The organism is Litoreibacter janthinus (assembly GCF_900111945.1).
Taxonomy (GTDB): Bacteria; Pseudomonadota; Alphaproteobacteria; order Rhodobacterales; family Rhodobacteraceae; genus Litoreibacter; species Litoreibacter janthinus.
Genome location: NZ_FOYO01000001.1, coordinates 2402358 through 2517155, shown reverse-complemented (window position 1 = coordinate 2517155; position 114798 = coordinate 2402358). Strand labels below are relative to the sequence as shown.

General features: G+C 57.3%; 111 protein-coding genes, 1 tRNA gene and 1 pseudogene (2 of these 113 running past the window's edge). 42 read left to right on the top strand and 71 right to left on the bottom strand.

All coding sequences use genetic code 11. The annotated features are described in order from the left end of the window. Positions 1–1277 carry the 5' end (the start) of a transcription-repair coupling factor gene (gene mfd / locus BM352_RS12600; RefSeq protein ID WP_090217337.1) on the bottom strand. It extends 2164 nt beyond the left edge of the window, so the window shows 1277 of its 3441 coding nt (coding positions 1–1277); it begins with the start codon at positions 1275–1277; the stop codon falls past the left edge of the window. 31 nt (positions 1278–1308) lie between these two features. Then, positions 1309–1830, bottom strand: coding sequence for a component of SufBCD complex (locus tag BM352_RS12595; RefSeq protein WP_090217334.1), 522 nt, complete (start codon positions 1828–1830; stop codon positions 1309–1311). Positions 1831–1993: 163 nt separating this feature from the next. On the opposite strand from BM352_RS12595, the gene hemB reads away from it, so the two are divergent. From hemB to BM352_RS12580, 3 genes are all read left to right on the top strand, one after another. Beyond that, the gene (gene hemB / locus BM352_RS12590) at positions 1994–2998 is read left to right on the top strand and encodes a porphobilinogen synthase (protein ID WP_090217333.1); all 1005 of its coding nucleotides are present in this window, start codon (positions 1994–1996) and stop codon (positions 2996–2998) included. After that, positions 2995–3381 (top strand): hypothetical protein, encoded by a 387-nt coding sequence (locus BM352_RS12585; RefSeq protein WP_090217331.1) that lies wholly within the window; start codon positions 2995–2997, stop codon positions 3379–3381. Before hemB ends, BM352_RS12585 begins: the two co-directional genes overlap by 4 nt. Before the next feature lie 128 nt (positions 3382–3509). Next, positions 3510–4067 carry a lipid-binding SYLF domain-containing protein gene (locus BM352_RS12580; protein WP_090217328.1) on the top strand — a complete coding sequence of 186 codons (558 nt, stop codon included), beginning with the start codon at positions 3510–3512 and terminating at the stop codon, positions 4065–4067. A 306-nt stretch (positions 4068–4373) separates the two neighbouring features. Here the strand turns inward: BM352_RS12580 and BM352_RS12575 are convergent, their stop codons facing one another. The 6 genes from BM352_RS12575 to BM352_RS12550 form a co-directional block, all read right to left on the bottom strand. Next, complete coding sequence (locus BM352_RS12575) at positions 4374–5069, bottom strand: hypothetical protein (RefSeq protein ID WP_090217327.1); 696 nt, start codon at positions 5067–5069, stop codon at positions 4374–4376. Between the two features lie 123 nt (positions 5070–5192). Continuing rightward, positions 5193–6005, bottom strand: coding sequence for a glutathione S-transferase family protein (locus BM352_RS12570; RefSeq protein WP_175500677.1), 813 nt, complete (start codon positions 6003–6005; stop codon positions 5193–5195). Between the two features lie 50 nt (positions 6006–6055). Beyond that, entirely contained in the window at positions 6056–7396 is a 1341-nt protein-coding gene (locus tag BM352_RS12565; protein WP_090217323.1) for a ferredoxin reductase family protein, read from the bottom strand. A 165-nt stretch (positions 7397–7561) separates the two neighbouring features. After that, a complete protein-coding gene (locus BM352_RS12560) occupies positions 7562–8407 on the bottom strand; it encodes an NAD(P)H-binding protein (protein WP_090217321.1) in 846 nt (281 codons plus the stop codon). Between the two features lie 78 nt (positions 8408–8485). Further along, positions 8486–8956 (bottom strand): ester cyclase, encoded by a 471-nt coding sequence (locus tag BM352_RS12555; protein ID WP_090217319.1) that lies wholly within the window; start codon positions 8954–8956, stop codon positions 8486–8488. Between the two features lie 51 nt (positions 8957–9007). Further along, positions 9008–9301, bottom strand: a complete 294-nt coding sequence (locus tag BM352_RS12550; RefSeq protein WP_090217317.1) for a DUF2218 domain-containing protein — start codon at positions 9299–9301, stop codon at positions 9008–9010. A gap of 94 nt (positions 9302–9395) precedes the next feature. Between BM352_RS12550 and BM352_RS12545 the strand changes: the two genes are divergently transcribed. Then, positions 9396–10289: a LysR family transcriptional regulator gene (locus BM352_RS12545; protein WP_175500676.1), complete on the top strand. Its 894-nt coding sequence runs from the start codon at positions 9396–9398 to the stop codon at positions 10287–10289. A gap of 261 nt (positions 10290–10550) precedes the next feature. On the opposite strand, the gene BM352_RS12540 is transcribed toward BM352_RS12545, so the two are convergent. The 7 genes and pseudogenes from BM352_RS12540 to BM352_RS12510 form a co-directional block, all read right to left on the bottom strand. Continuing rightward, entirely contained in the window at positions 10551–11033 is a 483-nt protein-coding gene (locus BM352_RS12540; RefSeq protein ID WP_090217312.1) for a VOC family protein, read from the bottom strand. A 65-nt stretch (positions 11034–11098) separates the two neighbouring features. Beyond that, positions 11099–11703 (bottom strand): annotated as a pseudogene (locus BM352_RS12535) (DUF4386 domain-containing protein). Between the two features lie 357 nt (positions 11704–12060). After that, positions 12061–12939 (bottom strand): EamA family transporter, encoded by an 879-nt coding sequence (locus BM352_RS12530; RefSeq protein WP_090217309.1) that lies wholly within the window; start codon positions 12937–12939, stop codon positions 12061–12063. Between the two features lie 194 nt (positions 12940–13133). Then, on the bottom strand, positions 13134–13784 hold the full coding sequence (locus tag BM352_RS12525; protein WP_090217306.1) for a DsbA family oxidoreductase: 651 nt from the start codon (positions 13782–13784) through the stop codon (positions 13134–13136). After that, positions 13784–14407: an NAD(P)H:quinone oxidoreductase gene (wrbA, locus tag BM352_RS12520; RefSeq protein WP_090217304.1), complete on the bottom strand. Its 624-nt coding sequence runs from the start codon at positions 14405–14407 to the stop codon at positions 13784–13786. The genes BM352_RS12525 and wrbA overlap by 1 nt, the downstream gene beginning before the upstream one ends. Positions 14408–14512: 105 nt before the next feature. Then, positions 14513–15400 carry a LysR family transcriptional regulator gene (locus BM352_RS12515; protein WP_090217301.1) on the bottom strand — a complete coding sequence of 296 codons (888 nt, stop codon included), beginning with the start codon at positions 15398–15400 and terminating at the stop codon, positions 14513–14515. A 567-nt stretch (positions 15401–15967) separates the two neighbouring features. Beyond that, positions 15968–17437, bottom strand: a complete 1470-nt coding sequence (locus BM352_RS12510; protein WP_090217299.1) for a tetratricopeptide repeat protein — start codon at positions 17435–17437, stop codon at positions 15968–15970. A 158-nt stretch (positions 17438–17595) separates the two neighbouring features. Between BM352_RS12510 and BM352_RS12505 the strand changes: the two genes are divergently transcribed. Further along, a complete protein-coding gene (locus BM352_RS12505; RefSeq protein ID WP_090217297.1) occupies positions 17596–19287 on the top strand; it encodes a winged helix-turn-helix domain-containing tetratricopeptide repeat protein in 1692 nt (563 codons plus the stop codon). A 298-nt stretch (positions 19288–19585) separates the two neighbouring features. Here the strand turns inward: BM352_RS12505 and BM352_RS12500 are convergent, their stop codons facing one another. Further along, complete coding sequence (locus BM352_RS12500) at positions 19586–20461, bottom strand: NAD(P)-dependent oxidoreductase (protein ID WP_090217295.1); 876 nt, start codon at positions 20459–20461, stop codon at positions 19586–19588. 98 nt (positions 20462–20559) lie between these two features. Here BM352_RS12500 and BM352_RS12495 point away from each other — a divergent pair, with 98 nt between their 5' ends. After that, positions 20560–23028, top strand: a complete 2469-nt coding sequence (locus BM352_RS12495) for a penicillin acylase family protein (protein ID WP_090217293.1) — start codon at positions 20560–20562, stop codon at positions 23026–23028. A gap of 117 nt (positions 23029–23145) precedes the next feature. Here BM352_RS12495 and BM352_RS12490 read toward each other — a convergent pair whose 3' ends face one another. From BM352_RS12490 to dusB, 10 genes are all read right to left on the bottom strand, one after another. After that, positions 23146–23553, bottom strand: coding sequence for a DUF2177 family protein (locus tag BM352_RS12490; protein WP_090217291.1), 408 nt, complete (start codon positions 23551–23553; stop codon positions 23146–23148). 58 nt (positions 23554–23611) lie between these two features. Continuing rightward, on the bottom strand, positions 23612–24850 hold the full coding sequence (hflX, locus tag BM352_RS12485; RefSeq protein WP_245780986.1) for a GTPase HflX: 1239 nt from the start codon (positions 24848–24850) through the stop codon (positions 23612–23614). Positions 24851–24888: 38 nt separating this feature from the next. Further along, the gene (gene hfq, locus BM352_RS12480; protein ID WP_090217286.1) at positions 24889–25122 is read right to left on the bottom strand and encodes an RNA chaperone Hfq; all 234 of its coding nucleotides are present in this window, start codon (positions 25120–25122) and stop codon (positions 24889–24891) included. A 137-nt stretch (positions 25123–25259) separates the two neighbouring features. Next, positions 25260–26807 (bottom strand): TrkH family potassium uptake protein, encoded by a 1548-nt coding sequence (locus tag BM352_RS12475; RefSeq protein ID WP_245780985.1) that lies wholly within the window; start codon positions 26805–26807, stop codon positions 25260–25262. A 2-nt stretch (positions 26808–26809) separates the two neighbouring features. Further along, entirely contained in the window at positions 26810–28186 is a 1377-nt protein-coding gene (gene trkA, locus BM352_RS12470; protein ID WP_090217285.1) for a Trk system potassium transporter TrkA, read from the bottom strand. A gap of 91 nt (positions 28187–28277) precedes the next feature. After that, a complete protein-coding gene (ntrX, locus tag BM352_RS12465; RefSeq protein ID WP_090217283.1) occupies positions 28278–29699 on the bottom strand; it encodes a nitrogen assimilation response regulator NtrX in 1422 nt (473 codons plus the stop codon). 25 nt (positions 29700–29724) lie between these two features. Continuing rightward, positions 29725–31971 (bottom strand): sensor histidine kinase NtrY-like, encoded by a 2247-nt coding sequence (locus BM352_RS12460; protein WP_090217281.1) that lies wholly within the window; start codon positions 31969–31971, stop codon positions 29725–29727. Between the two features lie 98 nt (positions 31972–32069). Further along, on the bottom strand, positions 32070–33440 hold the full coding sequence (locus tag BM352_RS12455; protein ID WP_090217279.1) for a response regulator: 1371 nt from the start codon (positions 33438–33440) through the stop codon (positions 32070–32072). 26 nt (positions 33441–33466) lie between these two features. Further along, positions 33467–34543, bottom strand: coding sequence for a two-component system sensor histidine kinase NtrB (locus tag BM352_RS12450; protein WP_090217277.1), 1077 nt, complete (start codon positions 34541–34543; stop codon positions 33467–33469). After that, a complete protein-coding gene (gene dusB, locus BM352_RS12445; RefSeq protein WP_090220231.1) occupies positions 34540–35511 on the bottom strand; it encodes a tRNA dihydrouridine synthase DusB in 972 nt (323 codons plus the stop codon). The genes BM352_RS12450 and dusB overlap by 4 nt, the downstream gene beginning before the upstream one ends. A 178-nt stretch (positions 35512–35689) precedes the next feature. Between dusB and BM352_RS12440 the strand changes: the two genes are divergently transcribed. From BM352_RS12440 to BM352_RS12405, 8 genes are all read left to right on the top strand, one after another. After that, complete coding sequence (locus BM352_RS12440; protein WP_090217275.1) at positions 35690–36823, top strand: bifunctional 2-C-methyl-D-erythritol 4-phosphate cytidylyltransferase/2-C-methyl-D-erythritol 2,4-cyclodiphosphate synthase; 1134 nt, start codon at positions 35690–35692, stop codon at positions 36821–36823. A gap of 4 nt (positions 36824–36827) precedes the next feature. Continuing rightward, a complete protein-coding gene (locus tag BM352_RS12435) occupies positions 36828–37316 on the top strand; it encodes a phosphatidylglycerophosphatase A family protein (protein ID WP_090217273.1) in 489 nt (162 codons plus the stop codon). Further along, positions 37309–37779 carry a CinA family protein gene (locus BM352_RS12430; protein WP_090217271.1) on the top strand — a complete coding sequence of 157 codons (471 nt, stop codon included), beginning with the start codon at positions 37309–37311 and terminating at the stop codon, positions 37777–37779. The genes BM352_RS12435 and BM352_RS12430 overlap by 8 nt, the downstream gene beginning before the upstream one ends. 157 nt (positions 37780–37936) lie before the next feature. Further along, on the top strand, positions 37937–39118 hold the full coding sequence (locus BM352_RS12425) for an ammonium transporter (RefSeq protein WP_090217268.1): 1182 nt from the start codon (positions 37937–37939) through the stop codon (positions 39116–39118). 139 nt (positions 39119–39257) lie between these two features. After that, the gene (locus tag BM352_RS12420) at positions 39258–39671 is read left to right on the top strand and encodes a DUF2852 domain-containing protein (RefSeq protein ID WP_090217266.1); all 414 of its coding nucleotides are present in this window, start codon (positions 39258–39260) and stop codon (positions 39669–39671) included. 72 nt (positions 39672–39743) lie between these two features. After that, positions 39744–40196: an RDD family protein gene (locus BM352_RS12415; RefSeq protein ID WP_245780983.1), complete on the top strand. Its 453-nt coding sequence runs from the start codon at positions 39744–39746 to the stop codon at positions 40194–40196. A 125-nt stretch (positions 40197–40321) separates the two neighbouring features. Beyond that, positions 40322–41149: an arginyltransferase gene (locus tag BM352_RS12410; RefSeq protein ID WP_090217262.1), complete on the top strand. Its 828-nt coding sequence runs from the start codon at positions 40322–40324 to the stop codon at positions 41147–41149. Then, complete coding sequence (locus BM352_RS12405; RefSeq protein WP_090217260.1) at positions 41146–41544, top strand: VOC family protein; 399 nt, start codon at positions 41146–41148, stop codon at positions 41542–41544. Before BM352_RS12410 ends, BM352_RS12405 begins: the two co-directional genes overlap by 4 nt. Here the strand turns inward: BM352_RS12405 and BM352_RS12400 are convergent. From BM352_RS12400 to BM352_RS12385, 4 genes are all read right to left on the bottom strand, one after another. Then, complete coding sequence (locus BM352_RS12400; protein WP_175500675.1) at positions 41528–42133, bottom strand: Crp/Fnr family transcriptional regulator; 606 nt, start codon at positions 42131–42133, stop codon at positions 41528–41530. The two genes, BM352_RS12405 and BM352_RS12400, sit on opposite strands and share 17 nt — an antisense overlap. A 333-nt stretch (positions 42134–42466) precedes the next feature. Continuing rightward, on the bottom strand, positions 42467–44821 hold the full coding sequence (locus tag BM352_RS12395; RefSeq protein ID WP_090217257.1) for a TRAP transporter large permease: 2355 nt from the start codon (positions 44819–44821) through the stop codon (positions 42467–42469). Positions 44822–44833: 12 nt separating this feature from the next. Next, a complete protein-coding gene (locus BM352_RS12390) occupies positions 44834–45760 on the bottom strand; it encodes a TRAP transporter small permease subunit (protein WP_090217255.1) in 927 nt (308 codons plus the stop codon). 124 nt (positions 45761–45884) lie between these two features. After that, positions 45885–46970 carry a TRAP transporter substrate-binding protein gene (locus BM352_RS12385; protein WP_090217254.1) on the bottom strand — a complete coding sequence of 362 codons (1086 nt, stop codon included), beginning with the start codon at positions 46968–46970 and terminating at the stop codon, positions 45885–45887. Between the two features lie 231 nt (positions 46971–47201). Here BM352_RS12385 and BM352_RS12380 point away from each other — a divergent pair, with 231 nt between their 5' ends. From BM352_RS12380 to BM352_RS12370, 3 genes are read left to right on the top strand one after another with little or no spacing between them, the layout of a single operon-like run. Then, positions 47202–48647 (top strand): cache domain-containing protein, encoded by a 1446-nt coding sequence (locus BM352_RS12380; protein ID WP_090217252.1) that lies wholly within the window; start codon positions 47202–47204, stop codon positions 48645–48647. After that, positions 48644–49288, top strand: coding sequence for a response regulator transcription factor (locus BM352_RS12375; protein ID WP_090217250.1), 645 nt, complete (start codon positions 48644–48646; stop codon positions 49286–49288). The genes BM352_RS12380 and BM352_RS12375 overlap by 4 nt, the downstream gene beginning before the upstream one ends. Before the next feature lie 33 nt (positions 49289–49321). After that, on the top strand, positions 49322–49882 hold the full coding sequence (locus tag BM352_RS12370) for a hypothetical protein (protein WP_090217247.1): 561 nt from the start codon (positions 49322–49324) through the stop codon (positions 49880–49882). 20 nt (positions 49883–49902) lie between these two features. Here the strand turns inward: BM352_RS12370 and BM352_RS12365 are convergent, their stop codons facing one another. The 5 genes from BM352_RS12365 to BM352_RS12345 form a co-directional block, all read right to left on the bottom strand. Next, positions 49903–50274, bottom strand: coding sequence for a Lin0512 family protein (locus BM352_RS12365; RefSeq protein ID WP_090217245.1), 372 nt, complete (start codon positions 50272–50274; stop codon positions 49903–49905). Next, a complete protein-coding gene (locus tag BM352_RS12360) occupies positions 50271–50618 on the bottom strand; it encodes a Lin0512 family protein (RefSeq protein ID WP_090217242.1) in 348 nt (115 codons plus the stop codon). Before BM352_RS12360 ends, BM352_RS12365 begins: the two co-directional genes overlap by 4 nt. Positions 50619–50657: 39 nt before the next feature. Further along, the gene (locus BM352_RS12355; protein WP_090217239.1) at positions 50658–51149 is read right to left on the bottom strand and encodes an isoprenylcysteine carboxyl methyltransferase family protein; all 492 of its coding nucleotides are present in this window, start codon (positions 51147–51149) and stop codon (positions 50658–50660) included. 10 nt (positions 51150–51159) lie between these two features. Next, positions 51160–52200: a type III polyketide synthase gene (locus tag BM352_RS12350; RefSeq protein ID WP_090217237.1), complete on the bottom strand. Its 1041-nt coding sequence runs from the start codon at positions 52198–52200 to the stop codon at positions 51160–51162. A gap of 82 nt (positions 52201–52282) precedes the next feature. Beyond that, positions 52283–52669: a bleomycin resistance protein gene (locus BM352_RS12345; RefSeq protein WP_090217235.1), complete on the bottom strand. Its 387-nt coding sequence runs from the start codon at positions 52667–52669 to the stop codon at positions 52283–52285. 298 nt (positions 52670–52967) lie between these two features. Here BM352_RS12345 and BM352_RS12340 point away from each other — a divergent pair, with 298 nt between their 5' ends. Genes BM352_RS12340 through ilvN form a run of 3 tightly spaced genes read left to right on the top strand, consistent with a single transcriptional unit; the run spans position 52968 to position 55684 of the window. Next, positions 52968–54728: an acetolactate synthase 3 large subunit gene (locus BM352_RS12340; RefSeq protein ID WP_090217232.1), complete on the top strand. Its 1761-nt coding sequence runs from the start codon at positions 52968–52970 to the stop codon at positions 54726–54728. Positions 54729–54732: 4 nt separating this feature from the next. Then, positions 54733–55101, top strand: coding sequence for a hypothetical protein (locus BM352_RS12335; protein ID WP_090217229.1), 369 nt, complete (start codon positions 54733–54735; stop codon positions 55099–55101). A 19-nt stretch (positions 55102–55120) separates the two neighbouring features. After that, a complete protein-coding gene (gene ilvN, locus BM352_RS12330) occupies positions 55121–55684 on the top strand; it encodes an acetolactate synthase small subunit (protein ID WP_090217227.1) in 564 nt (187 codons plus the stop codon). A 102-nt stretch (positions 55685–55786) separates the two neighbouring features. Here ilvN and BM352_RS12325 read toward each other — a convergent pair whose 3' ends face one another. Beyond that, the gene (locus BM352_RS12325; RefSeq protein ID WP_090217224.1) at positions 55787–56023 is read right to left on the bottom strand and encodes an EF-hand domain-containing protein; all 237 of its coding nucleotides are present in this window, start codon (positions 56021–56023) and stop codon (positions 55787–55789) included. 350 nt (positions 56024–56373) lie between these two features. On the opposite strand from BM352_RS12325, the gene BM352_RS12320 reads away from it, so the two are divergent. After that, a complete protein-coding gene (locus BM352_RS12320) occupies positions 56374–57528 on the top strand; it encodes an aromatic ring-hydroxylating oxygenase subunit alpha (RefSeq protein ID WP_090217221.1) in 1155 nt (384 codons plus the stop codon). Then, positions 57525–57731 carry a hypothetical protein gene (locus BM352_RS12315; protein WP_090217219.1) on the top strand — a complete coding sequence of 69 codons (207 nt, stop codon included), beginning with the start codon at positions 57525–57527 and terminating at the stop codon, positions 57729–57731. Before BM352_RS12320 ends, BM352_RS12315 begins: the two co-directional genes overlap by 4 nt. A gap of 3 nt (positions 57732–57734) precedes the next feature. On the opposite strand, the gene BM352_RS12310 is transcribed toward BM352_RS12315, so the two are convergent. The 6 genes from BM352_RS12310 to pdxH all read right to left on the bottom strand — a co-directional run bounded on the left by BM352_RS12310 (position 57735) and on the right by pdxH (position 64797). Further along, positions 57735–58253 (bottom strand): redoxin domain-containing protein, encoded by a 519-nt coding sequence (locus BM352_RS12310; protein WP_090217216.1) that lies wholly within the window; start codon positions 58251–58253, stop codon positions 57735–57737. Positions 58254–58531: 278 nt separating this feature from the next. Next, the gene (locus BM352_RS12305; RefSeq protein ID WP_090217213.1) at positions 58532–62221 is read right to left on the bottom strand and encodes a vitamin B12-dependent ribonucleotide reductase; all 3690 of its coding nucleotides are present in this window, start codon (positions 62219–62221) and stop codon (positions 58532–58534) included. A gap of 690 nt (positions 62222–62911) precedes the next feature. Further along, a tRNA-Pro gene (locus BM352_RS12300) sits at positions 62912–62988 on the bottom strand. A 45-nt stretch (positions 62989–63033) separates the two neighbouring features. Then, complete coding sequence (locus BM352_RS12295) at positions 63034–63519, bottom strand: DUF192 domain-containing protein (RefSeq protein WP_090217211.1); 486 nt, start codon at positions 63517–63519, stop codon at positions 63034–63036. Further along, positions 63500–64030 (bottom strand): cold-shock protein, encoded by a 531-nt coding sequence (locus tag BM352_RS12290; protein ID WP_090220229.1) that lies wholly within the window; start codon positions 64028–64030, stop codon positions 63500–63502. Before BM352_RS12290 ends, BM352_RS12295 begins: the two co-directional genes overlap by 20 nt. A gap of 161 nt (positions 64031–64191) precedes the next feature. Next, on the bottom strand, positions 64192–64797 hold the full coding sequence (gene pdxH, locus BM352_RS12285) for a pyridoxamine 5'-phosphate oxidase (protein WP_090217209.1): 606 nt from the start codon (positions 64795–64797) through the stop codon (positions 64192–64194). Positions 64798–65023: 226 nt separating this feature from the next. Here pdxH and fabI point away from each other — a divergent pair, with 226 nt between their 5' ends. From fabI to trpE, 6 genes are all read left to right on the top strand, one after another. Further along, entirely contained in the window at positions 65024–65827 is an 804-nt protein-coding gene (gene fabI, locus BM352_RS12280; RefSeq protein ID WP_090217206.1) for an enoyl-ACP reductase FabI, read from the top strand. Then, complete coding sequence (locus BM352_RS12275) at positions 65824–66438, top strand: LysE family translocator (RefSeq protein WP_090217204.1); 615 nt, start codon at positions 65824–65826, stop codon at positions 66436–66438. The genes fabI and BM352_RS12275 overlap by 4 nt, the downstream gene beginning before the upstream one ends. A 13-nt stretch (positions 66439–66451) precedes the next feature. Next, positions 66452–66952 (top strand): xanthine phosphoribosyltransferase, encoded by a 501-nt coding sequence (gpt, locus tag BM352_RS12270; protein ID WP_090217202.1) that lies wholly within the window; start codon positions 66452–66454, stop codon positions 66950–66952. A 38-nt stretch (positions 66953–66990) separates the two neighbouring features. After that, on the top strand, positions 66991–68163 hold the full coding sequence (locus BM352_RS12265; RefSeq protein ID WP_090217200.1) for an aminotransferase: 1173 nt from the start codon (positions 66991–66993) through the stop codon (positions 68161–68163). 67 nt (positions 68164–68230) lie between these two features. After that, a complete protein-coding gene (locus BM352_RS12260; protein WP_090217198.1) occupies positions 68231–70087 on the top strand; it encodes a peptidylprolyl isomerase in 1857 nt (618 codons plus the stop codon). 3 nt (positions 70088–70090) lie between these two features. Next, positions 70091–71602 (top strand): anthranilate synthase component I, encoded by a 1512-nt coding sequence (gene trpE / locus BM352_RS12255; RefSeq protein ID WP_090217196.1) that lies wholly within the window; start codon positions 70091–70093, stop codon positions 71600–71602. Positions 71603–71620: 18 nt separating this feature from the next. On the opposite strand, the gene BM352_RS12250 is transcribed toward trpE, so the two are convergent. Beyond that, on the bottom strand, positions 71621–73171 hold the full coding sequence (locus BM352_RS12250) for a divergent polysaccharide deacetylase family protein (protein WP_175500674.1): 1551 nt from the start codon (positions 73169–73171) through the stop codon (positions 71621–71623). 183 nt (positions 73172–73354) lie between these two features. Here BM352_RS12250 and BM352_RS12245 point away from each other — a divergent pair, with 183 nt between their 5' ends. The 6 genes from BM352_RS12245 (at position 73355) to lexA (ending at position 78197) form a co-directional block, all read left to right on the top strand. Further along, a complete protein-coding gene (locus BM352_RS12245) occupies positions 73355–73948 on the top strand; it encodes an anthranilate synthase component II (RefSeq protein WP_090217193.1) in 594 nt (197 codons plus the stop codon). Beyond that, the gene (trpD, locus tag BM352_RS12240) at positions 73945–74964 is read left to right on the top strand and encodes an anthranilate phosphoribosyltransferase (RefSeq protein ID WP_090217191.1); all 1020 of its coding nucleotides are present in this window, start codon (positions 73945–73947) and stop codon (positions 74962–74964) included. The genes BM352_RS12245 and trpD overlap by 4 nt, the downstream gene beginning before the upstream one ends. Then, a complete protein-coding gene (gene trpC / locus BM352_RS12235; RefSeq protein ID WP_090217189.1) occupies positions 74961–75776 on the top strand; it encodes an indole-3-glycerol phosphate synthase TrpC in 816 nt (271 codons plus the stop codon). Before trpD ends, trpC begins: the two co-directional genes overlap by 4 nt. Beyond that, positions 75777–76259: a cyclic pyranopterin monophosphate synthase MoaC gene (gene moaC, locus BM352_RS12230; RefSeq protein ID WP_090217187.1), complete on the top strand. Its 483-nt coding sequence runs from the start codon at positions 75777–75779 to the stop codon at positions 76257–76259. Then, the gene (locus BM352_RS12225; RefSeq protein WP_090217186.1) at positions 76256–77428 is read left to right on the top strand and encodes a molybdopterin molybdotransferase MoeA; all 1173 of its coding nucleotides are present in this window, start codon (positions 76256–76258) and stop codon (positions 77426–77428) included. The genes moaC and BM352_RS12225 overlap by 4 nt, the downstream gene beginning before the upstream one ends. Before the next feature lie 82 nt (positions 77429–77510). Continuing rightward, a complete protein-coding gene (lexA, locus tag BM352_RS12220) occupies positions 77511–78197 on the top strand; it encodes a transcriptional repressor LexA (protein WP_090217184.1) in 687 nt (228 codons plus the stop codon). On the opposite strand, the gene BM352_RS12215 is transcribed toward lexA, so the two are convergent. Next, positions 78191–80311: a ComEC/Rec2 family competence protein gene (locus tag BM352_RS12215; protein WP_090217182.1), complete on the bottom strand. Its 2121-nt coding sequence runs from the start codon at positions 80309–80311 to the stop codon at positions 78191–78193. The two genes, lexA and BM352_RS12215, sit on opposite strands and share 7 nt — an antisense overlap. Before the next feature lie 103 nt (positions 80312–80414). Here BM352_RS12215 and gltX point away from each other — a divergent pair, with 103 nt between their 5' ends. Together gltX and BM352_RS12205 are read left to right on the top strand one after the other, a co-directional pair. Further along, positions 80415–81818: a glutamate--tRNA ligase gene (gltX, locus tag BM352_RS12210; RefSeq protein ID WP_090220227.1), complete on the top strand. Its 1404-nt coding sequence runs from the start codon at positions 80415–80417 to the stop codon at positions 81816–81818. Between the two features lie 117 nt (positions 81819–81935). Further along, positions 81936–83225, top strand: a complete 1290-nt coding sequence (locus BM352_RS12205; RefSeq protein WP_090217181.1) for a citrate synthase — start codon at positions 81936–81938, stop codon at positions 83223–83225. Positions 83226–83265: 40 nt separating this feature from the next. Here the strand turns inward: BM352_RS12205 and BM352_RS12200 are convergent, their stop codons facing one another. The 10 genes from BM352_RS12200 to BM352_RS12155 form a co-directional block, all read right to left on the bottom strand. Continuing rightward, positions 83266–84042, bottom strand: coding sequence for an enoyl-CoA hydratase-related protein (locus tag BM352_RS12200; protein WP_090217179.1), 777 nt, complete (start codon positions 84040–84042; stop codon positions 83266–83268). Positions 84043–84126: 84 nt separating this feature from the next. Further along, the gene (locus BM352_RS12195) at positions 84127–84603 is read right to left on the bottom strand and encodes a holin family protein (RefSeq protein WP_090217177.1); all 477 of its coding nucleotides are present in this window, start codon (positions 84601–84603) and stop codon (positions 84127–84129) included. Next, positions 84594–85205, bottom strand: coding sequence for a holin-associated N-acetylmuramidase (locus BM352_RS12190; RefSeq protein WP_090217175.1), 612 nt, complete (start codon positions 85203–85205; stop codon positions 84594–84596). The genes BM352_RS12195 and BM352_RS12190 overlap by 10 nt, the downstream gene beginning before the upstream one ends. A 57-nt stretch (positions 85206–85262) precedes the next feature. After that, positions 85263–85709 carry a cytochrome c maturation protein CcmE gene (gene ccmE, locus BM352_RS12185; protein WP_090217173.1) on the bottom strand — a complete coding sequence of 149 codons (447 nt, stop codon included), beginning with the start codon at positions 85707–85709 and terminating at the stop codon, positions 85263–85265. Positions 85710–85721: 12 nt separating this feature from the next. Beyond that, entirely contained in the window at positions 85722–86750 is a 1029-nt protein-coding gene (argC, locus tag BM352_RS12180) for an N-acetyl-gamma-glutamyl-phosphate reductase (RefSeq protein WP_090217171.1), read from the bottom strand. A 55-nt stretch (positions 86751–86805) separates the two neighbouring features. Then, positions 86806–87618, bottom strand: a complete 813-nt coding sequence (locus BM352_RS12175) for a glutamate racemase (protein WP_090217169.1) — start codon at positions 87616–87618, stop codon at positions 86806–86808. Beyond that, the gene (locus tag BM352_RS12170; RefSeq protein ID WP_090217166.1) at positions 87618–88505 is read right to left on the bottom strand and encodes a lysophospholipid acyltransferase family protein; all 888 of its coding nucleotides are present in this window, start codon (positions 88503–88505) and stop codon (positions 87618–87620) included. The genes BM352_RS12175 and BM352_RS12170 overlap by 1 nt, the downstream gene beginning before the upstream one ends. 64 nt (positions 88506–88569) lie before the next feature. Next, positions 88570–89511, bottom strand: a complete 942-nt coding sequence (gene speB, locus BM352_RS12165) for an agmatinase (RefSeq protein ID WP_090217163.1) — start codon at positions 89509–89511, stop codon at positions 88570–88572. Further along, positions 89511–90479, bottom strand: coding sequence for an agmatinase (speB, locus tag BM352_RS12160; protein ID WP_090217161.1), 969 nt, complete (start codon positions 90477–90479; stop codon positions 89511–89513). Before speB (BM352_RS12160) ends, speB (BM352_RS12165) begins: the two co-directional genes overlap by 1 nt. Further along, positions 90479–91861 (bottom strand): aminotransferase, encoded by a 1383-nt coding sequence (locus BM352_RS12155; RefSeq protein WP_090217159.1) that lies wholly within the window; start codon positions 91859–91861, stop codon positions 90479–90481. Before BM352_RS12155 ends, speB (BM352_RS12160) begins: the two co-directional genes overlap by 1 nt. A 67-nt stretch (positions 91862–91928) precedes the next feature. On the opposite strand from BM352_RS12155, the gene BM352_RS12150 reads away from it, so the two are divergent. Continuing rightward, positions 91929–92483 (top strand): flavin reductase family protein, encoded by a 555-nt coding sequence (locus tag BM352_RS12150; protein ID WP_217643017.1) that lies wholly within the window; start codon positions 91929–91931, stop codon positions 92481–92483. On the opposite strand, the gene BM352_RS12145 is transcribed toward BM352_RS12150, so the two are convergent. Next, positions 92480–93640: a M20 aminoacylase family protein gene (locus tag BM352_RS12145; protein ID WP_090217156.1), complete on the bottom strand. Its 1161-nt coding sequence runs from the start codon at positions 93638–93640 to the stop codon at positions 92480–92482. The two genes, BM352_RS12150 and BM352_RS12145, sit on opposite strands and share 4 nt — an antisense overlap. A gap of 57 nt (positions 93641–93697) precedes the next feature. On the opposite strand from BM352_RS12145, the gene mazG reads away from it, so the two are divergent. Beyond that, positions 93698–94510, top strand: a complete 813-nt coding sequence (gene mazG, locus BM352_RS12140) for a nucleoside triphosphate pyrophosphohydrolase (RefSeq protein ID WP_090217153.1) — start codon at positions 93698–93700, stop codon at positions 94508–94510. A gap of 42 nt (positions 94511–94552) precedes the next feature. Here the strand turns inward: mazG and BM352_RS12135 are convergent, their stop codons facing one another. Continuing rightward, the gene (locus BM352_RS12135; RefSeq protein WP_090217151.1) at positions 94553–96106 is read right to left on the bottom strand and encodes a helicase HerA-like domain-containing protein; all 1554 of its coding nucleotides are present in this window, start codon (positions 96104–96106) and stop codon (positions 94553–94555) included. Positions 96107–96535: 429 nt separating this feature from the next. On the opposite strand from BM352_RS12135, the gene BM352_RS12130 reads away from it, so the two are divergent. Next, complete coding sequence (locus tag BM352_RS12130) at positions 96536–97198, top strand: invasion associated locus B family protein (protein WP_090217149.1); 663 nt, start codon at positions 96536–96538, stop codon at positions 97196–97198. 80 nt (positions 97199–97278) lie between these two features. On the opposite strand, the gene BM352_RS12125 is transcribed toward BM352_RS12130, so the two are convergent. Together BM352_RS12125 and BM352_RS12120 are read right to left on the bottom strand one after the other, a co-directional pair. Next, the gene (locus BM352_RS12125) at positions 97279–97548 is read right to left on the bottom strand and encodes a hypothetical protein (RefSeq protein WP_090217147.1); all 270 of its coding nucleotides are present in this window, start codon (positions 97546–97548) and stop codon (positions 97279–97281) included. Positions 97549–97598: 50 nt separating this feature from the next. After that, the gene (locus tag BM352_RS12120; RefSeq protein WP_090220223.1) at positions 97599–100373 is read right to left on the bottom strand and encodes a bifunctional [glutamate--ammonia ligase]-adenylyl-L-tyrosine phosphorylase/[glutamate--ammonia-ligase] adenylyltransferase; all 2775 of its coding nucleotides are present in this window, start codon (positions 100371–100373) and stop codon (positions 97599–97601) included. Positions 100374–100450: 77 nt separating this feature from the next. Between BM352_RS12120 and BM352_RS12115 the strand changes: the two genes are divergently transcribed. Then, positions 100451–100921, top strand: a complete 471-nt coding sequence (locus BM352_RS12115) for a YbaK/EbsC family protein (protein WP_090217145.1) — start codon at positions 100451–100453, stop codon at positions 100919–100921. Here BM352_RS12115 and lpxB read toward each other — a convergent pair. The 12 genes from lpxB to frr all read right to left on the bottom strand — a co-directional run bounded on the left by lpxB (position 100918) and on the right by frr (position 112300). Then, a complete protein-coding gene (gene lpxB / locus BM352_RS12110; protein ID WP_090217143.1) occupies positions 100918–102090 on the bottom strand; it encodes a lipid-A-disaccharide synthase in 1173 nt (390 codons plus the stop codon). The two genes, BM352_RS12115 and lpxB, sit on opposite strands and share 4 nt — an antisense overlap. Further along, positions 102087–102950 (bottom strand): LpxI family protein, encoded by an 864-nt coding sequence (locus tag BM352_RS12105; RefSeq protein WP_090217141.1) that lies wholly within the window; start codon positions 102948–102950, stop codon positions 102087–102089. The genes lpxB and BM352_RS12105 overlap by 4 nt, the downstream gene beginning before the upstream one ends. Continuing rightward, positions 102950–103735, bottom strand: a complete 786-nt coding sequence (lpxA, locus tag BM352_RS12100) for an acyl-ACP--UDP-N-acetylglucosamine O-acyltransferase (protein WP_090217138.1) — start codon at positions 103733–103735, stop codon at positions 102950–102952. Before lpxA ends, BM352_RS12105 begins: the two co-directional genes overlap by 1 nt. Continuing rightward, positions 103732–104187, bottom strand: coding sequence for a 3-hydroxyacyl-ACP dehydratase FabZ (fabZ, locus tag BM352_RS12095; protein ID WP_090217135.1), 456 nt, complete (start codon positions 104185–104187; stop codon positions 103732–103734). Before fabZ ends, lpxA begins: the two co-directional genes overlap by 4 nt. Positions 104188–104255: 68 nt before the next feature. Further along, positions 104256–104885, bottom strand: coding sequence for an OmpH/Skp family outer membrane protein (locus BM352_RS12090; RefSeq protein ID WP_090217133.1), 630 nt, complete (start codon positions 104883–104885; stop codon positions 104256–104258). Positions 104886–104887: 2 nt separating this feature from the next. After that, positions 104888–107227 carry an outer membrane protein assembly factor BamA gene (gene bamA, locus BM352_RS12085; protein ID WP_090217130.1) on the bottom strand — a complete coding sequence of 780 codons (2340 nt, stop codon included), beginning with the start codon at positions 107225–107227 and terminating at the stop codon, positions 104888–104890. Between the two features lie 139 nt (positions 107228–107366). Beyond that, positions 107367–107492: a hypothetical protein gene (locus tag BM352_RS19245; RefSeq protein ID WP_281245116.1), complete on the bottom strand. Its 126-nt coding sequence runs from the start codon at positions 107490–107492 to the stop codon at positions 107367–107369. A gap of 65 nt (positions 107493–107557) precedes the next feature. After that, positions 107558–108892, bottom strand: coding sequence for an RIP metalloprotease RseP (gene rseP, locus BM352_RS12080; RefSeq protein WP_090217128.1), 1335 nt, complete (start codon positions 108890–108892; stop codon positions 107558–107560). Between the two features lie 32 nt (positions 108893–108924). Beyond that, positions 108925–110100 (bottom strand): 1-deoxy-D-xylulose-5-phosphate reductoisomerase, encoded by a 1176-nt coding sequence (gene dxr / locus BM352_RS12075; protein ID WP_090217126.1) that lies wholly within the window; start codon positions 110098–110100, stop codon positions 108925–108927. Further along, positions 110100–110891 carry a phosphatidate cytidylyltransferase gene (locus BM352_RS12070; protein WP_090217124.1) on the bottom strand — a complete coding sequence of 264 codons (792 nt, stop codon included), beginning with the start codon at positions 110889–110891 and terminating at the stop codon, positions 110100–110102. Before BM352_RS12070 ends, dxr begins: the two co-directional genes overlap by 1 nt. A gap of 33 nt (positions 110892–110924) precedes the next feature. After that, positions 110925–111656, bottom strand: coding sequence for a polyprenyl diphosphate synthase (uppS, locus tag BM352_RS12065; protein WP_425434527.1), 732 nt, complete (start codon positions 111654–111656; stop codon positions 110925–110927). Positions 111657–111736: 80 nt separating this feature from the next. Further along, positions 111737–112300, bottom strand: coding sequence for a ribosome recycling factor (frr, locus tag BM352_RS12060; RefSeq protein ID WP_090217119.1), 564 nt, complete (start codon positions 112298–112300; stop codon positions 111737–111739). A 205-nt stretch (positions 112301–112505) separates the two neighbouring features. On the opposite strand from frr, the gene BM352_RS12055 reads away from it, so the two are divergent. Beyond that, positions 112506–113603, top strand: coding sequence for a Hint domain-containing protein (locus tag BM352_RS12055; protein ID WP_090217117.1), 1098 nt, complete (start codon positions 112506–112508; stop codon positions 113601–113603). Here the strand turns inward: BM352_RS12055 and pyrH are convergent. Further along, the gene (pyrH, locus tag BM352_RS12050) at positions 113582–114307 is read right to left on the bottom strand and encodes a UMP kinase (protein ID WP_090217113.1); all 726 of its coding nucleotides are present in this window, start codon (positions 114305–114307) and stop codon (positions 113582–113584) included. The two genes, BM352_RS12055 and pyrH, sit on opposite strands and share 22 nt — an antisense overlap. A 175-nt stretch (positions 114308–114482) precedes the next feature. On the opposite strand from pyrH, the gene miaA reads away from it, so the two are divergent. After that, on the top strand, positions 114483–114798 hold the 5' portion of the coding sequence (gene miaA / locus BM352_RS12045; RefSeq protein WP_342713604.1) for a tRNA (adenosine(37)-N6)-dimethylallyltransferase MiaA. Its footprint extends 524 nt past the window's final position; only the first 316 of its 840 coding nucleotides appear in the window; it begins with the start codon at positions 114483–114485; its stop codon lies off the right edge, out of view.

Below are 114798 nucleotides of genomic sequence, written 5' to 3'. Positions count from 1 at the left end.
ACCGTCAGGTGTACTCCAGTTGGGCCAACGTCTTTGAAGGACGAAACAAGCTTGATGTCGTGGATATCCTGATCGTCGAGAAGCCCTTGAAGTCGCTCTCGCGCACCGTCCGAGAAACTGGCGATGACTACCGCGCGCTCGGTCTTAAGTGCGTTAATATGATTTGCCAAAGCGCTGAAAATGTTACGATCTTCGGCTTGACGTTCAGGAGCGAAATTGCGCCCGATCCTGCCACCCGCGTCCGTTACACCTGCGCCCGTTGCCTGAGGAAGGACCGCCAGTTGCAGAACCCGAGAGTTGCTCAGCGCGGCTTTGAAGGCCGCGTCGTCGAGATAGAGCAATTTCGGCGGGACAGGTTTGTAAACGCTGTCCACGCGGGCCTTGGATTTCAGGGCCTCTGCGCGATTGTCATATTGATCCGCTATGCTGTCCCAGCGGGCCAGTCTGGACGGTTCTGTCTGGTCATCGAGTGCCACCACCGCGTCCGGAAGATAATCAAAGATGGTTTCCAGCTTTTCGTGGAAGAACGGCAGCCAGTGCTCCACGCCTTGATGCTTTCGACCCGCCGAGATCGCTTCATAGAGCGGATCGTCAGTCCCTGCCGCGCCGAATTCGATGCGGTAGTTCTGGCGGAAGCGCGTGATTGCGGCCTCGTCCAGAATAACCTCGGAGACCGGGGCGAGTTCAATGCGCGACAGCTTTTCAGTCGTCCGTTGGGTGGCCGCATCAAAGCGGCGGGCTCCGTCAAGAACATCCCCAAACAGGTCCAAACGCACAGGGCCCGTTTCACCGGGCGGGAAGATGTCGATAATCCCGCCACGCACGGCATAATCGCCCGGCTCCATCACTGTCGGGCTTTGAGAGAAGCCCATGCGGACCAGATAATCGCGCAAGGCCTTCTCATTGATCTGCTTGCCAACTTCGGCCACGAAAGACGCTCCGGCCAAAACGTCCCGCGCAGGGACGTATTGCGTCGCGGCCGCGAGAGTCGTCAGCAAAATATAAGGACCGGGGACGCCGCCAGCCAGACCCGCCAACGTCGCCATACGCGCCGCAGCGACATCGGCATTGGGCGAGACGCGGTCATACGGCAAGCAGTCCCATGCAGGGAAATCCAGCACGGGCACTTCGGGGGCGAAGAAAGCCAACGCAGTGCGCATCGCGGCCATGCGCTTGTCGTCTCGGGCCACATGCACCACAGGGCCGCGTTTCAACTCCTTAAGCAGAAGTTGCGCGTCATAGCCCTCTGGGGCGCCGGAAACGGTGATCATATCCATGGCCGCTGACCTACGTCATCAGTCGCGCGTGTCAACCGCCCAGCACGCCCACAGACAGGTTGTGGAACATCCCCCACATCGACGTGACCAGAATCGAGATCATTCCGATCACCTGAATAGCCAACCTTTGGCGGCGCAGTTTCTGGCGAATATCGGCCAGCGACGTGTGGTCGATCCGGCGCGCACAGCGCACCGACAGGCCGAAAACCAATGACATCGGGGCGAAGATCATGAACAGCGCTTGGCTGAATTCCATGCCGTAATAAAATCCCAACATGGCCATGGCCGTCAGCGCGAAAAAAGCGAACCCGACCAGCCAGTTACCGGCGTTGTCTGCGATATAGATGAAGCGGTTAGCGTTGACGCGGACAAGGTCCTTTAGGTCCTGCTCGACCTGCCCGCCGTATTTCACGGCACGCGCGACCACGTCATACGGGACGCCAATCACATAATGGGACGCCGCAGACCACGCATAGGCCAATGTAATCCAGAACCAGAGGTTCGAGAACGAGCGCATGTCGATAAGCTCGAAAGCGGTTGTGTAGAAATCCACGCTTTGGCGCCTCTTGGATGGGGGTTGTCGTGAGCGCGCACCCTAGTCGGGGATTAAGGCGATGGAAAGGCCAAGGGCGGTGTTTTCGGGCTAGGCACTTGAGGCGGCTTGGCAATCGTGCCACGACTGACTCATCCTGCTTCCCGATGAAGGCCCTGCACGCATGCCCCTCACGCCTATTTCTGCGCCCTACCCCGCCACCCGCCTGCGTCGCTTGCGCCGTAGTCCTGCATTGCGCGGGCTGGCCGCCGAAAACGTGCTGAGCGTCAATGATCTGATCTGGCCAATCTTTGTGATGGAGGGCGACAATGACGCGCACCCGATCCCCTCGATGCCCGGAGTGTCGCGCTTGACGATTGACCGCGCTGTGGCTGCTGCAAAAGAAGCGCGCGATCTTGGCATCCCGGCGATCTGTATCTTTCCCTACACTGATCCCTCTTTGAAAACCGAAGCGTGCGAGTTGGCATGGGCCTCTGACAACCTGTCAAACCGAGCCACCGCGGCGATCAAGTCGGCTGTGCCGGAGGTCGCGATTATGACGGATGTGGCGCTGGACCCCTATAACGCCAACGGGCATGACGGCATCGTGCGCGACGGCGTGATCGTCAATGACGAAACGGTCGAGGCACTGGTGAAAATGGCGCTGGCACAGGCGGCGGCAGGCGCAGATATTCTTGGGCCGTCTGACATGATGGACGGGCGCATCGGCGCTATGCGCACCGCCTTGGAAGCCGAGGGTTTCCAAGACACGGCCATCCTCAGCTACTCTGCCAAATACGCCTCAGCCTTCTATGGACCGTTTCGCGACGCTGTCGGCGCTTCCGGCGCCTTGGTGGGTGACAAGAAAACCTACCAGATGAACCCTGCCAATTCTGATGAGGCTCTGCGCCTTGTCGCTCGCGATTTGGCGGAAGGTGCGGATATGGTGATGGTGAAGCCCGGTTTGCCTTATCTGGACATCTGCCGACGCGTGAAGGACCAGTTTGGCGCGCCGACCTATGCCTACCAAGTCAGCGGCGAATACGCGATGATCGCGGCTGCGGGCGCGAATGGCTGGATAAATGAAGAGCAAGTGATGATGGAAAGCCTGATGGCGTTCAAACGCGCGGGTTGTGACGGCATCTTGACCTATTTTGCTCCGCGCGTCGCCAAGCTACTAAACTCATGAACTACGTGGTTGGCCAAGTCTGGACCTTCCCCGAAACCGAGGATCGCCCGCAACTGATCGTCACCATCGGGCGCATTGATACGGCAGCCGAGCTAGGGGCAGATCCTGCCAACAGCGCTGTTTTGTCGGTCTCTGTCACGCCGAACGAAGAGGCCAGAAAACTGGATTGGCCGCAGGTCGCTCACGCGCCGATTGCCGAGACAGCATTCAACGCAGATGGTTCAGGTGAGCTGGTGATGGACGGAGTGTCCCCTCCGGATGACTTTGCGAGCGGCTATGCAACGTGGCGCGAGACGTTCGATGCAGGGAATGCTGGGGTGTTCACGGTTGGCCCCAGCGAGGCTTATGCCGCGATCTTGGAAATATACGCTGAAACCGACTGATCGACGTCGGCGATCCCCCGCCCATGTCGGGTCTCAATTCGCGTGACATCGCGCGCTGCTTCCCTTATTTTATCCACAAGGCCCATTTTTAGAGGTCAAAGGCAGTAAAACAGATATAGGCGGACCCCATGAGCATTCTTTCTCGGCGCAATTTTCTTGCGACCACTGGCAGCGCGACATTGTTGGCGGCTTGCGGCAATGGTGTGAACTCCCAAGGCGGCGCGAAGATCGACGCCCGTGTGGATAGCGCATTCGACTTTATGTACAACAATGTCGGCGGCACGACCGATCTGGCGAACAAGGCGACTGGCATTTTGATGATGCCTCTGGTCTCTGAAGCAGGCTTTGGCATCGGCGGCTCTTACGGTCGCGGTGCTTTGCGCGTCAATGACGTCACGGTGGATTACTATTCAACCACCGCGGCCAGCTTCGGCTTCCAGATTGGTGCTCAGCAATACGCGCACGCGTTGTTCTTCATGACCGAGCAGGCGCTTTCCGACTTCCGCCGCTCCCCGGGTTGGACGTTGGGTGCGGACGCACGCTACGCGGTGGCCAATGATGCCGGCAACTTGGGCGTGGACACAACCACAGCGCTGACACCGGTGATTGCTGTGGTCTTTGGCCAAGCGGGCCTGATTGCGGGCGCACAAGTTGAAGGCAACAAATACAGCCGCATCATCCCGTAGAGGGACGCAGATTGGCGGGAGAGCTTTGAGGAAAGGCTCTTCCGAATTGCGTGATTGTGTTTCGACGCGACCAGCAGCTTAGAGCCCAAAGTGTCTTTTGCTGCAAAGTGAACCAAAGCACACAATGCGCTCCGGAGCCGGCGTGAAAAACTGAAAAGCCAGCTGTTCGCGACTGGTTATCTGACGGCTTTTGCGGCGATGCAGATTCATCAGGCAAATCATTCCCCGATCACCTGCGATTAGATCAAACCTAGTTGCATTCTACGTGGCTTTGGCTTGCCGATAACCGCTGATATCGCTCTACCTTCAGGTTTCAGGGAACACGAAACGCCAGACCATGGTGTCAAAGGCATACCAACCCCAATGCAGCGCGAAAGAATACACAAACCCGTTTCGCATTTTCAGCATTTGATAGGGCGTAACCGCTCCGAATAGCGTCGCAGCGATTGTGTACCTCAGTACATAGAATGGGTTCGCGCCATCCAATGCCAGGGTCAGATGAAAACCGCCAAACAAGACTGCGGTAAGAAATGCGATCTGCCCAATGCGCAATTTTTGTGCCGCGAGTGCTACGACCAATGCCGTCATCAGAATCTGCTGAAAGAGAATCTCAATTGTTTTAGGGAGAAAGTACCAAGGCTCTGCAATGATGATTTCGTTTACGCTTTCTTCGGTCGGAATATCCGCTGCCGGAAGAAATGGCAGAACAGCAAATGTAAACAATGCGCAGGCTGTCAGCATGACAAACAGCGCGATGCGATCCTCGGGAGGTGAGGATCTTTTGGCCCAAGCCGACAATGCCGGGTGGAAGATCGCAAAAACAACGAGGCACCAAATACCATAGTAGAGGGCGAACACACGGGGGCCTTCGTTGTATCCACCCGGTTTTCCCAACAGGCCAGCAAGTTGGTAATATCCGATGCTAGACATGGTCCAGGCCGTCGCAATCAATCCGACAACGAGGGCTAGGCTTGTCCATGTCGGCTGAAACAGGTTTTTCATCACGGCAGGTTCTGTCTCGGCGATAGGGCAATATATACGCCCGAAACCGTAGGCCTGAAAACCATGACGATCAATCTTAGCACGCGGCTTTGCTCGATATTATTATAGCCCCCTTGCCAATACCTATGCGGCCTTCAGTTTGCGATACACCCGCTTGACCTTGCCGCCCAACCGCAAAACCCAACCGGGAACATTCGGCAGCCAGCGAGCGACGGCAGGGTCATACGAGGGCCGCTGTTCTTGGCGCTTTGCCCACGCAATAATCCCGGGGTACAGGCTGAAATCGAAGCCGAGCATGGTCAGAAGCACATATTGCGGCACCCATGCGATATCAGCGAGCGATTGCGCCTCACCGACGAGGTATTCGTGATCTTTAAGACGGCGTTCCATGCGTTGAAACACATCAACAAGCATTTTGCGCGCGGCCTCGACTTCTTCATCGGTAAATCCACCAAGCGCGTGCTCGTGAAACTCGACGAGCGATTTGTCAGGCTGGATTTCGGCGTAATGCGCCATATCAGATCGTTTTTTCGTGGCCCCACCTGTGCTGCCATAGACCCATGTCTTGATCGCCTTCATGTGAAGCGAGGCGGCCAAATCGACCCATTCAATCGCCTCCGTCGCAAGGGATGGGTCAGAAGAAAGCAAGGCTGGTTCCGGGAACTCTGCTTCGAGGTAGTGAAGGATGTCGTTGGACTCCGTTACCGGAACGCCATCATGCACCAATGCGGGCACTAACCCCGTGGGGTTGATTGCCAAATACCAAGGCTCGAGGTTTTTCTGATGTCCGAGGTCGACCTCATGGGACACCCACTTCAAACCTTTCTCCTCCAGCGCAAGGCGGACCCGCATGGAGCAGTTGGAAATACCCGCATGATAAAGGTGAATGCCCTTGAGCGACGTAATAGCGGGATCTTCGGTGTGTAGAATAGGCATGATCATTGTCCTTTTGCGGATGCCAGACTGGGACACGGTTCAGCGGCCGCTCAGCGCATGTTGAATAGCTCTTGATGGAAATCGCGGGCTGCAAAGCCGTTCGCCAAAAGATCGTGGCGCAGCGCTTCGCCGAAACCCGCGGGCCCGCAGAACCAGACCGAGGCCGATTTCCAATCAGGCACCAGGTCGCGAAGCCGATCGCCGGTGAGGAAGCCGTCGCGGTCATCGACAAGTAAATGTATGGTGATGCCCGCCGCCTCGGCATCTGATTGCAGCATTTCCAGTGCCTCTGGGGAATGTTCCTTGGTGCTGTGGATCAGATCGATGGTTTTGGTGCCGGGCGTAGCCGCCAGTTCCTTCATCTTCGCAATGAAGGGCGTGATGCCAACACCGCCGCCGATCCAGATCTGGCGTTGCTTCGCATCTTCGAAAGTGAAACGCCCATAAGGGCCTTCAACAATGGCCTCACCACCAGCCTTCAACATATCGGGCAGGAATTTAGTGTAATCGCCGAGTGCCTTGGAAATCACGGTTATGCTGCGCGCGGCCGGATCCCAAGCAGAGGCAATCGTGAACGGATGCTTACCTTCCTTGCGATCGAACGTAATAAAGGCGAACTGCCCTGCTTCGTGGCCATTCCAGCCTGTCTCCATCGCGATATTCACCGCCGTTGCGTCCAACTCCGGGAAGGTCCGGATGGCCTCGACCTTGCCCGATACTCTGTTGCCGCGCCCGATTTGACGCGTGAGTGCCAGCAGCGCCGAAATCACACCGCCGACCATCAGAAGGGCAACAACAATCCCTAGGGGCTGTGTCCATGCCGCGAAGTCGAGCAATGCGGTGCCATGGAAAACGAACGCCAGATAAGTAACGGCCAAGAGCGTGTGGGTCTTGGCGAAAAACTTGTAAGGAATACGTCTGACCAGTGCGATGACGGTCAGAATAACCAATATCTTGAATGGCAGGTCGCCCAGCGTTTCGGCCAAGCCGCGCTGACTGTTGAAAAACGCTTGAATTGCCCCGATGTCTGGCACCGCTCCAGACGGAGCGCCGCGTTCAGGTGCCTCCATCAGGCCCAAAGATACTGCCCATTTCGGAGCATTGGATGCGAACCAGTGAACCACGGACGTCACCAGCACCATGATACCCAGCCATTTGTGCAACCGGTAGGATTTGTCGAGCCCGTTCAGCCAAGGCTCGATCCATTTCGCCCGCGTGGCTAGGATCATAGCTACGCTCATCACGCCCAGACTCAGCACGCCGGAATACTGCACCAGAAGGTTGCGGATCGCGATTACGCTGAGCGTCTCGGGAAACGGCAGCGCTGCTGCGACCCAAAGCACCGTCAACAAGGCGGGAATACCCCAGAGTGCGATTTTGATGTTTTTCATGAGAGGGACTTTCGGGGCGTTAAGAACGAGGGGAAACACAGGTCGGCGACAAAAAGTAGCCATCCAGATTTATTACGTCCGCTGGACCGGTTTCCGTCGATGTGACGAGAAATTAAATGACGTGTGGGTTTTGAGGTGAGAAGACAATTCTGCACTTAATGCCCATCAAGCTCGCAGCGAGCCAAAATAGTCATCCCAGCTTTGATGCGCGCGACCTGCGGCAGCCTCAAAATCGCTGGAATTGTCGAGCGCGCCATCACGAATGCCTTGGTAAATGCCTGCGATGATCGGGCCTATGAAGTCACCCAATTCGGCAATGCGGTCGGCCTTGTAGTCTTCGACAGACTTCGGCCGGTAGATCAATGACGTCCCGAAAGCACCGTTCATGTAGTCCGTCAGTTTGCTTTGAGACAGGTGCGCGCCGTGAAGGTTATAGGTGTGCCCATTGTGCTCGGCTCCGGTGAGCATACGGGCATAGGCGAAGGCCAGTTCTGGGCGGGTTGTGTAACCGCACCGACCGTCGCCCGCGCAATTGGCGATTTCGCCCGTCTTCCGATAGGTCTCGATATACTCCACGTCAGGCTCGATATAGATCCCGTTGCGACCGATGACCCAATCAAGGCCGCTGTCACGCACATCCGCTTCGGTCTGTCGATTGCTTTGTATGATCGGTGAAAAACTGGTGCCTTCTTCGGCACCCTGAACGCTGGTGTAGACAATCTTGCGCACGCCTGCCGATTTGGCGGCTTCAATGACGTTGCGGTGCTGATGGATGCGGGCATCCGGAGCGTCCATGCCGGATACAAGCAACACCGTATCGACGCCTTTTAAGGATGTGCGCAACTGCGAGGGCTGGCTGTAATCGCCTGCGCGGATTTCAATGCCCAGGTCGTGGGCCTTCGTCGGAGTCCGCGCAAGGCCAATGATGGTTTCCCCTTTGCCGGTTGTCATCAGATTGCGGGCGATTGCGCCGCCCAATTGGCCTGATACGGCGGTTACTGCGATGGTCATGTTACGGCCTTTCAATACGGTGGCGAGGCGGTGGTGGAACGCCGATGCCCTAAGGCACCGACGCTTGTTGGGGTGCGGTTACTGGCCGGACAGCTGTTGCAATGCGCCCGCCCAATCTTCCACGTGATAGGTGCGCACAATGACACCATCTTCGAGTTCGTGAATGTCGATTGTCATGATGTCAAAGCTGCGGCCCTGACCATCAACACCGAAGAACGGCGCGACAGGTGTGCCTGTGGCGCGGCTGCGCACGATGAATGTGTCACCGTCTTGGTGCATGTCCTGAATGGCCCAGTTCAGGTCCGGCATCAGTTGGGCAAAGCCGCCCATTTGACCAAGGAAAGCCTCGCGGGTTTTCTCGTTGCCAGAATAGTCGCCCAAGCTGACCCAACCATCCGATGTCGCGGCTTCGAATGCTGCAACGTGCTCTGCAGAGCCGGGATTGCTGAGTAGGTCATAGAAGGTGGTCACGGTCGAAGTGTCGTCAGCAAAGGCACCTGTTGCGGCGGTAGCAATTGCTAGGGATGCGATGAGTGATTTAAGTGTCATGGTCTTCTCCAGTTTCAAGTTTGAGGGTTGCGTTGGTTGATATGGTTTCGATTAGGCGGCTGTTTTGGGCTGCCATTCGATTTTGGGGTTTTCGCGAAACGCGAACCGTTCAAGGTGGCTGGCAATTACGCTTCTGATTTTGGTCTGGTCTGCTTGATTTTCGGCGGTGACAGTCAGGACAAGACTGTCTTGCTCAGTACTCAGGTCACATTGGCCAAAAGGGAATTTGATGTGACCTGAGTGTGGATCAAACTGCACCTCAACCTTGTGTCCGAAGTGTTTGCAAAGTTGCTGCAAGTAGGTGCTTGCGCGTGTTGTCGTGATACGAACGGTGTTTGTGAACATTGCTGTCTCCTTTCTGTTGAACCTAGAAATAGACAGAACTTATCTTTTCGATTATCCTATGTTGTCAGAAATCATTCTTGCAGGAATTAGAAAGATGATTGACGACTACCGAAGCCTCGCCGTGTTTGTGGCGATTGCCGATACGGGCAGCCTTAGCGCGGCAGGGCGCAGGCTAAAGCTTTCGACCTCTGTCATCAGTCACCATCTATCGCGCCTCGAAAAGCGGCAGGGTGTCACGCTGTTCTTCCGATCCACACGGTCGATGTCGCTGACGCCTGAAGGACGGATCGCCCTTGAACCGGCACGCCGCATGGTCACGGCCGGAGAAGAAGCCCTTGATGCGATCAATGCGGGGGATGATGAACCCGTCGGGGCGTTACATGTCGCGATGCCCGCATTTGGCGAACAAGGTCGCCTCCATGACGCGCTGTGGGAATTTGCCAAACTGCACCCGATGGTCGCGATATCGCTTCATTGCAGCGATACGCCAACTGATCTGGTCAAGGATGGATTTGATCTGGCGATCCGGCTTGGCACACTGCGCAGCAGTAGCCTGAAAAGCCGTCGCATTGCGGATTTCAAACGCTGGCTCGTTGCGTCACCAGAATACCTGTCCAAACGTCCTCCAATTGAATCGCCCGATGACCTCGCCGAGAATGATTTTATTGCCGTCACCCAAATTCCGTCGGTGATGACCTTGGAGCGTGACGGGCATTCGATCCAGTTCGACCCCATAAATATGCGCATTGAGGTGAACACCGTGACGGCTGCCAAAGCTGCTGTGCTGGCGGGGCTTGGTATTTGGCACGTACCCGTTGGGGAGATTGAACACGCTCTTGCGCAGGGCCGTCTGGTGCGCGTTTTGCCGGATTGGAACCTGCCAATGCTGGGCATCTACGCCGTTTGGCCCGACATTGGCCCGCAAAAGGCACTTACGCGTCGTTTGATCGACCACTTCATCGAGCATCGTTCAGATTTAATGTTGTGAAACATCCACATCAAACCCGCCCCTGCCGCTTGCCAGATTTGCGAGTCGGCCAAGAAGACCTTGCCTCATCGCGCCAAACCGATAGTTTTTTCCTGATTGCTGCAAGCCATTCAGTCGCTACGCAAAGCCAACATTGGCGCACCCGCAGCGAATTCACCTTTTGCCCAGCAAAAAAGCTTTATGCATGCGCGGCTAACGGCAGCTTTGAGCCCATACCCCCGACTTGCTGCTGCGCGGCCAACGTCCGCTTTGCAGAGTGGTTCAACGGGTAGTAAGTTCTGGTGATGGGCTTGAACACTCGCTCCACTGCGGGTTCTTGGCGACAAGTTCGACGGTGTTGCCGTCGGGATCGAAGGTAAAGACACCGCGCCACCCGACCCAATCGAACGTTTCTATGGTGTAGTCCCGACCGAGTTTTTCGTACCATGCAATGACGGCGCCTTGTTCCTCCCAGGGCAGGCTGAGCGCAATGTGATGTAGCGATGACCCCGAACCTGTCACGGGCGGGACGTCACCCGCCTTGGTGTGGCCTGCGCCTTCGATGTCGTGACGAAAAAGCGCCAACACAGCGGTATGGCCGCCAAACCCTTCAGCAATGCGGAAAAAAACAATGCGGCCGTTGTCCGGATCACCCAGCGGTACAAGCCCGATCACGTCGCGGTAGAACGCGACCATCGCGTCAAGATCAATGCACCTGATGGCGATTTCGCCAAGGGCGCGGACAGTGAAACCTCGTTCAGTCATCAAGCTTCTCCTGATCATTCACTATACAACAAAGTCGGATCCAGTGAAACCGTGAGCCGATGGCCTCAACCACGGTTCCATGCGAATTTCCCTGCAGACAATAGCCACAAACAGTACGCGGTTTCGGCGATCGCGGTCAGCCCGTAGGCCGGAGCAAACGTTGCCGAAAGCTCTGGCGCGAAGAACCGCAGGGCGCTGCCGATCAGATAGACGACGCCAGCCAATGCGATGCCTGCGCCAATAGCCTTGTGAATAAACCCGGCGCGCCAGATCAGGGCACCTGTCATCAGGCTATTGATGCCGAAGAACACCAACCCGAGATCGTAGCCATGACCAGGCAGGTTGAGAAACAACAGGCTCAACGCGTCGGCCTGTCCAAGGGCGAGCGCAGCGGTTTCCTGGCTGCCCGTCAATAGAAGCAAAGCAGCCTGCAAGTTCATCAGGTTCGCGCCTATGATCACCGACTGCACCAGCCGGAAGACCATCGCGGCAAGTGCAAGCTGGGAGCAACAGGGCGGAACAGCACGAAGAGCAAGACCGCAAGTCCGGCATCGGCCAGCGCCATGATCAGATCAAAGACAATGGAAAGCCGGAAACGTCCCAGCGACGCAAGAATTGCCTCCGCGGTGCCTCTAGCGTCCAATAGGTTGATCAACGGGCCGCGCAGCATGACTTCTGCGCTGATCCCGCACACAATGATGACGAGGTAAAGCAATCCAGCGCTGCGCGCGGTCGTAATTTCGGTTTGGGTTAGCCGTGTATGCATAGGTCTATTCCTTTCGTTGAGGGTTGTCAGTCCTTCAGGAAGGCCGAAACGGTTTCCGTGAAAAGTGTGGCGAGCGGCACAAGTCCGTTGCTCTCCCACAAGGCCAACGAACCGGTGAAAGCGTCAAAATCACAACAGCGGGTCCGGTGCCTTCGTCGGTATGGTAAAGCGGCACACTATCAGAGACTACAGTGCCATCGTCAGCAAGCGCAGCAAAGGGCTGAATAAAAAAAGCGGCAGAGGTCAGGGAGGTAGTGCTCTTCATGCGGCAATATTTCTTTTTGTGAAACTTTGCGGGAGATTGGCGATCTGGCCGAGCGAGACCGAGGCGAGCAGGATCGCCGCGCCGATGGTTTGCTGGGGCGTCAGGGACTGGTCGAGCCAGAGCCATCCCAGCAGAACTGCGGTTAGCGGGCTCATCAGGCCAAGCATCGATACGGCACCAGGTTCAATTCGGGCGACGCCGCGAAACCAGAGCCAATACGTCACCGCCGCACCGATTAGGCCGAGCCAGACAAGCCCCGCCAGATTGATTGGTGTGAGTGGCGGCAGGGTCGGTTCGAAAACAAGCGCCACAGGCAAGAGCAGCAAGCCCCCTGCCGTCAGCTGCCAAGCCGTGAACGTAAGGGCTGGCACAGGTGGTTGCCATTTACGGGACAAAACCGTGCCCAAGGCCATCGACGCGGCTCCGCCCAATCCGGCGGCTATCCCGACAGGATCAAGGGTTGCTTGCGGAACGAGAACGAGAAGTGCGACCCCACCGATGCCCGCAAATGCAGCAAGCACCGAGGCCGGGCGGATGCCTGTGCCGAGCAAGGCGCGCGATAGGCCAAGCACCATTAACGTTTGCGTCGCGCCCAGTGTGGCCGCAACACCGCCCGGAAGACGATAGGCGGCAATGAAAAGCAGCGACCAAAAGATCGCAAAATTGAAAGCACCAAGCAGGAAGACCCGCCCGATCCAGACCCGCGACGGCAGGTTTCGGGTGACCATCAAAAGAAGGAGCCCCGCGGGCAATGCCCTGAGCACCGCGAGCGTCAGCGGAACATCGGCAGGCAGTGACTGCGTCGTGACAAGGTAGGTACTGCCCCAGACTGCCGGGGCGAGCGCGGTGAGAATGGTATCCTTCATGCGGGACATAGCGGGGCTCCTTTTTGGGCCGTTGGCAGCGCGGACGGCTACCAAAGGCGGGGGATCGTAACGGACCGGTCGGGCCATGGTTCAAGACCGATATCGCGCATCAAGCGCGGTGAAAGATCGCGTGGAACGCCGCGCCGGTGACGGCGCGCTTCAGAGCGGGGGGAAGGTTTGCGAAACATCGAATGTGCCTTTCTTCAGTTGGGATTGAGGTGAATTGCGGCGCGGATTTGCGCGCGCAGGTCGTCAAGTGGGCCGTTCACAAGGCGGGTACCCGTTTCGCGAACCACAAGGGCTGGGATTGCACGCACCTGCAAAGCGCGGGCGTGTTGGCGGTCGGCCTCGACGTCGCGCGCTATCGCCGGATCGGTCATCGCCAATGCGAACTGATCGGGATCAAGCCCGACATCCTGAGCAAGTTGCGTGAGTTCCGCAGGGTCGGCGATATTGCGGGCCTCGGACAGGTGCGCAAGCTGGATCCGGTCGAACAGTGTCCAGTGTAGTTCCTGTCCACCTAAAACCTCTGCCGCCTTGCAGGCCAGCGCGGCGGTGTATCCATGCGGATAGTCAAAGTCTGCTTGGCGCATGGCATCGACATCAATCAACTCTGGCTGATCGCTTACGGCGCGGCAGGTGTCCCAGTGGCCAAGGATGGTTTGACGCGCTTCGTCGGGACTTCCCCAACGCACGCGCATTTCGGCAGGACTTGCTTGCAGCACGAAGGTGCGGTGCCGGACGTCGAGATCGAACTCGGAGGTCAACCTGCGCATCCGCGACGAGATATTGAAGCACCAGCAGCAGACGACGTCGTGAAAGAAATCGAGGGTAAGATCGGGTCGGCTGGACATCACGCAACCTCTGCCAAGGACCGCGCCGAACTCAGCGCAACGGCGAGCCGGGCGACATGTGCGCCCTGAAATCGGGCACCGGCAAGATCGGTTTCCGTTGGCTGCAACGCACCGTCCGCCCCGGCAATCGTTCCGGCGCCATAAGGCGCGCCACCGATGATGCCGTCGCGGGTGGTCTGACCGGCAAAAGTGTAAGGCATGCCGGCAATCACCATACCGAAATGCAAAAGCGGGATATGCGAGGACAGCATCGTCGCCTCGTGACCACCATGCTGCGATCCGGTCGAGGCAAACACCGCGCCGACCTTGCCGATCAAAGCATTCTGCGCCCAAAGGCCACCAGCCATATCGAGGAATTGTTTCATTTGGCTTGCCATCATGCCGAACCGTGTCGGCGTGCCAAAAATGATTGCGTCATAATTTGCCATATCGGCGGGGGCAGCCTCGGGCGTATCATCTTCGATAAAGCCGGAGGACTTGCGGATGTGAGCCGGAACGGTTTCGGGCACTCGGCGAATATCGACGATTGCGCCTGTCACTGTTCGCGCACCTTCGGCCTCGGCCTCGGCGAGCGTGCGGACATGGCCGTAGCTGGAGTAGTAAAGAACGAGTATGCGGGTCATGTGATCCTCTTGAGCTGTTTATTTCGTTGCTCAGAGGATGCGCATTTGGCGGCGCTGGATTAACCGGGCTTTGCGCAAATCATATTTTACCGGGCGTAAAGAATGTCAGGGCGCGAGGGTGGCGCGTAGTTGATCGAGAAAGGCCGTGACCTTGGCGTCAGACCCCAGCCGCGAGGCGGTCACGGCGAAAACGTAGCGTGGCGGCAGCTCGTAGTCTGGCAAGACCCGCACAAGTCGCCCATCCGCCTCCGGGATGTCAGATATGAAATCCGGTAGAGCACCGATCCCGAACCCTGCGATCAGCAGATCCTGCAAGACCAAACTTGACCCGACCCTGAGCCGTGGCGCCAGGGTGATCACCTCAGTTCTATCCCGTCCTGTCAGCGTCCAGTGCAGTGCATCGTCAGCGAGCATGTAGGCTGCGGTCGCATGGTCACGTAGCGCCGTCGGCGTCTTTGGTGTGCCGGCCTGCGCAAGATAGTCCGGGCTGGCAAACAGGCGCTGGCGGACAGTGGAAAGCCTGCGCGCAACCAACGCTGAATCCGGTAACTCGGCGCGAATGCGGATCGACAGATCGAACCCACCTTCGATCATGTCGATAACTCGATCATCCAGCGACAGCGTCACTTCAAGATCGGGATGTTGGGTCAGAAATTCAGGTATCAGCGGCGACAGCACAATCTGCCCATAGGAGTTCGGCGCATTGATCCTGAGATTTCCGCGCACCTCGCCTGAATGCCGCCGTATCCGGTCTTCAACCTGTCCGACCGCGTCCAATATCGCCTGAGCCTGATCATAGTAGTGACGTCCATGGTCGGTCAGCGACATGGTGCGTGTGGTCCGAGTGAGAAGCACGCAGCAAAGGCTCTCTTCGAGCAGCTTCACCTCGCGGCTGAGCAGTGCCGATGACACGCCAAGATCCTCGGCTGCGCGAGCGAAATTGCCGCGATCGACGATCCGGCAGAATGCGTTCATGACCGAAAGTTTGTCCATTGCTCAGTATTCTTAGGTCCCGGTTGGGACGGCGTTCCTCTTTTAGTTCCCCAGCATCACTATGCCAGAAGCCGGTCCTGGAATGAACAGTTGCATAGTAACCGTTACAATCCTCTTGAACGGTGAGACAGAAAGCACCCATATAAACGACCGATTTGGATGGCCAAGCATTCGCGATTTGATGCGAGGCCAGGATCATCGGTTGATCACCCCTCGAAAACCATGCAATGCAGCGCTGGCAGCCAAGGGCCGCTATGGATCAAGAGCATCACTATGAGTAGAATGGCCGTACTGTGCGTTTGTCCGCGTTGCAGTCATCCGTGCCGGTTGCGGCGAAGGTCCGGAGTGAGCCCAGAGTCACGGATGCTGGACGCCACCCATACGACCTCAATCCGCGCACAGCCGACGTTCAAAAAAAAGGATTTCTTTCCGAACTCCAATGGCCTGAGCCGGTCTGAGCCATCCCCAACAATCTGAGAACTATAATTGACAACAAGATGAAATGTCTCGACGGCCTGGCGCGCCGCCAAGCTACTAACTGCGTGGCGGCGAGATTTTTTGCGTTGATCACTTCAAAGAAGTGAGACTTCTCGCTCGGTTTGGTGAATGGGCGAGCGTTGCGCGGTAGGCTTCTGCTGCGGCGTCTATCCGTCCGAGGCTGGTCATCAGATCGCCCAAGAGCTCTCGCGCGGGAAGAACGTGACCGGGTGTAACGGGACTTTTGCCGACTTGGTCTTCGATATCCGCGGCTTTAGTTTGATGTGTGACGGCCAGGTCTTCGTTGCCTTCGGCAAATTCGATCCACGCCTCAACGCTTAGAATTTGAGCTTCAGTCAGCTTTGCCCAATAGCCCAGTTTGCGGACGATTAGTGCTTCGTGCAGCGACTTCAATTCGGCAACAGCGGACCGCGCAGTGGCCACGTCATTGCTGCGTGCGGCACCAATACCTTTGGCAAACCACCGCATAGTGACAGCCTGTGGAAACTTGTCCCACGGAATGGACGGGTGCATGTTGGGCGAAAGGGCTGCCGCCTCAGCCCATTTTTCCTGCTCCAGCAAAAGCCGCACAGGGGCCGCTGCCAAAGCAAACGCGCCGCCAAAACTGACTTGATGATTGTCCATTGCCAGCATTTCATTAACTTGCACCTTTGCTTTTTCCGGTTGCCCCAGTTGAAGATAGCCATAGGTCGTATAGTCAACGGCATGGACGTAGTGGGTCTGGATCACATCACCGGAATGCTTCAGTGCCGCCTCGGCTGCGCGACGATTTAGGTTCACGGATTTCGACCAATCTCCGGTTTGCGTGAAAATATGGGCGGGCATATGCAGCGCGTGTGCATCCTCAGGCGCGACCTTGTCGTAGATTTCCGCATAGGGCAGACCACGCTCCTTGAGAGGCGGATTGTCATAGGCGTGGATCGCATAGTGAATGACACCGGGATGATCTGGTGCCCTCGTGTGCAGACCGTCCAGCAGATCGCCGACTTCCGCGTTCACTTTGATGCGGTCCGGACCGCGGGGCGCCGTTGCAAGACGCGCAAGCGCAGCAAGTGCCGCTGCATCTAGGTTGTCGGGGTTCTGTTCGTAGGCCGAATTCTGTGCCGCCGCCCAAGCCGCGAGCCGTAGGGGATAGGTTTCGTGCTCCGGTGCATAAAACGCCATCGCAGCGTCAACAAAGCTCTGCTCAAGGGCGTTGCCTGCGGCTTTGGAGGCCAGTCTTTGCACAGCGTAACGTCCGCGCTGAGTTTCAGCCTCGACTGGACCGCCGGGCCAGAGCGGATGGAAATTCGCCAAGGCAACGCCCCAGTCGGCCATCGCACAGGTGGGGTCAGCCTCTGCGGCACGATTAAAGGCAGCTTCGGCAGCAATATACATCATGTTGTGCAAGAGGCTGAGCCCTTCGTCGACGGCCTCGTCCGCTTGGGCCGTACAAGTCGTTTGTAAGTCCACGTTTTTGGCAATGGCTGCGTATGGCGTGGCGAAGCTGGCCAACAGCGCAGCAAGTGCGACGTGATGGCGTAATTTGGGGTAAGGCATCGTTTTTCTCCCTTGGGTTTCTAAGAGGCGCCCTAATATCTGACGCTAACGAGCGAGATTGGGCGCTATCCGCACCGAACTTGTCTTGAAGAACATTTGAATTTTCTCTGAAATCTGCCGAAAGTGTCATATCGTAAAAGTTGGAGACCTGTTCAGCTATGATCCAAGACGTTGCGACCAGCTCTGAAATGCGCCTTCGTTTGGGATTGGAGGATTACGTTTGGCGTGAGGGTGAATTGCTTGACGCCGCAGGTCATCGAATTCCACTTCGCGCCAAAGCGCTGAGTATGTTTGCCGAGCTTTTGGCCTATCGGGGCCGCGTTCTGAGTAAGGACCAGTTGTCAGAGCTTGTATGGCCGGGAACCGTAGCGACGGACGAAAGCATCGCAAGATGCATCGCTGATATCCGAAAGGCGCTGAAAGACAACGCCTTCGAAATCGTACAAACCTACCCGAAACAAGGCTATAGGCTTAACGTCATTGTTAAGGCGCAAGCCGCTGCTCAGTCGGAAGAAACAAAATTCGAGCCGCCGTCTCTGCATGGGAAAGGTGGCGTTCTGTTCGTTGCAGCTATGGTCTCGGTTGCTGCCATCATTGCTTGGATTTTAGTGCGAGACGACACTGCAATTGACGTCAGTTCAGCCTCCAACGGTACTGCGGTTGATAGCCTGCGCGAGGCGATTGCAATCCTTCCATTCGGAGTCAACTCCGACAGCGACAGATTCCTCGCCAGCGGCTTGTCGGATGATCTCGAAATACATCTGGCTGAAATCTCTGCAATCAAATTGATCTCTAGGGGGCAGGTCTCACTTGTTGCCGATACAGCGCAAGGCCCCGTTGCGCTCGCACGCTCGTTAGACGTACGCTATTTGGTCAAAGGAGATGTCCGCGAAGACAGTGGGGCCATCGCTCTTTCGTTGCGACTGATAGACGGGTCAGACGGTACGACGCTTTGGGCAGACCGATACGAAGGTACGCGCGCGGGGTTGATGGGATTTCGCGACACTTTACCCGAGGCGCTGGTTGGCGCGATGTCCATCGAACTAAATGCACGAGACCAGCAACGTCTGGCGCTCAAAGACACGGATGATCCCATCGCCTTCCAAGAAGTCATGCATGCGCGACAGGAGCTTAGCACCTTCACCTACGAAGGCAGCCTTACCGCTGAGCGTCATTTGCGCCAGGCAATCGCCCGCGACCCCAATTATGCGCGCGCCTATGCTGAGCTTGCGTCAACCTTTGCCATCCGTATGGAAAACAACTGGGTCGTTTTATCCAGCGCGGACGAGGACAAGGCGTTCTATTTTGCCAAAGAGGCGCTTCGGCTGGATGAGGGGCTGTGGTTCGCGCATTACGCGCTTGGGCGGCTTCATTCCATTGCCGAGTCCGGCGACACACAGACTGCGTTGACCCATCTGCGTCAGGCAATGTCACTGCAACCTGCAAACGATGATCCGCGCGCCTATTTCGCCATCGTAACGGCGATGTCAGGCAATTTGGAGGACGGTGCGACGATCCTGAAAAGTGTCATTGCCACCCACCCTCAACCACCTTTTTGGTACCACCTTGGACTGGCCAACGCTCAGTTCCATCTCAAGCAGTACGAAAGCGCGCTGGAAACCGTGCGGGTATGCCTATCACAGATGACAAACAGTCCCTATTGCCTGAGAAACCAAATCGCCGTGCTGGCCCGGCTGGATCGTATCGAGGATGCAGAATGGGCCGCTGAAGAATACGCGATCCTAGGCCACGAAGTTTCTCTAGCGGCGTTGATGCAATCCGCAATAGAAAGCGATCCCGCCCTTCGATCCCACTTGGAAGCGTCCTATCGGTTGGTCGGAATAGATTGATTTGGTAAGAAGTTGCCATCACCAGCACGGTCTTTCCTGTTGGAATAAAGGTGCTTTTCAGTTCCGATTTAGCTTCTCAACAATGGTGCAACGACCATAAGCGCCGTTTGCAGACCTTGGCTCATTTTTTTGATTGGCAGCTTTGTACCGCGTTGCAGCCCTCTGATCGGTGCTTTGGCATGGCTGGAGTTCAATGTCCGCTTAGGGGAAGCTGCAGTGCAGGACCTGAAGCTTCGTTGAAGGTCCGCATAGCGGACACCACCCACGAGGCGGTGCCCTTGCTGCAACATGAAAATTCTTACCCGTCCAGCGCCCTGAGCCTCTTGATCAGCGACGATGTATCCCAACGCCCGCCGCCAATTTTTTGGACGTCCTTGTAGAATTGATCGACCAACGCCGTCACGGGCAGCGATGCGCCGTTCTCGTTGGCGGTATCGAGGCAAATCCCCAGATCCTTGCGCATCCAGTCTACCGCGAAACCGTGGTTGAACTCGTCGTCGATCATGGTCTCGTAGCGGTTTGACATTTGCCACGATCCTGCGGCGCCTTGGGAGATGACCTCAACCACGGCTTTCCCGTCCAATCCGGCTTTATCGGCGAAATGCAGCGCCTCGGACAGACCCTGCACCAGACCAGCGATGCAGATCTGGTTGACCATTTTGGTCAACTGCCCTGCCCCGTTCTCTCCCAGACGTTTGCAGGCCTTGGCGTAGGCGTCGATAATTGGCTCTGCACGGTCATAAGCACCTTGGTCGCCGCCGCACATAACGCCGAGTTGACCGTTCTCGGCCCCGGCTTGGCCGCCGGAGACAGGCGCATCGACAAAGCTGATCTGTTTGGCATCTGCCTCAGCATAAAGTTCACGTGTCACTTTTGCGGACACAGTGGTGTGGTCTACGAAAATCGTGCCAGCAGACATACCAGCGAACGCCCCGTCATCGCCCAAACAGACGGACCGCAAGTCGTCATCATTGCCAACACATGCCATCACGAAATCGGCGCCTTTAGCCGCCTCGCGCGGCGTGTTGGCAAACGGGCCCCCATGCTCGGCCGCCCATTTTTCGGCTTTGGCGGCTGTTCTGTTGTAAACGGTGACCTCGTGGCCAGCTTTCACCAAATGCCCAGCCATCGGGTAGCCCATGACGCCCAATCCCAGAAAACTCACTTTGGCCATGGTGCGGCCCTCCCATTTCAACTGTTTGATTATGCCTGCTAACCGATGTAACGACAGGGGCTGAGGCGTCAATAGCGCGGCGTCAGCAAGGTGGTGCGATGGGTCTGGTTTTCAAATGGTCTTTGCGGCTTTTTATGCTGCTTTCGGCGCTGGCTGGGCTGGCGCTGATGGCGGTGTATTACCTCGCCTCGCGGTCTTTGGTGGATTACAACGCCGACTACACGGTGCCCGCTATTTCCGGTCAGGTTGAGATCATCCGCAACAATTCCGGTGTCCCGCATATTTTCGCTGATGCGGATGAGGACGTCTATTTCGGACTAGGATTTGCGCATGCGCAGGACCGCCTTTGGCAGATGACCATGTTGCGGCGCACGGCCCAAGGGCGGCTGAGCGAGTTGTTCGGGGAACGGACTCTCAATATCGACAAGCTTATCCGCAGGCTTGATCTCTACGGTCTCGCGCAACGCTCGCTGTCGGCACAGGACGCCGATACAATTGCCGCCTTGGAGGCTTACAGTGCGGGCGTGAACGCGTGGCTGCGCACGGTGAACCAAGACGCTTTGGGACGCGGCGCACCGGAGTTTTTTGTTTTCTCGCCGCAGATCGCCCCTTGGCAGCCTGCGGATAGCATTGCTGTCATCAAGATCATGGGCCTGCAACTTTCCGGCCATCTTGAGGAAGAGGTCATTCGGGCGCGTGCGTCGTTGTTGCTTCCAACCGAGCGCCTGCGTGATTTGTTGCCGGACACCCCGGGGCCTGGAATTGCTGCGCTGGATTATGCGGGTTTGATGCAGGGCCTTGATCTGCCGCGCTATGCCGCCAACACCAGCGCGCCAAAAGACCCGCTATCCCCGTTCCCTGAACACGGGCTTGCAGGTGCCTCAAACGCTTTCGCGGCGGCACCGGAGCGGTCTGCCGCAGGCGGAACCTTGCTGGCAAACGACCCGCATTTGGGTTTGTCGGCCCCGTCGATCTGGTATCTGGCGCGGTTGGATTTGTCCTCGGGTGGGGTAATCGGTGGCACCATTCCGGGAATGCCGGTGGTTCTGACGGGCCGATCCGACAAGGTCGGCTGGGGGCTGACCACGGCCTATGTGGATGATCAGGATGTGCTGATCGAAAAGCTGAACCCCGACAACCCAGAGGAATACCTGACGCCGGACGGCTACAAGCCGTTCAAAACCGCACAGTCGATTATCGAGATCAAAGATGCGCAGTCGCAAACACTTACCTTGCGGTGGACCGACAACGGACCAATTCTTCCCGATACGCATTACAATCTTGGTACGATCACTCCTCTGGGGCATGAGGCCGCCTTAAGCTGGACTTTGCTCACGGACAAGGACACATCGATCCAAGCGGCTTTGCGACTGATGCGGGCGAGCAGCGCGGAAGAAGTGATTGCCGCCGCTGCCGAGTATATCGCGCCTGCCCAGAACCTGACGATTGTGGATCAGAACGGGATCGCGTTGAAAACAATCGGCCATATCCCACGCCGAAACCCCGCGCATCAATCGCAGGGGCGGATTCCATCGCCCGGCTGGCTCGCTCAGAATCGCTGGTTGGGGGTTATGCCCTATGCATCGAACCCAGAATTTCAGCGCCCAGCGGGGGGCATTCTGGGGAACACCAACAACAAGGTCATCGAGCGCCCCTTCCCCGACCACGTAAGCTATACCTATGGCGATACGCAGCGCGTGCAGCGCTGGCGGCGGCTGATGCTGAACCGTCAGGTCCACACGCGCGACAGCTTCGTCGAAGCGCAACTGGATACGGTTTCCTTCACCGCGCGGTCGTTGTTGCCGCTAATTGCCGCCGACTTGTGGTTCACCGGCGAAGCCGCACCGGAAGGCACGCCAGAGCGGCAACGTCAGCGTGCGCTGGAACTCATGGCGCAGTGGAATGGCGAGATGTCCGAACACTTGCCAGAGCCGTTGATCTACGCCGCATGGCTACGTGCGCTTCAGTCGCGCCTGATCCGCGATGAGCTGGGCCCGCTTGAAACCGAATTCACCCATGTGGAGCCATTATTCATCGAGCGCGTGTTCCGTAACGCAGACAACGCTGCGGTGTGGTGTGACGTTCTGCAATCTGCACCGGTCGAGACCTGCACCGACATCTCCCGTCAGGCGCTGGATGACGCCCTTGTCTGGCTGAGTGAGAAATACGGCACGGCCATCGAAAGCTGGCGGTGGGGCGACGCCCATGAGGCGACCCATGACCACCAAGTTCTGGGCAGCGTCCCACTGCTGTCGGTCTTTGTGAATATTCGCCAATCCACTTCTGGTGGTGACAACACGTTGCTCCGCGGCCGAACTTCTGGAAAAGGCCCTGAACCGTTCCAGAACGTCCACGCAGCAGGCTATCGCGGGGTCTATGATTTCGGTGATCCCGATAGTTCTCTTTTCGTAATGTCGACTGGCCAATCTGGTCACCCGTTGTCGCGACATTACGATGATCTGGGCGTGCTGTGGCGTCGCGGGGAATATATCCCGATGTCACTGGACCCGGAGCTTGCGCGCGCAGGGGCCGTCGGAACGATTACGCTGGTGCCATCGGGCGAATAGCCAAAGGGCGTCTCGCGCAGTGGCGGCTTGGACAGAGCGGTCAGCCTCGTCAAGTTGCTCTTTCACCCCTATTCAACAATGGCCGTGACGATTGCCGATGCGGCCTTAATCCCTGCGCTATGTAAAGGCTCGGGTAAGTGCCACACCTGCTGTTGCCGAAACGCCCGTCAGAACAGTTCCCCATATCAGGTCGGTGGCAACCATCGTCCAACTCCAACCTTTCATCACCGCAAGCGACGTGAACTCATATGTGCCGTACCCGAGCGCGCCCAAGAACGCGGCCGATCCAAAGACCCATAGCAGGGATTTGTCGCCTGAGAGCGCAGGCACCGAGACGAACCACAAAAGGCCGATGATGTAGAAGGCATAGAACATGAGGGCCGGACCGAAGCGCGGCTGATCTAGCAGCAGATCGGGTATATATCGCTCGAAGGTGGGCTTGATTAAATAGCTGAGTCCTACGTAATCAAGGGCCAGAAAGATGGCGAACGTGCTTCCGTATAGGATTAGATACGTGCCGGTCATGGGAATGCTCCTCTTGCGTTATACACGCATATAGGCCGCGATTTGCTCAAGGCGACGGTCAGAGCTTTTCGAACTGGCCTTTTTGGGTCGCATTCCACGTGACTGTAAGCTTGAAGCCGGTTTCGGTCTGCTCCTCGCTGTCGACAACCTCTTGCCCGAACAGCCAAGCGCGCGCTTTGCCGTCAGCGAAGCCAAGTTCAAGGATCTCTGTGGTGGAACCCGCTCGCAGCAATGTGGATACTGCATCAAGCAGCGTATCGATGCCGGCACCGCTGATGGCAGAGGTCAGGAAGATCTGGTCGTTGCGGTCTGCCTTGTTCGTCGCCGTTTCCAACGCGTCCGCGCTCAGCTGGTCGGACTTGTTCCAGACCTCCAGCACCGGCACATCTTTGTCGACGCCCAAATCAGCCATGATCAGCCGAACATCTCGCGCCTGTCCTTCAGATTCAGGATGCGAAATATCGCGGACATGAAGCACCAGATCAGCGCTCAGCACCTCTTCCAATGTTGCGCGGAAGGCCGCGACAAGCTGGGTTGGCAGGTCCGAGATGAATCCCACAGTGTCGGACATTATAATTTCTAGCCCGTCCGGCAACTCGACCGAACGCATGGTTGGATCCAGCGTGGCAAAGAGCATGTCCTTAACGAACACCTCTGCGCCCGTCAGCCGGTTGAACAACGTGGACTTGCCTGCGTTGGTATAGCCAACAAGCGCCACAACCGGATACGGCACCTTTGCGCGCGCGGCGCGGTGCAATTCGCGGGTTTTGACGGTTTTCTCTAGCTGGCGGCGGATGCGTACGATGGCGTCGTCGATGGCGCGGCGGTCGGCCTCGATCTGGGTCTCCCCTGGCCCGCCAACAAATCCCAAACCACCGCGTTGGCGCTCCAAGTGTGTCCAAGCGCGAACCAGACGCGTGCGCTGATAGCTGAGGGCGGCCAGTTCAACCTGCAACACACCTTCGCGTGTCGCCGCACGGTCGGAAAAGATTTCAAGGATCAGGCCGGTGCGGTCGAGGATTTTGACACCCCATTCCTTTTCCAGATTGCGCTGCTGCACCGGAGAGACAGGGCCGTCGATCAGGACCAGCTCGACCTCGGCCTCTTTCAGGCGGGTCTTCAACTCGGCAATCTTGCCAGTGCCAAACAGTGTGCCTGCTTTGACCTTTGGCAAAGGCACAATCTCAGAGCCCGCGACTTCAAGTCCGGGCAAGGCGTCTGCAAGCGAGACAGCCTCAGACAGTGCAAAGCTCGGAAGCCTGCGTGCCTTTATATCTTTGATGTCGGGGTGGATCACCCAAGCGCGGGTGAGGCCAGCCTCTTCGGTTTCAAGAATTACTCTTCACCGTCATAAAGGTTGATGGGCTGCGATGGCATAATCGTAGAGATCGCATGCTTATAGACCAGCTGCGACTGACCATCACGACGTAGCAAGACACAGAAGTTATCAAACCAAGTGATGACGCCCTGCAATTTGACGCCGTTGATCAAAAAGATCGTCACCGGAATCTTCGTTTTCCGGACATTATTCAGAAATGCATCTTGAAGGTTTTGCTTATCAGCGGCCATTTTTTATTGCCTTTTTTCTTGCGCTTGCTGTGCGAGTGCCAATGAATTTGACACACTGTCCCTGATGAATTCGCAGTATGTCTTGGGATTTATTTGAGGTCCAGCCCCGAAATAGAGGTTTTCCCGCAGGTTTACGCCTATCGTCGCCAGAAGTCAGGGTTGAACAAGGCGATGATTGCGAGCGTCTCCATCCGCCCCAATACCATGGCGCCGATTAGAATGGCTTTGGCCTCTGTGCCAAGATCCGCGTAGTTGGCGCCGTTATCCAGAGCGACATTGACCAAAGGACCTGTGGTTGACAGCGCCGAGATCGCAAAGATCACCGCTTCGTCGAAGCGAAGCCCCGCAAAGGCCAGAGCCACAACAACACCGGCAATCGACAGGGCGAACAGCATGAAAAATATCCACGCGATGAATGCGCCTTCCCGACGCATCCCGCGCCCAATTCGCCCCCCTCCGCCGACCGAAGACGGGTGAACAAGCCGCTCCATCTCGCGCAACCCGTGTTTGTAGAGCGCATAGAACCGAAGCAATTTGACGCCGCCAGCGGTCGTGGCAACGCCCCCGCCCATGATAGCAAGGCCGGCCAGAACCAGACCCGGAGTCGGGAGCGCCGACCAATCCCGCGCAGCCTCCCAATCAGTGGAGACGAAGCCAGTGGTTGTCAGGAATGAAAATACGGTGAAGGTCGCCCCCCAGTATGCCTTTAAGGACGCCAGCACGTCAGCCTCTTCGTTCACTTCAATCGCACCGATGAAATGGCGGAACCAGAGGACCAGCGGTACGATGATGACGAAGGACAGCGCCACCCGCATCTCGGGGTCATTTCTGAGGCTGGGAAAATAGTGCTTGTCGAAAGGCAGCGAGATTACCTGCCGCGTCACTGCAAGGATCAGGAAGGCAAAGATCACCACCTCTGCGGGGATTGAAATCCCCATATCGACCATTGATTTGAGCGGCAGGATGCCACTCGTGGACATGGTCGCCAGCGCGATCATCAAGCCGTGAAAGCTTCCGGTGCCGCTGGTCACCTGAAGCAGCCATATCACCAGAGTGAAGGACACGTAAATGGGCAGAATTTTTGCTGTGTATCGCGCGATACGCAGGTTTGGCTCTGTCGCTTTGGCAAGCTGCGCACCAGAACCGGGTCGTCCACCACTTGACGCAGTGGGGCGCATAACTTCAAACCCACCCAATGTCATCGGGGCCAGAACCGCCACGGCGGACAGGATCACGAGAAAGCCACCCATCCAGCCAACCACGCCGCGCCAAAGATGGATCGGGTCAGGCACAATGCGCGGTGTATCAAGGATCGACGCGCCTGTTGTGGTGATGCTTGAGACCATTTCAAAATAGGCATTGAAGAATGACATTGACGGCCGCGCTTCGTGAAGCGGGATCGCGAGCATCACGGGCAGCACCAGATAGGTCGCCACCAATGTTAGCAACTGGCTGCGCGCGACGTTACGCACCGGCTGTTGATACGTCGCAAGCCCGACTAGCACTGCCAACACGCCAAACAGGATGGCGCCGTAGAAGAACGGTTGCGCCACACGGTGCTGGCCAAGGGCCAAAGCGTGGATCGCAGGGATTAGCATGGCAACGGCCCCTGTCCCCATCAACTGCACAACCAAGGGCAACCGAAGCACCACAGGGAGTTTCGAGGCTGGAGGACCCTGCATCATGATCAGAAGAAGTCGACCGAGACCTGCAACAGCCGCTCGACCTCTGGGACGTCGGCGGTCAGCGCGAAGATCACGATGATATCGCCTTCCTCAACGCGTGTGCCGCCTTCGGGCCGCACAACTTTGGAGCCCTTTTGGATAGCTCCGACCAACACGCCTTCCGGGAAGCTGATGTCGCGTATGCGCTGCCCCGAGATTGGTGACGTGGACAGAACTTGCGCTTCAATCACCTCGGCCTCAGCGTCGCCGATGGAATAGATCTGTCGCACGCGCCCGTGACGGATGTGGCGCAGGATCGATGACACGGTGGTCGCGCGCGGGTTGATGTAAGCGTCGACATTTAACGGCTCCATCAACGGAACCAAGGTCGGGTCGTTCACCAAAGCGATTGCCATCGGGCAGCCTTCGGCCTTGGCGCGCACGGCGGCCAGCAAATTGGTCTTATCATCATCTGTGACACAAAGCACCGCGTCAGCGCGCGAGATATTCGCCTCGGCCAAGAGGTCGGCGCTTAGACCGTCACCGTGAAGCACGATTGTCCGCTCCAGTGCGTTGGCGGCCCGTTCTGCGATCGTGCGGCTTTTCTCGATAACTTTGCAGCGAATGCGGTCGGTGCGCGCTTCGAGCGCCTGTGCCACGGCAAGGCCGACATTGCCGCCGCCGATAATCACTACACGTTCCTGTTTGGATTGGGTTTTACCAAATATCTCCATCGCCCGCGGAACATCTTCACGGTGGGCGCAAACATAGACCTGATCGCCATCAAACAGCTGATCACCTGGATCAGGTGCGAACATCGATCCTTCGCGTCTAACACCCACGACCACCGCACGCAGGGTTGAGAACAGTTCTGTTAGCTGCCGCAACGGGGTGTTGAGAACAGGGCAGTCTTCTTCAAGCTGAATGCCCAAAAGCTGAGCTTGGCCGGACAGGAAGCTTTCAGTGTCGAACGCTGCCGGATCTGCAAGCCGTTGCAATGCGGCCTCCGCCACTTCCTTTTCAGGGCTGATCACGACATCGATCGGCATGTGGTCGCGTCGGTAGAGGTCGGAATAGATCGCCGTGAGATAGCTTTGCGACCGAAGCCGCGCGATTTTTCGAGGAACCGAAAATGCCGAGTGTGCCACCTGACAGGTGACCATATTAACCTCGTCTGAATGGGTCGCTGCGATAATCATATCCGCATCGCGTGCGCCAGCCCGATCCAGCACGTCCGGGTAACTGGCAAAACCGGTAATTCCCTGAACGTCCAGCGTTTCAGTGGCGCGGGCCACCAGTTCTGGGTTGTTGTCGACGACGGTGACGTCGTTTTTCTCGCTCGACAGGTGGCGGGCAATTTGCCAGCCGACCTGACCCGCTCCGCAGATGATGACTTTCATCGGATTAACCCCGGTTCATTCGAGTGTTTAGCCATGGCAGATGGCCGCGAGGCGGTCAATTGGATAGCGCCCCGCAGTCTAGCCCGCATCGTCATTCGGAGCCGGTGGCTGCCATATCATCATCTTGCACTTGTGCGATCCGCGCACCTGCCTTGTTCGAGGTCACGACGCCCAAAGACTTTAGCTTCCGGTGCAGTGCTGACCGCTCCATGCCGACGAAAGCTGCCGTGCGGGAGATGTTTCCACCAAACCTGTTAATCTGCGTCATCAGGTATTCACGCTCGAATAGTTCGCGCGCCTCGCGCAATGGCAGGGTCGCAATATTACCGCCGATGCTGACACCGCTGTCACTCTCGGGCGCACCTTCGCTTTGAGGAAGCTCCTTAGCTTCGATGTCGCCTTTGTCCGGGCCAAGGATCAGCACACGCTCGATCACATTCTTTAGCTGACGGATGTTGCCGGGCCACTGCATCGTTTGCAGCAAAGTGATCGCATCATCGGTGAGTTTGCGGAGGGGCAAGCCTTGCGCCTTGTTGAAGCTGTCGATGAAATGCTCGGCAAGTGTCGGGATATCCTCGCGTCTGTCCTCCAGACCGGGCACCGCAATTGGAACCACATTCAGGCGGTGGTACAGCTCTTCGCGGAAGGTGCCCGCGCCGATTGCTTGGTTCAGATCGCGATTTGTTGAAGAGATCACCCGCAAGTCCACCCGAACTTTGTCATTGCCTCCTACACGCTGGAATTGTTGCTCCACAAGAACGCGCAGGATTTTGGATTGCGTGCCCAAGGGCATGTCAGCGACTTCGTCAAAGAAGATGATACCGCCATGTGCTTGCTCGAGCAGACCGGGTTCGACCCCGCGCTCTTTGCTTTCGCGACCAAAGAGGACTTCTTCCATCCGCTCTGGCTCAACGGTGGCACAGTTAACGGTGATAAACGGCGCGTGCGCACGGTTGGAGTTGGAATGAATGTAGTGGGCGGCCACATCCTTCCCTGCCCCAGCACCGCCAGTGAGCATGACGCGTCCATTCGAGCCAGTGACCTTGTCGAGTTGGGCCTGTAATCCCTTAAAGGCAGAGCTTTCGCCGATCATTTCAGCCGACGCAACCTCGCCACGTTTAAGCTGGTTGTTCTCGCGGCGTAGGCGCGATGTTTCCATCGCGCGGGTGATGACAACCATCAACTGGTCAATGTTGAAGGGCTTTTCGATGAAGTCATAAGCCCCTTGTTTGATCGCTGCGACGGCGATCTCGATATTGCCGTGACCCGAGATTATGACCACCGGCACGTCTGGATTGTCCCGCTTCACATGCTTGAGGATATCGATCCCGTCCATGGCACTGTCTTTGAGCCAAATGTCGAGGATCATCAGTGCCGGAGGCTCTGAATTGATCTCGGCCATGCAGGCCTCGGAAGTGCCTGCAAGACGGGTGGTGAAACCTTCATCTTTGAGAATGTCCGAGATCAACTCCCGGATGTCTCTTTCATCGTCCACGATCAGAATATCGCCCATATTTCTGCTCCTTAAAGTAGGCCTGTCAGGCCACGTTCTTGCGTTTGGCGGCCGTCAGGCGCGGCAGTTTTACAACCGCCATTGCGCCACGATGGCCCGTGTGGTCAAAAGGATCGGCGTCGCGCAGCACAAGGCTGCCGCCGTGTTCTTCGATAATTTTCTTCACAATTGGCAGGCCAAGGCCGGTGCCCTTCGCTCGGGTGGTCACGTAAGGCTCGAAGAGCCGCGCACGGTCTTCCGGAAGCCCGATGCCATTGTCTGAAATGGTTAGGGTGACGTCCTTACCTGACGTGTTGACCGAAAGCCGGATTTCAGGCGAATGGCCTTCATGTGCACCGGTTTCCTGATAGCTTTCGATGGCTTCGCCGGCATTCTTGATCAAGTTGGTCAGCGCCTGCCCAATCATGGTTTGATCTAGTTCGGACAGGATTTCAGCCTCGCTGCTTTCAAGGGTGATTTCCACGCCGGGTTGGCCAGATTGCTGGAGCACCACCGCGTCGCGGACCAATTTCATGAGGTCGATTTCGCGAAGCTCCGGCTCTGGCATCCGCGCAAATTTGGAAAATTCATCGACAATGCGGCGTAGGTCATTGGTCTGGCGGATGATCACATCGGTGTATTGCTCAAGGCTCTCAAGTTCGTCACCGGCCAGAGGCGTGAATTTGCGCTTCAGTCGCTCGGCCGAGAGCTGGATTGGTGTCAGCGGGTTCTTGATCTCATGCGCGATCCGACGCGCGACATCTCCCCACGCCGCCATTTTTTGTGCACTCACCAATTCTGACACATCGTCAAAGGCAAGCACGTAGCCTTCGAGGTTGCCGTTTTCTGATGTTCGTGTGGCGATCCTCACCAGCAGGCTTTCAAGCTGTCCGCGGCGAGTGAGTTTGACCTCTTCTTGAGCGGTTTCAGCGCCTGTATCTGCCAGAAGGGCTAGAAGAGAGGCAAATTCCGGAACAGCCTCCACAAGGTCATGCGCAACCTCTTCGCCGTCCTCCAAATCGAGCAGTCTCAAGGCAGAGCGGTTCATGAAAGTGATCTTGTTGTCCGCATCAAGGCCAATTACGCCCGCAGTGACAGAGGACAGCACGGAATCGAACAAGCGGCGGCGGCGTTCGATCTGCTCGGTGTTGCTAAGTAGGGTTTCGCGCTGGACCTTAAGTTCGCGCGTCATCTGGTTGAAAAGACGACCTAAAAGAGCGATTTCATCACCGCTTTTGGCCTCGATCACCTGCACGTCCAGATCACCTGCGCCAACACGTTGTGCGGCGCTGGCCAATTGCCCCACAGGTCGCGCCAGCCGCTCAGCGAACCAAAGTCCGAGCCATATAGCGGCGAGGATCAAGATCAGCGCGAAGCCTAGGTAAATCAGGCCAAATTCAAACAGCAACTTGCCGCGATCGTTCTCAAGTTGCTGATACAAGCGAACGGTCTCTTGTGTTTGATCCAAAAGGCTCAGGATCTCGCCATCCACGGTGCGGCTGATATAAAGGTAGCGATCCGGATAGGCCGTTAGCAGCAGAAGCGCTCGGAATTCGTTGTTCGGCCAGTCCTCGATGACTACGGGCCGATTGCTTTGGGCTTGCTCAAACGCGACTTCTGGAATCGGTTCGAAATCAAAGCGGTAGGATCGATTGCCACGCGCTTTCAAATTTCCGGCGCCATCGACGATAAATGCTTCCTTCAGGCCGCGTTGCACTTGCTCTTGGGCTTGGGTCAGGACCTGTCGAAGGTCGGAATCGGAAATAAAATTAGTGGTTTGCTTGGCGATGTTCATGTAGCCAGCAAGGCGCACGGCGTCGTCGCTAAGGTCGTCGCGTTGCTTTTGCTCATAGGCCTGCGCGGCTGAAAGTGAAGTGCCTACCACGTTACGCACACGGTCGGAAAACCAACCTTCCAGACCAAAATTCAGCGTCACGACTGCGAAGACAGCAACCAGCACTGTAGGGATGAGCGCCACGAGTGCGAAAACCCCTGTGAGGCGCAAATGCAACTGGGACCCAGCGGAATTGGCGCGGCGCGAAGCGACGATCTTGCCGACCTTTTGGGCGACCAAAGTCGCTACAACCAAGACATAAACCAAATCCGCTAGGAGGATCAGCCGAATGCCGCTTGATGTGGGGTCTAATTCGAACGGGCCGAGGCCCAAATAGGTCAGCACGGCAAGCACAGGGCCAAGCACCACAAGGCCAAGCGTCGCGATGTTTTGCACCCGACGTTGCTTCCGCAACCGATTCAGCCTGTCCCAAGACGCAGTGCGACCATGGGAACCCATAGGGGATTTCATCTGCTTTTTTACCGCCTTGCCACGTCTTGTTGATGTGATCGTTGACCCGTCCATGCGGCCCAATCGTCACGGTGACTGTTGCGGTTTTACATCAACTTGCGGCGGCGTGTCACGCGAATATCGAGGTCGGTGACCTTTTTTCTCAAGGTATTGCGGTTGATGCCAAGCAAATCGGCACATTTAGCCTGATTTCCGCCTGTGGCTTCCAGCGCTATTTCGATCAGCGGCATTTCCACCTCACGCAAAATTCGCTGATAAAGACCGGGCGGCGGTAGCACGCCGCCATGCAAATCGAAGTAGCGCCTCAGATGAGAACCGACGGAGGCTGACAATTTGTCGGAGCTTCCCCCGCCCATCAAAGGTTCGATCTCGGGCTGGTTGCCAAGTACCATTTCGACGTCCGTGCGGCCGATCTCTTCCTCGGCGGCGGTGACGATCAAGCGGCGAACCGTGTTTTCAAGCTGGCGGACATTGCCGGGCCAGCTATACGCCCGCACCATTTCCAGCGCCTCTTTCGAGAAGCGCCGCGAAGGTGCGCCATCGCGTTCCGCTTTCAGCAGGAAGTGTTCTGTCAGGAGCGGTATGTCTTCTACGCGGTCGCGCAGCGACGGGACATTCACAGTCACGCCGCACAAGCGATAGAACAAATCCTGACGGAACGCGCCGGCTTCCATCTTTGCCATCAGGTCCTGTTGAGAGGTCGCAAGAATACGTGGCGCGTCGTCGGTCAGACTGTCGAGCATTCGAACGATGCGCGCCTGCGCGTCGTCATCCAGATCGGACACCTCATCAAATAGGATCGAGCCGCCACGTGCGCGGCTCAGGATTGTCGCGGGGCCTTCCATAACAGCCAGATCATTTGGCGTGGCGGTGACAAATGGCAGATTGCGTCGGTCCGAAAAATCGTGGATCGCGCGTGCAATCAGGCTTTTTCCTGTTCCGCTTTCACCCGTTATCATGACCGAAAGGTCGGTGTTCATTACCCGCGCCACAAGCCGGTAGAGTTCCTGCATCGCGGGGGTTCGGCCCACCAGCGGCAGGTCATCGCCCTCTCCGCGTGGCTCGTCGGGCGCGCGCGTGGTCGGGACGACGCGTTTACGCTCCAGGGCGCGGGCGGCGCGTTTCATCAAATCCGGCAGGTCAAACGGCTTGGGCAAATAATCATATGCGTCGGCCTCGGTGGCCTGAATGGCCGTCATAATCGTGTTCTGGGCAGAGATTATGATGACTGGCAATGACGGGCGTTTTTCGCGGATCACAGGTAGCATTTCCAACCCGTTTCCGTCCGGCATCATCACATCGGAGATGACGAGATCGCCCTTTCCTTCGCTCACCCAACGCATCAGCGTCGTCAGGGAAGAGGTCGCATGAACCTTGCAGCCGGCCCGCGTCAGGGCCTGTGTCAATACGGTGCGAATGGTGCGGTCGTCATCTGCGACCAATACGGTGCCGTCCATTGGTTACGCTTCCTCTTTCGGATAAGTCATTGATCTTGTTCTTTCGGTGCGACAGGTAGAGAAATGCGGAACACCGTGCGACCGGGCGCAGATGTTACTGAAATCCAGCCGTCATGCTCGGCGATGATCTTGGATACGAGTGCCAGTCCCAGCCCCGTTCCGTTCTCTCGGCCAGACACGAAGGGTTCGAACACCTCTGAGGCCAAATCGTTGGGGAGTCCGGGGCCGTCATCTATGATCTCGATCTGCAACGGCACAGCGGAGCGACTGCCGTCGGGTCGTTCCACCCTAAGCGACATTTCGTAAAACGTGCGGATTTCGATTGTTCCGCCGTTTTTGTCCGATGCCTCAGCCGCGTTCTTCAGCAGGTTCAGGAAAACCTGTAGCAACTGATCTGAATCAGCAAAAGTTGATGGCAAGGAGGGATCAAAGTTCTCCTTAATCCGCATATGCGCGGCAAAGCCGACGGCTGCTGATTTTTGCGCGCGGTCCAGCACATCATGCAAGTTGACTGCGCGCCGTATCGGGGGGCGCAGGTTGCCGAACTGTTCGACCTGCTCGAGAAGCTTCACGACACGGCGGGACTCTTCCACGATCAGGTCCGTCAGCTCAATGTCGTCGCCGGTCAGGCTCATACTCAGAAGTTGCGCGGCCCCGGTGATCCCCGCGAGCGGGTTTTTGATTTCATGGGCCAGCATTTCTGCCATACCGATGGCCGATTTTGCCGCAGTTTTCGATTGCATTGCGCGGCCCATCTTCTCTGCAATCTCGCGCGGCTCCATCAGGATCAGAATGTAGCCGGGGCGATCCACCATGGTGGTCAGTTGCACATTGCACTGCACCGGAGGTTTCTCGCCCGAGCCTACATCGACCGTATTGACGAACAGGGCCGAGCTGTCGCGACGCACGCGGGTCACGGCCTCGTCCAATGGCGCATTCACATGTAGCTTGTCCCAGACTGGCGCGCCACGCAGCGACTTGGCCGAGGCGTTCATGAATATCTCGCCGGAAGGGTTGATCTCGGCGATCTTGTTTTGTCCATCAATCACCAGTGCAGGCACGGGGAGTGACGTCCACAAAGTATCGAAGAAGCTGGCAGTCATGCGACAGCCCTTTCGTGCAAAGCAATTGGGAGAAGCTTTAGGACCTGCGAGGGCGATTTTTCGGTCAGCACTTCGCGGCGCATCGAGGCCGCTGTCCCTGCCCCATCCATGTACCAGCCAAGATGCTTGCGTGCGACGCGCGGGCCTAGAACAGGGCCATAGAAGTCAAGCATGTCTTCGTAATGCCCTGCGACCATGTCGTTATAGGCGTGGCCCTCGGGAATGACTGGCGACGGCGTGCCGTGAAGCGCATGTGCGACCTCTGCCAGCACCCAAGGTTTGCCTTGTGCACCACGTCCGATCATTACGCCGTCCGCGCCGGAGGCATCCAGCGCCGCACGGGCTGTAGTGGCATCGAGGATATCTCCGTTTGCGACGACGGGAATGCTCACGGCCTCTTTCACTGCACGGATCGCGGCCCAATCAGCGTGGCCTTTATAGAACTGGCAGCGGGTGCGGCCGTGGATCGTGATCATCTGGATGCCCGCGTCTTGGGCGCGTTTCGCCAGTGTCGGCGCATTCATCAAGGCATCATCCCATCCAAGACGCGTTTTCAGCGTCACGGGGATATCAACCGCGTCCACGACAGCTTCTATGAGTGTTAACGCGTGATCGAGGTCTTTGAGCAACGCGGAGCCGGAATATCCGTTGGTCACCTTTTTGGCAGGGCAGCCCATGTTGATGTCGATAATGTGGGCGCCGTTTGCCGCAACCATCCGAGCCGCTTCCGCCATCCAGCGTGCCTCGCGTCCTGCGAGTTGCACAGACGTATTTGCAAACTCCATACCCAGCTCTGCTTTCTCGCGCACGCCAGGTTTGGATTGAACCATCTCCTGACTTGCGACCATCTCGGACACCACCAAACCTGCGCCGAACCGGGAGACAAGCTTGCGGAACGGCAGATCCGTAATGCCTGCCAGAGGGGCAAGTAGAACGGGAGGGGTGATGGAAAGTGCTGCCAGCTGAATGGCCAAGTGATTAATCCTTGTGCATATGCACCCTCTGGCTATCTCCTCAGTCAATGGCTGGCAACGTTACAGCCCCATGTTTTCGAGTTAACGCGACGCAATAATAGCAAATGCCTAAAAAATAGGCGTAAGCTAAGGGGGCATTGTTCTCTCCGCGCGCACATCATAGACAATTTCCATGACACAGAACCGCAAATCAGTGGCCGCCGTGATCGTGGCGGCAGGTCGCGGCACCCGCGCGGGTGGCGAGATTGCCAAGCAATGGCAACCGCTTGGCGGTCGACGTGTGATTGACTGGAGCTGTGACGCCTTTCGCGATCACGTGTCGGAAATCATTTTGGTCGTGCCCGAAGACGCTCCGTCTGAATGGATTCCTGCAAATGTCACGGTCGTGACGGGCGGCGACAGCCGCGACGCCTCCGTTTTGAACGGACTTTTGGCGCTGGAGGAACGGTTCGACTTGGTCCTGATCCACGATGGCGCGCGCCCGCTCATAAGTGCGGATGTGATCAGGGGAGTTCTGGCAGCGCTGACGGACAGCGCGGGGGCGGCCCCTGCCCTTCTGGTGACAGACGCGCTTTGGCGCGGTGAGGACGATCTTGTATCGGGTACGCAGGACAGATCGGGCCTTTACCGCGCGCAGACCCCGCAAGGCTTTCATTTGCCCCAGATTTTAGCGGCGCACCGTGCGCATGTCGGCGGTGCGGCCGACGACGTAGAAATTGCACGTCAGGCTGGAATGGATGTGACGATTGTCGCGGGCAGTGAGCGAAATATGAAAATCACGACAGCCGAGGATTTCGCACGGGCCGAGCAGTATATGGAGACAGCAGTGGATATACGGGTAGGCAACGGGTTTGATGTGCATCGCTTTGGCCCCGGAGATCATGTGATCCTCTGTGGGGTCAAGGTGCCGCACGGGCGTGGGCTGCAAGGGCACTCTGACGCGGACGTGGGATTGCACACGATCACAGACGCCATTTATGGCGCGCTGGCTCAGGGCGACATAGGCCAGCATTTTCCTCCAAGCGATCCGCAATGGAAAGGCATGGCCAGCCACGTTTTTCTGGAACACGCGCGTGATCTGGCGGCAGATATGGGCTTCGTGATCTCCAATGTCGATTGCACGTTGATTTGCGAAGAACCGAAGATCGGACCGCACGCCGTCGCGATGCGAAAAACAGTGTCCGAGTTGTTGCGACTGTCGCTGGACCGCGTGAGCGTCAAAGCCACGACCTCAGAGCAGCTTGGCTTTACTGGCCGTCGCGAGGGGATCGCCTGCATGGCAACTGCCACGCTTATCAAGGGATAGCGCTATGTTTTCCGTCTCAAAATTTTGGGCGACCTTTTTCTATGTCGGGCTCCTGCGCCCTGCGCCGGGCACGTGGGGCTCTGCCGCGGCGGTCATCGCGGCTTGGGGGATTGTGGAATGGCGTGGCTATGTCGCGTTGGCGGCGCTGACGGTGATGATGTTCGTTTTGGGCTGGGCTGTCACCGCTATGGAAACCAAGGGCAAAGACGATCATGACCCGTCCGAGATCGTGATCGACGAAGTTGTTGGCCAGTGGATCGCCCTTTTGCCCGTGGCAATCGGGCTTAGCCATTCTGGCGCGTCATTCTGGACGCTGTGGCCCGGCGTTTTGACGGCGTTTGTCGCGTTTCGCCTGTTCGACATCTGGAAGCCGGGCCCTGTGGGCTGGGCAGATCGCCAAGAAGGCCCATTGGGTGTCATGCTGGATGACGTGATCGCAGGACTGCTTGCTGCAGTGGTTGTAGCGCTTGGCGCTTGGGTCGCCCATGGCTGATGCGGCGGAGGTTCTGGCGGCTGCGCGCGCGCGCGGGTGGCGCATTGCCACGGCGGAAAGCTGCACTGGCGGGTTGATCGCGGGTGCGCTGACCGAAGTTGCCGGATCGTCTGACGTGGTGGATCGCGGGTTCATCACCTATTCCAACCAAGCCAAGCAAGAGATGTTGGGCGTCAGCGCTGTGTTGCTTGAGGCACATGGCGCGGTCTCCGAAGAGGTCGCGCGGGAAATGGCGCTTGGGGCTTTGCATGCCTCCGGTGTGGAGCTGGCGGTGTCTGTGACGGGCATTGCGGGGCCAGGTGGATCAGAGTTCAAGCCGGAAGGCATGGTCTGTTTTGGTGTCGCCACATCTGCCGGCGTGCAGGTGGAAACTGTTCAGTTCGGAGCACTCGGACGACACGAGGTTCGATGCGCCACGGTCGATCACGCCTTGGATTTACTACTCAGGGCCGCAGTTTCATAGTCGCACAGGTCTGCGGCACTTAGCGCGTTAATCGCTCATTATTTAATCACTTTGGGGATTGCACAGGTTTTGGGCGCCGTTTGCGGCCATCGCCTCTTTATATTGCGGCCCCATCCCTGTTTCTGCCTCCAAACGAAGAAACATGAGGGATGGACCTATGAACGGAGCGGATACCGCCTGGATTATCGTTGCGACAGCTTTGGTGCTGTTTATGACCCTGCCGGGCTTGGCACTGTTTTACGGGGGGCTTGTGCGTGCCCGTAACGTGCTGAGTGTCTTTATGCAGTGTTTCTCCATTGCCTGTGTGATGAGCATTCTCTGGCTGGTCGCGGGCTACTCGATCGCATTCGGTGACGGCAATGCTTATTGGGGCGGCTTGGGAAAATCCTTCCTGAACGGCATAACGGCAGACACGGTGTCAGGGACCATTCCCGAGGTTCTGTTTTTCGCCTTCCAGATGACATTTGCGATTATCACCCCTGCCCTTATCGTTGGCGCCTATGTCGAGCGGATCGGCTACGCGTTCGTTATGGTGTTCTCGTCCCTCTGGATGCTGATCTGCTACGCGCCTGTGGCCCACTGGGTTTGGGGCGGTGGTTTGCTGGCCGGTGCCGAGTGGTCGCTGTTTGAGGATGGGGTGAACGACTTCGCTGGCGGCATCGTCGTGCACCAAACGGCAGGCATCGCTGCCCTGATCGTGGCGTTCTTCCTCGGCCCCCGTCGCAAAGCGACGACCCCTCCGCATAATCCTGGAATGGTTATGATCGGCGCTGCAATGCTGTGGGTTGGCTGGTTCGGTTTTAACGGCGGCTCGCAACTTGCGGCTGACGGTGGTGCTGCAATGGCGATCACTGTCACTCATATCTCGGCAGCCATGGCGTCGATCACTTGGGCTGCTTGGGAGCGGATCCGGTTCGGCAAAGCTTCATTGGTGGGCATGGTCACAGGGACTATCGCTGGCCTTGCTTCGATCACACCTGCATCCGGCTCTGTCGGACCAATCGAGGCGATGATCATCGGCGCCGTCGCAGGCGTCATGTGCCAAGAGCTGTGCCACGTCGTTAAGAACATCATCAAGATTGACGACACATTGGATGTGTTCGCGGTTCACGGTGTTGGCGGTATTTTCGGCATTGTTATGTTGGCTGTGTTTGGTCATGCGAGCTGGACCGCGCAGTTGGGCGGCTTGGCCGTTGTCGGGATATGGACCACTGTTGTGACCGTTGGTTTGGTTGTGTTGGTGAAGATGGCCTTCCCGATCCGCGTGTCCGATGAGGAGGAAATCACTGGTTTGGACCTGTCATCTCACGGAGAACGGGCCTACGAGCTGACCTCCTAACTCGAAAATATTCAACGAATTCAGAGAGGGCGTGGGAAACCGCGCCCTCTTTTACGTTTTTTGACGAATTATCCTTGAAACGCGCCGGTCAATCCCCAAATATGTAAATGTAAATAACATTCACATAAAGGAGCGACAGATGACCCCTACCCCAACAGCCACCCACACGATGCCCCGCATGGGCTGGTTCGCCCGGGCTGAAGCCTGGCTGGACGAGCGCGGTAAGGGCGCCTGGATCGCCGCTATGGTCTTTGGCTTTATCTTCGTGTGGCCCGTGGGCCTCGCCCTTCTTGCATACATGATCTGGAGCAAACGCATGTTCAACTCTTCCTGCCGCAGCCGCGCCATGGCGCATCGTTCTTCCCACGGGTTCAAAACCTCAGGAAACACCGCCTTTGACTCGTACAAGGCCGACATGCTGAAGCGCCTCGAAGACGAGCAGCACGCGTTTGAGACCTTCTTGGAGCGTCTGCGTGAAGCTAAAGACAAATCCGAGTTCGACGCGTTCATGGACGAGCGAGCAAGCGCTGCGAAATCCAGCGACGACGCCTAATCCCCTACCGCGCCCCGATACCTGGGGCGCGGCCCCTTTCAAAAATCGGAGAACGACCCCATGTCTTTCACTATGAATGACAACACCTATGACGCGCTACCCGACCCGCTCACTCAACCCGCCTTCTACGACGGTGTGGGCGTCAAGCGCCTGTTGGCGTGGGTCGTGGACACCGTATTCGTAGGTATGATCGCTGCGGTGATCGCCAGTATTCCGTTATTCCTTCTTTGGTTCGTGTTCCCCTTGGTGTTTCTGGTGGTCTCGTTGATCTACCGTATCGGGTCGATCCGCGCCTTTTCTGCGACGCCCGGTATGCGCCTGTTCAACATTGAGCTGAGGAACCATGAGGGCCACCGCCTAGACGGCTCCGAGGCCGCAATGCACACGATTGGTTTTATGATCGCGAGCGCATTCTTCATCCCTCAAGTCGCATCAGTTTTCTTGATGCTGATGAGCGAGCGCGGACAAGGCCTGCACGACATGTTCACTGGTATTGTGGCGATTAACTCCCCCGGTCGTTACTAAGCGCACCAGTTTACCTGCCCGCGTGCGAAGAAATTTGCAGCGGGTCGGCGCCGTGGCCAAAAAGCATTTGTGACTCGCGGGGGGCATTGTTAGGCTCGCGCAAGTCTGCTGGCTTCAGAGGTTCCATGCGCCACACCCTACCCATTGCCCCCCAGTTCTACGTGACTGCCCCACAGGCCTGCCCGTATCTGGACAAACGTCGTGAGCGCAAGCTGTTCACGGCGTTGCAGGGTGAGCATGCCAATACGCTCAACAACACCCTGAGCAAACAAGGGTTTCGGCGGTCCCAGAACGTGCTGTATCGCCCCTCTTGCGCCGATTGCTCTGCTTGCTTATCCGCGCGCATCCGTGTTGCGGATTTTGTGCCAAGCCGCAGCCAGCGCAGGTGCTTGAACCGCAATAAAGTGCTGGAGCGCGAAGCAACATCGCCCTGGGCCACGGAAGAACAATACGAACTGTTCCGCCGCTATCTGGATTCGCGGCATGCCGACGGTGGCATGGCGGATATGGATATCTTCGAGTTCGCGGCGATGATCGAGGAAACTCCGGTTAAAAGTCGAGTGATCGAGTATTGGGATCGCTCCGGTGCCACGCCTGAGCTGATTGCGACCTGTTTGACCGATGTGCTCGATGACGGTCTGTCGATGGTCTATTCTTTCTACGACCCTGACTGGGCTCGCAATTCCTTAGGCAGCTACATCATTTTGGATCACGTTCGGATCGCGCAGGAAGCCGGTCTGCCCTATGTGTATTTGGGCTACTGGGTGCCGGGGTCTCCGAAGATGGGATACAAGGCGGGCTTCAGCGCGCTCGAGATATTCCGGGCGGGTGCATGGCAGTCGTTGAGTGTCGAGGAAGACTACGACGCGGACACACATCCGCTGTCGGTCGACCCTATCGCAGAGCAAGTCGCAAGAATTAACCTTCCAGACACGCGCGCGCCCAAGGAATGAGTTCATTTTTATCGGCTGTCGCGATCGTAGTCCCTGACTACGACGCCGGAATTGCATTCTACGTGAATCGTGTCGGCTTCCAGCTGATCGAAGATACAGATATGGGCGGCGGAAAACGGTGGGTTCTTGTTTCACCATCCCCCAGTGCCCAAACGCGCATCTTGTTGGCGCGGGCAAGCGGTGAGACGCAGCAGGCGGCCATCGGCCAACAAACTGGCGGTCGGGTTGGCTTCTTCCTTCATAGTGATGATTTTGAAGCAGACCACGCTCGGATGACGGATGCAGGTGTTATCTTTGAAGAGGCACCCCGATATGAGCCCTACGGCACTGTGGCGGTTTGGCGCGACCCTTGGGGCAATCGCTGGGATTTGTTGGAGCTTAAGCGCAAGAGCTAGACGATTGAGATCTGGAGCGGTCGAGCTCAGACAGGCGGCTGCGCAAAGCCTCAGTATCCCGAATTTCAATGCCGAATTTGGTCATCTCGATGATACCTGTTTCTCGCAGGCGGCCAAGTTCCTTGTTCACGGTCTGGCGCGAGCACCCCACCACATCTGCAAGATATCCTTGGCTTTCGCTGAACACGCCGCGAATGTCAGACAGCTTTTCCAGATAGGCGCAAATCTTTTGCTCAGCAGAGAAAAACTGGTCCACCGATTTGTAACGATTGTCGTGTCTCAGAACGTCATGAAGGTCTGCTGCGAAGTTCCTCAGAACGATCGGCGACTGCATCTTCTCTAGCAGCTCCGGCCTGCGACAGAAGAGAAGCGTCGTATTCGAAAGCGCCGTGCACGTCCCTGCGCAAGGACGCTCGGACAGTGTTTCTACCGTGCCTAATATCTGACCGGGCATCGCGTGGTAGATGATGGAATGGTGCCCTGCCTCGCTGACATAGCTGACCTCTACCCGACCCTCAGCGATCAGATACATCCTGTCAGTCGGCTCGCCCTGATGCAGTATGATGCTCGACCGTTTGAAAACACGCAAAGAGCAACTGTCGACAAACTCCGCCTGCGTGGCAGGCGGCAGACCGCGAAGAATCTTCGCGTCCAGTAAAGATGGGAACCTTTGGGAATTCTTAAGGATTGGAAAGCCACCTGATTGAAGACACACGATCGAAGAAGATGCAGACACACGCGCGCTACGCAAGTAGAGGAAAACAAAAAACTCGTTACTGCACTACCACTTACGTATAATTGGGGTGTTCACGCGCGGATGTCGGCTAGTTTACAGCAAAGCCCGTTTTTTGTGCTTTTGTGTCGAAACGGTCAGCACTGGGATTTTAACCCGCCGCACGCGAAAATGCGGCGGGTTTGTTGTTCAGTTGCCGATCAAGTTCGGCAGGATTGTCACGACTGAAGGGAACAGCGACAAGAGCCCGAGCGCGAAGACCTGGATCAGCACAAAGGGGATGATCCCGCGATAGATGTGTCCCGTCGTGACCTCTTTCGGCGCCACGCCGCGCAGGTAGAACAGCGCAAAGCCGAATGGCGGTGTCAGGAAAGAAGTCTGCAGGTTCACAGCGATCATGATCGTCACCCATTTCGGATCCATCGTCCCGCCATAGATGACCGGCCCGACGATCGGGATGACGATGTAGATGATCTCGAGGAAATCGAGCACGAAGCCCAGCACGAACAAGACCAGCATCACAATGATGAAGACTTGGAACTCGCTGTCAAAGGACTTCAGGAACTGCTGGATATAGTGTTCACCCCCGAAGGAAATCACGACAAGATTCAACAGTTGCGAGCCGATCAGGATGGTGAACACCATAGATGTCACTTTGGCAGTTTCGCGGACAACCGGGCTCAGAACTCCGTAGTTCCACAGCACATAGCAGCCGAAAAGCAGCCCGAAGATCGCAAAGAGATAGGCCGCCTGCGCCACGAGGAAGGCCATCGTGTTTTCGAAGCTGACCACCTCGATGTTCATGCGCAGGTCGAAATTCACGCCGACGAGGATCATAATGATGATCGCGAATGTCGTCAGGATTACGATGCGGCCAGAACGACCCTCGTCCTGTAATTTGCGATAAGCGGCGAGCATGATTGCCCCGCCGGCCCCAAGTGCTGCCGCAGGTGTCGGGTTGGTGATGCCCCCGAGAATAGAACCAAGCACCGCGACGATCAGCACCAGTGGTGGGAAGACCACGCGGATCAGATCATTGCGCCCAAGAATGCCTGCGGCATGTTTTGCCCCGTAAAGCATCAATATGATCGGGATCAGTAACAGCAGGAACGTAGCGCCGGGAGATGTCGTCGGCGCGATCACCAAGACGTCGACCAGCATGGCCAACAATATACCTGTGACGCCGACGATCAGCGGAACAGGGTTTGCCGTTGGCGAGACGCCACGCGCAACAACAAACATCAGGCCGAACATCAGAAGGCCAATGGAGATGCCGGTGCCGATGGGAGCCGCGTCAGCAACCTTCTTGGCGATGGCATTGGACAGTTCTTCCTCGGTCAGTTTAACAGATTGAACAACGCCACCAGCCGCATCAATTGTCGCTTGCTCGGCCAAAGCCGTGTCCCAAGCATCCTGGCCGTGCAATTCGATCATCGCGGCGGCGCATTGTTCTGGAACTTTCGTGCGCAACGTCGCGGTTTCACCCGCGTCCGAGAAACTGTCGACTTGGAAGTTTTGCGAGCCAATGACGTTGACCTGCATCAGAAGGATCAGCCCTACAATCAAACCGACAGGGGCGAACAGGAACCATGTCAGCGCTTCGGAGCGACGGATTGGCTCCCCGTTTGACGCACCGAGCTCTACGGCGGGTGCCTTGGAGGGGTTCAAAACAGCGTAACCGAATGCGTAGAGCGCATAAAGCAGTGCCAGCATGATGCCGGGCAAAAGTGCTGCTTGGAACAAGGTGCCGACGGACACCACCGCAGGCTCGCCCAGATAAGTCAGCGCGTCAGAGCAGCCGACCTCTTGCGCGCGGGCTTCTTGTGCTGCGGAATAAAGATCACCGGCCAGCGTGCCCAGAAGCACGATAACGATGGACGGCGGGATGATTTGCCCCAACGTGCCGGAGGCCGCGATGACCCCTGTGGCCAGCTCTGGCGAGTAGTTGTTCTTCAGCATGGTGGGCAACGACAGCAGGCCCATGGTGACCACGGTGGCGCCCACGATGCCGGTTGATGCCGCAAGGAATGCGCCCACAACAACGACAGAAACTGCCAGCCCGCCGGGCAAAGGACCGAAGACCCGAGCCATGGTTGTCAGCAGGTCGTTGGCGATTTTGGAGCGCTCTAGCGTGATGCCCATCAACACAAACATCAAAACGGCCAGCAATGTCTCGATGGAGGCACCCGCCAGCACACGCTCGTTAATCCGGTTTACGATGAATGACACGTTCCGGTTCAGTGCTACTTCCCAGCCTTGTGCGAATACAGGCTCCGCCAGTCGCGGCAGGTCGGGGTATCGGAAAATGGATATGGTTTCGGGTTTAAGTCCCTCTGCGATCAGCGCCGCATATTCTGCAGACCCGGCGTCAATCGCTTGATGGATCAGCAGCCCGCCGGTATCGAGCGCGGCGATGATTGCGAAGGAAATAACCGCTGAACCACCGATGGCAAACGCCACAGGGAAGCCAGACAGGATCCCGCCAAAAAGGCAGAGAAAAACGATGATTAGGCCGATTTCGACGCCATCTAATCCGAAAAGCATTGGTTCCGCCCCTTAGTGAATATTTGCGACCAGCTCGGCGTCTTCGTCGCCCAGCACGTCTTTGTCGAGGTATTTGCCCTCGCTCTCCGGCCCTTCTTTGCGTTCCAGGTAGGAGCGCATGAAAAAGGCAATCGCCTGTAAGAACACCATGGCAGTGAACGTGCAGAGCAGAATCTTGAAGAGGAAGTAAGCGTTAAAGCCGTTTGGCGAGAACCCGATCGTCTCGATGTTCCAGCGCAAGGCGCGCGACTTCAGCAGCAGCTTGTCGAGCGCGTCAGACGCGGATGGGTTGGGCACGACCAGATGGCGCCACAAGAAGAACCAGCCATACAGCCAAGTCAACACCGCGACCGGCATCATGAACAGCAGACTTCCGACCATATCGATAGTCTTTTTGGTCCGGTGACTGACGGCGGAATAGACAAGATCCACCCGCACATGGCCGCCTTGAACGAATGTATAGGTCACACATAAGGCCACTACGAGCGCGTTATAGAGCTTCAGCTCCTCCGCCCACCAGCTGATGTCCTTGGAAAAACTCATGCCGAACCCCATGGAGATTTCGGCGCGCGCAAAGATGCGCTGCATGAAGATGATGATGATCTGTTGCATGACCATGATGAGGCCCGCCCAAGCGGCGATCCGCCCTACAAAGTTGGCAAAGCCTTCCAGCCCGCGCACGCAGCCCCACATGAATTCGTTGCGCCAAAGGCCGATGACCACCAGCACCAGAAATGACGTGAACACGACAAAAAAGAACTCGATCGACGCACCGTAAAAAATAAAGCGCATGAGCGCTTCTTTATGCGACGTCTCCGGCAGTGTTTGGTTGATATAGGGCACCCACGATAACCACTGCCCGGGATGCGTGATCGCATAGGCAAGGTTGTAGAATGACATGGCTATGTTGGTGAAAAACCAGACGATTGCGTCCAGCATGGCGTGCCCCCCGAATGTCCCTTAAGCCGCCACACTCCCCATGGCGGTAGAATTGCGTCTTGGCCCAAAAACGTGCTGGGCCAAGACTGCTTTTATTTCAACGCCCTAAGGGGCGAAGTTGACCTTATCCCAGTACGCGGTCGCGCTGTGTGCGATAGGCGCTTTCGGATTTTTGGATCCAACCCGAAGATGCTTTCAACGACGCTTGGTAGTCGTCGTAGATTTTCTTGTAGAGCTCGTCGCCCATGTTTTCCTGATGCACTTCATCGGACGCTTTACCGAACGCATCCCAAACAGCGTCGGGGAATTCCAGCGTTTTCACGCCAGCCGACTGCAGACGCTGCAAAGCTGCACCGTTGTTGTTAAGGAACTGCGCGAGGTTCCACTGGTGGGCCTCTGCGGATGCGATCTCGACGATCTTCTGATGCGCTGGCGACAGCGAGTCGAATACTTCACGGTTGGTTGCGATCGACAGACCTGCGCCTGGCTCGTGGAAGCCTGCGGTGTAGTAGGTCTTGGTGATCTCTTGGAAACCGGCTTTTTCGTCAGCCCATGGGCCGATCCACTCGGTGCCGTCGATAGCGCCGGATGCCAGCGCCTGATACACTTCCGCGCCGGGAAGGTTCTGCACGGATGCACCGAGTTTGCCCAGTGCCAGACCGCCAAGGCCAGGCATACGGAACTTCAGGCCGTTGAAGTCTTCTGGGCCGTTGATTTCCTTGCGGAACCAGCCGCCAGCCTGTGCGCCGGTGTTGCCACCGAGGAAGGATTTCAGACCGAAGATTTCGCCCAGCTCGTCGTGCAGAGCCGCGCCGTTGCCATGATAATACCAGTTGGACAGCTCTTGCGCGGTCATGCCGAACGGCACGGACGTGAAAAATGCGTAGCCTGGGTGCTGGCCCACGAAGTAATAGTCTGCACCGTGGTACATGTCGGCCTGACCGGAGGTCACGGCGTCAAACACCTCGAACGCGCCAACCAGCTCGCCGGCGGCCTTTACGTCGATGGTCAGGTTGCCGTCAGACATGGCGGTGATGCTGTCAGCAGCGTGCTGAGCGGCGTCAAACACACCCGCAAGGCCACGGCCCCACGTGGTGACCATGGTCAGGGTGCGTTTGCCCTGAGCATAAGCCGGTGCCGCCAGCGCAGTCGTTGCCGCAGCTGCGGTGCCGCCAAGTGCGGACGTTTTTAGAAAAGAACGACGATCCATAGGTGTCTCCTCCCAAAGGTTTCATCAAGACACAGGTCGCCCTGTGGCTCGACGGATCGTTTCAAGTGAGGCGACCTTACGTGTGCTTTGCAGGAAGCTAAATACCCATCGCTGGGTAGATGGAAGAAAAACTTCATTCGCATTTCAGGCTCATACACCGGTGCCTGCATTGACGGCTCTCGGTGGCTGGCGCATCTTGGCCCTGTCGTCTTAGGGAGAAACGACTACCTCATGTCCAATCTATGGACCCGGATCAGGACGCGTCTTGCGTTAAGCTACCGGCAGAAGATCTTTCTGCTCACCACCCTGCCCCTTGTATTGGCAGTGGCGGCCATCTCGGCTGTGGTTACGATCCAGTCCCGTCAATTGGCGGAACGCGAGATCCGGGAGCTTGAAGCCCAGTTGATTGACGCTAAACGCGCCGAGCTTAAAAACTACCTGTCCCTCGCGCGGACCGCGATCGGCTCGGTTTACGGCAACGCCGCCCCTGATGATGACGCCGCAAAGCTTCAGGTGACGCAAACCCTGAGTGCAATGATCTACGGGCAAGACGGGTTCTTCTTTGTCTACGACTATGACGGGAACAACCTTGTTTCGCCCCGCCAGACCTTCTTGATCGGCCAGAACTGGAAGGGGCTCAGTGATGTGAATGGTGTGCCAGTGGTCGACACCATCATCGATACTGCACGTTCTGGCGGCGGGTATCATGCGTATGACTGGGCCAAACCCTCGACCCGCGAAACCGCTCGGATGGTAGTCTATGTGATTGGGTTGCAGGACTGGAAATGGGCACTTGGCACCGGCATTTTTATCGATGACGTTTTGACGACCGTCGCCGCAGCGAAGGCGAAAACCCAAGCCCGCATTCAGAAAACCTTTGTTTATATTGTGCTGATAACGCTGCTTGCTCTAATGGGCGTGTTCGTTGCTGGCTTGTTGCTCAACCTTCGGGAACGGCGATTGGCGGACACCAAACTGCGCGCGTTGACCGAGCGGATCATCGACACCCAAGAAGAAGAGCGCGGTCGCGTGGCGCGCGAGTTGCATGACAGCATTAGCCAAATTCTGGTGGGTATCCGATACACGCTGGAACTCGCGCGCAAACGTGTGTTGGGCGGGGACCCGAAGGCGTCCGAGAGCCTTGATAAAGGGATTGGTGGCCTAACCGAAGCGATCCACGAGGTGCGCCGCATTTCGGCAGATTTGAGGCCCGGAGTGCTGGATGATCTTGGCCTAGGCCCGGCATTGAAATCGCTGATTGACGAGTTTGCCCAGCGAACTGGCATAAGCACAGATTTCAAAACTGTTGTCTTTCGTAACAGGTTGGACAAGGACGCGAAGATCGCACTCTACCGCATAGCGCAGGAAGCGTTGACCAATGTCGAGCGCCACGCAGAAGCCAGTCACGTCGCGATTGAGGTGTTCGGTCACCGCATGGGCGCAACGATGCGCATTCAGGACAATGGGATGGGAATTGAAAGCTATGGGCCGCGCGAGCGGTTTGGCGGGCTGGGCTTGCGCAACATGCAGGAGCGGATGGACCAACTCAAGGGATCGTTGCGCATCCTGTCGAGCCAGAACGGGACCATTATCGAGGCCTCGGTCCCGCTCAGCCACATGCTGTCGCCCGAAGCCAAGTCCGAACTCCCCGCCCCGAACCCAAGGAAATCCGCATGAGTTCTTCCATAAAAGTCGTGATCGTCGATGACCACCCGATGGTAGCAGACGGAATATGTGCGATTCTTGAAAGCTATGACGATATCGAGGTTATTGCGACCCTGAGCAACGGGCAGGAGGTCGTAGATCGCGTCGGCGATCTCCAACCAGACGTTATTCTGATGGACCTGAACATGCCGCAGATGGGTGGCTTGTCCGCGACGGAGATCCTGCTGGAGCAGAACCCGCAGACGCGCATTCTGATCCTGTCGATGCATGACGCGCCAGAATACGTGTCGACGGCCATGTCACATGGCGCGCGCGGGTATCTGCTCAAGGATGTCCCGACTGAGGAAATTCACACTGCGATCTTGGCGGTGATGAATGGCGAGACTTATTTATGTGGCGGAGCTTCTGCATCGCTATCACCCACCAGCAGTGACGGGCGAGAAGCGCTGACGGCGCGCGAGCAGACCATCCTGCTCCAGTTGGCGCAGGGCAAATCGAACAAAGAAGTCGCCGGGAATTTAGATATTTCGGTCCATACGGTTGAGACCCACCGCAAGAACATCAAGCGTAAACTCGGGATCAATTCCACTGCAGGGTTGACCCGCTACGCGATGGAGCATGGCGTGCTGCAAGGGACTGGCGTTGAGTTCTGATCCGTCGCGACCCTCAGAAAGAAGGACGCTAAAATGGTAGAAATTGGTCTAGAGATCGCTAATCCGAACATTAAAGCTGAAGAAACCCAAAACGGTTACCGGCTCCAAGCGATCGAGAGCCGAACCGTCGTCGCACGTTTCTTTCGGATTGTATTTGCTCTGTTCGGTTTGGCATTTCTGGCTGCCGGGGTGGTCGTTTGGGTGCTGCCTGACGATGTCTTTCAAGGCGATCCGTTCAGTCTGAAGGTGATCGTGACTGTCGCCACATGGCTAGTTTTCGGCCCAATCGTTTGGTTCTCGTTTATTGCTCCGACGACGAACGCCACAGAGGTCGATTTGGAAGCCAGAGTGGTGCACCAGATTACACTCAACAAGCGTGGGGAACCGATCAAACAGCGCAGCATCCCCTTCGATAACGTGATGGGCCTAGACTTTGTGCGGAACACAAGTGCTGTGACCGAGAACGAGTTACCTGGCTATGGGCAAATTTACCTCCGACTAAGCAAAAACAAGGGTGTGTCGCTGATCTGGGGCGAGCGTCGGGATTTGGAGGCCGTGCTGACCAAGCTGCGTGCAGATATTACCAACACTTAAACAGGGCGGACGGCATTCAGCTAAGTTGGGCTGCTTAGTTTCCAATCCGCGGCCGTGATCGGCACGAACGCCTCAATCGCAGCCGTTGCGATAAAATGAGTTTGGTTGTTCTCCGGATCATGCACATCCAGCCCACCGACAACACCGATGACCTGCGCCCTGCCCCGTGGCAATTCCGCAGTGAGGGCAGCGATGTCGAGTTCTTCGGGCTTTTGCACGCCAATGGTGACCTGCACCCGCATGTCCTCATGACTGATATCAAGGGATTTGAACATCACGATCGACGAATGGTGCAACGCGTCTTGGATCGCCCGTTTTGCGGCCTTGGTGTAATCGAGGCCGTAAAGATCGTTGCCCGTGCCCATTTCCAGAATGATGCGATGCTCCATCACGCGGCCTCCATATCGAAGCTGACCATGACGGCTGCGTTGACGATCACAGTCACGCCGGAGCCGTCAGGCTTGGGAACGTCGAGCCCGCCCTTGGTGACGCAGATAGACGGTTGGCCGTAGGGAAAGATGCTCAGGAGCTTGGAGATGTCCACGGCGTTCGGGTCTTGAGCGCCGATTTCGACGTCTATAATCATGTCGGATTTCTGAAACCCAAACGCCTCTGCCAGATTGACGGAGTTGTGCCACAGCGCGTCTCGGATGGCGCGAGCGGCTGCCTCTGTATAGTCGCGGCGGCGGAGTGACGTGCCCATCCCGAATTCGTGGATCATGCGTGTTTTGGCCAAGGTGCTGCTCCTGAGTTGCAGAATGGCTTGGTTGTGCCGCTAGTCCCGATGCGGCGCAAGCCCCGCGTTCTCGGCGCGGATGCGCACGAAGAGCATCGCGGCGTTCAGGATCGTCCACAAAACAGCGACCCAAACCAATCCGAGCACCATCGGGGCGACGATGATTTCGGCCACAACCAGCGTGTAGTTTGGATGGCGCAAATAACGAAACGGGCCGGCGTTGACCAATGGCGTATCGGTAATGATGATGCGCGTGGTCCAGCGCGGGCCAAGCGTCGTCAGGATCCAAAGTCTGAGACCTTGGAGAACAGCGAAAATCATGAGCCAAGGGAGCGACACGGGATTTTGCCACCCGAACACGACAAGCGCGGCAATCCAAGCTGTGTGCATGGCGACCATCGCCGGATAATGCGCGGCGCCAATCTCTCTGGCACCTTCAGCCATCAGTCTTGCGGTGTTGCGCTTCGCGATGACCAACTCCGAGAGGCGTTGCACGATGATAAAGGTAAGGAACAGTATGGCGGGGCTCATGAGACCTCCCTCAGTTGACGTGGAGGGGCATAAAAGCACCCGTGAAGCCCGGGCCTAGAGCTGCCAGTATCATTTGGCCCTTCTGCGGGGTTTCGAGTACTTTCTTTAGCACAAACAGAACGGTGGGCGCGGACATATTGCCGAAATCTCGGAGCACCGCGCGCTCTTCACTCAGGCTTTCGGAGCGGAGCGACAATGCGTTCTCGATCGCCGTCACAACCTTCGCACCACCGGGGTGACAAACGAAGCGAGAAATACCGGCTTCTCGCAGCCCGCTTAACTCCAGCGCTGTAAGCGCCGCCTCTCGCAGGTGGTTTGTCACGAAGTCAGGGATCGAGCGATCGAATATGACGCCAAGCCCAACTTCATCCACATCCCATCCCATGATGTCCAGCGTGTCCGGCCATAGGATCTGGCGTGCAGGACCAAGGCGCGGTCCCTGCCCTTCGGTCGACAGCACTGCCGCCGCAGCGCCGTCCCCAAACAACACGGTCGCGATAATGTCGGCCTTTTGCATTCGGTCCGTGCGAAACGACACGGAACATGCTTCCACAGCAACCATCAGCACGTTCGATCCGGGAGCGGCGGTGGCGAGTTGCTGCGCGATCCCTAGACCGCTGACGCCACCCGCACATCCCAGCCCGAAGACAGGCACGCGCTGGATGTTTCGCCGAAAGCCCATGCGCGAGAAGGCCCGCGCTTCTAAAGTCGGGGTCGCGATGCCTGTCGTTGAAACGGTGACGACTGTGTCGACTTGGTCCGCGCGCAGCCCAGCGTCGTCAAGCGCAGCGGTCGCGGCTGAGATAAATAGCTCCGTCGCCCCCTTCGCATAAGCAGCGGTGCGCTCGGTCCAACCCTTGTCATGGGTGAACCAGTCGATAGGAACCACGGAATAGCGCGTCTTGACGCCTGACGTTGCGAAACTGGGGGCCAGTCGCTCGAATTGCGAATATCTGGGGCCAAGCAGTCGGCGCGCCGTATCTTCGGCGAGGGTTTGGGGAAGAACATGCGGCGGCACCGCCATCCCAAGCCCCGTCAAATACACGCTCATGCAACTAAATCCTCATGTGGCCAAGAGGAACTTAACGCGTAACAAGCCAAAGGGTTGCCTGTGTCACGCGATCGTGCGCGGTCTATTTGCCTGGCGAGATCGAATGCCCGAACAAAATCAGGTTTGGTCCTTCGTCAATGACGTGGAATTCGCGTTGGTTGTAGGGTTGATCGAACGGTGCTCTGACGCGACCGCTCGGTAGGGTTGACAGTTTGGGTCCTAGCTCTGTCCAAAGCGCGTCGACGTCATCAACATCAATATAGATCATATTCTGACACCGCTCATCCGTCAGGTCTGCGTCGGTGGTCAAGAGCCGCACCGCGGCGTTGTCGCGGCGCAGAAAAGCGTAGCTGTAATCGCCCTCAGACAGAAACCCCGTGGAAAATCCCAAATAATCTTCAAAGAACGCTATTTCCGCCTTGATGTCAGAGCACATGAGAAATGGCGTAATCTGGGTAAGCTTGGGCATTTTGCGCTCCAGTTTTTGGGTTAATGTCGCTAGTGAGCCGCCTGGCGCAACAAAAATACAATAAAATCTGCCCTAGAGACACAAAATTCATCAGATTGGCGGTTGACCCTCCGGAATCGGCTGGTAATGTCCCCAAACACTCACGAAGGAGCATTCGGCATGGCCGATGTAGTCGTCATTCTAAGAAAACGGTGCATGGGTCGGTAACGACACTCCATAACGGAACCCATGCGCCCCCGCCAAACACGGGGGCTTTTTTGTGAGCAGATGAAAAGACGAAAGAGTTAAGGATAGCACGATGGCGAACAAGCAAATGACCGGCGCGGAGATGGTGGTTCAGGCCCTGATTGATCAGGGCGTTGACACGGTATTCGGATATCCCGGTGGCGCTGTGCTGCCGATCTACGACGAGATTTTTCAGCAAAACAAGATCAATCACATTCTGGTCCGCCATGAACAAGGTGCTACCCATGCCGCGGAAGGCTATGCCCGTTCCACCGGCAAACCGGGCGTTGTTCTTGTGACGTCCGGCCCCGGCGCCACGAATGCCGTCACCGGCATGACCGATGCGCTGATGGACAGCATTCCGATGGTTGTTCTGACGGGTCAGGTTCCAACCTTCATGATCGGCAATGACGCGTTTCAGGAAGCCGACACCGTTGGCATCACCCGCCCCTGCACCAAGCACAATTGGTTGGTGAAGGACACGGATCAATTGTCCGACGTCATTCACCAAGCGTTCCATGTGGCTACTCACGGTCGCCCCGGCCCGGTTCTGGTGGACATTCCGAAAGACGTCCAGTTCGCCAAAGGCTCCTACGTTGCTCCAAAAGCCGCGCGTACGCAGCATTATAGCCCGAAGGTGAAAGGCGATATTGAACGCATCACCGAGCTTGCGGAGATGATGGAGAATGCTCAGCGCCCGATCATCTATACTGGTGGTGGCGTCATCAACTCCGGCGACAGCGCGACGGCGTTGCTGCGTGACCTCGCGAAGGAAACCGGCTTCCCTGTAACCTCCACTCTTATGGGGCTTGGCGCTTATCCTGCGTCCGGTGATCAATGGTTGGGGATGCTCGGTATGCACGGTCTTTACGAGGCCAACATGGCGATGCATGGCTGCGACCTGATGATCAATATCGGCGCGCGCTTCGATGACCGGATCACCGGACGTGTCGATGCCTTCTCGCCGGGCTCCAAGAAGGCCCATATCGACATTGACCCGTCCTCGATCAACAAGGTGATTCACGTAGATGTGCCGATCATTGGCGATGTGGCCCATGTGTTGGAAGACCTTCTGCGCGTGTGGAAATCCCGTGGCCGCAAGACCCACAAAGAAGGTCTGGCGAAATGGTGGAACAAGATTGAAGAATGGCGCGCAAAACGTTGCTTGGAATACAAAAACTCCGAAACCATCATCAAGCCGCAATACGCTTTGCAACGGCTCGAGGCGCTGACCAAGCACCGCAAAGACCGTTTTATCTGCACCGAGGTGGGCCAACACCAGATGTGGGCCGCGCAGTATCTTGGGTTTGACGACCCGAACCACTGGATGACCTCGGGTGGGTTGGGCACCATGGGCTATGGCCTGCCCGCTTCCGTTGGGGTGCAAGTCGCGCATCCCGATGCGTTGGTGATCAACGTGGCGGGCGAAGCGTCATGGCTGATGAATATGCAGGAAATGGGCACCGCCCGTCAGTATAACCTGCCGATCAAGCAGTTCATCCTGAACAACGAACGGCTTGGCATGGTTCGCCAGTGGCAGCAATTGCTGCACGGTAATCGTTATAGCCACTCGTGGTCCGAGGCCCTGCCCGACTTCGTGGTTTTGGCTCAGGCCTTTGGGGCCAAGGGTATCAAGTGCACCGATCCGTCCGATCTCGATGACGCAATCATGGAAATGCTGAACCATGACGGTCCGGTGGTGTTCGACTGCGGCGTGGAGAAGCACGAAAACTGCTACCCGATGATCCCGTCAGGCGCACCGCATAACGAGATGCTCATGGGGGAAGACACCGGTGAAGATGCCATCGGGGCCAAAGGCGCGGTGATGGTGTAAGCCGATGTGGGAGTGGTTTGTCTCCCTCTTTGCAGCAGCCCTGCCCCCCGCGGTGGTTCCAGATTTCGATCTGAACCGCGACGTCTATCAGCAGGAGCTGCGCTTCGCGCAAGCCGCCGAGGTTTGTGTGTGCGGTGTGGACTGTGACGACGCACCTGACGGTGGCTATCTGGTGACGGCCACTTCAACCGGCTCGGGGGATGCGCAGGTTTTGCATTTCGCCGACCGGATCGACATTGACGGCGTGCCTGTGACCTTACGGCCTAAAAGCATTTGCCTCGACAAATCGGCGGAGGAACCGCTGCGCCTTACATTGCTGACAACCGCAGGCTATCCGGCCAAATCCGGCACCCCTGTGATCGACATACGATAAAGAAGAAAGAGAGACCGCCATGTCGCCGCTTAAGATCAAAAAAGGCTCGTCCAAGCATTCGGCCTATGACCTAAAGGACCCCAATGCGGATTATATCGAAAGCCACACTCTGGCCTGTGTCGTCTCGAACGAAGCCGGTGTTCTGGCGCGGGTGATCGGGTTGTTCTCGGGGCGCGGCTACAACATCGAAAGCCTGACCGTGGCGGAGGTCGACCATGAGGGCCACCGCTCGCGCATCACGATTGTAACCACCGGCACGCCTGCCGTGATTACCCAAATCAAGGCGCAGCTGGAACGCATGGTTCCCGTCTATGACGTGCATGACCTGACTGAAGAAGGCGCAAGCGTAGAACGCGAATTGGCCTTGTTCAAAGTTGCAGGCACCGGCAGCGACCGGATTGAGGCGCTGCGTCTGGCCGAAATCTTCCGCGCCAATGTTGTAGACAGCACGCTGGAAAGCTTTGTGTTCGAGATGACCGGCCACTCCGAGAAAATCGACGCCTTCGCAGACCTGATGCGCCCTCTGGGCTTGGTCGAACAGGCGCGCACTGGCGTAGCTGCCCTGTCGCGCGGCGCTAAATAGAAAGACCCGCGCCCCCGCCACTCGAGGCAGATCGAGCTTTGACGGGGACGCGGGCTTATTCGCCATCGCGCTTAGGTGCTGGCCGGCGCGAGGCGAATGGGGTTACGCTTCTGGGATCAGGCCGCCTTCGGTGGCTGCAGTCAGCTCCTCTTCATCAACAACGCCGTCGCCATTGGTGTCGACTGCGCTGAACCCCTCTTCAGTCAGAGTTGGATAAACAGCCAGCATTTCGGTGAAGGACACGACGCCGTCGCCGTCGCTGTCCAGATCAGCCACTGCGGCGGATGCCATAGTGCCCATCAAGGTTGCGGTGGTCAGTGCAATAAGAGCGGTTTTCATAGAACTCTCTCCGTAAAGTCGTTTCAAATAAGGCCCGTCCTTCTGGGCCGAGCCACCTGATGCGGTGGTCTCGGGATTAGAGATGCACCTGATTGCACTCGCGTGGGAGAGGCCTGCCACAAGTCGCCCAAAACGGGCCAATCAATGCCAGTTCAACTGTGTTGGGCAGGCATAGGGTTGCCGAGCAAAGGGCCACCTAGCTTCATCGGCAGGAACGTTCCTATGGCGCGCGTTCGTTTCGGCGGGATGCGGTTCACGCGTCGCGGTGAGGCGTTCTGTGTCGCAGTGATACAAGTGAAGTTGTCCCGAATCTGGGAGGATTTGCCCACTAACTTTGTTGGGAGGCCGCTATGTCCACTGAACTCACCGCTGTCATTGCCCCGATCGAGCAAGCTCGGGGGCTACCAAACGCCCATTACATTGACGACGCGACCTTCGTCGAAGAAACCGCTGCGGTTCTGCATGCAACATGGGCAGGGTTGGCCGTTGGCGCAGATGTGCCCGAGAATGGCGACGCCAAGCCGCTGGAGTTTCTAGGCCTGCCTTTGCTGTTGATCCGAGACAAAGATGGCGATGTGCGCGTATTTCAGAACACCTGCCGCCACCGCGGGATGATTTTGGTCGAGGAACCACGCAAGATCGAGGGCGCGATCCGGTGCCCCTATCACTCGTGGTGCTATTCGACCAAAGGCAAGCTGGTGGCGACGCCTCATGTCGGCGGCCCGGGCATGAACACGCATGAGGCGTTGGACAACGCCACCATGGGCCTGATCGAGATACGCTCGCATATCTGGCGTGATGTGGTGTTCATCAACATCTCCGGCGCGGCCGCTCCTTTCGAGGAAGTCCATGCAGAGCTGATCGCCCGCTGGGCCGAGTTCGACCAGCCGATGTATCACGGCGGCGGCGACAGCAAGTTCGAGCTGAAGGTGAAGAGCAACTATAAACTGGCAGTTGAGAACTATTGCGAAAGCTACCACCTGCCATGGGTCCATCCCGGCCTGAACAGCTATTCGCGGCTGGAAGATCACTACAATATCGATGTGCCTGACAAGTATTCTGGTCAGGGCACGCTGGTCTATCGTCAGTTCGAAGGTGAAAGCGGCAAACGCTTCCCCGACTTTGCGGGGCTGAGCGCCAAATGGGACGAAGGGGCCGAATATATCACCGTCTACCCGAACGTCCTGCTCGCGGCGCAACGTGACCACGGCTACGCGATCATCCTAGAGCCAAAAGCGATCAACGAAACTACTGAACACGTCCATATCTACTACGCGGCCCCCAAGGTGGATGACGAAATGCGCCAGAAAAACACCGCGCTTTGGAAGGAGGTGTTCGAGGAAGACATCTTCGTCGTCGAAGGGATGCAACGCGGCCGTTACGGCGCAGGCTTTGACGGCGGGCGGTTTAGCCCCGCGATGGATGGTCCGACCCACTGTTTCCACGCTTGGGTGGCTCAGCGGATCTTGGATTACCGGCAAAGCCACGCCGTCGCGGCCCAGTGAGCCTTGATGCGCAGTTGCTTGCGGCCCACGCGGCAGGCGATGTGGACGCGTTGATCACACTTTACACGCGCGCCGCAGATGAAGCGGCGAAAGACGTGGCGCAAGGGTTCTATCTGACCCACGCGTATATCTTTGCGCTAGAGGCAGGCGACGCACGCGCGGACGGACTTGCGGCACGTCTACGGGCTCAGGGTCGGCTGTGAGGCTTAAACGGTGCCGCGCGGCGGGCGGTCGTTCACTTTGGTAAAGATCATCCCATCCAGCAACTCGGCAAGATCCGGGCGGGCCGACGGGCCGTTAGAGATCGCCAAAAGCAACTGGCTCCCATCTGGGCGGATAACAAACACGCCGGGTTCAGCAAAACGGCGATTGGTTTCCGCGTCGGAGAGTGGCTCGGTCACGTAGAGACCAAGTGTCCCCATTTGCTCTTCAGTCAGGCCATATCCGAGATCAAAACCCCATCCGAATTCTACTTGGTCGGCTTTTGCCTTCGCTTCCGTATCGGCGGACACCACGCAAATATCGAAGCCTGCGTCCGCCCACTTGTCACGCATATCGTTGAGAATATTGAGGTATTTTTTACAGCGCGGGCAGTGCTTGCCGCGGTAGACGATGAACAGCGTCCAGTTCTCGGAGGTGCCGCCAATGCTCAGCTCCCCGCCCCCGAGTTTTGGAAACGACATTCTACTCAGGATCGCGCCTGGGACTGGTTTTGGTGTGGGCATGAGACAGACCTTATTTGGGGATTCACTCAAACCTTGGCAGGGTTTGTGGGTGCGATCAACCGACAGTCCGCGATTCCGGCTCACACGCGTGAGGGACGTCTCCCACCGCCCCTCCAAAAAGAAAAAGGGCCCTTCCGAAGAAGGGCCCGAGGTTCACTGATCAGGCTCGTAATTATACCGCTCAAGTTTTTTTGCCTGCGGCCTGATCTGCGTCAGGGGCGAGCGCACCCGCCCCGGAACCCGGACGCCGCTCCGCAGGAGCAGCGCCGGTATTTTGTTTAGCTACAGCCGGATGTCCCGCCGCAGGTGTTGCACTTCATGCAGGTGCCGTTGCGCACGAGTGTGTAGTTGCCGCACTCGCCGCAGGCTTCGCCTTCGTAGCCTTGCATCTTTGCCTTGGTCCGTGCGTCCAAAGACATCGCACCCGAAGCAAGTGCTGTTGTGACTTCCGGCACCAGCGTTTGCAGCGCTGCGACTGGATCGGTCGCAGCATCAAGCGCCGTGGCCCCCAATGTTGCGTGGCCCATGCCCATACCGCCCTGCAGCACTTTCAACTCTTGTGGCACGCGCTTGCGCAGATACCCGGTGGAGCTGATCTGCTTCAGCACTTCTAGCGATTTGGACGCGGCACTTTCCGACAGATCGTCGATGTTCTGCAGGTTCTCGTTCTCGCCCCGACCGATATCGTCGAACGTTGCGCCGGTTGGCTTCACATGCGCCAGATCGGTACGGTCCAGATAGGACACGGCCAACTCGCGGAAGATGTAGTCAAGGATCGACGTGGCGTTCTTGATGCTGTCGTTGCCTTGGACCATACCTGCGGGCTCGAACTTGGTGAATGTGAACGCGTCCACGAACTCCTCCAGCGGCACGCCGTATTGCAGACCCACGGAGACCGCGATGGCGAAGTTGTTCATCATGGCTCGGAAGCCTGCACCTTCTTTGTGCATGTCGATGAAGATTTCGCCCAGTTGCCCGTCTTGGTATTCGCCGGTGCGCAGGTAAACCTTGTGCCCGCCGACGACGGCCTTTTGGGTGTAACCCTTGCGGCGCTCTGGCATTTTGGTGCGTGCGGTGGCTTTTTCGACTTCGCGGATGATGATTTTCTCGATCACCTTCTCGGCAAGCACGGTGGCTTTTTCGTGGTTAGAGCCGCTTTCAAGGATCTCTGCGGCTTCGTCGTCGTCTTCAACGAGTGCTGCGGCCAGAGGTTGCGACAGTTTGGAGCCGTCACGGTAGAGCGCGTTGGCCTTGATGCCCAAGGACCAAGACAACTCGTAGGCTTTCTGGCAGTCCTCGATATTTGCATCGTTCGGCATGTTGATCGTCTTGGAGATCGCGCCGGAGATGAAGGACTGAGCCGCTGCCATCATGTAGATGTGGCTGTCCACGGACAGGAAGCGCTTGCCCTTCTTGCCGCATGGGTTGGCGCAGTCGAACACGGAGTAGTGCTCTTCCTTCAGGTGCGGCGCACCTTCCAATGTCATGGTGCCGCAGACATGGTCATTCGCGTGCTCGATCTGCTCTTTGGTGAAGCCGAGGTGACGCAGCATGTCGAAGCTGGGGTTGTTCAGCTCAGCCGCTGGGATGCCTAAAGTGCCGGTGCAGAACTCTTCGCCCAAGGTCCACTGGTTGAACACGAAGCGGATGTCGAAGGCGCTTGGCAGTGCAGCCTCGATCTTGGCGAGCTCAGCTTCACCGAAGCCATGACCCACAAGTGCGGTATGGTTGATGCCAGGAGCGTTCCCGATCGTGCCGTGGCCTACAGCGTAGGAAACGATCTCTTCGATCTGGTTGCTGGCATAGCCAAGGTTTTCCAGAGCACCCGGGACGCCGCGGTTGATGATCTTGAAGTACCCGCCGCCGGCCAGTTTCTTGAACTTCACAAGGGCGAAGTCAGGCTCAATTCCGGTGGTGTCGCAGTCCATAACCAGACCGATAGTGCCGGTTGGCGCGATCACAGTGGATTGTGCGTTGCGGTAGCCGTGCTTCTCGCCCAGCTCCAACGCTTCGTCCCATGCCGCCATGGCAAGGTTTACAAGGTCTTGGTCAGGGCAGTTCGCGTGGTCCAGCGCCAGTGGCTTGATGTCCAGCTTTTCGTAGCCTTCGTCATTGCCGTGGGCCGCGTTACGGTGGTTGCGGATTACTTTGAGCATATGCTCGGAGTTTTTCGCGTAGCCCGGGAACGGACCTAGCTCTTTGGCGATCTCGGCAGAGGTCGCATAAGCCACACCGGTCATCAGCGCCGTCAGGGCACCACACATCGCGCGGCCCTCTTTGCTGTCGTATCCGTAACCCATGTTCATCAGCAGACCGCCGATATTCGCGTAACCCAGACCCAAGGTGCGGAAGTCGTAAGAGCGCTGCGCGATTTCCTTCGACGGGAACTGCGCCATAGTGACCGAGATTTCCAGTGTCAGCGTCCACAGGCGGCTGGCGTGCATGTAAAGCTCTGCGTCGAACTTCTGATCCTTTTGGTAGGTCAGCAGGTTCATGGAGGCGAGGTTACAGGCCGTGTCATCCAAGAACATGTATTCGGAACATGGGTTGGAGCCGCGGATTTCGCCGTCTTCTGGGCATGTGTGCCAGGCGTTGACGGTGTCGTGGTATTGGATGCCCGGATCGGCGCAGGCCCATGCGGCGTGGCCGACTTGTTCCCACAGGTCGCGGGCTTTGATGGTTTTGGAAACTTTGCCGTCTTTGCGGTTGATCAGGTCCCAGTCAGCGTCTGCTTCGACGGCCTTCAGGAAGGCATCGGTGACGCGGATGGAGTTGTTGGAGTTCTGCCCGGATACAGAGTTGTAGGCTTCAGAATCCCAGTCGGTGTCATATGTCGGGAACTCGATCGAGGTGTAGCCCTGACGCGCATAATCCAACACGCGTTTCACATAAGTCTCGGGGATCGCAACCTTTTTGGCGTCGCGGATCGCGTCTTTCAACTGCACATTGGTTTTGGGATCAACTGCGTCTTCCAGTTTGCCATCCCAGCCTTTGATGGCTTGGAAAATCACGTTGAGCTTCTGCTCGTGCATTTTGGAGCCAGCAACAATGGAGGCCACTTTTTGCTCTTCAAGAACCTTCCAGTTGATGAACTCTTCGATATCGGGGTGATCCGCATCGACGATGACCATCTTGGCTGCGCGGCGCGTTGTGCCGCCGGATTTAATCGCCCCTGCAGCACGGTCACCGATTTTCAGGAAGCCCATCAGACCGGAGGATTTGCCGCCGCCGGACAACTTCTCACCTTCTGCGCGCAGGGAAGAGAAGTTGGTGCCGGTGCCGGAGCCGTATTTGAACAGTCGCGCTTCACGAACCCACAGGTCCATGATCCCGCCTTCGTTCACCAGATCGTCAGACACGGACTGGATGAAGCAAGCATGTGGCTGCGGATGCTCATAAGAAGATGTGGATTTGGTCAGGACACCGGTTTTGTAGTCGACATAGTGGTGGCCTTGGGCCGGACCGTCGATGCCATAGGCCCAGTGCAGGCCGGTGTTAAACCATTGTGGAGAGTTCGGAGCAGCCATCTGTTTGGCCAGCATGACGCGCATTTCGTCGTAGTAGGCTTGGGCGTCGCCCTCGGTGGTGAAGTAACCACCTTTCCAGCCCCAATAGCACCATGCGCCTGCCAAGCGGTCAAACACCTGCTTGGACGAGGTCTCGCCAACAAAGCGTTGATCTTCTGGAAGTTTCTTCAGCGCAGCTTCGTCTGGGACGGACCTCCACAGAAACTCTGGGATGCCCTTTTCCTTGACGCGCTTGGTCGCCGCAGGGACGCCGGCTTTGCGGAAATATTTCTGTGCGATGACGTCGGAGGCGACTTGGCTCCAACCTGCAGGAATTTCTACGCTGTCGAGTTTGAAAACGATCGTACCGTCGGGGTTGCGAATCTCGGACGTCGTGGAGGTAAACTCCAATGCTGCGTAGGCGTCTTGTCCGGCTTTCGTGAGTTTGCGGTCGATCTTCATTCGTCTTTCCCCGATCCCATGCGCAATACACTGCGCGAGCTATTTATGTCAGACCTGCCTCATGCGGGTCGTGGTTGTGTTCAGGGACAAACTCATTGGCCCCTTGCCTCAGCAAGAGGGAGCACCTTTGATGATGCGTCTATGTGGAGTGTTGCCCCGTCCCGTCGCCGCCACGTGCCACTATATGTGGTGGCTTGTGTGTCGGCCTGCACAACCTGACGTATGTAGGCCCGTGCGGTCAACGGAATTTTTACCACATTCAGGCACAAAAATCTGTTGACCGCCGGACCGCGTGATGCGCTCCGATTCTTACTAAAAGGCAGGTCAAAACAGTGCACAGGGGACCCTGTTGCGAAAAACCAAAGCAAATTGGCGGGTTATCGCCGCAAGCTAGGGTTTTGGGTGAACTATCCACAGGCTTATCCACAGATGATCAGGCGCGACCTGCCCCACCAACCCCATATATGGGGGACGCACAAAGATTTAGCATCTATATGTGGGGCGGGCGAAACTATCGCTGAAATGCCACGCCTTACGCAGCGTTAGCTTTCATCGTCACAGAATCGGGGGGCGATCGGCAGCCACCGTCGTGAAGCAGGCTCGGACGCGGGTTATCCGCAGCAACGCCTCTGCGCACGCGGTATGGAGAAGTTAACACTAAGGGAAAGTACCGCCATGCGGTGATTTAGATGGTCGGGGCGAGAGGATTCGAACCTCCGACCCCCTGTACCCAAAACAGGTGCGCTACCAGGCTGCGCCACGCCCCGACAATCTGAGGGTTTCCTAACCACCTTCGACGGGTTTGAAAAGCCCTAACCGCAGGGCCAAAGCGCTTCATTTTGATTAAAGCTGGAATGTTGAAGGATATCACCTTCGGAAATCCCGAATTTGGCAGCCAACCCACCGCCGATTTCAAGAACATGGGTGAGTCCGTCCCCGCCAGAAATGGCAGTTTCGTCTAGCGGGACGGCATTCGCGTGGATCTTGGCGACCTTGCCCGTCGGTTCAACGAATATCATATCAAGCGGAATCAGCGTGTTGCGCATCCAGAACGCCAAAGGCTGTGGGCGCTCATAAACAAAGAGCATCCCCGAAAGCATCGGAAGGCTGTCGCGGTTCATAAGACCAGTGGCGCGTTCTTGAAAGTCATCTGCGATCTCGACACGAAAAGAGATCGACCCAAACTCACCTTTGATGTTCACACGGTTTGGCGTGCAAGAATCAGCGAAGGCTCCGCCAGCGGCGAAGCCTGTCAGAAAGACTGCCGAAATTATCGAGTCACGAATTCGAGACAGCATAGTCCCAAGAGTGAACCTCAGCCGCCATTTGACCGCGTTCCCCATCGACGACGCGAAGGCAAACAGCCTCGCCCGCAAGAAGATCCGCAAGCCCGCAGCGACGCAGGACTTCGACGTGAAGAAAGATGTCATCACTTGAACCATAGGCATTGGCAAATCCGAAGCCCTTGCCCTTGTCAAACCATTTCACCCGAGCAGGGATCATTTCGACGTCAGACAAATCCTCTGCGGCCAAGATTGGGCCAGCTTCACTTCCGTCCAAAACGGGAGGGGTGAGCGATAGGACCTCGACCGCCTGTAGGCCCCGGTCGGTCTCATGGACCCGCAGTTCAACCTGACTGCCATCTGCAACGGATCCCTGACCGAAGTTCCGCAAAACATTTGCATGGAGCAAAATGTCAGGGCCACCCTCTTCCGCTACGACAAAGCCAAAGCCCTTCACCGCGTCAAACCATTTAACATGACCGACCACAAACTTACTTGCGTCGGCTACTTCGCTATTCTGTGTCATCCAAACTGCGTCGAACTTAGCGACGCCTCCAAGACTACCCATGGAGTACCCCCAACTAATGCTGGCCTCCACGTTCTCACATTGTGAGGTTTCAAGATAGGTAAGGGTTTCCTGCCCTCAACTGTTTACGTGTACGTCAATTCTTCTTAATTCTTGCATGCTTACGGACTAAGACGCGTTATTGTCCAAGGTCCGTGTGGCTCCGTGCGCGACCAGCGGAATCTGTCGTGAAGTCGTGCCGCGCCGTCGGCCCAAAATTCGATCTCTACAGGTCTGATCCGATATCCGCCCCAGAATGGCGGGCGATCCGGATTTAGACCCTTTGCAGCAGTCACTTTCGCCACCTCTGCCATCAAGGCACCACGCGATGAAAGCGGTTGCGATTGCTTGGATGCCCATGCTCCCAAACGGCTCTTGAGCGAGCGGGACTTATAGTAGTCATCCGCCTGCGCCCCATCTTCTCGGGTGACTATACCACGAACACGTACTTGGCGCCTCAAGGATTTCCAATGCATGACAAACGCCGCTTTGCCCGCATGATCTAGCTCCGCAGCTTTCGCACTTTCGTAATTCGTGTAGAAAACGAAGGCGTCATCCTCGACATCTTTGAGCAGAACCATTCGCACATTTGGTAACCCGTCGCGATCGACCGTCGCGATGGCGATCGCGTTCGGGTCGTTTGGTTCGGTCTGCACCGCTTCATCCATCCAGTCGCGAATGATCTGAAACGGGTCGTCCCCCGCGAATTTTCCGGACCTATCCGTCATTAGTCATGTCCCACCATTTCTAACTGCGCCTATAACGAGGCTGGCCGTAGGGCTCAACCATGACGCGGCGTCTTGAATTTTGACCAAGTGGACAAAAACGATAGTCTGGAACCGTCCACATCGTTGCAGGTAGCGCAGACGACGCGATTACAAGGGTTGCTTGATGCAGCTTCGAGTTTCGCCTAAACCGACTTAAACACAACAAGAACAGGCGTTGGGGGACAACATGTCAAATGGATTGATGGCAGGCAAGCGCGGGCTGATCATGGGGGTGGCGAACGACAAGTCCATCGCTTGGGGTATTGCAAAGGCTTGCGCCGACCAAGGCGCGGAAATTGCCTTTTCCTATCAGGGCGATGCGCTTTTGAAGCGTGTCCGACCCCTCGCCGACAGCATTGGCGCGAAGCATGTGCTGCCGTGCGATGTAAGCAATGGCGAGTCGATAGATGCCTTGTTTAAAACGCTTGAAGAGGACTGGGGCTCACTTGATTTCGTGGTGCACGCTATCGGATTCTCCAACAAAGACGAACTTCGCGGTCGCTATGTAGACACCTCGTCCGACAACTTCCGCATGACAATGGATATCTCTGTCTACTCCTTCACAGCGGTTGCGCAGCGCGCCGAAAAGATGATGAATGACGGCGGATCCTTGCTCACGCTCACCTATTACGGCGCAGAAAAGGTCATGCCACATTATAATGTGATGGGCGTGGCAAAGGCTGCACTGGAAGCGTCGGTGAAATATCTGGCCGAGGATCTTGGCAAAGATAACATTCGTGTTAACGCCATCTCGGCTGGTACGATCAAGACGCTGGCGGCATCTGGCATCGGCGACTTCCGCTATATTATGAAGTGGAACGAATATAACGCGCCGCTGCGCCGGACAGTCACGCAAGAAGAAGTCGGCAAATCCGCTTTGTATCTGCTGTCCGATCTAGGTTCCGCTGTGACCGGTGAAGTGCTGCATGTCGACGCCGGCTATCACGTCGTCGGCATGAAGGCCGTGGACGCGCCGGACATCGAGAAATGACCTTAGCGGGCTTCGTTAGCGTCGCCCTTATTCATTTGCTTGCGGCGATCTCGCCGGGGCCGTCTTTCGTGTTGAGCGTCCGGTCCGCCGCCTCCGAAGGTCTACGAACCGCCATGGGGCTTGCTGTCGGGTTCGGCCTGGCTGCGACACTGTGGGCGGCGGCTGCCTTGCTTGGTTTGTCTTTGTTGTTTGAGGTGGTCCCTGCCCTGTTCACCACGCTGAAAGTCGTGGGCGGATTGTTCCTGATCTATATCGCATGGAAGATGTGGCAACACGCCTCCGAGCCTTTGCCCGTTATCGCCGAAGGCACCACGCCACGGTCTGTGTTCGGGGCGGTTTGGCTGGGTCTGATCGCAATGCTCGCCAATCCCAAGCCAGCCGTGTTTTTCGGTGCCGTTTTCGTCGGATTGGTGCCGGTTGAGGCCTCCTTGGCGGACAAGCTTTTTGTCTTGTTCAATATCTTCTGGGTCGAAACTGCGTGGTATATGTTTGTGGCGCGCGTCTTCTCGCTGCCCCGCGCCCGCACAGCTTACGGCCGCTTCAAATCAAAACTGGATCGCAGCTTTGGCGGTCTGATTGCCGTTCTCGGCGCTAAAATTGCCATCACCTGAGGGAACTTGACCAATGACCGACCGCCTGCCCCACGAAAAAGGCTTTCACATCAGCTGGGATCAAATCCACCGCGACAGCCGCGCCTTGGCGTGGCGACTGGACGGGCATGGCCCTGACAACGGGGCGTGGCGCGCGGTCGTCGCCATCACACGTGGCGGCATGGCCCCTGCAATGATTGCGGCCCGCGAGCTGGATATCCGCACGGTGGATACGATTTCCGTCAAATCCTACGACAACCAGACCCAATCCGAGGCCAGCGTTCTAAAGAAGCCGGATGACGCCTTGATGGGGGACGGCACAGGTATCCTGATCATCGATGATCTCGTTGACAGTGGCAAGACGCTCGAGATTGTCCGCGCGCTCTACCCCAACGCGCATTTCGCCACGGTGTATGCCAAGCCGAAGGGCCGCGCGCAGGTCGACACGTTTATTACCGAAGTGTCGCAAGACACGTGGATTTTCTTCCCGTGGGATATGGCGATGCAATACGTGAAGCCCTATCGCGGCGAATAAGCTTCGCCCCGCAACGCCTTGTTAGAAAAGAATACCTCATGCGATTGAATCCGAACATGGCCGCGACGTTCCCTCCTCCAGTGATGGAGGCGCGGCGATGGATTGATGGCGTCGATTTTCCCAAAGACCGCCCGCTGATCAACGTCTCGCAAGCTGCGCCAGTGGATCCGCCCCCTGCGCCATTGCGCGAAGCTATGGCGCAGTTTGTGTTGGGAGACGACGCGACGCATCTTTACGGGCCGGTTCTAGGCCTGCCTGAATTACGGACCGAAGTTGCTGACCAATGGAGCGCGGCCTACGGTGGCGCGATCTCGGGGTCTCAAGTGGCCATTACGTCTGGATGCAATCAGGCATTTGCTTCAATGATTTCGACGCTTTGTGCGGCGGGTGACGAGGTCATCGTCCCGACGCCTTGGTATTTCAATCATAAGATGTGGCTCGACATGGGGGGCATCACCTCGGTGGCGCTCAAAGCGGGTGACGGGCTTTTGCCTTCGGTGTCGGATGCAGCGGCTCTGATCACCTCAAAAACGCGCGCTATCACGTTGGTAACGCCAAACAATCCGGGCGGCGTGGAATACCCGTCCGAACTGGTTGGTGCGTTTTTTGATCTATGCCAGTCCCGTGGCATCGCGCTGATTGTTGATGAGACCTATCGCGATTTCGACAGTCGAACTGGCGCGCCGCATGACCTGTTCACGCGTCCTGATTGGGAGCAGACGCTCATCCACCTCTACTCCTTTTCCAAAGCCTACCGGCTGACGGGTCACCGCGTCGGGGCGATGGTCGCATCCGAGGCGCAACTGGCCGAGGCCGAGAAGTTTCTCGATACGGTTACCATTTGCCCGAACCAGCTAGGCCAGCGCGCCGCGCTTTGGGGGATGCAGAACCTTGGCCCGTGGCTTGCCGAACAGCGTGCCGAGATTTTGACGCGCCGAGCCGCGATCGAGGCCCATTTCCCAAGGCTCGCCGGAAAAGGATGGACGCTGCAGGGGAACGGAGCCTATTTTGCCTACATGACGCATCCGTTTGACGAGCCGTCCGACAAGCTGGCCCAACGCATGGTGAAAGAGATCAGCGTGCTCTGCCTGCCAGGGACGATGTTCATGCCGGAGGGCGATCCGTCAGGTGCGAAGTCGCTACGCATTGCGTTTGCCAATATCGACGCCGCAGGTATTGCGGAGCTTTTTGAGCGTATGGAATCCCTCTGACTGGCTTGCCCCCCTGAGGGCAACGGTCTAACAGGTTCCAACTGGTTTTCTTCTGGGAAGGTGAGACATGGCCAAGTCAGGCAAATCTAGCGCGTCGCGCATCGCGGTGTGGGTCATTTTGCTCCTGTTGGTTGCGGGGCTTGCGGGCTTTGGGGCTGGTGGTCTGGGCGGAAATATTTCGTCCATTGGCAGCGTCGGCGAAACACCAATCACTGTCGCGGAATACCAACGTGGCCTTCAGCAAGAGATCGATTTCGAAGCGCGCCGACGCGGGCAACCCGTCTCTATGCAGACCGCGCTTCAAGAAGGCTTGGACCTGCGCGTCCGCGAACGTCTGGCCGCGACCACTGCCCTGACCGAAGAAGCCCGTGTGATGGGACTGTCTGTTGGCGACGCCGAAGTGCTGAGCCAGTTGCAGCAGGTCCCTGCCTTCCAAGGCCCAAGCGGCACTTTTGATCGGGACACCTATGAATTCGCTTTGGAACGCAGCAGCTTGCGCCCCGCCGATTTTGAGGATGATCTTCGCAGCACCGCCGCGCGACAGCTTCTTCAACAGTCCGTAACGGGCGGTTTGACCCTGAACGATGCATATGCAGAAACGCTCTACGGGTTCTTGGGCCAGCGCCGCTCCTTCCGTTGGGCCGAGTTGAGCGAAGAGCTTTTGGCGGGCCCAAATGCAACGCCCACGGATGCGCAATTGCAAACATTCTATGACGAGAATGGCACCCAATTCGAAACACCTGAAATTCGCAAGATCAGCTATGCTTGGCTTACGCCAGACATGCTTGTTGACGGCATTACGCCAAACGAGGACGAGTTGGTCGCGCTTTATGAAGAACGCTCCGGCGAGCTCAACCAGCCGGAGCGCCGCATCGTCGAGCGTTTGGGATTTGCTGATGTCGAGGCTGCGACTGCGGCCAAAGCCGCCATTGACGCGGGCGAAACCAGCTTTGATGATTTGGTAACAGATCGCGGGCTGACGCTGGAAGACGTCGATCAAGGCGAAGTATCTCGCGATGATCTGGACACCCCGATTGCCGACGCTGTTTTTGCGCTGACGGAACCCGGGATCACCGATCCGGTCGAAACGTCCCTTGGCCCTGCCCTTTACCGTGTGAACGCTGTACTTGAAGCACACGAGACCCCGTTCGAAGACGTGCGTGACGAGTTGGTCGCTGAAGCCGCCGCAGATCAAGCACGCCGCGCCGTGCTCGACAAGCTGGGCGAAGTCGAAGACCTTTTGGCCGGTGGCGCTACGCTGGAAGAATTGGGCAAAGATACAGAACTGGAATTCGGCCAGATCGACTACTCTGCCGCTGCAACTGACGGTATCGCCGGCTATGACAACTTCCGTGAAGAAGCCGAACGCCTGAACGAGGGCGACTTCCCCGAGGCGCGCGAACTCTCTGACGGAGGCATCTTTGCCGCGCGATTGGACGAGATCGTGCCACCCGAACTGCCCCCGCTGGCCAATATTCGCGACGATGTTGCAGCAGCTTGGGATGCCGCCGAAACCAAGCGTCGGCTGAGCGAATTGGGTGAAACCCTGAAAGCGCAGCTGGATGCAGGCACCGCTATGGAGGCCCTTGGGCTTTCGGGTCGGACCGAGACAGATCGCGGTCGCACGGACTTCATAGAGGACGTATCGCCAGCCCTTCTCATCACGGCTTTCGATCTGGAAAAAGCGTCGGAGACCGCGTTGATCCCGACCGCAGACGGCGCTTTGATCGTGGAACTCCTCGACATCTCCCCTGCGGATATGGACGCTGAGGAAGCCCAGAATTTCTTGGCGCAGCTTAGCCAGCAAGGCAGCGCAGGTCTGGCAGCCGACGTGTTCGAGCTTTATGGTCAAGCGGTGCAAGCGCGCCATGGCCTAACTCTTGATCAGGTCGCCGTGAACGCCGTTAACGCAAGTATCCGCTAAGCCATGGCGCTCTTCCCTGCATATGATGAATTCGCAGCGCGGTTTGACGCGGGCGAGAACCAAGTTGTCTACACACGCCTCGCGGCCGATCTGGACACCCCGGTTTCGCTGATGCTGAAACTGACCGCTGCGCAGCCGGACAGCTTTGTGCTGGAATCTGTGACGGGTGGCGAGGTCCGCGGACGGTATTCGATCATCGGCATGAAACCGGATCTGATCTGGCGCTGTCGGGGCGAGACGAGCGAATTGAACCGCTCTGCCCGCTTTGACCGCGAGGCGTTTGAGCCCTGCGAAAGCGACCCGCTGACGGCATTGCGTGAGGTTCTGGCTGAAAGCCGGATTGATTTACCAGAAGGGTTGCCGGCAGCCTCAGCGGGATTGTTTGGCTATCTGGGCTACGACATGATCCGACTGGTCGAACATTTGCCTGATGTGAACCCCGATCCGCTCGGCTTGCCCGATGCGGTGATGCAACGCCCTTCCGTGGTGGTGGTGTTGGACGGGGTCAAGGGCGAAGTGATCGTCGTCAGCCCCGCGTGGGCCGCACCCGGTCTGACTGCGCGCGCCGCCTATGCACAAGCGGCAGAGCGCGTGATGGACGCCGTGCGTGATCTTGACCGTGCGGTGCCCACAGATGCACGTGACTTTGGCGAAGAAACCGAAGTGGCGGAACCCGTGTCGAATTTCAGCCGTAGCGGCTATCTCGAAGCCGTCGAGAAGGCCAAAGAATACATCCGCGCGGGCGACATCTTTCAGGTCGTCCCGTCACAGCGCTGGACGCAGGATTTCCCGCTGCCGCCCTTCTCGCTTTACCGTGCGTTGCGGCGCACCAACCCATCCCCCTTTATGTTCTATTTCAACATGGGTGGATTCCAGATCGTTGGGGCCAGCCCCGAGATTCTGGTGCGGGTGTTCGGGCGCGAAGTAACTATTCGACCGATCGCAGGCACCCGCCCGCGCGGAGCGACCCCTGAGGAAGACCGCGCGCTGGAGGCCGATTTGTTAGCGGACCCGAAAGAATGTGCGGAGCATCTGATGCTCCTCGACCTCGGGCGCAATGATACGGGCAAAGTCTCCAAAATCGGCACGGTGACCCCGACCGAGAAATTCATTATCGAGCGGTATAGCCATGTGATGCACATCGTCTCGAACGTCACGGGAGAGTTGGCAGAGGATCAAGACGCGTTGTCAGCGCTGCTGTCCGGGCTGCCTGCGGGCACCGTCTCTGGCGCGCCAAAAGTGCGTGCGATGGAAATCATCGACGAGCTAGAGCCTGAAAAGCGTGGCATCTACGGGGGCGGCTGCGGGTATTTCTCGGCCAATGGCGACATGGATATCTGCATTGCGCTGCGGACGGGCATCGTCAAAGACGAAAAGCTTTACGTACAAGCAGGCGGCGGCGTGGTCTATGACAGCGACCCGGATGACGAGTTCGAAGAGACCGTTAACAAATCGAAGGCGTTGCGTATGGCTGCCAAAGAGGCAGGACTCTTCTTGCGTGGTGGGAACGGCTGATACTCTATGAACGTGACCTTACGAGGTTTCGTCCGCTAACATCACCGCAGAAACCGGCACCATCGCGACGCCTGCTTCTTTTTTCTCAAGCACCCATTCAACGATAGCTTTTACCGTTTCGGAATAGCTGCGTCCGACAACGACCACCGCCCCGTCGCGGTTGGCGTTAAACGCTGCGCGATCAAGGTAGCGTTTGATCTTGGGGCTTTCTTCCCGATCGGCGTCTAGAACCCGGAAAACTGTTGCGGCAGGGATATCCTCCCGGCGTGCGGCCTGTTGAGCGGTGTTGAGACCACGATCATAGGTGATCAGCCCGTGGCCGGAATTGCGAATGGCCCCTAGGACAGGCTGGAGCAGCGTGCGGTTCGACTGGATGCGTCCGTCCAACGGGTCCATCAGACCGACCGCTTGGTTTAGAATGTTGAAATAAGCCTCAACCGCAACAGCTACATCCCCGGGAGCAGACGCAGTCGGCAATTCGTTTGCAATTGCCACGACCTCAATACCTGCGGCGCGATAGGATTCCATAATCTGCGCGGCGTCAGGCTGGGTCGGGTCAATGGCGATCGTCACCGGCACGGAGAGCTTCATAAGGTCTTCGCGCGGAATGCCATCTTCGCCGCTGTCGATGAGGATCACACCGAACAAGGACTTTCCTTCGATCCCGGCAACCGGAGCACGGAAGTTGCGCAACGCTCCCAAATCCGCGGGAGGTTGTGCGGCGACTGGTTCAGGTGCCGCCTCGACGGGGGCACGCTGGACCAAAGAGCTTGCGCCGCCGCCGCCGACACTGGGAAGACGGTTGGTCACGACTCCGGAATCAACCTGCGGTAGGGTTATCGGTGTGTCAGCGGCTGCAACTTCAAGCGGCGCGTCCTCAGCAGTGGCCCCGATGGTTGGCAACGTGCTGGTGCGTGCTGGCGCTTCGTTTGTGACCGCGGGTTGCTCAGTCCCGACGACTGTCGGTTGTGGCAATTGCGATGGCAGCACGGTTGCAGAACCCGCATCAGTGCTATCCGTCACGCTTGGTGAACTGTCTGCGGTGGGGGCTTGCACGCCCGCTTCGACTTGCGTGACAGGCTCTGGTGTTGGGTCCGCCCGCGCAATTATGATTTCGTCATTGTTTTGGGCCGGAACAGCAGGCGCGCCCGGCACAGGACGCACGAGCGTCGCGTCGGAGGTCGCAATCTCGGCCGTCGGGCTCTCGGATTGCGTGGTGCTGCTTGAGTCAAGTTGCGGAACCGAGGGCTGAACCACGGGCGCATCTTGCTGAGGTTGAGTGACCTCGTCGGTTTGTGTCTCAGGGGCTGTGCTATCCGCGGCCACGGGCGCTTCTGTGACGCCGCTTTCGGTGGAGGCGGGCACAACTGGGGTTTCGGTGGCAAGCGGTGCCGCGCTGCTTTGCGTTTGCTCCGGGGAAACCGCATCGGAGGACTGGGTTTCGACAGCCAGCTTCGGTGCCGCGTCGATCTTGTCCTGCGGCAATGGCGCATAAAGCGACAGGATGGACATCACCACCACGCCCACCAGTCCGCCAGACACCAATCCTGTGCTTATTCCTTTGACCATCATCTTGATCCTCGCCCGCTCTTGTGCCGTTCACCGCAGCTTACGCACAGCCATTCGGGACATTGACGCCCTCGTTCTTCATGGGGACCGGATAAGCGGCCTTGACCCCGACGCGTAGCTCTGGGCATTTATACCGCGACACGGAAGGCGGTGGAAAGCCCTTTCCGAGCAAAGGGTAAGATGATGCTGCTATTGATCGATAATTACGACAGTTTCACGTACAATCTTGTGCATTTTTTCGGCGAACTCGGCGCTGAGATGAAGGTTGTCCGCAACGACGCAATTGACGTCCAGGCAGCAATGGCGCTGAACCCGCAAGGGATCGTTCTAAGCCCTGGCCCCAAAACACCGTCTGACGCGGGCATTTGTCTGGCCCTGACGGCTGCGGCGGCCGAAACGCGGACGCCCCTATTTGGCGTGTGTCTTGGGCATCAAACGATTGGCGAAGCCTTTGGCGGCAAGGTCGTGCGCCACAGCGAGATCGTGCACGGCAAAATGGGGCATTTCATTCACGAGGGCAAAAGTGTCTTCAAAGATCTGCCCTCGCCGTTCGACGCCACCCGTTACCATTCCTTGGTCGTTGACCGCGCCACCCTGCCCGATGTGCTTGAAGTCACTGCAGAGCTGGAGGACGGCACCATCATGGGCCTGCAGCATCGCGAGTTGCCGATTCACGGGGTTCAGTTCCACCCTGAAAGCATTGCGTCGCAGCATGGTCATCAGATGCTGCAGAACTTTCTTGATATTTTGCCTAGCAAAGCAGGGATTGCGGCATGAGCGATGATCTAAAACCGCTCATCGGGATCGCCGCCGACCGTCCCCTGACCCGCGCTGAGGCGGAGGTGGCCTTCAAGGCCCTGTTCGAAGGTCGCGCAACACCCAGCCAGATTGGCGGTCTGCTGATGGCCTTGCGCACCCGTGGCGAGACGGTGGAGGAATACGCTGCCGCCGCCGCCGTGATGAGGGCCAAGTGTCACCCCGTCATTGCTCCCGAAGGTGCGATGGACATTGTCGGCACCGGTGGTGACGGCAAAGGGACGCTCAACATCTCGACAGCGACGGCCTTCGTGGTAGCGGGAGCTGGTGTCGTTGTGGCCAAGCATGGCAACCGAAATCTGTCTTCGAAATCCGGCGCGGCGGATGCTTTGGGCGCCATGGGGATCAACGTCATGGTCGGCGCGGACGTGGTGACGCGGGCAATCTCCGAAATCGGGATCGGCTTCATGATGGCCCCGATGCACCACCCCGCCATTGCCCATGTGATGCCGACCCGTACCGAGTTGGGCACACGGACAATTTTCAATATTCTCGGGCCACTGACCAACCCTGCCGGAGTGAAGAGACAGCTCACCGGCGCGTTTTCCGCTGATCTGATCCGCCCGATGGCCGAGACTTTGTTGGCGCTTGGATCCGAAAAGGCATGGCTGGTGCATGGGGGCGATGGCACGGACGAGCTGGCAATCTCTGCCCCGTCGAAAGTGGCCGTTCTTGAAAACGGCACCGTGCGCGACATAGAGATCGCTCCGGAAGATGCAGGCCTGACACCACATCCGTTTGAAGATATTTTGGGCGGATCGCCTCAAGAAAATGCCGTCGCGTTTCGCGCGCTGCTGAACGGTGAGCCGTCTGCCTATCGCGACGCCGTGTTGTTGAATTCTGCCGCCGCTTTGGTCGTAGCTGACAAGGCCGCGAACTTGCGCGAAGGTGTGGACATGGCACGCGCCAGCATCGACAGTGGTGCTGCAAAATCCAAGGTGGATGCCTTGGCAAAACTGACTTCGGAGGCCGTATGAGCACCCCTACCGTTCTGGAAAAGATCAAAGCTTACAAGCTTGAAGAGGTTGCGGCCCGCAAGGCGGAACGGAGCCTTGAGGATCTACAGGCTGCTGCGGCAGACGCGCCCGCCCCGCGCGGTTTTGCCGATGCGCTGGCGGATGCCGCCATCAGCGGTTACGGCCTGATTGCTGAGATCAAAAAGGCCAGCCCGTCCAAAGGCGTGATCCGCGATGATTTTGATGTGCCTGAGCTTGCCAAAGCCTACGCCGCGGGGGGCGCCACCTGTCTGAGCGTGCTGACCGATACGCCCTCTTTCCAAGGGGCAGACGAGTTTCTGGTGCAGGCGCGTGAAGCCTGTGATTTGCCGGTGCTGCGCAAGGATTTCCTTTATGATCCTTATCAGGTTTTCGAGTCCCGCGTTCTCGGGGCCGATTGCATTCTGATTATAATGGCGTCCGTCGACGACGTGTTGGCGCTTGAGTTGGAAGACACGGCTATGCGGCTTGGCATGGATGTTCTGGTCGAGGTGCATAACGCCGAAGAACTGGAGCGCGCTCTGACTCTCAAAAGCCCGCTCTTGGGGATCAACAACCGCGACTTGCACACCTTCGACGTCACGCTCGACACGACCCGCAAGCTGGCCCGCCAAGTGCCCGAGGATAAGTTGATCGTCGCAGAAAGCGGATTGTTCGAGCCGTCCGATCTTTCCGATCTTGCGCGCTATGGGGCACGCTGTTTCTTGATTGGCGAGAGTCTGATGCGCCAAGACGACGTGGCCGCTGCCACGCGTCATATCCTCAGCGACAAACCCATGACCGGGGGCATGTAAGTGTCCGAACTGACCCATTTCGACGGTGAAGGCCATGCGCATATGGTCGATGTGTCCGATAAGAAAGTGACATCGCGCGTCGCTGTCGCAGAAGGCTGCGTCAAAATGCTGCCCGAGACATTTGCGCTGATCACCGAAGGTCGTGCGAAAAAAGGCGATGTGCTGGGTGTCGCGCGATTGGCCGGAATTATGGGTGCAAAGAAATGCTCCGACCTGATCCCGCTTTGCCATCCTTTGCCGATCACCAAAGTCTCGGTTGAGATGACGCCAGACGCCTCGCTACCCGGAATTCGAATTGAGGCCACCGTCAAAACAACCGGCCAAACGGGCGTGGAAATGGAAGCGCTTACCGCTGTCTCGACTGCCGCGCTAACGATATATGATATGGTCAAGGCCGCTGAAAAGACCATGGAGATCAGCGGTATACGCCTCGTTCTTAAGGATGGCGGCAAGTCGGGACTGTTCGAGGCCAAGCGCGGATGATCTCGGTCGCCGAGGCGCTGGCAGAGGTTTTGAAGCTGGGCGCACCGGTTGACGCCGAGATGGTGCCGCTGTCCGAAGCTGACGGGCGCGTTTTGGCCGAGGACGTCGCTGCCACCCGCAACCAACCTCCCTTCTCGGCCTCCGCAATGGACGGCTACGCCGTTTCGACCGAGAAAGTTGCCGAGGGAGACAGCTTTTCTGTGATTGGAGAGGCTGCTGCAGGACACCGATTTGAGGGCTTGGTCAGCGCTGGCCAAGCGGTGAGGATATTTACTGGCGCGCCTTTGCCCGAAGGCGGCGTTCGCGTGATTATTCAGGAAGACGTAACGCGCGAAGGCGACAAGATAACCCTCAAAGGTGATCTTGATGGCGGCCATCATGTCCGCCCTGCCGGAGGTGATTTCAAGATCGGCGATGTGCTGAGCGCGCCGCGAAGGCTGACCTCATTCGATGTGGCCCTGTTGGCTTCGATGAATGTGCCGCGGGTGCCTGTCCGCCGCCGCCCTGTCGTCGCAATCATTGCAACAGGTGACGAACTTGTCAGCCCCGGGGAAACCCCGCGCGATGACCAGATCATTGCTTCCAATTCCCTTGGCCTTGCCGCTCTGTTCCAGCGCGCGGGTGCGGCGACGCGCTTGCTGCCTATCGCCAAGGATACGCCAGCATCGCTTGAAATGGCCCTCTCGCTCGCCGCAGGCTCCGACTTGCTGGTGACCATCGGCGGCGCGTCGGTCGGCGATCATGATATCGTGGCCGAAGTGGCGGGAACGATGGGGCTGGAACGCGAATTCTACAAAGTTGCTATGCGCCCCGGAAAGCCTTTGATGGCAGGCAGGATCGGCGGGATGGCAATGATTGGCCTGCCGGGCAATCCCGTTTCCTCCATGGTGTGTGGCGAGGTGTTTGTCCTCCCGCTTCTGGACCGTTTCCTAGGCTTGACCGCCGGAGCGCGTCGGCGCGTCCAGATGACACTTTCTGAACCGTTAGAGTCCAACAGCCATCGAGAGCATTACATGCGCGCTGCAATTGATGGCGACGCGGTCAAAGCCTTTGCACGACAGGATAGTTCTCTGCTTACGGTGCTGGCCCGTGCCAACGCGCTTATCGTGCGCCCGCCCAATGACCCAGCCCGCGCCGCCGGGGAGATGGTTGAGGTTATCCGGCTCTAAGCGTTGACACAAAACAAGAACAGCGGTAGAACATCGGAGAACATAGCGCAAAAATGCGCTGCCATCAGGGAGTTCTGAGCCGATGCTGACAAAGAAACAGCTGGACCTGTTGAAATTCATTCACGGCCGCATTCAACGCGACGGGGTTCCACCCTCATTTGACGAAATGAAGGATGCGTTGGACCTGCGCTCTAAATCCGGCATTCACCGCCTGATCACGGCTCTGGAAGAGCGTGGTTTTATTCAACGTCTTGCGCATAAGGCGCGGGCTTTGGAAATCGTTAAACTTCCCGATGCGATGGAAGGCAACGGCTTTCAGCCGCGCGTGATAGAAGGCAACCGCCCTGCTGCAAACCCGAAGGCTATGGCGCTGGAAGGGGTCCATGCGCTGGAACTTCCAGTGATGGGTCGTATCGCAGCGGGTACACCAATCGAAGCGATCAGCGAGGTGTCGCACCACGTGGCTGTCCCCGGATCGATGTTGTCGGGCAATGGTCATCATTATGCGCTTGAGGTCAAAGGCGACTCGATGATCGAAGCCGGGATCAATGACGGCGATGTTGTTGTGATCCGCGAGCAGATCACTGCGAATAACGGCGATATTGTTGTGGCGCTTGTCGAGGGTCAGGAAGCGACGTTGAAGCGGTTCCGCCGCCATGGGTCTTCTATTGCGCTTGAGCCTGCAAACTCTGCCTATGAAACGCGTGTGCTGCCCGACAATATGGTGAAAGTTCAAGGGCGTTTGGTCGGGTTGATCCGATCCTACTGAGAGCGGTCTTTTTGATGTGATACCCACAGCCGGTCGCCCTGCAGCGATCGGCTGTTTTCGTATCTGAGGCCGTGATCCGTCACATAGATGGCAATTGCCCCATCGCGCCGAAAATGCGGTGCTGCCCACCCCTTGCATCCTGTAGGCAGGGCTTGTTCCAGACGCGGTACGACCACCAGATCATGTGCCGCGCACAGCGCAGCGATATCGATTTTTTCGGGGTTGGCCGCATCGAAAACAATGCTCGTCTTTGCCAGATCGAATTGCAGCTTGTTCGCCAAATAGCCCGACCGTTGTGCTGCGTCAGCTTGGCCCGCACTGTCCCCGTCATTTTCCAACCAAACCTGAGCTGCGAAGCCGTCGCCCTTGGGCTTGTTCAGCCCGCGCTGCCCGTCCTGCATCACCCCGACCAAGCGCCCGCTGTCCGAGATCAGAACGTCTGGACGCTCTGCCTGCATCCAAAGAAGCAGGGCGACACCGATTGGTGCCAACCCGAATAACCGCCCTGCCCCTTGCCACACACAAAGCTGCAAACCACCGATTGACACTAGCGGCAGGACCCAAGGTCCGGGGGCAACGATTGCCCGAGTGCTGCCGTCCAAACCTGACACGGACTCGGCCACATACAAAATCCATGCAAGCCCTTGCTGCATCACCCACAGGCCCGCGCTCTCCAAACCCAATGGAATTAGGGCAGCCGCCAGCAAGGCTCCGGGCATGACGACGAAGCCCATGACGGGCACCGAGAGCAAATTCGCTATCAAACCAAACTGGGCGAACTGGTTGAAATGTGCGGCACCAAAGGGTGCGGTCGCGGCACCGGCTATGAATGATGACACAAGCAGGGAGGCGGCGCCCGACACCCATTTCGGCAATCGGAGAAACAGCGCGCGATCCCTTAGAAAAGCGAAGACAGCGACCAGTGCGGTGGTGGCGGCGAATGACATCTGGAAGCCCGGCGTCACGAGGGCCTCGGGCGTTAAGAGAAGAATAAGAAGCGCGGCAATAGCGACAGCCCGGAGGGTCAGCGCCGGTCGTTCAACACAGATGGCCAACAGCATAACCGAGACCATTATAAACGCGCGTTGTGTGGCGACATTCGCGCCGGACACTCCCAAATACGCCAAAGCGGCGCATAACGCGACACATGCTGCGATCTTGCGAACAGGCAGTCGAAGCGCCAGCGGCTGGCTTAGCGCCAACCCGAGCCGGACAATGGCAAAGACCGCCCCGGTCAAAAGCCCCATATGCAGCCCAGAAATAGCCAAGAGATGTGCCAGATTGGATGCCCGCAATGCCTCCAACAAAGTCGGATCCAGATCGGACCGGTCCCCCGTTATGATAGCCGCAGCGAAAGGGCCTTCCTGGGCACCCATGCGGGATTTAATTGCTTCGGCAAGCGTCCGGCGCGCGGCATAAAGCCGTAACGATAATCCGGTGTCCAGGGGGTCTGCAGGCTTTGATCGAAGCGTAGGGTTTCGCGTATAGCCAAGCGCGCCAAGTTGCTGGAACCAAAGGCTGCGCTGGAAATCGTAGCCACCCGGTTCTACAGGCCCCGAAGGAGGGCCAAGATGGCCTGTTGTCATCACGACATCGCCAGCTGCGAACGGAATGCCTAGGTCGGGCCCATGTAGCGAGATGCGGACACGTATCGGCGTCTTCTCGGGTGACATACGCGCCAGTCTTATTTGATCTAACGTCAACCGTGGTTTTTGCGATGCAGATTTGTCTATCGCCACGATACGCCCCTCGATTGGACCGTAGTAGCGATATCCCAACACTGGTGCGGTGACCGCATGGCTGCGGAAACTTGCAACGGCAGCACCCGCAACTATCAGCGATAACGCCCAAAGTACGACAGAGGTCCAGCAAGCCCGATGCCGACCGAAACGGGCCGCCGCAAGCCAGACTAGTCCCAGTGTTACGAACAAACCTAAAAAACTTGTCCAGTGCGGCTCGGCCCGGGCAAGAAAGTAAGCACCAATACCGACGCCAACACAAACCGGCGCCCATGGGAACAGGTGGCCTTGCTGTTGGCCAAAGATTTCCAAGACACTGGCGGAAAGCCTGTTTGACTTAGGGGGCTGCCCGTCGTCGCCTACCCTTGTCTCCATCACCGTGATTGCCTAAACCTGAGCGCAAATGGGTCAGCCTGTCTGGCCTTGTCCCCTTGCGCATATCCTGCTCGAACATGCTTTCCAAAAGGTTAAAACCCTCATGACTGATGCCCCCGTGGTTACCCGCTTCGCCCCGTCCCCGACGGGTTACCTGCATATTGGCGGCGCGCGCACTGCGCTTTTCAATTGGCTCTATGCGCGCGGTCGCGGTGGAAAGTTCCTGCTACGGATCGAAGACACGGACCGGGCACGCTACACACCAGAGGCGACGCAGGCCATTTTGGATGGATTGAGCTGGTTGGGCCTTGATTGGGACGGGGATGCGACTAGTCAATTCGAGAGCGCCAGTCGTCATGCAGAGGTGGCACGTGAGATGCTGGCCGCTGGGACAGCTTATAAGTGTTTCTCGACACAAGAGGAGATCGAAGGTTTCCGTGAGGCCGCTCGGGCGGACGGGCGTTCCACCCTGTTCCGCTCGCCTTGGCGCGATGTGCCTGACGCCGATCACCCAGACGCGCCTTATGTGATCCGTATCAAAGCGCCGCAAGAGGGCGAGATCACCATTCAGGACGCCGTGCAAGGCAGCGTAACGTGGAAGGCCGATGCACTGGATGACATGGTTTTGCTTCGTTCTGATGGCAGCCCTGTTTACATGCTGGCTGTTGTAGTTGACGACCATGATATGGGCGTAACCCATGTGATCCGCGGCGACGATCACCTTGCCAACGCGGCCCGTCAGTCGATGATTTATACCGCCATGGGGTGGGACCTGCCCGTGTTCGCCCATATCCCACTGATTCACGGACCCGATGGCAAGAAACTTTCGAAACGTCACGGGGCCTTGGGCGTGATGGAATACGCGGCAATGGGCTACACCCCCGCTGGAATGCGCAACTATCTGGCTCGCCTGGGCTGGAGCCATGGTGACGACGAAGTCTTCACCACCGAGCAAGCTAAAGATTGGTTTGATCTGAGCGGGATCGGGAAAGCTCCGGCGCGGCTGGATTTTAAGAAAATGGAAAACATTAACCGCCATCAGATCGGCATGAGTGATTCCGAGACCATGTTGCGCGACGTCCAAAGCTATCTGGCCGCAACTGGCAATGCCCCCTTGCCCGAGGAAAAGGCGAAGGCGTTTGAGGCGGCGTTTGATCAGATGGACGTGGCAGATAAAACCGTCGGCGATCTGCTGGCAAAATTCGCGTTTGTTCTGGATGAACCACCCTTCACGCTGGGCGAAAAGGAAGCAAGTATTCTCGATCCGGTATCCCGTGGTATACTGACGCAATTGACGCCGCACCTGCAAACTGCTAGCTGGAACCGTGAGGCGTTAGAGCAGATTGTTATGGAGTTTGCTGAGACGCAGGATCTCAAATTTGGGAGACTTGCTGGCCCACTTCGAGTTGCCCTTTCGGGCAGGGCAGTTTCCCCAAGTGTCTTTGACATGATGATGGTCATTGGACGCGATGAGACGCTTTTAAGGCTGGCTGCGATTGCCAGTTAATGGCCCTTGCCGAAGGTCGGCGAGGAGATAAGAGAACAACAAGCCGGATGGCAGAAATGCCATTTATAACAGGAGGTTGCGACCGCGCACACCTCCAGACACACGAAAGGTGAATGTATGTCCGACAAATCCGCACGATTGATTATTGGTAATAACGAAATCGAGTTGCCGATCTATTCCCCGACTGTGGGGCCTGATGTCGTCGACATCACCAAACTCTATGCGCAAGGCGACGTGTTCACCTACGACCCTGGCTTTACGTCAACCGCAGCCTGCGACAGCACCATCACCTTCATCGATGGCGCCAAAGGCGAATTGCTGCACCGCGGCTATCCGATCGACCAATTGGCCGAAAAGTCCCATTATTTAGAAGTTTGCTACCTGCTGCTATACGGCGAGCTGCCATCTGCGACAGAGCTGGAAGACTTCGAATCCCGCGTGACTAACCACACGATGGTTCACGAGCAAATGCACAATTTCTTCCGTGGTTTCCGCCGCGATGCTCACCCGATGGCTACGCTCGTGGGCGTCGTAGGTGCGATGTCGGCATTCTACCACGACAGCACCGATATCAACGACGAGTGGCAGCGCGAAGTCGCAGCGATCCGTCTGATTGCTAAGCTGCCGACAATTGCGGCGATGGCGTTCAAATACTCCATCGGGCAACCATTCGTGTATCCCCGCAACGATCTCGATTACGCCGCGAACTTCTTGCATATGTGTTTCTCTGTTCCTGCGGAGAAATACGAAGTGGACCCCATTCTGGCGCGCGCCATGGACCGCATCTTCACGTTGCACGCAGATCACGAGCAGAATGCATCGACTTCGACCGTGCGCTTGGCATCGTCATCCGGCGCGAACCCGTTCGCCTGTATCGCAGCGGGCATCGCTTGTCTGTGGGGCCCTGCACACGGCGGCGCAAACCAAGCGTGCCTAGAAATGCTGGAAGAAATCGGCACTGTCGATCGTATTCCCGAGTTCATCGCGCGTGCCAAAGACAAGAACGATCCGTTCCGACTGATGGGATTCGGCCACCGCGTGTACAAGAATTTCGATCCGCGCGCGAAGGTGATGAAGCAATCGGCTGACGAGGTCCTTGACCTTCTGGGCGTCGAGAACAACCCCAAGCTGCAGGTCGCGAAAGAGCTTGAAAAGCAAGCACTGAACGACCCGTATTTCGCAGAAAAGAAACTGTTCCCGAACGTCGACTTCTACTCCGGCATCATTCTGGAAGCGATGGGTTTCCCGACTTCGATGTTCACGCCAATCTTCGCATTGGCCCGGACGGTTGGCTGGATTTCCCAGTGGAAAGAGCAGATTTCGGATCCGAACCTCAAAATCGGCCGCCCGCGCCAGCTCTACACGGGCGAAGCGTTGCGAGACTACATCGACATCGAAAACCGCTAAGTATCAAGGCCACCTTCGGGTGGCCTTTTTCTTTTCTTGCTCAGCGCCCTTCGTAATTCGCCGCACGCTTGTCTAGAAACGCCAAAACGCCCTCGCGGAAGTCATGGGTCTTGCCGCACTCGCCCTGAAGCTTTGCTTCTAAAAGTAGCTGTTTCTCTAGATCGTTCTCGAAGCTCGACCGCATGATCTTTTTGACCCGCGCGTAGGCCTCCGTTGGCCCGTTGGCCAGATGGGTCGCACGGTTCTTCCAATGCTGGGCAAACTCTTCATCCGCGACTGATTCCCAAATCATCCCCATTGCGCTGGCCTGATCCGCGGTAAGCGGCTCGGCAAACAATGCGGCCCCCATGGCCTTTGCTAACCCAACCTGACGCGGAAGGAAGTAGCTGCCGCCTGCATCAGGAATAAGCCCGATGCGTGTGAACGCCTGCAAGAACACTGCGGATCGGGTGGCAATGACCACATCCGCTGCCAATGCAAGGTTGGCCCCTGCCCCCGCCGCTGGCCCATTTACCGCCGAGATGGTCGGGATTCGACAATTGTAGATCGCCATCAGCATTGGGACGTATTCGTCGCGCAAGGTGCGCTCCAGGTCGGTCGAAGCGACGCTCGCGCGATCCCCCAAATCCTGACCAGAGCAGAATGCCCGTCCCTTACCCGTAAGCACCAGCACTCGAGCTGTGGATTCGGCAGCTTTGACCGCATGCAGTATTTCTGCTCGCATCTGCGTGTTGAGCGCATTCATCACCTCGTCACGGGTGAATTCTATGATCGCAACGTTGTTGCTGACATTCAGCCGCAAGGTTTCGTATTGCATCGGGCTTCTCCAATTCAGATGTTGGACGCTAAGATAGCGAACCGTTCAGTTTAGAAAAGCGAAACGCGCCGTCATTCGTTGATTTTAACCGCCTCTTTCAGATCGCCAAGCCTCCAGCGCCGGATTTGTTGACGGGACACGCCGGGATGGCGGATTTGACGGCGCCGTTGGCGGCCTTCTGCGATAGTGCAATTCGCGCGCACCGAAATAGAAACTGACGATCGCCCCAAGTAGCCACCACATCGGCTCAGGCACGTAGTCCAGCCCCTTCATCCGCTCGGCAAAGGACAGCGGGTCGACCATAGCATAGACAAACATCCCGAGCGTACCGAGCGCTAGCATTGGCCTAGGAAGACGGTTGAGACCGTTCATCAACCTATCGAACCACCCGACGCGTCCGTATTGAAACTCGGCACCGTGCTGGCTGAGCGAGGCTGTGAAAGCCTCATGGCCCAATTCCATCTCCCGTGTTGCATTGGGGCGAAAGACCTCTGCAACGTCAACAACAGCGTCTGCTGCCGCCCCCACACCGCCGCCTAAAACCTTCGAGATCAGCCCCATGACGCCACCCGTTTGCGATGATCGGTGTCAGACAGGTGGTAGTGCGGCGACAGAAACTCCTCAGCCCGTTTGATCCATCCGCCTTTTCCGCCGTCGCGCCGTCGCGCATATTTCCGTGAGGCTGGCCGACGCTCCGCTAGATCGTAATAGTAGCTGCGCCGCGCAATTCCATATGCGTCTGCCATGTGATCGGGCGCGCCTTGGTACGCCGCATAGGCAGCTCGGATTGTGTGAGGGCCGATCACTCCGTCGACAGCGACATCTTGCCCCATATCGTTAAGAAGGCGTTGGAGCAGCTTGATCGCGTTCGTGCCGGAGTTCACCTGCATATCGAACACGCTCGCCTGAAGCGGTTGCGGTAGAGCATCGATACGAGGGTGAACAAAGTAGTGATCTATGAAGATCTCGACCGCCTGCTTTTCGGACAGGGCCTCGACATCCGCCTTTGTGATCCGTCCGTCTGCGTTCAAATCCAATCCCAAACGGCGCATCGTATGGAGGGTTACACCGTAGTTGGTAGGCCCGCCCGGATCGTCTGGATCGTTCACGTATCCGCCTTCTCGGCGAACGATGTCTTGCGCGATTTCGAATACAGTTTGCATCTTGGGCCTCCGCTGGAACGCGGGGCCGAAGGTGCGCCAAATAGCTTAACGGGGCGCTTAGCTACCGTTCGCCTCTTGGTAAACGCCCTGTTCTTTCAGCGCGTCGATGACCTCTACTGGCATGTATTTCTCGTCGTGTTTCGCTAATATTTCAGTGGCTTGAAAGACGCCTTGAATGTATCTTCCGGTCCCTACCATGCCTTGACCTTCTTCGAACAAGTCGGGAAGGATTCCTGTATACGCCACCTGCACCACTGCATTGCCATCGGTCACGTTGAACACGATCTCTTCGGATGCATTCACTTTCAGGCTGCCATCCTCGACCAGCCCGCCAATCCGAAACGTTTCTGTCTCAGCTGGTGGCGATTCAACGACTTGAGTTGGCGATCGGAAAAAATTGATTCCATCGCGAAGGGCGTAACCGATCAATCCGGTCGAAATCAACAAAGCCACCGCAGCAACTGCGATGACCTGAATACGACGTTTTTTCTTGAGGCCCTTCATGGCGCGGATCCTTTACGGGAACAGCGGGGCCATCATCAGCCCCTCGGTCTCTTCAAGACCTAACATCAAATTGGCGTTTTGCAACGCCTGACCCGATGAGCCTTTCGTGAGGTTGTCGAGCGCCGCGATCACGATTGCCCGCCCCTCGATACGATCACCCGTCACCCCGATATGAACGAAGTTCGCCCCGCGGGTCTCGTGGGTGGATGGGGCCTGTCCGAACGGCAGAATTACAACGAAGGGTTCGCCGCTATAGGCCTCCGCCAGCGTCGCGTGAATCTCCGCCGCGTCGCCTTTAACATAAACTGTCGCAAGGATGCCGCGGTTCATTGGCACCAGATGCGGGGTAAACTGAACCTTAACGTCCCGTCCGGCAATGGCAGAGAACTCTTGGTCGAACTCACCCAGATGCCGGTGCGTGCCGCCGATCGCGTAGGCATTGCTGCCCTCTGACAGCTCCGCATGGAGCAGATTTTCTTTCAAGGACCGCCCCGCGCCTGACACGCCTACTTTCAGGTCAAGGATGATGTCGTCCAGATCGATCACGCCAGCGGCAATCAACGGCCGCAAGGCAAATTGCCCGGTAGCGGCGTTACAGCCTGTTCCAGCAACCAACCGCGCGCCCGCGATGTCGTCGCGGTAGAACTCTGTCAGGCCGTAAACGGCTTCCTTCTGCATCTCCAAGGCTGCATGATCATTGCCGTACCACGTCTTATAGGCCTCTGGGTCGCGCAACCGGAAATCAGCGGACAGGTCGACGATCTTCAGCGTTTCAGGCAGTTTCAGGATAACTTCCTGCGAGGTTTTATGGGGGAGCGCACAGAAGCACAGATCGATTTCGCTGAAGTCAATCTCGTCGATGGTAACGAGAGTGGGTAAATCCAGATGCCGCAAATGCGGGAAGACGTCGGACATTTCCATGCCGGCTTTGCGATCGGCGGACAGGGCCGCGATGGTCAGAGACGGGTGTGTAGAGATCAACCGAACAAGTTCGGCGCCAGTGTATCCTGACGCACCAAGGATAGCGATTTTATGGGTCATGACAGACTCCGTATGAATTCATAGAAGGTTTAGAAGAAAGACGTGCGGGCGGCAATCAGGCCGCTTCAAACTTGATCTTTCGTCGCAAGAATTGCGTTGCGCGGTCGGTCACCTGCGCGGGATCACCTGTCGTCAGAAACTTGGTTTCTGTTCCTTTGCCCAGCATATTCGGGTGCCGCTTCAGGTAGTCGGCAAGACTTGCTGAAACCAGATTGGCCTGCGAGAACACTTTAACATCAGAACCGAGCGCGTCTTGAAAAGCTTTTTGCATCAACGGGTAATGCGTACATCCAAGAATTGCCGCTTGCGGATGGGGCATCCGCCGTTTCAGCGCATCCACATGAGAGCGCACCAGCGCCTCGGCCAGCATCTCGTCGCCGTCTTCCAGCGCGTCTACAAGGCCCCCGCAGGGTTGAGCCTCAACGTCGACACCAATCGCACGGAACGCCAGTTCGCGCTGGAACGCCCGCGACGCAACGGTCGCAGGGGTTGCGAACAAGGCCACATCGCGCACATCTACCTCACGGGGCGGGGAGTTATCGCCCCAGTTGCGTTCGGTTAGGGCTTCGATCATCGGGACGAAAACACCAAGCACACGCTTGTCAGTCGGTACCCAGCTTTCCTGCATCCGACGAAGTGCTGCGGCCGATGCCGTATTGCACGCCAAGATCACCAGATCGCAGCCTGCGTCAAACAAGGACTGGGTGGCCGCACAGGTCAGGTTAAAAATATCATCCGGTGTCCGCACACCGTAGGGCGTATTCGCGCTGTCGGCGAAATAGCAGACCGGCAGATCGGGCATGTCAGCCGCAATCTGGTCATAGACGGTCAAGCCGCCTAACCCACTGTCGAAAATACCTACTGCCATTAGCCTGCGCCGTTTGCTTTCTGCTTCCACCTATCCTCAAACTCGTAGCCATAGTCCAGCGAAGAGAGAGGTTCGGGCGCCAACTCGTATGTCGATCTGCGCAAAAAGTCCATCATCGCTTTGGGGTCTTTGTAATATGGCTCAAGAGCCTCTTTCGGGATTGGATCACCGATTACGACACGCACTGGTTCATCCACGCGGCGTTTAAATTCCTTAATCAGCAATGCCAGCCGCAAAGTCGGGTGCGCGTGACTTGCCAGTTGGAACAATCGAGAATTGGAACCGGCGAAGTAAATCGGCACAACGGCGGCCTCGGACTTGGCGATCAGCTTCGCGGTGAAGGTGCGCCATGCCGGATCTATAGGTTCGCCAAAAGGCTTGGCCGAGGTCGAAACCGTGCCGCCGGGAAACACCCCAACCGCGCCACCGTCCCCCAGATAGCTGAGCGCCTCTTTGCGCGTGGCGACGTTCTGCGCAACCGCCTCTTTCGACTGATCAAAACTGATCGGCAGAATGATCTTGTTGATATCCTCAGCCTTGCGAAAAACAGCATTGGCCAAAATCCGGAAATCCCCGCGCGTGTGGCTCAGGATATGGCCCATCATCAAGCCGTCGAGGATGCCGTAAGGATGGTTGGCTATTGTTATCAGCGGGCCAGTCGAGGGAATATTTGCCGGCGCTCCGCCCATCACCTCTAAGGTGAGGCCGTAGCGTTCGGTCATGACCTCCCAGAAATCTGCGCCGGCCGCGACCTCCTGCTCGTAGCCGCGCGCACGACGGATCATGCGAATGCGACCTGTGGTATTTTCCAGAACCCGAATAAGGGCGCGCCCGCCTCGTGATCGCGCCGCGTGCGCATAGCTAATCTCTCTTGGCGCCTGATTCATAGCGCGCGAGCCTCCGAGCAAATTCTTTAACAATATGACGGCACTTCAAGACAGTTTGGTAAAACTATCGATAGGGCACGCCCGGCAATATTGAGAGCATTTCGAACATAATGTTGGCAGCCGTCAATGCTGTGTTTCCGCTAGTGTCGTAAGGTGGCGCCACCTCCACGAGATCACAGCCAACAATCGGCAAACCCCGAAGGCCTCTGATCAGCTCCAGCGCCTGCGGCGTTGTCAGCCCGCCGATTTCCGGTGTTCCTGTGCCCGGCGCAATCGAGGGATCAAGACTGTCGATGTCGTAGGTGATATAGACCGGCCCCGCGCCCATGTTCTTTTTGATATGAGCGGCAAGAGGTGCGGTGGATTTGTGCCAAAGCTCCTGAGCCAAAGTCAGGTTGAAACCCCATTCCCGTGGTTCGTCGAAATCCTCAGCGGTGTAGCCCGTCCCGCGCAATCCGATCTGGTAGACATCAGTCGGGCGGAGCAGCCCCTCCTCATACGCACGGCGGAACACGGTGCCATGGGTCTCACGCTCCCCAAACATTTCGTCGTTCACATCGGCATGTGCGTCCACATGGACAAGGCCGACGGGCCCATGCTTTTTCGCAATGGCGCGCAGAATCGGGAGGGTAATTGTATGATCGCCACCAATGCTCATCGGGATAACGTCGTGCTTTAGAAGCGCGTCGTAATGCTCTGTAATAATACGAATACTTTCGCGTAGATTGAATGTGTTGATGGCCACATCACCTACATCCGCGCATTGCAGCGCGTCGAAGGGCGCTGCTCCAGTTTGCACAGCGTAAGGCCGGATCATCGCACTTTCATTGCGGACCTGTGCAGGTCCGAAACGTGTGCCAGACCGCCAACTCGACCCGTGATCCATTGGAATGCCCAGAAAGGCTACGTCTAGACCGTCTGCGCTGTCGACCCTGGGTAGTCGCATAAAGGTGCCCTGCCCGGCAAAGCGCGCAAGATCATTCCCAGAGACCGGTTGGTTTGGCATCACGCACGCTCCCGCTTGTTATAACAATAAAGACACATCAGTTCCGTTGCGATTTGCGCCCCCGCCACGGCAGTCGCCCCGCCAACGTCAAAAGGCGGTGATACTTCGACCACGTCGCCTCCGACCATGTTGAGCCCTTTCAGGTCTCGCAGGATATGCAAGGCCTGAGCAGAGCTAAGACCGCCAGAAACCGGCGTCCCTGTCCCAGGCGCAAAGGCTGGATCAAGACAATCGATATCGAAGGTCAAATAGGTCTGATTGTCCCCGATCACGTCTTTGATCTTCTTCACCACAGCGGCAGTTCCCGTCTCATGGACTTCACGGGCATCGATCACTGTGACCCCCATGTAGTCTTCGCAAACAGTTCGAATGCCAACCTGCACCGACCTTTCGGGAACGATTAGTCCCTCCTTGACGGCTTTATAGAACATAGTGCCGTGGTCGACGCGGGACATATCGTCATCAGGCCAAGTGTCCGAATGTGCATCAAATTGCAGCAAGGACAGCGGCCCGAATTTTTCGACATAGGCGCGCAGGATCGGGAAGGTGATGTAGTGGTCGCCGCCAAGGCAAAGTGAGCCCGCACCTGCATCCAAGATCGTAGAAATGTGCTTCGTGACAGCTTTAGGAAAGGCCGGTATGTCAGCATAATCAAATGCTAAATCGCCGTAATCAGCTATATTGAAGTCCGCGATGGGATCGATTTCCCACCCATAGGGTGGATCGAACGCCTGGAGCGAGGATTGTTCGCGAATGGCGCGCGGACCAAGGCGCGTTCCGGGCCGGTTCGTCACAGCCTGATCGAAAGGAATACCTGTCACGGCCAGATCTACGCCAGTTAGGTCCTTTGTGTAGGTGCGGCGCAGAAAACTAAGTGCACCGCCAAAGGCGTTCTCAAAACTTGCGCCTTTGTAGCCGTCGCGTGTCAACGCCTTATCTACTGCGGTCGAGGCTTCATTGAGTGCCATTATCCAATCCTCTCCCCGTTGCGAACCAACTGATCTGTGACCTCTTTGACAGAGGCTTCCAACGTCTCGGCGATAAAATCAATCTGAGATTTTGTAATGACCAACGGAGGCGACATTACATTCAGATGCCCCATCGGGCGCACCATAAGCCCGCGTGCCTCCGCTGCATCGGCAATGCGTTTCCCTACATCCAAATGATCCGGCAGCAGCGTCTTGGTTGTTTTGTCTGCCACGCTTTCAACGCAGAGCATCAGCTTGCGCCCGCGCACATCGCCGATCAATGGAAGGCCTTCCAGAACGCTTAGGCGATCCTCAAAATATTGCCCTACATCGGTGGCGTGCGAAAGAAGATCCTCCCTCTCGATGATTTCGATATTCTTCAGGGAGGCTGCGCAGGCGACGGGATGGCCCGCATAAGTAAATCCAGAGGCATACCACCGGTCGCCCTGCATAGCGTCCCATATTCTGTCAGAAAATATCATTGCTCCAATGGGTTGGTAGCCAGAGCTAAGGCCTTTGGCACAGCAAATGATATCTGGTTGAGCGCCGAACTCGTCCCAAGAGGCGAACCAGTGCCCCAAGCGACCGAAGCCTGTCACAACCTCATCGGCAATGAACAGGATGTCGTGTTTGTGGCAAACTGCGGCTATGCGTTTGAGATAGTCCTTTGGTGGCACCACGACACCGCCGGACGCCTGTATTGGTTCAGCGAAGAAGCCGCCGATCTTTTCCGGCCCGATCTCAGCGATCTTTGCTTCGAATTCGCCGACCAGATCGTCGCAAAACTCGGCTTCGCTGCGCTCCCCAATCGCACGGTAGCAATCGGGCGCGCTGATATGGTGAATGCCTTTCGTTGCATATTCAAACTCTGGCATCTTGTCGCCAGCGCGCTTGCCGATGGAGATCGTCGCATAAGTAGAGCCATGGTAGGAACTGTCTCGTGCGATCACTTGCGTTTTTTCGGGTCGACCGGCGCACCGCTGGTAATAGGCAACCATCCGATAGGCACTGTCCACGGCGGTTGAACCGCCGGTGGTCAAGTGGACATGATTCAAATCACCTGGTGCGAGATCTGCCAGCTTGGCGCTCAGCAAGGCAGCGGGCCCGTTGGTCATATCCACGAAGGTGTTACAGAACGCCAATTTCTCGGCCTGGGCGGCGATCACTTCGCCCATCTCGCGTCGTCCAAGGCCGATATTGGTGCACCACAACCCGCCGACCGCATCCAGATACTCTCGCCCGTCCGTGTCCCATAATGAGCAGCCAGAGCCGCGCTCGATGACCAAGGGACCATCGCGCACGAAGCTTTCAAAATGAGTCCAAGGGTGAAGGGAATGGGCCGTGTCGAGGGCCGCAATGTCCAGATTGGTGTCCGTGGTCATAAGTGCTCCTGACTCCACAATATGGCCAACCTGCCCCTGCGTCCGTGACATTGCAAGGCTTGCGCCTATGTTGATCGACAGGCACACAGACATCGCAGCAGAAAAGACGAAGGCCATCATGACCACACCGGAACGAATGCAGCTTCGCGAAGAGTTTCTTGAAGCGATGAGCCAGCTTGTATCGTCTGTCACTATCGTGACAACGGATGGACCAGCGGGTGCGGCAGGGGCGACCGTGTCGGCGATGACTTCGGTGTCCGCAGACGGTGATACGCCGACGATGCTGGTTTGCCTGCATCACGAAACCACAGCCGCGCCGGCCATTCTGGCGAACCGGTGTTTTTGCATTAATGTCCTCGGCGCCGATCAGGTCGAGATTGCGAATGTATTCGCGAGCCGCGCTGCTGCTCCGGGTGGGGATAAGTTCGCAGCTGGCCCGTTCGAGCCGATGCAGACCGGCGCACCGGGATTGACGACAGCACTGGCACGTTTCGACTGCAAACTGCTGTCTGACGAAAGGATTGGCACACACCACGTCATGATCGGCGCGGTGTGCAAAGTTTCGGGGCTGGACGGCAAACCGTTGCTCTATGGCAATCGGGCCTATCAGGCCTTGGCTTAAAGCGGCTGCGCTGTCTCCACGAGCTTGGCAAAGAACGACGCGCCGATTGGGGCGATCTCATCGTTGAAGTTGTAGTTCGGGTTGTGCAGCCCCGCTTCGGTGCCTTGTCCTAGGAACAAGTAGGCACCGGGACGTTTTTCGAGCATATAAGCGAAGTCCTCCGCCCCCATTTCGCGGCCAGCGTGATCATTCACGGCACTCTCGCCTGCAACCTGTCGGGCTACATCTGCTGCGAAGGAGGCCTTGTCGGCGTCATTTACCGTGGCTGGGTAGCCCCGTTCATACACAAGCTTTGCGGTGACATCGTAACTGGCGGCCTGCCCCGCAACGATCTCGCCCAATCGGCGCTCCACCATATCTTGGACTGACGGGTCGAACGTTCGCACGGTGCCGTTGATATAGGCCGTGTCGGGGATCACATTATCCGCAGAGCCTGTGTGGATTTGTGTCACCGAAACCACCAAGTCGTCGAGAGACTTGTGATTACGCGAAACGATGGTCTGTATGGCGTTGCAAATGCCAAGTGTCGCCGTGATCGGATCTTTGGTGTCTTGCGGATAGGCGCCGTGCCCTCCGACTCCAGTCACATGTATATGGAACGTGTCCACCGCCGCCATGATCGGGCCGCCTGTGGTAACAAAGGACCCGAAGGCTTCGTGCGGGCTGTTGTGAAGCGCGTATACCTCGGCAATGTCGAACCGCTCCATGATGCCTTCCTCGACCATGACGCCAGCCCCGCCGCCGCCTTCTTCCGCGGGTTGGAAAATCAACGCAACGCGCCCTTTGAAATTGCGCGTCTCGGCAAGGTACTTGGCTGCCCCAAGCAGCATCGTCGTGTGCCCATCATGCCCGCACGCGTGCATCTTTCCCGGAACTGTGGAGGCGTAATCCAGGCCCGTTGTTTCCTGCATTGGCAACGCATCCATATCCGCGCGCAGTCCAATCGTGGGGCCTTCGCCCTGCCCGTCAATGATGGCCACGACGCCACTGGTGGCAATCCCTTCGTGGATGTCGGTGATCCCGAATTCCTTGAGCCGTTCAACCACAAAAGCAGCCGTCTGATGACATTCAAACTGCAATTCAGGATGCTGATGCATCCAGCGCCGCCATGTCTTCATATCCTCTGCGTAGTCGGCAATGCGGTTCACGGGTGGCATGGGGGCGCTCCTTCTGGTTATCTGCGCTCACGTTCCACCAAACACGAAGGCGCTGCAATGCCCGATCTTGTCCACGATGCCACCCAGCCGATGCCGCGCCTGATCGAGATTATGCGCCGCCTGCGCGACCCTGACCGCGGTTGCCCTTGGGATATCGAGCAGGACTTCGCCAGCATCGCCCCCTACACGATTGAGGAGGCATACGAAGTTGCCGACGCAATCGAGCGTGGAGACTGGCAAGAGCTGGAGGGTGAACTGGGCGATCTGTTGTTGCAAACCGTCTACCACACCCAAATGGGGACAGAGGCAGGGCTGTTCGATTTTGCCTCGGTTGCCAATGCGATTTCCGACAAGATGATTGCCCGCCATCCGCATGTGTTCGGCGACGAGAGTCGCAACAAGTCCGCCGAACAGCAGGTCGCGGATTGGGAGAAGATCAAAGCAGCGGAGCGCGCAGGCAAAAAGCAAGGCGGGACACTGGACGGGGTTGCTGTCGGGTTGCCGGCGTTGCTGAGGGCGCTGAAGCTTCAAAAACGGGCCGCGCGGGTCGGATTTGATTGGCCCTCTACCGACGAGGTTCTTGATAAGATCGTTGAGGAATCGCGCGAACTGGTTGAGGCGCGCGATATGCTTACCCAAACCGAAATCGAAGAAGAGTTCGGCGATCTCCTTTTCGTAATGGCTAATCTCGGGCGACATCTTGGTTTGGATCCGGAAGCCGCCTTGCGGGCCGCCAATGCCAAATTTGTCCGCCGTTTCGAGGGCGTTGAGGCCAAACTGAAAGCCCGAGGGAAAACGCCCGCCCAATCCGATCTCGCCGAAATGGACGCGCTGTGGGATGAGGTTAAAGCGGACGCAAGAAACGCCTGAACCCTAAGTGTTCCAACATACTGCGCACCGCAGGCGTAAAAGCTACCGGGCCTTGAACAGGCTTCCCATTATGCCCCTGACGATTGCGGTTCCGGCTTTGGTGCCAATGGATCTCATCATCGATTTTGCGAAAGCCTCGCCCGCGCTGTCGCCGCGGCGTTTCCTGGTCGTTTTAGAGGTTGAGCGATTCACCCGGGTTCCCGAGTAGCGCCGTGCGGTTTGATATTCCCGCTCGCGTGCTTCAAGCTCGTCTTCCTTGGCTTCGGCTTCCTCAGCGGCTTTAGCCGCGTCTTCGGCCCGTTTCGCCAGCATTTCAAAGGCTGACTCGCGGTCCAGCGTCGTTTCGTATTTTCCTGCGACAGGCGATGTGGCGATGATCGCGCGGCGCTCTTTGTCTGAGATGGGCCCAAGCTGCGAAGATGGCGGCCGGATCAAGGTCCGCTCTACCATTCCGGGAATGCCCTTTTTTATCAGAAACGAGGTCACTGCTTCGCCGACGCCGACTTCCTTGATCGCGTCTTCCACGTCAAAGCGCGGGTTCTCGCGATAGGTATCGGCTGCCGACCGGAGGTCTTTCTGATCCTTGCGCGTAAATGCGCGCAATGCATGCTGAACGCGGTTACCGAGTTGCCCCAGAATATCTTCAGGCACATCGGCTGGTTTCTGGGTGATGAAATACACGCCCACGCCCTTGGAACGGATGAGACGCGCGACCTGCTCAACCTTGTCGACCAAAGCTTTCGGCGCGCCGTCAAACAGCAAATGCGCCTCGTCAAAGAAAAACACGAAGATCGGTTTGTCGGGATCACCCACTTCTGGCAGCGTTTCGAACAGTTCCGACAGCAGCCACAAAAGGAATGTCGCGTAGAGCTTCGGCGCTGACATCAACTTGTCGGCTGCGAGCACGTTAATCTGGCCGCGCCCGTCAGCGTCTACATGGAACATGTCTTCTAGATCGAGCGCGGGTTCCCCAAAGAAATCACCGGCACCTTGGTTCTCAAGTACCAGCAAGCGTCGCTGGATCGCTCCGACCGACTGAGAGGATACGAACCCGTAACGTAGCGCCAGGGACTTGGCGTTCTGACCGATCCAGACCAAGAGGGATTGCAGGTCTTTCAAGTCGAGGAGCGGCAGGCCTTCCTCGTCAGCGACCCTGAACGCAATGTTCAAGATCCCTTCCTGCGCTTCGGATAGCTCCAGCAAGCGCGACAACAGGAGCGGCCCCATTTCGCTGACAGTCGTGCGGACGGGATGCCCGCTTTCGCCATACATGTCCCAGAAAGTTACAGGAAAGGAGTCGTAGGCGTAATCGTCAAAACCAATTTTCGCCGCCCGCTCCATGAATGCGCCGTGCAACTTGTGTGTCTCGGAGCCTGCCGCCGCGAGGCCGGACAAGTCGCCCTTCACATCCGACATGAAAACGGGAACACCTGCGTTGGAGAGGCTTTCAGCAAGGATCTGAAGCGTCACCGTTTTACCGGTGCCTGTCGCACCTGCAATCAGGCCGTGACGGTTGGCATATTTCAGCAAAAGCTCCTGCGGCTCAGAATAGCCCTCGCCGCCGCCGCCCACAAAAACGTTGTCCGTGTCTGCCATGATAGTCCCTCAATTCGATCGTTCGCAGTTTAGTTCGGCGCCACAATAGCTTGTTAACGTCCATGTGCCAGTATGAACGTCATGTTGATGCGTCGTTGCTACGGCGCTTGGCATGACTTCCTCCCTGTCGACTGGGCCGTGTCTTCTTGACACGGCCTTTTTTTTGCGACCCATCAAATGTGAACAGATTGTCGCAGGTTTCCTGTTGACCCATGCGAATTCGCCGCTTAGTCTTCGCTACATAAGTCGGCCTAGTCCGACAGGGAGAAAAAATTCTAGAAAAAGGGTCTGCTTGCGGACCCTTTTTTGTTTTCAGCGACGATCGGCGGAAATTACCCCATGCATCTGCACAAATGCGTTTTCCGGCCTGACAGTGCTGGCAGCGCATGCTAAACCGCTTTCAATATCAAAATTGAGCAACAGGTCCCCATGTCTGAGTATTTGAAATCCATGTTAATTGGCGCCGCATTGAGCGCCGTCTTTGCCGGTGGCGCAATCGCGCAAACCACAACCGAGCCCGCCGCCGAAGCGCCTGCCGCCGAAGCGCCAGCAGCTGAGGCCCCCGCTGCCGAAGCCCCCGCGACAGAGACTCCACGTGCGGATGGTCTGAGCACGGGCGCGGACGTTGTTGAGGTCGGCAAAACCTACCGTGTGTCCGAACATGGTGATTGGGAACTGCGCTGCATCAAAGCGCCAGAGGGCACCAAAGACCCATGCCAGCTTTATCAATTGTTGGAAGATCAGCAGGGCAATTCTGTTGCAGAGATCAATCTGTTCAACCTGCCTCAAGATGACAAACTGGCGGCGGGTGCCACGATTGTCACCCCTCTTGAAACCCTGCTGACCCAGAACGTGCTTTTGTCTGTAGATGGCGGTAAAGCAAAGGTTTATCCGTTTACCTTCTGCACAACCATCGGGTGCTTCTCCCGCGTTGGGTTCACCGCAGGTGATGTGGCTGGCTTCAAGGCTGGCAACTCTGCCAAGATCGTGGTTGTGCCAGCACAGGCACCTGATCAGAAGGTCGAGTTGACCATGTCGCTGAAAGGCTTCACGGCAGGCTTCGATGCCGTGATCGCAGCGACAGCCAACTGATCGCTCAGAAAGACATCTAGATTTGAACGCCGCCGCTTCGAAAAGCTGGCGGCGTTTTTTATTGGAGTGTCCAATTTTGCTTAGGGCGAAACCCGCGCCTTTCGCCCGCCGCGCCGTGTTGCCTTTGGCTTCGCGGCCAAGCCGTCGTTCAAAACAACTGTCATAGGGTGATCTGCTGGCATGTCACCATAGGCGGCGAGCAACTGGGTAATGGCCTCGTGGCTGTCTTGAGACTGAGGAAGGTTTATCGCCCAATCCAGAAAGATCGACCGGCATTCGCCTGCAGTAATTCCTTCGATCCGATAGGCTTCGCGAATGAGGCCCTTGCGGTCAATTTTGCTCAAATCCATCTGCTGCTCCGATAAGCGTGTGTCGACTCACTCCTAGCACACAGACCTGTCTAGGCCAGAACCTGTTCCACCACTTCAGCGGCTTGTTTGCGACACTCCGCAATACGGTCTCTTAGCTCGTCCATCGTATCGCAGCCGCAATCCCGCAGGAGCATCGAGATGCCACCCGCCCCAAGTGCCTCCGGCGACAGTTCTTTGTCCGAGACCAACCGCGCACCCATTTGAACGCAGGAAAAGACTGAATGTGCGCCAGTTAGTATTTGAAATTGCGCCTCTGTTAGCTGGCCTTGATCCAATGCATGTCTGAGTTGTGGCACGATCTGGCGTTCGTTGCCTTTAGAGATCAAGCTAAGCGCTTGGCTCAGCAACTCAATGTCCTGCCGTCCACCAGCACCTGATTTCACATCCCATGGCCCAACCCTCCCGGTCGCCTCGGCCAGTCTTACACGCATCTCTTGCGTCTCTTGTATGATCTTTGACGCGTCATAGCTTGATGCCAGGATAGAGCAACGTACGGCCTCGACATCCTCTTGCAATGACCGATCGCCAGCAACAGCCCGTGCGCGCGTCAGGGCAAGGTGTTCCCAGACCCACGCGTCATTCATCTGATAACTCTTAAACGCCTCAAGAGATGTCGCGACGGGTCCAGATTGGCCAGACGGCCGAAGCCGCAGGTCAACTTCGTAAAGGCGGCCTTCGGCCATTGGCGCTGTAAGTGCCGTGACAAAAGCTTGCGTGAAGCGCGCATAATAGGTGCGCGTCTCCAACGGTCTGCGCCCGTCCGAACTCGCCACACCGGCGGGATCATAGATGACGATGAGATCAAGGTCGGACTGAGCTGTTAGGGAGGCAGCCCCCGCTGACCCCATCGCAAGGATCATTGCGCCGCGCCCCGGCGGCGACCCGTGCTTGCGCGTGAACTCTGCTTCGACCACGGGCATCAAAGCCCCAAGCGTTGCATCGGCGAGGTCGGCATATTGCTCACTCGCTTCATCTGGGCCAATGAGCCCTTGCAGGTGGTGAACACCGACACGGAAATGCCATTCCTTTTGCCAGCGCCGCGCCGCATCAAGCCGACCTTCGTAGTCCGAAATGGCCTCGATCTTTTTGACGAGCAGTTTTGTCAGACCCTCTACGCCCAACCAGGGCGCAAAGAAGTCGCCGCCAATGACGGCATCAAGGACTGCGGAATTACGCGACAGATACGTCGCCAATGCGGGCGACGTTGCGCAAATGTCGACGATCAGTTTGGTCAGTTGGGGGTTCGCGTCAAAAAGCGAGAAGACCTGAACACCTGCGGGCAGACCGGACAAAAAGCGTTCGAACTCCGCCATCGCTTCGGGTGGGCGGGTCGCTTGCGCCATTTGCTTGAGAATGGTTGGGAAAACGCGTTTGAACAGAGTGACAGATCGCTCGGACCGTAACGCGGGCAAGCTGCGCCACTGCTCCAGATACGCGCTTGGGGAGGCCAGCCCTTCGGTTTCAGGCGCATCTTCTGCTTCGTCTGGAGCAAAGAAGCTGTCGGTAACGTCTGCAACCTCTTCTAGTCGTGCGAGCAAACCTGCACGAAAGACCGATGGATCCGCCTCACCCATGAACCGTGACAAGCGCAGAAATCCACTTTCGCCTTTTGGCAATTCATGCGTCTGCGCGTCGCCAATCATCTGCAACCGGTGTTCCACCTCACGGTGAGCTATGTAAGCGGCCTGAAGCCTGTCAGATGCGTCTTTCGGAACCCATCCCGCGTCAACGAGACGATCCAGCCCCTCGCGTGTGCCGCGCACCCGAAGGCTTGGGTCTCTCCCTCCGGCGATCAGCTGGCGGGTCTGGGTGAAGAACTCGATTTCACGAATGCCGCCTGCCCCAAGTTTCATGTTGTGGCCATCCAGCTTCATCGCTCCGCCCAAGCCTTTATGACTGCGGATTTTGAGGCGCATGTCATGCGCATCCTCAATCGCCGCAAAGTCGAGATGCTTTCGCCAGATGAACGGGCTGAGGCGTTCGAGAAAACGATTGCCAGCTTTCAAATCGCCTGCACTGGGCCGTGCTTTGATGAAAGCCGCGCGCTCCCACGTGCGCCCCACGCTTTCGTAATACCGCTCTGCCGCTTCCATAGCGATGCAGACAGGCGTGACGGACGCATCTGGGCGCAATCTGAGATCTGAGCGAAAGACGTAACCCTCAGCCGTGACATCAGACATCAGGCCCATAAGCGCACGAGTAATTTTAACGAATGTGGTTCTGACCTCAAGGTAGTCGTCGGGGTAGAACCGGCTTTCGTCAAACAAACAGATGAGATCGATGTCTGATGAGTAGTTCAGCTCGAAGGCGCCCATTTTGCCCATCGCCAGAACGCACATCCCTGCCCCCGTTTCAGCATCGGCCTCTGTTTGCCCCGGTATCTTCCCGCGGGCGATCTGTGCCGCTGTAAGATCGGTCAAGCCACGCTGCAAGCAACGGTCTGCAAGTTCGGTCAACGCTGTGGTGACAGTTTCCAGAGGCCAGACCCCGCCAATATCCGCAAGTGCAGCCAGCAAGGCGATCCGCCGTTTTGACTGACGAAAAACGTCTTTCAAGTCGCCGTCCGTATGCGCGATGCTCTGCCAGACTTCATCACGCAAATCCTCAGCGCTCTGGCTGACCAAACGAGCAATCCAATCCGCCTCCCGTGCCAAGAGACCAGCCAGATAAGGGCTGCACCCAGCCGTGTTCACCATAAGCGTCATTAGCGGTTCAGGAAGCCCCGCGAAACGCACCTGCGCCTCAGCGCAGCGTTCGGGGTTATGCGGCAGCGGGTGCCGTGTGATCAGGTCAGCGAATGTCATGCTCACACGATGGAAGTCGCAGCCGCCGCCGTCAACTGGTGCTTGCAGCACCGCATCCTAGCCGTAAAACTGTTGGCATGAGCAAAAGTCTTAAACGTGTCGCCAAGGCCCTAGAAGATGCGGGTGTTCTGGCAGAAATCATTGAAACGGGTGACCAGACCCGCACTGCTGCGCAAGCCGCGGAGCAAGCTGGCTGTCATGTAGACCAGATCGCCAAATCTATCATATTTCGTGGAGAGATCAGCAATGAGGCTGTCTTGTTTCTGACCGCTGGCGGAAATCAGGTGGATAGCGCCAAGGCGAGTAGTCTAGCTGGCGAGCCATTGGGTAAGGCAGACGCCGCACTGATACGCGCTCAGACCGGGTTTGCCATCGGGGGCGTGTCGCCCGTCGGCCATTTGAATCCCATCCGCGCATTCATTGATCCGCGACTGACTGAGTTTTCTGTGGTCTGGGCCGCGGCTGGCACCCCGCGCCATATCTTTTCACTATCACCTGACGACTTGATCGCGCTGACAGCAGGCGCATTGGCCGAGTTTACCACCTAGGCGTCAAATCCTGCGACACGTGTGACGACTTTTGCGGCCCGCAGGCCGGGTGGTTCATCACCGCGCCCTAGCCGCTCCATCGTAATTTCCGCTGCTGCGGCCTGAGCCGCGCGTTCTGGCCCTGGCGTCAAGGTTGTGAGCAAAGCCCGTGCGATGTCGTCGGGTTTACAGTCATCACCCAGAAATTCTGGGATTGTGCGGGTTTCTGACACAAGGTTCACCAAGGTCACCGTGTCGATCTGCAACATCGCCCTGATCATTTTGCGCGAGAACCAGTTCATGTCATAGGCAATGACCATCGGCACCGTGTTGGCGGCCAGTTCCAAAGAGACCGTCCCAGATGCCGCCAATGCTAAATCCGCTGCGGCAAAAGCTGCGCGTTTTTCCGCGAGGGCCACCTCAGGATTCATCCCCCGCGGATCAAGGATGACAGGCTGACCTGCCCAGCCTTTGGTTTGTTGCTGCACCAATGCAGCAACTGACCCAGCTGCAGGCACGACCACACGGATGTCCGGCCTCTTTGCCGCCAGCTTGTGGAGGCTTTCCCCGAAGATGTCAGCGAGCCTCGTGACCTCTCCGCGCCGGGATCCCGGAAGAGCTAAAACCACGGGAGCGTCGCCCAGACCGTAAGTGTCGCGGAAGGCCTTTGCATCAGAAAAATCGGCCAAAGGCTCTGCCACCACAGGGTGACCAACAAAGTCGCAGGCCAGCCCCGCACGCTCCATATAGGGCGGCTCAAAGGGCAATAATGCCATAACGTGATCGACAATTCCCTTCATGCGTTCGGTGCGCTTGGGACGCCAAGCCCAAACCGACGGAGCGACATAGTGAACGGTTGGAACCGCCGACAAAGCACGCAGTTTACGCAGGACCCGCAGGCAGAAATCAGGGCTGTCGATGGTGACCACCACATCTGCGCCAGAGCCGATGATATCCTCTACCGTCTCATCGCGACGGCGGAACAGGCCGCGCAGTTTGGGAAGCACCTCGGCTAGCCCCATGACCGAAAGTTCCTCCATTGGGAAAAGCGACGTCATGCCCTGCGCTTCCATGAGCGGGCCACCAACGCCTTGGAACTGCACATTCGGGTTGAGTTGCTTGAGGCCCTCCATCAAGGCGCCGCCGAGTTTATCACCCGACGGCTCCCCTGCGATAAGGTAGACCCTCATTCGCGCACCCAGAGGAAAAGCCCGTATCTATCGGCGATTTTCGTGCAGACAGACGGCTGGAGCACAATCACGCGCCCTGCTTCGATCACAATGCCATCCAGCCCCACCTGAACCGCGCGTTGCACCGTATCAGGGCCGATTGTTGGCATGTCGATGCGCAGCTCCTGCCCGGGTTTGGACGCTTTAACCAAGACACCGCCCTTACCAGGCAACTCCTTTGCTCGCGGCGCTCTACTGACACCGGTCAAGCTCCCCCAAAACGGCAGCCCAACCCGTTGTTGCAAGAGCCCTTGCATCATGAAGTCCGTCCCCGGCTGCGCTTCGATCGCGATCGCTTGGCGCTTGTGGGTGATACACGCCTGCCCGACATCTGCCGCAGCCATGGCGGCAATCACTTCGATCCCACGGTCCGCGTCTCGTTCATGCTCCTCAGAGGGGCGGTTTTTTCCCAGAAACCCCGCGGGCTGCAGGATTTCCGGATACACCTCATGTGCCCCAACGGGTTGAATGCCAACTTCTTCGAAGAAGCCAAGCACCAAACGCAGCGCGGCATCATCGCCGACCTGCAGGGCCTGCATCATTCGCGGCACAAGCGGCATGGTCAGCGCGTCAATCTTGGTCGGATCAAGCGGCGGGCGATCAACGCGGCCGGCAAAGCAAATCCGGTCGACACCCTTTTCCTTCAACCACGCGATGAACGTTCCGAGCGTCTCGATCCGGAATTTGCGGACGGGTCGATCCCCACGTGCGTCGGCACCCTGCCATTCCATCTGGCATAGCTGATACGGGGTTTCCGTTGCCAAAAGATGCTCCATGAGCAACTCGGGCAAATCGCCTTCACCTACGACCAGAGCCAGCATCAGCGCGGCGCAAGATACGACCGATCACTGTCGCCCAAAATGAAGTCGACGACTTCGCGCACATAGTCACTGTCAGTCTCTTCGGAAAGACGACGCGCACGATCTTGGAATGCCCCGTCACCCTGACGCAGCATCTGATAGGCGGCACGCAAAGCTGTAATATCCGATCGAGCCACGCCAGCGCGTTTCAGGCCGACATAGTTCAGACCGTCCAATTCGCCACGCGGAGCTTGCACCAGACCGTAGGGGATGACGTCATTCGTCACCATCGTCACAGCGCCAATGATGGCACCACGCCCAATGCGCACAAACTGGTGGATGCCCGCCAGACCTCCGATGATAACCTTGTCTTCGATGATGCAGTGACCTGCCAAGGCGGCTTGGTTTGCCATGATTACACCGTTGCCGACAATAGCGTCATGGCCGACATGGGCGCCCGTCATGAACAGGCAGTCGTCGCCGACTTTTGTCAGCCCGCCGCCGCCGGTCGTACCAGTGTTCATTGTCACACCTTCGCGGATGCGATTGCGCGATCCGATCTCAAGGCGGGTTTCTTCACCGTCGAATTTCAGGTCTTGAGGAATTTCACCGATAACTGCGAACGGAAAGATCACAGTGTCTTCGCCGATGGTGGTTTGGCCTGTTACGACCACATGGCTTTTCAATTCCACCCCCGCGGCGAGTGTCACATTCGCACCAACCGTGCAAAACGGGCCGATTTTCACGCCATCGGCGATCTTCGCGCCCTCTTCGACGAAGGCTGAGGGATGGATCGTCGCGCTCACTTCGGCAAGTCCATCATTGCGGTGAACTCCGCCTCGGCGGCCATTTCGCCGTCGACCGTTGCGGTGCCTTTGAATTTCCAGACCTTTGCGCCTGCTTTGCCACGGGTTACCTGCACATCCAGATGCAGCACGTCGCCCGGCACGACCTTCCGCCGGAATTTACAGCCGTCGATAGCCATAAAATAAACCAGCAGGTCTTTGTCGGCCATATCCATCGTCACACCAACCATCACGGCAGCCGTTTGCGCCATAGCCTCGATGATTGTCACACCGGGCATAATGGGCGCGCCGGGGAAGTGGCCTTGAAAATGGGGCTCGTTGAACGTGACGTTCTTGATACCGCGCGCGCTTTCACCGGCTTTGATATCCACAACTTTGTCGATCAACAGGAACGGATAGCGGTGTGGAATGATCCGTTGGATCAGGTGAATGTCGGCGGAGGTCTGCGTCATGGTATTGTCCTTTGGCCTTCGGCTCTTTTTGGGTAGCACCAGCCCACCCTTCGCACAAGATTGCCGGTCTAGTTGTTGCTATCACCGGTGCCGGCGTCAGGCTGTGGGGCCGCCTCGGTGGGGGTTTGGTCCGGGCGTTGCACCGGCAAGGGTCCTGGATCGACGGGCGCAGGTGACGCCCCGATCGCCGCATCTATCCGTGCGATAGCAGCATCAGTGATGTCGATCGGACGCACCGAAAATATCACAGCGCTGTTATTGAGAATGGCAACCGCGCCTGTTTCTTCGACCAATTCCAGTAGAATCGGGAACGCCGCTTCAAAAAATCGAACCCGCTCCGCCTCTGCCTGTCGCCGGATACTGTCGGATTTGGTCGCTTGAGCGCGCCTAATACCGGTCACTCGCTCATCAAAATCGGCCGCGAGCTTCTGGAACTCCTCTGGGTCCATCGCAGCGCGCTCGTCGGTAAGGCGGCGCTCTTCTTCTTCAAGCGCGCCTTCGATCTTGCGGTTTTCCTGCGCCAACTCCGAGGACTGGCTTTGAAGATCTTCTTGCACGCGTTTGCCGAACAGCGACGCTGAATACATGCGGTCTTGATCCAAGGTCAGCACAGGGCTGGGCTGGATGTCTTGCGACATAGCGGGCGTCGCTATGGCGAAAGCCACCACCATCGCACCCGCATAGCGACGTAAGCTCATGGTCAGAACTGTGTGGAAACGGTCAGGTCGAACGAACGCTCGCGGTCGTAAGTTTCTTTCACCAAAGCCTTGGAGAAGTTGAACCGGAGCGGGCCAATCTGCGTGTCCCAAAGAACCGACACCCCGATCACAGAGCGGAGCTTGAAGCTATCATCCACACCGGCAGCGGTGCCGTTATTCGTATCATCCAGGCCCCAAAGAGAGCCTACATCAAAGAACACGCCACCACGGATGCCGTATTCCTCTGGCAAGCCCAGTGGGAAGTCAGCTTCGAGCCGAGCAACTGCGTAGTAGTTTCCGCCCAAAGCGTCCTGATTTGTGCTCGCAAGATCGCGTGGACCGACACCCGCACCATCAAAGCCGCGCATCTTGCTGGAGTTCAGAAAGAAGCGCTCTGTGATGCGGCTATTGCCTGTCAGACGGGTATTTGCTCCGAACTCAAGCTGCGCGCGCAGAGTGACTTCCTCGCGTGCAATCTTTGTTTCTGCAGCGATAAGGCCCGTGGTTTGCAAGAAACGCAAACCGCCGCCGACACCTGCGATTTGTTGGCCAAAGCGCAACAAGACGCCACCGTTCGGGTTCAAACCGGTGCGGCGCGTGTCGTAAGAATAGAGGTAACCCAAGGCAGAGGTAAAAGCAGAGCTTTCGTCGCGCTGAATTATAACGGAAGTCGTTGGATCAACATTTTTGACCGCGTCTTTGGAAATCCGGTAGTTCAGCCGCAGACGTCCGTTTTCGGACACTGGAAACTCAATGCTGGGCTCGAAGCCGACGTTTTGAGTGTCGTAGGCCGCATATTGGTTGTCAGTGGTGCGGTAGTACAGATTAAGGCCCAAGGCCAAATCGCGACCCAAAAACGCAGGTTCGATAAAGTTGATAGATGTGTTTTGGTTGTCAGACCCTGTATCGAAAGAGAACGCCAAGGTCTGGCCACGGCCAAGGAAGTTTCGTTCCTGGAATGTAACGCTGAAAGACGCGCCAGCATCTGCACCGTAGCTAACGCCGAAGCCTAACGAGCCGGTTGTGGTTTCCTCAACATCAACGTCGACGACAACTTGTTCCGGCCCACTCCCTTGACGCGTATTCACATCCGCCGTGGAGAAGTAACCCAACGCGCGAATGCGCTCGGCGGCGTCGCGGATTTCGCGAGGATTGAACGGGTCGCCCTCAACCGTCTTGAACTGGCGTCGGACTACGCGGTCCAAAGTGGTCGCATTTCCCTCGATGTCGATACGCTCCACAAAGACGCGCGGGCCCCGGATGATCGCGAATTCAACGTCTAGGGTGATGTCAGCATCGTTTCGGGTGATCCGAGGCTCGACCCGAATAAAGTTCAGGCCCTTTTGAAGAGCCAAACGTTCCATGCGGGTGATCGTGTTTTCGATCTTGGCAGGCGAATATACTTCGCCCGCTTTCAGGCGTGCTACGTTTTGGTATTCATCAATATCGATCTCGGGCAGATCGGAATAGGTCGTCACTTGCCCAACTTTAAACTGCTGGCCTTCGCGCACTTTGAAGCTCACGAAATAACCGTCGCGTTCGCGCGTCAGTTCTGGTGTCGAGGACAAGACCTGAAAATCGACATAGCCGCGAGACAGATAGAAATCGCGCAGGAGCTGGCGGTCGAACGCAATCCGGTCGCTGACAAATGTATCCGACTGAATGATGGAGCGCAGCAAGCCCGCTTGCTTGGAATCGACAACACGGCGCAGGCGGCGATCCGAATATGCACGGTTGCCAATGAAGCTGATCCGCTCAACCTCGACAACATCGCCTTCGGATATTTCAAAGACCAGATCCACGCGGTTGTTGGAACGTGGAATAATCCGCGGCGTAACAGTTGCGGCGATCCGACCAGCCTGATTGTACCCTTCGGCCAGCAGCGCGGCGTCAGCCTCTGCAGTGGACGGGCTGTAGACCCTGCGCGATTTGGATTGCAGCAGCGGGATTAAATCCGCGTCCTTGAGGCGCTTGTTGCCCTCGATGTTCACGCGGTTAATCGTCGGGTATTCCTTCACGGTGACAACTAAACGGTTGCCGACTGGAACAACGTCAACGGTTTCAAACAGCCCCGAGCGTTGCAGGCGCTGGATCGCATCGTTCAACTGAGCAGCAGAGGCCGCTTGCCCGCGCTCGAGCCGAAGATAGCTCAGGATTGTTGCATCTTCGATACGTTGGTTGCCGTCAATTTCTACCGATGAAATTGGGAAGGTCTGTGCAAATGCCGGAGCCTGAGGCACGGCTGCGCCTACTGCAACGATTGCTAGTCCGGACAAGGCTGCCCTAACACACTGAATCTTAATGAATTGACGTGCGTGCTGCGTCGCTAATGCGATCTTCATGTGCTCGGGTCCCGCTCTGACACTCTATGTTGTGTGTTCGGTCTAGCCCGAGTCTGCACACTTGTCAAAACGAAGCCCAAAAAGAGCGGCCTGAAAACAGGCGCTCTTCGGCTGGCATTGTTACAGACGTTTCAGAGGGTCAGAGACCGGCGAGAAGACCCGCAGTCGCAAGTGCAGCAACGATGGCAACGGGCCATAGCAAACGGTCCCAATTGAGGCGCAGCAGAAGGCTCAGGCCTTGGTAGCCAGTTTGAATATGTTGCATGGGTCCTATCCCTCACAGAATACGACCCTTAAATGCTCTTCAATTGTGGCGCGAATGGGGCAACTTTAGGAACAAAAGAAGTCATTCGTTAAGGCAAACACCATCAAGGAAAGCAGCAAAAAGAGCCCGCCCATCATCAACGCATTCAATGCCTTGTCGCTCGGTGGCCGCCCTGAGACGGCCTCGAACGCGTGAAAGACCAGATGGCCCCCATCCAGAACGGGAATCGGGAATAGGTTCAGTAGCCCCACAGCGGTCGACAAAACCGCGATAAACCAGATGAACTGCGTCGGCCCTTGCGAAGCCATATCACCTGAAGTTTGGGCAATGCCGATCGGGCCTTGAATGTTGCAGGAGCTGATCGCGCCCGTCACCATATGCCACATGCCAGACAGGCTTGATTTTGCGATGAACCAAGTCTGGCGGACGCCACCCCAAAGCGCGTCCCCTGCCCCAAGCGTCTCGCGTGTCGGCTCGAAGAATGCACCGCCCGAGAAGCCAATAAGCCAACGCGTCTCAAATCCGTCCGCCGTAGGAAGATCACGTTGACGCGGTGTCAGCGTCTTCTCCAGAACTTCGCCGTTACGCCACACCAGCAGTTCCAACGGGCTGTCTTTGTTCGCTTGCGCCGCGTCTTGAACCTGACTTAGGGCAAATACCGGATTCCCGTTAACCGATTGGATCACATCGCCGACTTCCAAGCCGCCATCCATCGCTGCCGATTTGGGCTGCAACTGGTCAATGACCGGTGGGAACGGGTAGACGCTGTCAAAGCTTAAAAATTGACCATCGCGCTCCACATCATAGGACATGATCTCCGCGGCCTCTGCTTCACGGGCTGCGACGTAGAAGTCCTCCAGATTTGTGATGTCACTGTCACCCACCCTTAGGATGCGGTCACCGGGTTCGAACATGTCAACCGGACCGGGCAAGGGCTTGAGCTGGCCGATAACAGCTTCATCCGTCGTCGTGCCGGAGAACAGGAAGATGCCTGCAAAAACAAAAATGGATAGGATGAAGTTGAACACCGGACCAGCGGCTACGGTGGCTGCACGACGCCACAGATCTGCACCGTGCATCGTGCGCTTGCGCTCGGTATCACTCAGGCCCGAGATCGCGTCGCCGTCTTTGCCGGATGCCGCGTCGGAATCTCCTAAGAATTTGACGTAACCGCCGAATGGCAATGCTGCCAGCTGCCAGCGGGTCCCGCGTTTGTCGACCCGAGAGTATAATACCGGGCCGAACCCCAAAGAGAACACTTCTGCATGGATGCCGCACCAACGGCCGACGATGTAATGGCCGTATTCGTGGATCGCGACGATCACACTGAGCGCTATGATAAACGCAACAGCTGACCCCACAAAGCCACCAAATGAGGGAAGCATTCCCAAAATATCCATAGACCGCCCTTTCGCGTCTTTTGTTCCGGTGTCTAATGCACCGGTGTATTCTGCATCAGTTCTTGCATCGTCTTGCGTGCCAAATGGTCCGTCGCGAGCACCTTATCAAGGGTGAGTATGTCGCAACTAAGACCATTTTGCTGCTGCAAACGGTTCAACACTTTGTCAACAAGCCGCGCCATATCAAGAAAGCCGATGTCGCCCAAGATGAACGCGTCGAGTGCGGCCTCCTTCGCGGCGTTGAAAGCCGCGCCTGACAGGCCGCCCGTTTGCATGACGTCCCGTGCGATGCGCAATGCCGGATATCGGCCTTCATCGGCGACGCGAAAGTTCAAACTTCCGATCTTCGCCAGATCCAAGCGCTCAACCGGAACGTGTCCCCGGTCAGGCCAATGCAGCGCGTAGCCGATGGCGTGGCGCATATCTGGTGGGCCGAGATGCGCCATCAACGCGCCGTCCTTAAAGCCAACCAGCGCATGGATCAGGCTTTCGGGATGAACGACCGCTTCTATTTGCGATGCCGCAACGCCGAAGAACTCTTTTGTCTCAATAAGTTCCATGGCCTTGTTAAACATGGATGCACTGTCGATGGTAATCCGTTGTCCCATATCCCAGTTCGGATGAGCCGATGCCTCTGCCAGAGTCGCATTCTCCAAAGCTTCCAACGGCCAGTCGCGGAAGGCTCCACCTGAAGCGGTGATTATGACCCGTTCGACTGCAGTCATGTCTTCGCCAACAAGGGCTTGGAACACTGCGGAATGCTCACTGTCCACGGGCAGGATCGTGGCGCCATACTTCTCAGCCTCCGCCAACAGGAACGGCCCTGCCGTGACAAGGGACTCCTTGTTGGCAAGCGCAAGCGTTGTCCCATGGCGCAAGGCCCGAAGGCCAGGAACCAAGCCCGCCGCGCCCACGATGGCGGACATGAACCAGTCAGCTTTCCGGTCTGCGGCTTCGGCTATCGCGTCTGCCCCTGCCGCAACTTCAATGTCTGTGCCCGACAACGCGGCTTTAAGGTCGGCGTAGCAATCGTCGAAGGCGGTCACGGCAAGCTCGGCATTCAGCACGATGGCTTGTTTCGCCAACCGAGCAACGTTCCGCCCGCCCGTCAACGCTACAACATTGTAAAGCTCGGGCGTGCGGGCGATGAGATCAACAGTGTTCTCCCCGATAGATCCGGTGGAGCCAAAGATCGTTACCTTCCGCATCAGCCAAATACCGGTGGGAAGTCCACGACCTGCTCGATCAACAACAAGAACACAGACGCCCCCAGCATTCCGTCGAAGCGGTCGAAAACACCACCATGGCCCGGGATGAGGTTGGAGGAATCCTTTACACCCATCTTCCGCTTCACTGCGCTTTCGGCAATGTCGCCCATTTGCGATGCCATTGAAATTGCGACGGAAATACCAATGATCTCCAATCCCACGCCGGGATACCCCATGAAGCACGCGCCGACTATGGCGGCGGCCACCCAGCCCGCGGCAGTCCCGGACCACGTCTTCTTGGGGCTAACTCGCGGCCAGAACTTAGGCCCGCCTATTATCCGGCCTGCAAAATAGCCCAGTACATCAGTGGCTATCACGACGAGTGCGAGCCAGAGCATCCAGATGAAACCGAAATCAACACGGAGAACCGCCAACCCGTAGCAAGAAATCACGATGAGTGCAGCGAACACCATGTAGAGCGTACGATTGCTGTTAAGCAGCGCAATTCCCGCCATCGCGGGAACCAGTATAAATGGCAGCCCCAGCCCCGGCGGCAATAAGCTTACCGCAAGAAACGAGCCAGCCGCCAATCCCCCCATTGTCAGCGCGCGTTTTTGCCCTGCCCCCAGCATCCGCACCAGTTCCCAAACCAATGCGCCGCAAACCAGCGTCAGCAAGGCCATAAACCACACGCCACCGGCCCAAACAGCGCCAATGCCAACCACAGCCATAACGGCAGCGGACCCCATGCGGGCCGCAAGATCGGAGAATTTTTCAGATGATGCGCTCATGTCGCCTCCCAATAGTTGCAGGCGAGCGGCCGATCAAGCCTTCACAGCGCCAAAGCGACGGTCGCGATTTCCATATCGGGCTACGACGCTCGTGAAAACCTCCGGCGTGAAATCAGGCCAATGGGTGTCGATAAATTCGTACTCGGCATAGGCCGATTGCCATAGCAAAAAGTTGGAAATACGTGCTTCGCCAGAGGTGCGGATCACCAGATCAGGATCCGGGAGAACATATGTATCAAGGAAGGATGCCAAAACTTCGGAGTTCACTTGATCAGGTCGCAGGCGCTTTTCCGCGATTTCTACGGCCAAACGTTGCGTGGCGCGGGTCACCTCGTCGCGGGCTCCGTAGTTCAACGCAATTGTAAGATGCGTTACGTCATTATTTTCGGTCAGCTTTTCGAGATAGTCCATCAAGGCTTGGAGCTTCTTATCCAGCTTTTCACGATCACCGATGAAGCGAACGCGAGTGCCCAAACGATGAAGATAGTTGGCCTCACGCTGGATGTAGCGGCGGAACAGGGCCATCAGGCCAGAGACTTCGGACTGCGTCCGTTTCCAGTTCTCTGTCGAAAACGCAAACATTGTCAGATACTTGACGCCGAGCTGCGGACAGGTTTCCACCGCTTGCCGGACGCGCTTGGCTCCGGCTTGATGGCCAAAAAGGCGGGGGCGATTGCGTTGAGTGGCCCACCTGCCGTTGCCATCCATAATGATGGCGACGTGCTTTGGCCCATTCGGATTAATATCCTCAACGCTCATGTTCATACCTCAAATTATAATTGTTTTGATAAACCTATCAAAAAAGGCCGCCCTTGTCAGGCGACCTTTTGCGGGGAATTCTCCGCTTAGACTTGCATAATCTCTTCTTGTTTGTTCTCTAGCGCCTGATCCACCAATTTGATCTGCGCGTCGATCATGTCCTGAACCTCGCCCTCCCAGATTTTCTGGTCGTCTTCGGACAGTCCGTCACCTTTTGCCTTCTTAATCTGGTCCATGGCATCGCGACGAATGTTGCGGATCGAGACACGGGCGTGCTCTGCATATTGCCCCGCCACCTTGCTCAATTCACGGCGGCGCTCCTCATTCAGTTCTGGGATTGGCAGCATAATGATCGTGCCGTTAAGTTGAGGATTGATGCCCAAGCCACTCTCACGAATAGCTTTTTCGACTTTTCCGACAAGGCCCTTATCCCAAACGTTGATGGTCACCATGCGTGGCTCTGGGACGTTCACTGTGCCGACCTGATTGATCGGGGTCATGGATCCGTAAGCGTCCACCATTACTGGTTCCAGCATCGAGCCAGAGGCACGACCGGTACGCAAAGAGCCAAATTCGGTACGCAGGCTGGCCATCGCCCCATCCATGCGGCGTTGAATATCGTCGGTATCTAGCATGAAGTCTTCAGACATATCGGGTCTCATATTGCTTGTTTTGCTCGTTGACCGTTTGTCTAAAGCAAGCCGCGACACATGGCTAGAGGTCTCGCGAAAGCAGATGCCCGCCCCGATTGTAACCTGCGTTGACTTAAATTGTACGCACCTTCCCTAGATCGATTGGCCGAAAGTTAGGTTTCTCGGTGTCTAAATTCACCAGTTTTGCCGACTGGAAAACGCTATGGCCTTCGTGACGACCGTAAATATGATCTACCTTGGCAACTTTGCCGACGTTGACTTGGACGAGTCCGACTATGCTGCTGAGAACGCATTTTCACTGATTGGCACCTATTCCGATCTTGCGATTACCCCCATCACTCAAACCGACGTGAATGAAGACGGTGCAATTTGGGATGACGAAAACAACCCTGACGGTGACTACATTAGCTACGACATTGGCGGCGGCGCCACGTCACAATGGCTGGATAGCTCGATCCTGTTTACTGCAACGGTAACTTTGGGCGACGGAACTACGCTGACAGATGACTTCTTGATCATTCAGGCAGGGAATGGCGACGTCTTCTTCCGCAGCACCCCGTACGGATCGTCGGTCGACAATTTATCCATTCAAGACATCACGTTAAACAGCGTCTCGAACAATAACGGTGCCGGCTATTACACGGATGAATCCATCGACAACAGCACAATCGTTTGCTTCGCGAGCGGCGTGGAAATCGAAACCGTCAATGGACCGAGGGCAATCGAAAATCTGCAGCTTGGTGATCAGGTTCTTACACTGGATCGCGGCCCCCAGACTGTTCGATGGATTCACCGAAGGACGCTGTTATGGCCAGACCGGAATGCGCCGGTTGTGCTGGAAGCCGGGTCGCTTGCGCCGGGTGTGCCTTCTACCCGCATCGGCCTGTCCCCTCAGCACCGTGTGTTGCTTCGATCGCGAATTGCTCTTCGGATGTTTGGCAAGGACGAGGTGTTTGTGAGTGCCAAACGTCTACTTGCACTCCCCAATATCCATCGCGCGATCACCTTTGCGCCAGTGACGTATCATCACTTTGCCTGCGATCAGCACGAGGTTGTGTTCGCCAATGGCGCGCCGGTGGAAACTTTCCACCCCGGTCCGGAAGCGCTGCGCTCGCTATCGCAGTCAGCAGTAGATTCATTGCTGAACGGTCGGCCGGAAGATACCGAACGACGCCTTGCACGGCCAAGCCCACTTGGCAGCCAGCAAAAGAGCCTTATTGCTCGCCACGTCAAAAACGCAGTCAACCTTGTCGAGACCACTGCTGTCTTAGCGGACTATCAGTCTTCTACGATTGTGTAGGTGCCCTCACCCGCCAAGATGCCCTTGAACCCACCCGGCTCGTCCAGTGAGAAAACAATGATCGGAAGCTCGTTGTCCCGTGCCAAAGCGATAGCAGAGGCGTCCATAACCCCAAGGCGTTTCTGCAAAACATCGTCAAAGCTTATTCTGTCGTAGCGCACGGCATCGTCGAACTTGGCGGGATCTTTGTCGTAAACGCCATCTACCTTAGTGCCTTTGAAGATCGCCTCACAGGACATCTCATTCGCCCGAAGCGTCGCCGCGGTATCCGTGGTGAAATACGGGTTCCCGGTGCCAGCCGCGAAGATGCAGACCCGCTTTTTCTCAAGGTGGCGCACCGCGCGGCGACGAATGTAGGGCTCAGCCACTTCGTTCATGGTGATCGCCGAGATGACCCGTGTGTGAATGCCAAGTGCCTCAAGTGCGCCTTGCATCGCCAGTGCGTTCATCACTGTCGCGAGCATCCCCATATAATCTGCAGTGGTCCGCTCCATACCCTGTGCGGAACCTTGCAAACCGCGGAAAATGTTGCCGCCGCCGATCACCATGCAGATTTCGACGCCCATTTCATGAACAGATTGGACCTCGCGGGCGATCCGTTCGACCGTTGGCGGATGGAGGCCAAACCCCTGATCCCCCATCAACGCTTCACCAGAGATTTTCAACATTACGCGCTTGTAAGTGGTTTTGCGGGCATCGGTCATAGGAGGGCAGCCTTTCTGGAAGGGCGATTTGAGCAGTTGCAAATTGGGGGCAAAATGTCGGAAAACCCGACGAGATTCAACGGCCAAGCGCCCGCCACTCACGACAAACCGATAATAAACGGAATTCGCCCGACTGATGATGCCTTTGCTCAGAGATATAAGCCCTGACCAACCCGTGTTGATCGCTGGGCCGACCGCCTCTGGCAAGTCCGCTCTGGCATTGGAAATTGCCATACAACAAGGCGGCACGATTATTAACGCGGATGCGCTTCAGGTGTTTGATTGCTGGCAACTGCTGTCTGCCCGTCCCGACCCCGCCGAATTGCAGCTCGCAGAGCACGCCCTGTATGGGCATGTCCCTTATCGGGAGACCTATTCCACAGGTCATTGGTTGCGCGATGTCTCCAGATTGCTTTCTGGAAACTCTCGCCCGATTATTGTGGGTGGGACGGGATTGAACTTTAGCGCCCTAACCCAAGGGCTTGCAGATA

Coding starts and splice junctions, on each gene's coding strand:
- hemB (WP_090217333.1), top strand. CDS start 1,994: ATGCCCCTCACGCCTATTTCTGCGCCCTACCCCGCCACCCGCCTGCGT.
- BM352_RS12585 (WP_090217331.1), top strand. CDS start 2,995: ATGAACTACGTGGTTGGCCAAGTCTGGACCTTCCCCGAAACCGAGGAT.
- BM352_RS12580 (WP_090217328.1), top strand. CDS start 3,510: ATGAGCATTCTTTCTCGGCGCAATTTTCTTGCGACCACTGGCAGCGCG.
- BM352_RS12575 (WP_090217327.1), bottom strand. CDS start 5,069: ATGAAAAACCTGTTTCAGCCGACATGGACAAGCCTAGCCCTCGTTGTC.
- BM352_RS12570 (WP_175500677.1), bottom strand. CDS start 6,005: ATGCCTATTCTACACACCGAAGATCCCGCTATTACGTCGCTCAAGGGC.
- BM352_RS12565 (WP_090217323.1), bottom strand. CDS start 7,396: ATGAAAAACATCAAAATCGCACTCTGGGGTATTCCCGCCTTGTTGACG.
- BM352_RS12560 (WP_090217321.1), bottom strand. CDS start 8,407: ATGACCATCGCAGTAACCGCCGTATCAGGCCAATTGGGCGGCGCAATC.
- BM352_RS12555 (WP_090217319.1), bottom strand. CDS start 8,956: ATGACACTTAAATCACTCATCGCATCCCTAGCAATTGCTACCGCCGCA.
- BM352_RS12550 (WP_090217317.1), bottom strand. CDS start 9,301: ATGTTCACAAACACCGTTCGTATCACGACAACACGCGCAAGCACCTAC.
- BM352_RS12545 (WP_175500676.1), top strand. CDS start 9,396: ATGATTGACGACTACCGAAGCCTCGCCGTGTTTGTGGCGATTGCCGAT.
- BM352_RS12540 (WP_090217312.1), bottom strand. CDS start 11,033: ATGACTGAACGAGGTTTCACTGTCCGCGCCCTTGGCGAAATCGCCATC.
- BM352_RS12530 (WP_090217309.1), bottom strand. CDS start 12,939: ATGTCCCGCATGAAGGATACCATTCTCACCGCGCTCGCCCCGGCAGTC.
- BM352_RS12525 (WP_090217306.1), bottom strand. CDS start 13,784: ATGTCCAGCCGACCCGATCTTACCCTCGATTTCTTTCACGACGTCGTC.
- wrbA (WP_090217304.1), bottom strand. CDS start 14,407: ATGACCCGCATACTCGTTCTTTACTACTCCAGCTACGGCCATGTCCGC.
- BM352_RS12515 (WP_090217301.1), bottom strand. CDS start 15,400: ATGGACAAACTTTCGGTCATGAACGCATTCTGCCGGATCGTCGATCGC.
- BM352_RS12510 (WP_090217299.1), bottom strand. CDS start 17,437: ATGCCTTACCCCAAATTACGCCATCACGTCGCACTTGCTGCGCTGTTG.
- BM352_RS12505 (WP_090217297.1), top strand. CDS start 17,596: ATGATCCAAGACGTTGCGACCAGCTCTGAAATGCGCCTTCGTTTGGGA.
- BM352_RS12500 (WP_090217295.1), bottom strand. CDS start 20,461: ATGGCCAAAGTGAGTTTTCTGGGATTGGGCGTCATGGGCTACCCGATG.
- BM352_RS12495 (WP_090217293.1), top strand. CDS start 20,560: ATGGGTCTGGTTTTCAAATGGTCTTTGCGGCTTTTTATGCTGCTTTCG.
- BM352_RS12490 (WP_090217291.1), bottom strand. CDS start 23,553: ATGACCGGCACGTATCTAATCCTATACGGAAGCACGTTCGCCATCTTT.
- hfq (WP_090217286.1), bottom strand. CDS start 25,122: ATGGCCGCTGATAAGCAAAACCTTCAAGATGCATTTCTGAATAATGTC.
- BM352_RS12475 (WP_245780985.1), bottom strand. CDS start 26,807: ATGATGCAGGGTCCTCCAGCCTCGAAACTCCCTGTGGTGCTTCGGTTG.
- trkA (WP_090217285.1), bottom strand. CDS start 28,186: ATGAAAGTCATCATCTGCGGAGCGGGTCAGGTCGGCTGGCAAATTGCC.
- ntrX (WP_090217283.1), bottom strand. CDS start 29,699: ATGGGCGATATTCTGATCGTGGACGATGAAAGAGACATCCGGGAGTTG.
- BM352_RS12460 (WP_090217281.1), bottom strand. CDS start 31,971: ATGGGTTCCCATGGTCGCACTGCGTCTTGGGACAGGCTGAATCGGTTG.
- BM352_RS12455 (WP_090217279.1), bottom strand. CDS start 33,440: ATGGACGGCACCGTATTGGTCGCAGATGACGACCGCACCATTCGCACC.
- BM352_RS12450 (WP_090217277.1), bottom strand. CDS start 34,543: ATGACTGCCAGCTTCTTCGATACTTTGTGGACGTCACTCCCCGTGCCT.
- BM352_RS12440 (WP_090217275.1), top strand. CDS start 35,690: ATGACACAGAACCGCAAATCAGTGGCCGCCGTGATCGTGGCGGCAGGT.
- BM352_RS12435 (WP_090217273.1), top strand. CDS start 36,828: ATGTTTTCCGTCTCAAAATTTTGGGCGACCTTTTTCTATGTCGGGCTC.
- BM352_RS12430 (WP_090217271.1), top strand. CDS start 37,309: ATGGCTGATGCGGCGGAGGTTCTGGCGGCTGCGCGCGCGCGCGGGTGG.
- BM352_RS12425 (WP_090217268.1), top strand. CDS start 37,937: ATGAACGGAGCGGATACCGCCTGGATTATCGTTGCGACAGCTTTGGTG.
- BM352_RS12420 (WP_090217266.1), top strand. CDS start 39,258: ATGACCCCTACCCCAACAGCCACCCACACGATGCCCCGCATGGGCTGG.
- BM352_RS12415 (WP_245780983.1), top strand. CDS start 39,744: ATGAATGACAACACCTATGACGCGCTACCCGACCCGCTCACTCAACCC.
- BM352_RS12410 (WP_090217262.1), top strand. CDS start 40,322: ATGCGCCACACCCTACCCATTGCCCCCCAGTTCTACGTGACTGCCCCA.
- BM352_RS12405 (WP_090217260.1), top strand. CDS start 41,146: ATGAGTTCATTTTTATCGGCTGTCGCGATCGTAGTCCCTGACTACGAC.
- BM352_RS12395 (WP_090217257.1), bottom strand. CDS start 44,821: ATGCTTTTCGGATTAGATGGCGTCGAAATCGGCCTAATCATCGTTTTT.
- BM352_RS12390 (WP_090217255.1), bottom strand. CDS start 45,760: ATGCTGGACGCAATCGTCTGGTTTTTCACCAACATAGCCATGTCATTC.
- BM352_RS12385 (WP_090217254.1), bottom strand. CDS start 46,970: ATGGATCGTCGTTCTTTTCTAAAAACGTCCGCACTTGGCGGCACCGCA.
- BM352_RS12380 (WP_090217252.1), top strand. CDS start 47,202: ATGTCCAATCTATGGACCCGGATCAGGACGCGTCTTGCGTTAAGCTAC.
- BM352_RS12375 (WP_090217250.1), top strand. CDS start 48,644: ATGAGTTCTTCCATAAAAGTCGTGATCGTCGATGACCACCCGATGGTA.
- BM352_RS12370 (WP_090217247.1), top strand. CDS start 49,322: ATGGTAGAAATTGGTCTAGAGATCGCTAATCCGAACATTAAAGCTGAA.
- BM352_RS12355 (WP_090217239.1), bottom strand. CDS start 51,149: ATGAGCCCCGCCATACTGTTCCTTACCTTTATCATCGTGCAACGCCTC.
- BM352_RS12350 (WP_090217237.1), bottom strand. CDS start 52,200: ATGAGCGTGTATTTGACGGGGCTTGGGATGGCGGTGCCGCCGCATGTT.
- BM352_RS12345 (WP_090217235.1), bottom strand. CDS start 52,669: ATGCCCAAGCTTACCCAGATTACGCCATTTCTCATGTGCTCTGACATC.
- BM352_RS12340 (WP_090217232.1), top strand. CDS start 52,968: ATGGCGAACAAGCAAATGACCGGCGCGGAGATGGTGGTTCAGGCCCTG.
- BM352_RS12335 (WP_090217229.1), top strand. CDS start 54,733: ATGTGGGAGTGGTTTGTCTCCCTCTTTGCAGCAGCCCTGCCCCCCGCG.
- ilvN (WP_090217227.1), top strand. CDS start 55,121: ATGTCGCCGCTTAAGATCAAAAAAGGCTCGTCCAAGCATTCGGCCTAT.
- BM352_RS12325 (WP_090217224.1), bottom strand. CDS start 56,023: ATGAAAACCGCTCTTATTGCACTGACCACCGCAACCTTGATGGGCACT.
- BM352_RS12320 (WP_090217221.1), top strand. CDS start 56,374: ATGTCCACTGAACTCACCGCTGTCATTGCCCCGATCGAGCAAGCTCGG.
- BM352_RS12310 (WP_090217216.1), bottom strand. CDS start 58,253: ATGCCCACACCAAAACCAGTCCCAGGCGCGATCCTGAGTAGAATGTCG.
- BM352_RS12305 (WP_090217213.1), bottom strand. CDS start 62,221: ATGAAGATCGACCGCAAACTCACGAAAGCCGGACAAGACGCCTACGCA.
- BM352_RS12295 (WP_090217211.1), bottom strand. CDS start 63,519: ATGCTGTCTCGAATTCGTGACTCGATAATTTCGGCAGTCTTTCTGACA.
- BM352_RS12290 (WP_090220229.1), bottom strand. CDS start 64,030: ATGACACAGAATAGCGAAGTAGCCGACGCAAGTAAGTTTGTGGTCGGT.
- pdxH (WP_090217209.1), bottom strand. CDS start 64,797: ATGACGGATAGGTCCGGAAAATTCGCGGGGGACGACCCGTTTCAGATC.
- fabI (WP_090217206.1), top strand. CDS start 65,024: ATGTCAAATGGATTGATGGCAGGCAAGCGCGGGCTGATCATGGGGGTG.
- BM352_RS12275 (WP_090217204.1), top strand. CDS start 65,824: ATGACCTTAGCGGGCTTCGTTAGCGTCGCCCTTATTCATTTGCTTGCG.
- gpt (WP_090217202.1), top strand. CDS start 66,452: ATGACCGACCGCCTGCCCCACGAAAAAGGCTTTCACATCAGCTGGGAT.
- BM352_RS12265 (WP_090217200.1), top strand. CDS start 66,991: ATGCGATTGAATCCGAACATGGCCGCGACGTTCCCTCCTCCAGTGATG.
- BM352_RS12260 (WP_090217198.1), top strand. CDS start 68,231: ATGGCCAAGTCAGGCAAATCTAGCGCGTCGCGCATCGCGGTGTGGGTC.
- trpE (WP_090217196.1), top strand. CDS start 70,091: ATGGCGCTCTTCCCTGCATATGATGAATTCGCAGCGCGGTTTGACGCG.
- BM352_RS12250 (WP_175500674.1), bottom strand. CDS start 73,171: ATGGTCAAAGGAATAAGCACAGGATTGGTGTCTGGCGGACTGGTGGGC.
- BM352_RS12245 (WP_090217193.1), top strand. CDS start 73,355: ATGCTGCTATTGATCGATAATTACGACAGTTTCACGTACAATCTTGTG.
- trpD (WP_090217191.1), top strand. CDS start 73,945: ATGAGCGATGATCTAAAACCGCTCATCGGGATCGCCGCCGACCGTCCC.
- trpC (WP_090217189.1), top strand. CDS start 74,961: ATGAGCACCCCTACCGTTCTGGAAAAGATCAAAGCTTACAAGCTTGAA.
- BM352_RS12225 (WP_090217186.1), top strand. CDS start 76,256: ATGATCTCGGTCGCCGAGGCGCTGGCAGAGGTTTTGAAGCTGGGCGCA.
- lexA (WP_090217184.1), top strand. CDS start 77,511: ATGCTGACAAAGAAACAGCTGGACCTGTTGAAATTCATTCACGGCCGC.
- BM352_RS12215 (WP_090217182.1), bottom strand. CDS start 80,311: ATGGAGACAAGGGTAGGCGACGACGGGCAGCCCCCTAAGTCAAACAGG.
- gltX (WP_090220227.1), top strand. CDS start 80,415: ATGACTGATGCCCCCGTGGTTACCCGCTTCGCCCCGTCCCCGACGGGT.
- BM352_RS12205 (WP_090217181.1), top strand. CDS start 81,936: ATGTCCGACAAATCCGCACGATTGATTATTGGTAATAACGAAATCGAG.
- BM352_RS12200 (WP_090217179.1), bottom strand. CDS start 84,042: ATGCAATACGAAACCTTGCGGCTGAATGTCAGCAACAACGTTGCGATC.
- BM352_RS12195 (WP_090217177.1), bottom strand. CDS start 84,603: ATGGGGCTGATCTCGAAGGTTTTAGGCGGCGGTGTGGGGGCGGCAGCA.
- BM352_RS12190 (WP_090217175.1), bottom strand. CDS start 85,205: ATGCAAACTGTATTCGAAATCGCGCAAGACATCGTTCGCCGAGAAGGC.
- ccmE (WP_090217173.1), bottom strand. CDS start 85,709: ATGAAGGGCCTCAAGAAAAAACGTCGTATTCAGGTCATCGCAGTTGCT.
- argC (WP_090217171.1), bottom strand. CDS start 86,750: ATGACCCATAAAATCGCTATCCTTGGTGCGTCAGGATACACTGGCGCC.
- BM352_RS12175 (WP_090217169.1), bottom strand. CDS start 87,618: ATGGCAGTAGGTATTTTCGACAGTGGGTTAGGCGGCTTGACCGTCTAT.
- BM352_RS12170 (WP_090217166.1), bottom strand. CDS start 88,505: ATGAATCAGGCGCCAAGAGAGATTAGCTATGCGCACGCGGCGCGATCA.
- speB (WP_090217163.1), bottom strand. CDS start 89,511: ATGCCAAACCAACCGGTCTCTGGGAATGATCTTGCGCGCTTTGCCGGG.
- speB (WP_090217161.1), bottom strand. CDS start 90,479: ATGGCACTCAATGAAGCCTCGACCGCAGTAGATAAGGCGTTGACACGC.
- BM352_RS12155 (WP_090217159.1), bottom strand. CDS start 91,861: ATGACCACGGACACCAATCTGGACATTGCGGCCCTCGACACGGCCCAT.
- BM352_RS12150 (WP_217643017.1), top strand. CDS start 91,929: ATGTTGATCGACAGGCACACAGACATCGCAGCAGAAAAGACGAAGGCC.
- BM352_RS12145 (WP_090217156.1), bottom strand. CDS start 93,640: ATGCCACCCGTGAACCGCATTGCCGACTACGCAGAGGATATGAAGACA.
- mazG (WP_090217153.1), top strand. CDS start 93,698: ATGCCCGATCTTGTCCACGATGCCACCCAGCCGATGCCGCGCCTGATC.
- BM352_RS12135 (WP_090217151.1), bottom strand. CDS start 96,106: ATGGCAGACACGGACAACGTTTTTGTGGGCGGCGGCGGCGAGGGCTAT.
- BM352_RS12130 (WP_090217149.1), top strand. CDS start 96,536: ATGTCTGAGTATTTGAAATCCATGTTAATTGGCGCCGCATTGAGCGCC.
- BM352_RS12125 (WP_090217147.1), bottom strand. CDS start 97,548: ATGGATTTGAGCAAAATTGACCGCAAGGGCCTCATTCGCGAAGCCTAT.
- BM352_RS12120 (WP_090220223.1), bottom strand. CDS start 100,373: ATGACATTCGCTGACCTGATCACACGGCACCCGCTGCCGCATAACCCC.
- BM352_RS12115 (WP_090217145.1), top strand. CDS start 100,451: ATGAGCAAAAGTCTTAAACGTGTCGCCAAGGCCCTAGAAGATGCGGGT.
- lpxB (WP_090217143.1), bottom strand. CDS start 102,090: ATGAGGGTCTACCTTATCGCAGGGGAGCCGTCGGGTGATAAACTCGGC.
- BM352_RS12105 (WP_090217141.1), bottom strand. CDS start 102,950: ATGCTGGCTCTGGTCGTAGGTGAAGGCGATTTGCCCGAGTTGCTCATG.
- fabZ (WP_090217135.1), bottom strand. CDS start 104,187: ATGACGCAGACCTCCGCCGACATTCACCTGATCCAACGGATCATTCCA.
- BM352_RS12090 (WP_090217133.1), bottom strand. CDS start 104,885: ATGAGCTTACGTCGCTATGCGGGTGCGATGGTGGTGGCTTTCGCCATA.
- bamA (WP_090217130.1), bottom strand. CDS start 107,227: ATGAAGATCGCATTAGCGACGCAGCACGCACGTCAATTCATTAAGATT.
- BM352_RS19245 (WP_281245116.1), bottom strand. CDS start 107,492: ATGCAACATATTCAAACTGGCTACCAAGGCCTGAGCCTTCTGCTGCGC.
- rseP (WP_090217128.1), bottom strand. CDS start 108,892: ATGGATATTTTGGGAATGCTTCCCTCATTTGGTGGCTTTGTGGGGTCA.
- dxr (WP_090217126.1), bottom strand. CDS start 110,100: ATGCGGAAGGTAACGATCTTTGGCTCCACCGGATCTATCGGGGAGAAC.
- BM352_RS12070 (WP_090217124.1), bottom strand. CDS start 110,891: ATGAGCGCATCATCTGAAAAATTCTCCGATCTTGCGGCCCGCATGGGG.
- uppS (WP_425434527.1), bottom strand. CDS start 111,656: ATGAACATGAGCGTTGAGGATATTAATCCGAATGGGCCAAAGCACGTC.
- frr (WP_090217119.1), bottom strand. CDS start 112,300: ATGTCTGAAGACTTCATGCTAGATACCGACGATATTCAACGCCGCATG.
- BM352_RS12055 (WP_090217117.1), top strand. CDS start 112,506: ATGGCCTTCGTGACGACCGTAAATATGATCTACCTTGGCAACTTTGCC.
- pyrH (WP_090217113.1), bottom strand. CDS start 114,307: ATGACCGATGCCCGCAAAACCACTTACAAGCGCGTAATGTTGAAAATC.